This window comes from Methylobacterium sp. Leaf88, from assembly GCF_001422795.1.
GTDB lineage: Bacteria > Pseudomonadota > Alphaproteobacteria > Rhizobiales > Beijerinckiaceae > Methylobacterium.
The window spans coordinates 119,140-231,004 of record NZ_LMMK01000012.1 but is presented as its reverse complement, the minus strand read 5'-3'; the positions used below and the strand labels follow the sequence as shown (position 1 = coordinate 231,004).

Below are 111,865 nucleotides of genomic sequence, written 5' to 3'. Positions count from 1 at the left end.
CCGAGGGGGCCGAGATGGGTCAGGGAGACGTGGCCCAGGCGAAAGCGTCCGGCGCCGCTCATCGGATCGAGGCGCAGGCCCCGGACCCGGCGCGGCAGGTGCACGAGGTTGTCGATGCCGGTCGCATCGCCCTCCAGCGGAATGGTCAGGGTCTCGCGAAACCCCTGGCCGTCATCGACGTAGAGGATCGGGACGAGCTTCGTGCGGTCGAGGGCGGTGAGGTCGGCGCGCAAGCGGACCCAACCGCCGCGATGGCGCCGGCGTCCCTCCGGCGGCCAGAGGCGGAAATGCGGGTCCGACCCAGTCGCGCGCCACGTGTCGGGCGTCCCCTCCGCCTCGATCTGGCTGACGGCGTCGAGGCGACAGCGTAGGGTGCGCGGCAAACCCGGATCCTCTTCGAGGCGGGCGCAGGGCCTGCCGTGCCCGGGGGTTTAGGGCAAGCCCGCCGGCCCTCGCAAGGGCAGCCCCGGACCTCGCCTCAGCCGCGCCCGGCGGCGAGATAGGCACGCCACCCCCCGTGCCGGGTGATCTCCGGCGCCTCCGCGACGGCATGGGCTTCGCAGAGGAAGCCCGAGACGGGTTCGCCATCGGCCAGAGCGATCTTGCCGAGGCCGAGGGGCGCGGGAATCGCGGCGGCGAAACGCCCCAAGGCAGCCGGGTCGAGCGCCCAGACCTCGACCTCGAGCCCGGGGCCCGCGAAGCCGGGCGCGCGCACGAGGCCGGGTTTCGGCGGCACCGTGCCGGGCAGGGCATAGAGCCGGTAGTCGGGCGCCGTCCGGGTCGCGCGCAGGAACGTCGCTCCGAGGTCCTGGAGCTGGTGATTGAGGGCGAGCCCTGTGAGGTGCGCACCGACCACGACCAGGGGGATCTGCCCGGAGGGCGAGGCAGGAACGCGGCCTTCTTCGGGGAGGGAGCGGGCACGCTCGACGCCCATGCCGCCGGCGAGGTCGCGATGCAGGGCATCGGCCCAGGGCGCCAGGGCCTCGTCGCTGAAGCCGGGGCCCACCAGCGTCACGCCCGCCGGCAGGCCGTCCCGGCGGAACCCGGCCGGCACCGCGATGGCGGCCATCCCAAGCAGGTTGGCGAAATTGGTGTAGCGGCCGAGATGGCTGTTCCGGACGATGGGCTCCGCCGCCATCTCGGCCACCGTGTAGATCGTTGGCGCGGTCGGCAGCAACAGCACGTCGAGCCCGGCGAGGATCGCATCGGTCCGGCGCTTCAGGGCCTCGAACGCGTACCGACCCCGGAAGGCGTCGACGGCGCTATAGGTGCGGGCCGAGTCGAGGATGGCGCGCACGCTCGGATCCATCGCGGCGGCATGGTCGGCATGGAAGGCTTCGACCGCCGCCAGCCGCTCGGCGACCCAGGGGCCGTCATACAGGAGGGAGGCGATCTCCCGGAATGGCGCGTAGTCGAACGGCACGGCGACGGCACCGAGGCGCTCCAGCCGGGCGATGGCGTCGTCGTAGAGGGCCGCCGTCTCGGCATCGCCGTAGAACTCGCGCTCGGCCGGGGCGAGCACGCCAAAGCGCAGGCCCGTCGCCGGGAGGGGATGCGGGACCACCGGGCGCGAATACGGGTCGGCCGGGTCGAACCCCTCGGCGATCCGGCGCACGGCGAGGCCGTCCCCGACGGTGCTCGCGAACACCGTGATGCAGTCGAGGCTGCGGCAGGCCGGAACGAGGCCGTTGGTGCTCAGCGCCCCCGGCGTCGGCTTGATGCCGACGAGATTGTTGAAGGCCGCCGGCACGCGGCCGGAGCCGGCGGTGTCGGTGCCGAGACTGAAGCAGGCGAGCCCGGCCGCCACGGCCACGGCCGAACCGGAACTCGATCCGCCTGAAACGAAGTCGGCGTTGAACACGCTGCGCGGGGCACCGTAGGGCGAGCGCGTGCCGTTGAGGCCGGTGGCGAACTGGTCGAGGTTGGTCTTGCCCGTTACCAGGGCGCCGGCGGCCTTCAACCGCGCCACCACCGCGGCATCGCGCTCGGGCGTGGTGGCGAAGGCCGGGCAGGCGGCGGTGGTGGGCAGGCCCGCCACGTCGATGTTGTCCTTGACGGCGAAGGGCAGACCCCAGAGCGGCAGGGAATTCGGCTCCGGGTGCGCCTGCATCAGGGCGCGGGCCGCCGCGACGAGGTCAGCGCGCGACACCGGGGTGATGAAGATGGCCGGGTCGGGCGAGGCCGCCATCCGCTCGGCGACGGTCTCGGCGAGGCCGACGGGGTCGAGGCTGCCTGAGGCGAAGGCCGCGCGCAGGCTCGCAATGTCCAGGATCGTGGGCAGCATGGATTCAGGTCTCCTGGGTCACCGCGACGAGATCACCGCGACAAGGCCGCCGCCGCGCCGGGTCGGGCCGGCGTGGATTCTCCGGCACAGGGTCCGCCGCCGGAGCGCCCCGACGCCCACGGACATTGCCCGGCCTCGTCGCGGACACTGCATCCTTCGTGCCGACCGGGCCGGCCTCGCCGACCGGATTCTCGGGACGGCAACCAGCGCCGGTGCCCGCACGCGTGCACCGGCCTGCCGAAATGGCGGTCGGCCCATCCGAATGCTCAGCTCTGCCAGACGCGGGGGAGGGGCCGTCCCCGATAGGCGGTGAGGAGGCGCTGGGCCACGGCCCGCAGGGCGTCCGGATCGCGGCCGAGAAGGCGGACGACGAGGTGTCCGTTCCAGGCGCTGGCCGCCGCGGCGACGCCGTCCACGCCGGTCGCGTCGAGCAGGGCGCGGGTCTCGTCCAGGCGGCCCTCCGCCACGGGCGAGACGTCGAGGAGCGTCGCCATCGCCCGGGCGCCGTTGCCGATCGCCGTTCGGGCGAGCTGGTCCGAGAGGGCGCCGTCGAGGCGGAGGGTGTCGGCGTAGACGAGGCGTCCGTCGCGGCAGATGCGCCAGGTGTCGGAGAGGTGGCCTCGCGTCATCGGCTCGTTGCGGGCGGTCCGCCCGAAGGTGATGGCCTCGAAGGCGAGGAGGTGGGCGCCCGGCGCCAGATCCGCCTCGAAGCGCCGCGCCAGGGCGGCTTGGTCGAACAGAATCGTTTCCTGCGGCAGATGCGCGAGGCGCCCTCCGGCTCCCACCGTCACCACGGTGGCGATCCGGCTCATCGGCCCGTCCGAACGGTAGACCTTCTCGGCCGCCGTGGTGGTCAGGGTGAGGTCGCCCCCCGCACCGACATCGGCGGTGACGCGAAACGTGTCGCCGCAGGCGATACCGCCGGCGGTGTTGAGGAGCACCGCCTCGCACGGGCCCTTCGGCCGGCGCGGCAGACGCAGGCGCAAGGGTCCGCCCTCGCCGATGTCGAGGATGCGGGTGTCGTGCCCGTCCGCGCAGGCCACGCGCAGGTGGATGCGGCCCTGCGAGCGCTGGCGCTCCGGCGCGGCGCCGCGAACCGCCGGAGGGTCGGGGTTCAGCAAGGCGGCGGGTCAGGCCGGGCCGGTGGCGACCGGACGCTCGGGATCCGAGCCCCATTCCGACCAGGAGCCGTCGTAGAGGGCGCGGGGCGGCCGGCCCAGGGTCTCCAGCGCCAGCCCAACGATGGCGGCGGTGACGCCCGACCCGCAGGTGGTGATCACGGGCTTGCCGACATCGACGCCGTTCTCTGCGAAGACCGCGCGCAGGGCTGCCTCCTCCTTCAGGCGACCTTCGCTCTGGAGTGCGGCATAGTGGACGTTGCGGGCGCCCGGCATGTGGCCGGGGCGGACGCCGGGGCGGGGTTCCGCCTCCTCGCCGCGGAAGCGCGCGCCCGAGCGGGCGTCGACCACCTGGGCGCTGCCCGATTCGAGGGCCCGGGCAATGTCCGAGGCATCTGCCACGGCGCCGTGGTCGAGGCGGGCGGTGAAGTGGCGCCGGGCGCGCGGCCGGCCCTCGCCGTCCTCGAGGGGGTAGCCCGCCGCCACCCAGGCCGGGAGGCCGCCCTCCAGGATCTCCACGTCGCGGACCCCGTAGGCCTTCAGCATCCAGCGCACCCGCGGCGCCGAGAACAGGCCCATCCCGTCATAGACGACGAGGTGGGCGCCGTCGCCGACGCCCAGCGCCCGCATGCGGGAGGCGAAGATCTCCGGGCGCGGCAGCATGTGCGGCAGCGGCAAGGTCTCGTCGCTCATGGTGTCGATGTCGAAGCGGATCGCGCCGGGGATGTGACCGGCGAGATACTCGGCCCGGGCATCGCGCCTCTGGGCCGGGAGGTACCAGGACCCGTCGAGGATCACGATGTCGGGCGCGCCGAGACGGGCGTGGAGCCAGTCGGCCGTGACGAAGGGCGTCGTCGGCATGGTGTTCTCTGTTCTGAAGGCCGGAACGCGTCCGGCCGGACTCGCCAGGAGGATGTCGGGAGTGGCCACCAAACCACATCCGGCCGGCAGTTGCACCCGTCACCGGCCGCTTTGCGATCTGAACCCGTTGTTGCCGCCCCGCGTTGAACCGGCAAGACGCTCCAGATCAATTCCTCATCTCCCGGAAAACAGCCGCCATGCGCACGCCGACCTTCCTCCTCGCCGCCGCCCTCGGCCTCGCCCTCGCGGGCGCCGCACAGGCGCAATCCTCAGTGACCGGCGCCGGCCAGAACGCGATCAACGGTTCCGGAACCGGCATGGGCGGCGGCACCTCCAATGCCCCCGCGACCACCGGGACTGCACCGGGCGCCGGCGCCGTGCGCAACCCGAGCGCCGCCCCGCTGCCGAGCGCCGGGCGTGCCGTCACGCCGGGCACTGCAGCGCCGAGCACCCCGCCCTCCGGGCCCGCGTCCCGCTGAGGCCTCCGCCACCATCCGGACCGAGGGCCGGGCCGCGAGGCCCGGCCTTTTTCGTCGCAGCCGGCCTGGCCATGGTGCCAAGGCACGGCCGCTGCGGTTATGGATGGTCGGGCCGTGCCAGCGTGATGGAGCCGCCGTGAACCCGCGCGAGACCTACCACATCGAAGTCCTCGCCGCGGAGGACGAGGCCGGCGCGCGCGGCGATGATCCCGTGAGCCAGCGCATTTCCGTGCGCACCTACACGGTCGAGGCCGCCAAGGAGCGGGCCCTGACCCTGTTCGCCCGGGCCCGGGCGCCCCAGCGCAGCGGCGCGCCCGCCGAAGCCGTGCGGGTCATCGACGGCGCCGGCACGGAGGTGTTCCGCTGGAGCCGGTTCGACGAACCGGCCTGACGGAGCGGTCCCGCCATGCGCGCCCTCATCCTGCCTGGCCTCGTCCTGCTGTTCGCGGCCCTCTTCGTGCGCAGCTACACGGTGCCCCCGGCCCCCGACCGGCGCGGCGGGACGAGCGTGTCGCTCGCCTGGCCGAACCGGCCGCTCTTCGGCAGCCCGCGGGCCGATTGTCTTGGCCTCCCGGCGGGCGACTCCGTCATCGCCTGCCTGATCGGATCGGTGTCGCGGGCGCGGGCGGACGGCATTCCGCTGATGCAGGTCGGCTTCTGCGGGACGTGTTACACCTTGTCCCAGCGCGCCGCCGCCCTCGGGCGCGACGAGGCCGCCGTGCAGGCGCGCCTCGGCGAGATCGCCCGCTTCGGATGGTGAGACCACGTTCATGAGGCGCGGGGCCGCCGGGAGACCGCCATGCCCCTCATCCGCATCGACCTGAACCGCACGGCACCGCCGGATCGTGCCCGGACCGTCGGCGACGTGGTCTATGCCCCCCTGCGCGCGGTGGCGAGCGTGCCCGAGAACGACAAGTTCCAGATCGTCACCCGCCACGGGGCCGGGGAGATCGTGGCGCCCGAGGTCGGCGATCTCGGCGTAACCTACACGGACGACCTCGTCATCATCCAGATCACCTGGAATGCCGGGCGCTCCGTCGCGGTCAAGCGCGCCCTGTACCGGCAGATCGCCGACGGTATCGCCGCGCGGACCGGGATCCGCCGCACGGACGTCTTCATCAACCTCGTCGAGGTGGCGAAGGAGAACTGGTCCTTCGGCAACGGCGAGATGCAGTACGCGCCGGCCTGAAGGCCCACCCGCAGGGAGGCGACGCCGGCATTGACGCGACGCCCGGCGCGCCCTTAGACAGGCGCCACGATGACGACCGTCCTTCGCCCCCTCGCGTATCCGGCGCCGCACCCTTAGCGGCGCGGGGCTCGTCATGTCTCAACCGCTGCGTCGTCGGCGGTTGATCTCCATCCAGGACCGCACGTCGACGGCCCGGCTTCCACCGAGGTCACGTCCGTGCTGTCCCATTCCCCCGAGAATCCCCGTCCCCGCCTCGGCCTGATCGGCTTCGGTGCCTTCGGCCGCCTCGTGGCGCGCCACCTTGCACCGTTCTTCGTCATTCACGCCTACGACCCGGCGATGCCGGCCGAGCCGGGGTCCGATGTGTCCCCAGGCGCCCTGCGCGTTGCAGCGGATTGCCCGGTGGTGATCCTGGCGGCTCCGGTTCCGGCGATCCCGGGCATCGTGGCCGCGATCGGTCCGCATCTCCGCCCGGGCGCCCTCGTCCTCGATGTCGGTTCGGTGAAGGCCGTGGCCGCGACGGCGATGCGGGACGGGCTGCCGGGGCACGTCGCCATCGTGGCCACCCATCCGCTGTTCGGGCCGCAGAGCGCCCGCGACGGCCTCCGGGGCCTGAAGATTGCGCTCTGCGAGGTGCGGGGCGGTCAAACCCGGCAGGTCGCCGCCTTCCTGCGCCGGCATCTCGGCCTCGACGTCATCCTGACGACGCCGGAGGCGCATGACCGGGACGCGGCGGTCGTCCAGGGCCTGACCCACCTCATCGCGAAGGTGATGGTGCGGATGGAGCCGCTGCCGATCCGCATGACCACCCGGAGCTTCGACCTCCTGATGCAGGCGGTGGCGATGGTGCGCCACGATGCGCCGGAGGTCTTCGACGCCATCGAGCGGGCTAACCCCTATGCCGGCGCGGTCCGCCGGAGCTTCGTCGCCGAGGCGGCCCGGCTCGCCCACGACCTGTCGGACGCGCCGGAGCCGGCGATCCGGGCGGCCTGAGGCGGGTGGAGCACCTTCAGGCCTCGGGATCGGGGCCCCGGGCCGCGGCAGTGCTGGAGAGGCGGTCCCGCAGGCGGTCGCGCCAGGCCTTCAGGCGGAGATTGACCCCGGCCCGCCAGCCCTCCAGGCGGACGGCGAGGGGAAACAACCGGTCGCCGCCCGGTGCCTCGACCAGGATGTGGGCGAGGGCCAGCCGCTCGCTCCAGAAGGTCTCGGGGAGGGGATAGTCCGGCGGGGCGCAGGAATCCGCCGTGCTCAGCGTCGAATCGGCCAGGATGGCCTGGGTCAGGCGGTGGAAGGCCAGGGCACCGGGCGAGTGCCGGGCGACGGCGGGATCGTAGGAGATCTTCAGGCTCCAGAGCCGGCCGCGCGTCGTGAAGCTGACCACGGCGGCCAGGGTGCGGCCGTCCCGGCGCAGGCGGTCGATCCGGACCGCCCCGCGGGCGCCGAGGCGGGCAACGAAGGCGCGCATCATCCGGGTCTGGACCGCGTCGCCCGCGATGGCGGTACCGCGCGCGCCCTTCCAGCCGGCGCCTTCCAGGGCGATGTAGTCGTCGATGGCCGCCGACAGCGCGGCCGGATCGCGGATCGTCTCGAACGCCACCGGGCCGTCCGCGTTCAGGCGGTCCCAGGCCTGGCGCAGCTTGCGCTGCTTGCGGGACGAGAGGTGCCCGAGATAGGCGGCGCGCGCCCCGGCGTCCCGGCCGGTCAGGTCGAGGAAGGCGCGCTCGTGCGCCCAGAAGCGGGCGTGGCGAAGGCGGTTGCGCCCGAGCCGGTCCGCAAGCAGGTCCGCGAAAGGGCCGGAGGTCGGGACATGGGTCAGCATCAGGCGCGGGCCGATGAGGCTGCGCAGGCCGAAGAGCAGTCCGTCGAGGGCGCGACCCGCGTCGGCGCTGTCGAGGAGCGGGGTGCCGAAGATGCCGAAATCATGCATCCAGCCCATCGCGAGGAGCAGCGGCAGCCCCCAGCGCCAGCGTTTCACCCGCAGGGGCCAGACCGCGACGAGCCGCAGGCCGGGCTCCTCCGGGGCGCGGTCGCCGACCAGGGCGACCTGCACCCCGCTGCCGAAGGCGCCGGCGGCGGGCAGGGCGTAGTCGGGATCGTAGAACAGGTTGTCGACGAGTGGCCGGCGGCCGAGGTCGTGCCAGGCCGCGATCCAGGGCGCGTCGGCCGCCAGGGGGCGCAGGGCGACCACGAGGCCCTCGGGGGTCGCGACCTGGCGCTGGGCGGAGCGGCTCATGAGGCGGCGCGACCGAAGCGGCGCGCCGCGAGGTCGGCGACGCCCAGGATGTTGAACGCCCACGCGGTCCCGGCCGAGACGGCGGCGAGGCAGGCGAGGCGCAGGCCGAGGGCGAGGCCCGGATCCAGGGGGAGGCGGCCGAGCCCGGCAATCGCCGCGGCGCAGGCCAGGGCCAGGCCGCAGATCGCCGCGAGGTCGCGCAGGGGCACCGGCATGCGGAAGCGCTCGCGGGAGCCGAGGATGAAGACGAGGCAGGCCAGGGCCTGTCCCGTCGCCATGGCGATGGCCGCCCCCTCGACGCCGTAGCGCGGGATGAGCAGGGCCGAAAGTCCACCGATCGCCACGAGCAGCGTCAGCGATGCGACCGCATCGAGCTGGCTCTTCTGGGTGAAGTAGATGACCTGCCCGAAATAATACGACCGGAACATCTGCAAAATGCTGGCCGCCACCAGGAGGGGCGCCACCCGCAGGGCGGTCTCGCGGTAATCGGGGCCGAGCAGGAGGGTGACGAGGAGGCCGTCGAAGGCCAGGAAGAACACCGCGCCGAAGGCGGCGATCAGGGTGAGGAGGCGGATGGCATCCTCCAGCACCGGACGGGCCGCGGCGATGCCGCCGTCGCGGGCATCTCGCTTGGCGATCGAGATCAGCGCGAGGGCCACGCTGTCGCCGAAGACGACGAAGCTCTGGCGCAGGAAGTCAGCGAAGGCGCCGTAGGCCCCGAGCTCCGAGACGCCGATGCTGGCCCCGATCACGAGGCGGTCGGCAGTCTGCGCCAGGGCGGCGGCCCCGAACGAGAGCACCAGGGGCCAGCCATAGGCGAGGAGGCGCCGCGCCTCCGCCCAGCTCCCGCCGCCCCGCAGCAGGCCGCGGATGACATAGAGCGTGGGCAGGGCCGCGACGATGTTGGCGCCGGCGGTGGCCAGCAGCAGCGGGATCGCGCCGCCACCGAGGAGGAGGGCGCTGCTGCCGAGGGCCAGGACCAGCACGGCGCGCAGCATCACAGACGCGGCGACCGCGCCGACCTCCAGCCGCGTCCGCGCGATCTCGGCGGCGCCCTCGAAGGCCATCATGCCGAAGACGGCGGCGAAGATCGCGAGCGCGGCGTGCGGCTCGAGCAGTCCGAGCCCGGCGGCGCACGCCGCGATCAGGGCGGCGAGCGCCGCCATCGCGCCGAGGAGTCGGACTACGGTGCCGACCTGCAAGATCGCACGCTCCTCGGCGTAGAGGGCGAAGAACGAGAATTTCGGCCACTGGCAGGTGGCGCTGTACAGCACCAGCGCCCAGGACAGGATAAGCAGGTAGAGTCCGAACACGTCCGTGGGCGCGAGCCGGGTGAATACCGCGAGGGCGCCCATGTTCAGGGCTGCGGCGACACCCCGCGAGCCGACATAGGTGAGGGTGTGGCGCGCGATCATCCGACCCCGTGAAGTGCCGGGCGGTCCGGCTGGTGGGACGAGGTAACACGCCAGTGTTGCCGCCGCGTCAATCCGTTCGTCCGCCATTCGCCCTCGACGTTGGCGATGGACGCGAACGGCCTGTGTCGTCGTCAACGTGGCCATTGACTTCGCACCCGCGAAGGATCATATCGCAGGTGCAGCGTCAGCGGCCGTCATGGTTCCGCTTGAGAGGGCTGCGTGACGGATTGCCGGATCGCTTCTGCGGGCCCCGCGCGACCTGAGCCCCTCTCTTCAACGTGCATGCACCCGGACTGCCCCGGCACGCGGGCGGCTCCAGCTCAACGGACCGACCACCTTTTTCGACGATTTCCCTCGCCACGAGGGCGTCCGGCACGGTCCCGCTGCCTGAAAGTGACTCCTTGACCCAATTCACCGATTTCGGCCTCGCCCAGCCCGTGCTGCGCGCCCTGGAAGAGGCCGGCTACAAGAGCCCGACCCCGATCCAGGCCCAGGCCATCGCCCCCGCCATGCAGGGCCGTGATCTCTGCGGCATCGCCCAGACGGGAACCGGCAAGACGGCGGCCTTCGCGCTGCCGATCCTGCACCGCCTCGCCGAAACCCCGCGCAAGGCGATCCGTCGCGGCTGCCGCGTGCTGGTGCTCTCGCCCACCCGCGAGCTCGCCAACCAGATCGCGGAGAACTTCTCCGATTACGGAAAATACCTCTCGTTCACCAACACCGTGGTGTTCGGCGGCGTCACCATCTCCCGCCAGGAGAAGGCGCTGGCCAACGGCGTCGACATCCTGGTCGCGACTCCCGGTCGCCTGATGGACCTCATCGAGCGTCGCTCGCTGACCCTCGAGGCCGTCGAGATCCTCGTCCTCGACGAGGCCGACCAGATGCTGGACCTCGGCTTCATCCACGCCCTGAAGCGCATCGTGAAGATGCTGCCGAAGGAGCGCCAGAGCCTCTTCTTCTCGGCGACCATGCCGAAGAACATCGCCAGCCTCGCCGACCAGTACCTGCGCGATCCGATCCAGGTGGCGGTGACTCCGGTCGCCACCACCGCCGAGCGCGTCACCCAGGAGGTCATCTTCGCCCATACCGGGGCGAAGCAGGCCCTGCTGAACCACATCCTGCGCGATCCGGCGATCGAGCGCGTCCTCGTCTTCACCCGGACCAAGCACGGCGCCGACCGCGTCGTCCGCGGCCTGGAGAAGGTCGGGATCAACGCCTCGGCGATCCACGGCAACAAGTCGCAGCCGCAGCGCGAGCGGGCGCTGGCCGCCTTTAAGGACGGTTCCTGCCGGGTGCTCGTCGCCACCGACATCGCCGCCCGCGGCATCGACGTCGAGGCGGTGAGCCACGTCATCAACTACGACCTCCCGAACGTGCCGGAGAGCTACGTCCACCGCATCGGCCGCACCGCGCGCGCCGGGGCGAACGGGCTCGCGATCTCGTTCTGCAACGACGAGGAGAAGGCCTACCTGCGGGACATCGAGCGCACCACGCGCCAGAAGATCCCCGTCGGCGCCTTCCCCGAGGGCTTCACCCCGCCGTCTCGCCAGGAGGCGGCGGACAACGCCCAGGCCGAGGAGCGCCGTCCGGCGCCGAACGGCCAGCGTCCCGGCCAGCGCCAGGGCCAGCGTCCGAGCAGCCGCCCGGGCGGCCGTCCCGGCCAGGGCCGTGGCTTCGAGGGGCGCGGCGGTGAGAACCGCGGTGGCTCCGGACGCCCGAGCCGTTCCGACGGCGCGGCCCGTCCGCAGGACGGCCGCGGCGATCGCCGGCCGGCCGCCCAGGGCGAGCCCCGCGCCGAGCCGCGCGGCGAACGCCCCCGGGCCCCGCGCCCGCAGGGCGGCGGCGAGGGTCGCGCCATCGGCTGGCTGGATCGCGGCCCGCGTTCCTGATCCGTCACATCCGACGCATTCGAGCGCCGTCCCGGTTTCCGGGGCGGCGTTTTCGCGTCCGATGCCCCGGGCATTGCCATGCCGTTTCGCGGGGCCACATCACAGGGGGCCGGGTACCGAGCCCGGCGTCTTCGGAGGCATGGGCGATGCGGTTTGAACTCTACCGGGATTCCGCCGGCGGATGGCGCTGGCGCCTGCGGTCGCAGAACGGAAACGTCGTCGCAGATTCGGCGGAGGCCTATCTGCGTCGTGAGGATTGCGAGCACGGTATCGGCCTCGTGAAGGGCAGTGCCGATGCACCGACGGTGGACATGACCCTGAAGATCGCGTGACGAACCGCACGCAGGGCTTCGTTGACCATCACGGCAACGCTTGCCGAGCCGTGGGAAACGCTTTCGCACCTCGTGCGTTTGCTGCATCCGGGCCTCGCGACGAGGGATGCCGGTGTGTCGAGACTCGACAGAATTCAGGGAGTTGAGAACGTGCTGAGGAAACTCGTGCTGGCCGCGCTGCTGGCCCTAGGCTTCGCCGCCACCGCGCCACAGGGCGCTTCGGCCGCCCCCGTCGGTCCTGCCCTCGCCCTCCAGAGCGAGGCTGCGCCGGCCGCTGTGCAGACGGTTCAGTATTACGGCTATCGCCGACGCTTCTATGGCCCGCGTCGCTTCTACGGCCCGCGCCCCTTCTACGGCCGTCGCTACTACGGCCCGCGCCGCTTCTACGGCCCGCGTCGTTTCTATGGTCCGCGTCGCTTCTACGGCCCGCGCCGCTTCTACTACTAAGGAACCGGCTGCGTCCCGACACGGACGCAAAGCCTTCGCGGCCCGGCCTTCGTTATGACGAGGGCCGGGCCGTCCTCGTTTTCAGCAGTAAACTTCAGGCCGATGGCTGTGACCCACCGGCGGGATGCGATAAGTTGCTGCCTTGGAAGACGGTCGTCATCGAAACGGCTCGCTTCGGAGGTTACGCCATGAACGTCCTTGCGGCCCGCCGCGCCGAGGCGCGCGCACTCTGGGAATTGGTTCCTCTCGAACTCGTTCTCTCCGCCTTCGCGATCATCCTGGCCGGTGCCCTGAAATATGCCGACGTGATGCCCTGAAGGCGGTCGCGATGCCTCGGCAAAGGGCCCGGCATCGGCCTACACTGCGGGCGGTCGAGGGTGAGACGTGAGCGGGATCATGACGGAGACGGACGAGGCGCGGCGCCCCAGCGGGGACCTGACGGTGCGCACCATCGCGATGCCGGCCGACACGAACGCCAACGGCGACATCTTCGGCGGCTGGGTCATGTCGCAGATGGACCAGGCCGGCGGGATCGCCGCCGTGGAGCGCTCGCAGGGACGGGCGGTCACGGTCGCGGTGAATGCGATGACGTTCATCCGGCCCGTGCGGGTCGGCGATGTCCTCTGCGTCTACACCCGGATCGATCGGGTGGGGCGCAGCTCCATGAAGATCGAGGTCGAGGCCTGGGCGCGGCGCTTCCGCACCCAGTTTCGGGAGCAGGTCACCGAGGCGACCTTCACCTTCGTGGCCATCGACGACGAGGGCCGGCCGCGCGCCATCGAACCGACCTGACCGCCCGGGGGGTCCGATCGGGGCCGGGCACTCAGGCGTTGGGGGCCGCCACCTTCTGGCGCAGGCCCGTGATGACCGCCTTGAGGACATCCGCGTCGGCATCGGAGCTGCCCATGCAGCGGACCGATTCGATCCGTTCGTGCACGAAGGACAGCTTGGCGATCACCGCCGGGGTCAGCTTGAACGGGAACAGGGCCGGCTGGCCCATGCTGCGGCTGAGCGAATTCACCGCGTAGGTGAGGGGCAGCCACGCCTCCACGATCCGGCTGAAATCCGTCATCCGGTAGGGGTCGAAGTCGATCACCACCGGCTCGGACGAGCCGTGGCGCAGGCGCGGACGCACATGCATCTCGAAGGTGCTGGCGGTCTCCAGCGTGTCGACGATGTGGAGGTATTGAGCCCAGGTCTCGGCAAAGTCCTCCCACGGATGCGCCGTGGCGTAAGCGCTGACGTAGCTCTCCTCCCAGTCCGGCGGTGCTCCGTGGGCGTAGTGGCGCTGCAGGGCGCCGGAATAGTTCAGCCGCTCGTCCCCGAACAGGGACCGGAAGGTCCACAGGCTCTGGTCGAAGCGCACCAGCACGTTCCAGAAGTAATGTCCGATCTCGTGGCGGAAATGCCCGAGCAGCGTGCGGTAATACTCGCCGAACAGCATCCGCCGCCGCTCTCGCTCGACGTCGTCGGCCTCGGCGATGTTGAGGGTGATGAGACCGCTGCGATGCCCGGTGAGGACGGGTGGCCCGATCTGATAGCTTTCCGACGGATCGACCAGGAAATCGAAGGCGAGACCCGTGGCGGGGTTCTCGTCGCGGGTCATCAGCGGCAGGTCGAGGCGCAGCAGCGAATAGAACAGCCGATGCTTGGCCGCCTCGATCTGGCGCCAGCGGGTCAGGTTCCAGGCGATGGAGAGATCGGGCACCACGTGGTTGTGGCGGCAGGTGACGCAGTAGCGGTTGGGAGAATCGTCCGGGACCAGCCAGTTGCAGGCGTCGTGATCCGCGTTGGCGCAGAACCGGTACTTGCGGCCCGGATTCGCGTAGGCGTGCCAGAGGCCGTTCACCGGCTCCACCGCCGACATCTCGTGGACGTCGCAGACATAGCCCAGCCGACGCTCGCAGCTCTCGCAATGGGTGCTCTCGAAGCTGATCGGCTGGTGGCAAGCCTGGCACTGGAAGATCTTCATGGAGCCGTCGGGGGACGCCTTTCCTGTCTGTCCGCGGAGCGTCGCATGCCGCCCGCGAGGGAACCCTCTTAGCCTATCCGCACGCGATACGGTGGCAAAGCATGGGAGGGGACCGAAGTTCCGGCCCTGGGGCTCGGCCGGCATGGCCGAACCGCGGGAGCACGAAACTTGCAGGCCGTCACGGGCCGTACCCGTCCTGGCCATCCCCCGGCGCGAGGATGGGGCGGTCGTCGTGCGGGCGGCCTTCCGGGTCCCCACGCGCAAGGGCATCGCTTGCGGGTCTCCGTTGGCGTATGTCTCTGGTGAAGCTTTCTTCGGAGCACCGCAGGGTGGTGCCCCGTCCCTCCGCCGCCGGCGCGTGCCGATCCGCCCGCCCGGCGCCCTGTCCAGTCACAGCGGGAGCCCCCGTGTCGATCAAAGCCGCCCTGCACCACGTCACCCACTACACCTACGATCGGCCGATCACGCTGGGCCCCCAGGTGATCCGCCTGCGCCCGGCGCCGCATACGCGGACCGCCGTTCCGGCCTACTCGCTCAAGGTTCTGCCGGAGAACCACTTCATCAACTGGCAGCAGGACCCGAACGGCAACTGGCTCGCCCGGCTGGTCTTTCCGGAGAAGACCACCGAGCTGAAGATCGAGGTCGACCTCACCGCCGACATGTCGGTGATCAACCCATTCGACTTCTTCGTCGAAGACTATGCCCAGACCCGCGGCTTCACCTACGCGGACGACCTCACGGCCGAGCTGAAGCCCTACCTCGTCCTCGACGACGCCATGGCGCCGGAGGTGGATACCTTCCTCGAGCGCCTCCCGGCCGAGCAGAACACGGTCCTGTTCCTCGTGGCCCTGAACGCCCAGGTGGCGCAGGAGATCACCTACGGCGTCCGCATGGAGCCCGGCGTCCAGACCGCCGCCGAGACCCTGACGCTGAAGAGCGGCTCCTGCCGCGACTCGGCCTGGCTGATGGTGCAGATCCTGCGCCGCCTCGGCATGGCGGCCCGCTTCGTGTCGGGCTACCTGATCCAGCTCATCCCCGACACCACCGCCGTCGACGGGCCGGCCGGCACCACCACCGACTTCACCGATCTGCACGCCTGGGCCGAGGTCTACCTGCCGGGCGCCGGCTGGATCGGGCTCGACGCCACCTCGGGCCTCCTCTGCGGCGAGGGCCACATCCCGCTGGCGGCGACCCCGCACCACGCCTCCGCGGCGCCGATCTCCGGCCTCGCCGAGCCGGCGGGCGTCGAGTTCGGCTTCGAGATGACGGTGACCCGCGTGGCCGAGGCGCCGCGCATCACCAAGCCGTTCTCCGAGGAGGTCTGGGCCGCGATGGACGCCCTCGGCGACCGCATCGACGCCGACCTCGCCGAGCAGGACGTGCGCCTGACCATGGGCGGGGAGCCGACCTTCGTCTCCATCGACGACTTCGAGTCGCCCGAGTGGAACGCCGCCGCCGTCGGTCCGACCAAGCGCGGCCTCGCCGACAAGCTGATCCGTCGCCTGCGCGATCGCTTCGCCCCCGGCGGCATGCTGCATTACGGCCAGGGCAAGTGGTATCCGGGCGAGAGCCTACCGCGCTGGGCCTTCGCCCTGTACTGGCGCCGGGACGGTGTGCCGGTCTGGAAGGATGCCGGCCTGATCGCCCCCGAGGACGGCCCCCGCGACGCCGACATCCACAAGGCCAAGGCCCTGATCGACGGAGTCGCCAAGCGCCTCGGCCTCGGGGCCTACGTGTTCCCGGCCTTCGAGGATCCGGTCTACTGGTCCGACAAGCGCGACGAGTTGCCCCCCAACGTCACGACGGCGGAGCCGCACTACCCGAACCCGGAGACCAATGCCCGCATGGCGCGGGTCTTCGCGCGCGGTCTCGGCGAGGCCGCGGGCTATGCCCTCCCGCTGGCGAGCCTGCCCACCGGCAAGGCGAGCGATTCCGACCGGCTCTGGATCTCGGAGCCGTGGGACTTTCGCCGGGGCCACGCCTTCCTGACGCCGGGCGACTCGCCCGTGGGCTACCGCCTGCCCCTGTCCTCGCTGCCCTTCGTGCCGCCGGAGCACTATCCCTATTACCAGCCGCAGGACACGCTGGAAGCCCGCGCCCCGCTCCCCGAGGGCCATCCCGGCCCCGAGACCGTCAACGGCTCCGGCGTCACCGGCGTCGCGGTCCGCACCGCCTTCGCGGTGGAGCCGCGCGACGGCATCCTGCACGTCTTCATGCCGCCCCTGCAGCGGGTCGACGAGTACCTGGAGCTCCTGGGCCATCTCGAGGCGACGGCCGCTGCGCTGAAGCAGCCGCTCCACATCGAAGGCTACGAGCCCCCCTTCGACCCGCGCCTCAACGTCATCAAAGTCACGCCCGATCCCGGCGTGATCGAGGTCAACGTGCATCCCGCCGCGGCCTGGCGCGACGCCGTGCGGATCACCACCGACCTCTACGAGGATGCCCGGCAGATCCGCCTCGGCGCGCAGAAGTTCATGACCGACGGCCGACACACCGGCACCGGCGGCGGAAACCACGTGGTGCTCGGCGGCGCGACACCGGACGACTCGCCGTTCCTGCGCCGGCCCGACCTCCTGAAGAGCCTGGTGCTGTACTGGCAGCGCCACCCGGCGATGTCCTACCTGTTCTCGGGCCTCTACATCGGTCCGACGAGCCAGGCGCCGCGCATGGACGAGGCGCGCCACGATGGGCTCTACGAGCTCGAGATCGCCATGGCGCAGGTGCCGAAGCCCGACGAGCCCAACATCCCGCGCTGGCTCGTGGATCGCATCTTCCGCAACATCCTCGTGGACGTGACCGGCAACACCCACCGGTCCGAGATCTGCATCGACAAGCTCTACTCGCCGGACGGCCCCACGGGGCGCCTCGGGCTTCTCGAATTCCGCTCGTTCGAGATGCCGCCGGATCCGCGCATGAGCCTGGCGCAGCAGCTCCTGCTGCGGGCGATCGTTGCCTGGCTCTGGCGCGAGCCGCAGGAAGGCGGATGTGTCCGCTGGGGCACGGGCCTGCACGATCGCTTCATGCTGCCCCACTTCCTGTGGGCCGATTTCCTCGGCGTACTGGAAGACCTCCGGGCGGCCGGCTACGACTTCGACCCGGCGGCCTTCGTGGCGCAGCGCGAGTTCCGCTTCCCAGTCTTCGGAACGGTGGAGCAGGGCGGCGTGAAGCTGGAGCTCCGCCAGGCCCTCGAACCCTGGCACGTGCTGGGCGAGGAGGGCGCGATCGGGGGAACCGTGCGCTACGTGGACTCGTCGGTGGAGCGTCTGCAGGTGAAGGTCGAGGGCTACGTGCCCGGCCGGCACGTCATCGCCTGCAACGGCCGGCGCCTGCCGATGACCGGCACCGGGACCGCCGGCGAGGCGGTGGCCGGCCTGCGCTTCAAGGCGTGGCAGCCCGCCTCCTCGATGCACCCCACGATTCCCGCGCACTCGCCGCTCACCCTCGACATCCTCGACGCCTGGAGCGGCCGGTCGCTGGGCGGCTGCCGGTACCATGTCAGCCATCCGGGCGGACGCAACTACGAGACCTTCCCGGTGAACACCTACGAGGCGGAGGGGCGTCGCCTCGCGCGCTTCCAGGCCCACGGCCACACCCCCGGCAAGATCGCGATGCCGCCCGAAGAGACCAATCGCGAGTTTCCGATGACGCTCGACCTGCGCACCCCCGCACCCCCGGGCTTCACCCTCCCATGAGCGCAGCGGCCGCGGCGGAGATACAGGGACGGGCCGAGCGCCTCGCGCGCTGGACCTCCGCATACCGGCCACATCGGGACGTCCCCGACGAGCTGATGGATCACGAGGGCCGTCCCAAGGGGGCCTGGCCGCGATTCCTCGACCAGCTCGGCGGTATGGACGAGGTCGAGATCGGCGCCCGCTTCATCTCGGCGGTCCGGCGCATCCGCGACACCGGGATCTCCTATCGGATCTACGGCGACAAGCGCGAGCATGCCTGGCCGCTGGGCTCGCTGCCGCTCGTCCTCGAACAGGCGGACTGGGAGACGCTGAGCGCCGGCATCGTCGAGCGCGCCGCGCTGATGGAGACGATCCTCGCCGACCTCTACGGCCCGGAGCGCCTCGTGGCCGAGGGCCTGCTGCCGGCCGCAGTGGTGGCGGGCAGCCCGGAATTCATGCGTCCCCTGGTCGGCGTCACGCCGCCGGGCGGCCGCTTCCTCAAGCTCTACGCCGCCGACGTGACGCGCGGGCCCGACGGGCGCTGGCGGGTGCTCGCCGACCGGACGCAATCGCCCTCCGGGCCCGGCTACGCCCTTGAGAACCGGCTCGTCCTCACCCGCGCCTTCCCGGACCTTCATGCCGACCTGCAGGTCGAGCGCCTGGCCGCCTTCTTCCAGGCCTTTCGCGATGGCCTCGCGGTGGGTGCGCAGCGCAGCGACCCGCGCATCTGCCTCCTGACCTCAGGGGTTTTCAGCTCGACCTATGTCGAGCAGGCCGCGCTCGCCCGCTATCTCGGCCTGCTCCTGGTGGAGGGCGACGACCTCGTGATGCAGGACGGAGCCCTGCACATCCGCACCGTCTCCGGCCTGAAGCGAGCGGACGTGCTCTGGCGGCGCATCGACTCCGACTACCTCGACCCCCTGGAGCTCAACCCGGCCTCGCGCCTCGGCGTCCCGGGCATCGTGGAAGCCCTGCGCAACGGCAACCTCGTCGTCGGCAACATGCCGGGTTCGGGCATCCTCGAATCCGGTGCGCTCGCCGCCTACCTGCCCGGCATCGCACGGCATCTCCTCGGGCGGGACCTGACACTCGCCGGGCCGAAGACCTGGTGGTGCGGCGATCCGCGGGCGCTGGCCGAGATCCGCGACCGGCTCGACAGCTTGAGCCTGCGTCCGGTGGCGACGCCTCCGAAGGGAGCCGTGCGCGACGCGATCCTGGCCCCGCATGCCCTCGATGCCGAACGCGACCGCCTGCGCGCGGCCCTGCGCGACCGGCCCTTCGACTACGTCGCCCAGGAGACGATGCCGCTCGCCACCATGCCGGCCTGGGACCCGAGCGGCGGCTCCCTGCGCCTGGTGCCGCGGCCCTTCGTGCTGCGGGTCTTCGCGGCGGCGACGCCCGAGGGCTGGCGCGTGATGCCGGGCGGCTTCTGCCGCATCTCGGAGCGGCCCGATGTCGAGCCTCTTGAGATGCGCGCCGGCATCAAGTCGGCCGATGTCTGGATCCTGTCGCGCGATCCCGTGGAGCCGGTCACCCTGATTCAGACCGGGCCGGCGCGGGTGCGCCGGATCGCCGGGCACCTGCCTTCGCGGGCGGCCGACAACCTGTTCTGGTTCGGGCGCTACGTCGAGCGGGCCGAGGCGGTGATCCGCCTCGTCCTCGCGCATCTCGGCAGCGTCGGTTCCGCCGTGATCGCCGACATGGCGGGCGACGCGAAGGCGCCCACCGCGCTGCGCATTCGTGCACTCCTCGACGAGTGGGGGGCCATCGAGGCCCCCGACCTGCCCACCGCGGCCCTGGCCCAGCAGGCCCTCGGCGGCCACGACGCCCACGGCTCCGCCCTGCGCCACAGCCTGTCCGCGCGGATCAACGCCGCGACCCTGCGCGAGCGTCTCTCCGGCGAAGCCTGGCGGGCGCTGGCGGACCTGAAGGAGGTCCTGGAGATCGAGGCCGGGCAGGCGTTGCCAGAAGCGCAGCTCCTGGGCCTCGCCGAACGCGCCCTCAGCCACATCGCGGCCCTGTCGGGTCTCGCCCAGGAGAACATGAACCGCACCACCGGTTGGCACTTCGTCGGTCTCGGCCGCCGGATCGAGCGCGCCATCAATACCTTGAGCTTCGCCACCCGCTTCGCCGGCGACGGCGCCAGCGCCGAGGACCTCGGCGTGATGCTGTCCCTGTGCGATTCGCACGTTTCGTTCGGTGCCCGCTACCTGCAGGGGGTGGCCCTCGATCCGGTGCGCGACATGGTGCTCCTCGATCCGTTCAATCCGCGCTCGGTCGCCTTCCAGCTCGAGGCGATCACCCGGCATCTCGGCCAGCTTCCGGTTCTACGGGCCGACGGGTTGCCCGAGCCGCACCAGCGCATCGCCGCCAAGCTCTTGGCCGAGTTCGCCACCGGCGAGGCGGCGGAGTTCGACGGCGCCGCCCTGATGCGCCTGGAGAACGAGGTCGAGGGCCTCGCCGACGCCGTGGCCACCCGCTACTTCCCCAACGGGCCGCATGCCCTGCGCCCGGAAAAGCTCGTGGGGCTCGCGTGATCTATACGCTGCGCCACCTCACCACATACCGGTACGCCCGCCCCGTGCGCTTCGCCCGCTGCACCCTGCGCCTGCGCCCGCGCGACGGGGAGGGGCAGACCGTGCTGGAGAGCGGCCTCACGATCACGCCCGATCCGCGGACCCGCATCGTCCGGCGCGACTATTTCGGTCTCGATGCCACCGCGGTCACGATCGACACGCCCCACACCGAACTGCGGGTGGAGGCCCTGTCGCGGGTTCGGGTCGAGCGCGATCCGCCGCCGCCGGCGGAATCCGGCCGCCCTTGGGAGCAGGTCCGCGACGAGGCGGTGAATGGGCGCGGCCTCGGCCCGGACCGGCCGGTGCACTTCCAATTCCCGAGCCTGCGCGTGCCGCTGGTGCCGGAGGTGACGGATTATGCCCGGCCGAGCTTTCCCCCGGGCCGGAGCGCCTATGGCGGCGCCTTCGACCTGATGCAGCGGATCCGGGCGGACTTCACCTTCGACGCGAAGGCCACCACCGTGCACACGCCCCTCGCCGAGGCCTTCGCCCTCCGGGCCGGCGTCTGCCAGGACTTCACCCACATCATGATCGCGGCCCTGCGCGGCCTCGGCCTGCCGGCCGCCTATGTCAGCGGCTACCTCCGGACGATCCCGCCCGCCGGTCGCCCGCGCCTGCGCGGCGCCGATGCGAGCCATGCCTGGGTCTCGGTCTGGTGCGGGGACGGCTGGATCGGCCTCGACCCCACCAACGGCATCGGCATGTGCGACGATCACATCGTCGTGGCCCGTGGACGCGACTACACCGACGTGTCCCCCATCGACGGCATCGTTTCCGCCTCGGGCCCGCAGAAGCTCAAGGTCGAGGTGGACGTGGTGCCGGACGGTGAGCCGATGCCCGAGCATGCGGCTCCGCTCCAGGCCACCCCGGCCTGACCGGCCCCGCCGGGATCCGAACGGACCCTAGGCGGATCTGGCCGTGAACAGACGGAAGGCTTCCAGTGTCTCGGCGCTGACGTGATGCTCGATGCCCTCGGCGTCGCGGCGGGCGATCTCGGGGCTGACACCGAGCGCGCAGAGGAACTGCTCGACGATGCGGTGGCGCTCGCGGCTCTGCACGGCCAGGGCCTGCCCGGCCTCCGTGAGGAAGACGCCCCGATAGGGGCGCTGCTGCACGAGGCCGTCTTCGGCGAGGCGCTTCAGCATCTTGGCGACGGTCGGCTGGGCCACGCCGAGGCGCGCGGCGATATCCACCTGCCGCGCCTCGCCGCCATCACCGATCAGGTCGGCGATGAGCTCGACGTAATCCTCGACGAGTTCCAGCCGGCGCGCCTCGCGGGCCTGCCGGAAGCTCTCCACGTGGACGTCGGGATCGACCAGGGAGGTGTCGGGCGCGGAGGACGTCGAATCCTGCATGTGGCCGGCGAACTCCCCCGAACAATGGCGCCCTCGAACGGGAGCCCGAGCCGGTTTGTACCGAAGCCGCGCCCCGGATGGGAGCCCCCGGGGTCCGAAAGCCGCCTCAACCGCGCAGGTGAGCCACAAAATCCCGCGTGAACCGGGGCAGATCGTCCAGCGAGCGCAGGCAGATCGTGAGATCGCGCAGGGCCCAGGCATCCTCCAGGGGCACGATGGCGAGGGCCATGGTGCGCGCGGCACGGGCCGCAGTGGTCTCGGGGACGATGCCGAGGCCGACGTCGCAGGCCACGAGCCGGCAGATCGCGTCGAAACTGCGCAGCTGCACCCGGAGGCGCATCGGAGGCCGGCCCGTGCGCGCGGCCTTGTCGGCCAGGAAGCGGGTGAGGGCGCTGGTCCGGTCGAGGCCGACCAGGGGATGCTCGATCACCTCCGCGAAGGCGACCGAGGCGCGCGCCGCCAGGGGGTGCCCGGTGGCCGCCACCATGACGAAGCGGTCCTGCCGGAACGGATAGGTCTCCAAGGCGCCGGTATCGACGGTGCCGGCGACGATACCGAGATCGGCCGAGCCCTCGGCCACCAGCCCGACGATCTCATCCGAGGTCCGCTCCTCGATGTCCACGCTGACACCGGCCTGACGGGCCAGGAAGGCGCTCAGGACCTCGGGCAGGAATTCCGTGAGGGCGTTGGTGTTCGAGACGAGGCGAATCTGCCCCACGGTGCCGCCCGAGAAGGCGGCCAGGTCCTCCTGCATCCGGTCGATCCCGTCGAGGAGCCCGCGCGCATGGGCGAGGAGCGACCGCCCCGCCGGCGTCGGCACCACCCCCTGGCGCCCCCGCGTCAGCAGCGCGGCCCCGAGGGTCTCCTCCATGGCGCGGATGCGCACGGAGGCGGCGGCGAGGGCGAGATTCGCCCGGGCCGCGCCGTGGGTGATCGAGCCCGCCTCCACCACGTGCCGGAACAGCGAGAGATCGACCAGATCGAAGCGCATCATCGGCTCGGGGCCCCCCTGCGCAGGGCGACCCTTCGCGGTTCCGTCAGCACTTCCTTAACCCTGTGGGTGCATCGTGCCGGCATGGTGGTCCGTCGTCGCGTCCGTGCTGTTCTGATGCCCCTCGGCCTCTACGCCGTGTCGGGCCTCGTCGTGGGCTTCTTCGTGCATCAGGCCGAAAGCGGCAACCGCGGCCTCGAGGCCAAGCGCGCCCTCAAGGTCCAGGCCCGCGCCCTGAATCAGGAGCTCAACGCCGCCAAGGCGGACCGGACGATCTGGGAGCACCGGGTGGCCCTGCTGCGCAGCGATCAGATCGATCGCGACCTCCTGGAGGAGCGCGCCCGCGTCATGCTCGGCCGTGTCCATGCCAACGACGTGGTCATCATCGATCCCTGATCGGCCCCGGACGGCGAAACCCGTCGCCCGCGCAGGCGCTTCGCAACTGACAACTTCCCCGTTCTGTCGGGTGGGCGGCCTCGCTTTCACTTCGGGCGTGCCCTAGAACCCCGGGTGAACAGATGGTCCCGGGGAGTTGCCGATGGATGCCGCGAAGGATGCAGGCCAAGCCGCCTCCGACATAAGCCGGGCGGGGGCTGAGCGATCCGGGGGGGCGAAGCCCACGGGCGCGGCCGAAACCCACGCGCCGGCCCCGAACGCGCCGCAGTTCACCCGCGAGGAAGATCTCCACGCCTATCACGAGATGCTGCTGATCCGGCGCTTCGAGGAGAAGGCCGGACAGCTCTACGGCATGGGCCTGATCGGCGGCTTCTGCCACCTCTACATCGGCCAGGAAGCGGTGGTCATCGGCATGCAGATGGCCTCGGTCGACGGCGACCAGGTCATCACCGGGTACCGAGACCACGGCCACATGCTCGCCTGCGGCATGGATCCGAAGGGCGTCATGGCCGAGCTGACCGGCCGGCGCGGCGGCTACAGCCGCGGCAAGGGCGGCTCGATGCACATGTTCTCCCACGAAAAGCAGTTCTTCGGCGGCCACGGCATCGTCGGCGCCCAGGTCTCGCTTGGGACGGGGCTGGCCTTTGCCGACGCCTACAAGAAGAACGGCAACGTCAGCCTGACATACATGGGTGACGGTGCGGCCAACCAGGGCCAGGTCTACGAGAGCTTCAACATGGCGCAGCTCTGGAAGCTGCCGGTGGTCTACGTGATCGAGAACAACCGCTACGCCATGGGCACTTCGGTGGCTCGCGCCTCGGCCCAGACCGACTTCTCCCGGCGCGGCATCTCCTTCGGCATCCCCGGCGAGCAGGTGGACGGCATGGACGTGCGCACCGTGCGCGAGGCGGCGACCCGGGCGATCCAGCACGCTCGCTCGGGCGAGGGCCCCTACATCCTCGAGATGCAGACCTACCGCTATCGCGGCCACTCGATGTCCGACCCGGCCAAGTACCGGACCAAGGACGAGGTCTCGAAGATGCGCGAGGAGCACGACCCGATCGAGATGGTGCGCAAGCGCCTGATCGAGATGCACGGGGTGCCCGAGGCCGAGCTGAAGGCCGCCGACGCCAAGGTGCGCGAAACCGTGAACGAATCCGCCGAGTTCGCCACGCACGATCCCGAGCCGGATCCGTCCGAGCTGTGGACCGACATCCTGCTGGAAGCCCGCGCCTGAGACCCATCATGTGTCGGAGATGGGGCGGCATCCCGCGCATGCGGCCGCACCCCCCGTCTCCGAAGGGCTGACCGCCTCATCCTCGATCGACGAGTATTTCATGGCGACCGACATCCTGATGCCCGCCCTCTCCCCGACCATGGAGGAGGGCAAGCTCTCGAAGTGGCTGAAGAAGGCGGGTGACCCGGTCAAATCCGGCGACGTGCTGGCCGAGATCGAGACCGACAAGGCGACCATGGAGGTCGAGGCCATCGACGAGGGCGTGCTCGCCAAGATCCTCGTCGAGGAGGGCACCGAGGGCGTGAAGGTCAACACGCCGATCGCGATCATCGCCGCCGAGGGCGAGGACGTTTCGGCAGCGTCCGCTGGCGGCGGTGTCCCGAAACCCGAGACGTCCGCGCAGCCCGCTCCGGCGCCCGACATGCAGGCCGAGGGCCAAGCCGAGAAGCCGGCCCCGAGCGCCAAGACCGGCGACGACGCGCCCAGGGCCCCGGCGGCCCCCGCCACCATCACCAACAAGGCGCCGGCGCCGGTCATGGAGGAGTTTCCGGAGGGCACCGAGATGGTCTCGACGACCGTCCGCGAGGCCCTGCGCGACGCCATGGCCGAGGAGATGCGCAAGGACGACGCCGTCTTCGTGATGGGCGAGGAGGTCGCCGAGTACCAGGGCGCCTACAAGATCACGCAGGGGCTGCTGCAGGAGTTCGGCGCCCGCCGCGTCGTCGACACCCCGATCACCGAGCACGGCTTCGCCGGCATCGGCGTCGGCGCGGCCTTCACGGGCCTGCGTCCCATCGTGGAGTTCATGACCTTCAACTTCGCCATGCAGGCGATCGACCACATCATAAACTCGGCGGCCAAGACCCTCTACATGTCCGGCGGCCAGCTCGGCTGTCCCATCGTGTTCCGCGGCCCCAACGGTGCGGCCGCCCGCGTCGGCGCCCAGCACAGCCACGACTACTCGGCCTGGTACTCCAACGTGCCCGGCCTGAAGGTCATCGCGCCCTACACCGCGTCGGACGCCAAGGGCCTGCTCAAGGCGGCCATCCGCGATCCCAACCCGATCATCTTCCTCGAGAACGAGATCCTCTACGGACAGAGCTTCCCGGTGCCGAAGCTCGACGACTTCGTGCTGCCGATCGGCAAGGCGCGGATTCACCGTCCCGGCACCGACGTGACCATCGTGTCGTTCTCCATCGGCATGACCTACGCCCTCAAGGCGGCGCAGGCCCTCGCCGAGGAGGGTATCGAGGCGGAGGTGATCGATCTGCGAACCCTGCGCCCGATGGACACCGAAACGGTGGTGGAATCGGTGAAGAAGACCGGCCGCTGCGTCACCGTGGAGGAGGGCTTCCCGCAATCGGGCATCGGCGCCGAGATCTCGGCCCGCCTGATGGTCGATGCCTTCGACTACCTCGACGCCCCGGTCCTGCGAGTCACCGGCAAGGACGTGCCGATGCCCTACGCCGCCAACCTCGAGAAGCTGGCGCTCCCCAACGTCGCCGAGGTGATCGAGGCGGCAAAGGCGGTCTGCTACCGCTGAGGGCCGCGCGCGTTCCCCTCCCACTCTCCCCGTCCGGGGGGAGACCGGAGACGAGATGATGACCGACAAATTCGAAGAACTGTCCGCCCCGCCGGATGCCCTCGAGAACGGTGGCGTCGAGGTCCTTCGCGCCAGCGTCGTCGACGGGGCCGTGAGCATTGCCCTGCGGCGCTCCTTCGACGACGCAGCCACCTGGGGGCGCCTCCTCGCCGATCTCGCCCGTCAGGCGGCGCGGGTCTACGCGCTAGAGACCGAGATGTCGGAGGATGACGCCTTCGCGCGCATCCGCGCCGGCTTCGAAGCCGAGAGCCTCGACCCCGACGCGCCGATTCTGAACTGACCGCCGCTCCCCCGATATCGCCCGCTGACGATCAGGATTTCCCCCCATGCCGATCAACGTCCTGATGCCCGCCCTGTCGCCCACGATGGAGAAGGGCAACCTCGCCAAGTGGCTTAAGAAGGAGGGGGACGCGGTGAAGTCCGGCGACGTGCTCGCCGAGATCGAGACCGACAAGGCGACCATGGAGGTGGAGGCCATCGACGAGGGCGTGCTTGCCAAGATCCTGGTGGCCGAGGGCACGGCCGACGTGCCGGTGAACGACCTGATCGCCATCATCGCGGCGGACGGCGAGGACCCGGCCAGCGTGCAGGCCCCCGGCGGCGGGGGCGCCGAGGCCTCGAAGGCCGAATCCCCCAAGGCGGAGGCGACCGCCGAGAACGCCACGCCCGGCGGCGGAACGATGTCCTACGCCCGGGTGAACGAGGCCCCGGACGGCGCGAAGCCCACGGGCGGCAAGAGCGAGGGCGCGAGCCCCGGCGCCGCGCCCTCGAACGAGGTCGGACGCGTCTTCGCATCGCCGCTGGCCCGCCGCGTCGCCAAACAGGAAGGCGTCGATCTCGGCGCAGTGACGGGCTCCGGCCCGCGCGGGCGGGTGATCGAGCGCGACGTCCGCGCGGCGCTCGCGGCTGGAACCGGCAAGGCGGCCCCCGCCGCCGCGCCGAAGCCCGTCGAGGCCCCGCAAGCGGCGCCCGCGCAGGCCACACCGCCCCCCGCCAAGGCGGCGCCCCCCGCCGGCCTCTCCGCGGACCAGGTACGCGGCTTCTACCCGAAGGGCACTTACGAGGAAGTCCCCCTCGACGGCATGCGCAAGACCATCGCCAAACGCCTCACCGAGGCGATGCAGCTGGCGCCGCACTTTTACCTGACGGTGGATTGCGAGCTCGATGCGTTGATGGCCCTGCGCGAACAGCTCAACACGAGCGCTGGCAAGACCAAGGACGGCAAGCCTCTGTTCAAACTTTCGGTCAACGACTTCGTCATCAAGGCGATGGGCCTCGCCCTGATGCGGGTGCCGGCGGCCAACGCCGTCTGGGCCGAGGACCGGATCCTGCGCTTCGACAATGCCGAGGTCGGCGTGGCGGTCGCCATCGACGGCGGCCTGTACACGCCGGTGATCCGCCGGGCCGACCAGAAAACGCTCTCCACCATCTCCAACGAGATGAAGGACTTCGCCGCCCGGGCGCGGGCCAAGAAGCTGAAGTCCGAGGAATACCAGGGTGGCGTCACCTCCGTGTCCAACCTCGGCATGTTCGGCATCAAGCACTTCACGGCGGTGATCAACCCGCCGCAATCTTCGATCCTGGCGGTGGGTGCGGGCGAGAAGCGCATCGTGGTCCGCGACGGCGCCCCGGCCGTGGCCCAGGTGATGACCACCACCCTGTCCTGCGACCACCGCGTCCTCGACGGAGCGTTGGGCGCCGAACTGATCTCGGCGTTCAAGGCGCTGATCGAGAACCCCATGGGGATGCTGGTTTAGGCGGGACGGAGCGTCCGCCTGGCGAATACGGCTGAATCACCCCCACCCCGGTCCCTCCCAGTGCGTGGAGGACGTAGGAGCGCCCAATGGCCGACACCTATGACATCCTCATCATCGGCGCCGGCCCCGGCGGCTACGTGGCGGCGATTCGGGCGGCGCAGCTCGGGTTCAAGACGGCGGTGGTGGACCGCGAGCATCTCGGCGGCATCTGCCTGAACTGGGGCTGCATCCCCACCAAGGCGCTGCTGCGCACGGCCGAGATCTACCACTACATGCAGCACGCCTCCGATTACGGCCTGTCGGCCGAGAAGGTTGGATTCGACACCGCGGCAATCGTCAAGCGCTCGCGCGGGGTCTCGACCCGGCTGAACGGCGGCGTCGGCATGCTGCTGAAGAAGAACAAGGTCGACGTGATTTGGGGCGAGGCCACCATCACGGCGGCCGCCAAGGGTAATCAGCCGGGCCAAGTCACCGTCAAGGAGACCACCCGCGCCCCGGCCCCCAAGGGCGCTCTGGCGGCGGGCGCCTATTCGGCCAAGCACATCATCGTCGCCACCGGAGCGCGGCCCCGCGCCATACCGGGCATCGAGCCGGACAAGAAGCAGATCTGGACCTACTACGAGGCCATGGTGCCAGAGACGATGCCGAAGAGCCTGCTGGTCATGGGCTCCGGCGCCATCGGCATCGAGTTCGCCTCGTTCTACCGCACCATGGGCGCCGAGGTGACGGTGATCGAGCTGCTGCCGCAGATCCTGCCGGTGGAGGACGCCGAAATCGCTGGCCTCGCCCGTAAGCGCTTCGAGAAGCAGGGCATCAAGATCCTCACCGGCACCAAGGTGACGAAGGTAGAGAAGTCCGCCGACGCCGTTACGGCGACGATCGAGACGGGGGACGGCAAGTCCCAGCAACTGACGGCGGAGAAGCTGATCTCGGCGGTGGGCGTCGTCGGCAACATCGAGGGCATCGGACTCGAGACTCTCGGGGTTACCATCGAGCGCGGGATCGTGGTCACCGACGGCCTCGGGCGCACCAATGTGCCCGGCGTCTACGCCATCGGCGACGTCGCCGGGCCACCGATGCTCGCCCACAAGGCCGAGCACGAGGGCGTGCTCTGCGTCGAGACGATCAAGGGCCTTCACACCCACGCCATGGACAAGGCCAAGATCCCCGGCTGCACCTACTGCCAGCCGCAGATCGCCTCGGTGGGCCTCACCGAGGCCAAGGCCAAGGAGCAGGGCTTCGCCGTGAAGGTCGGCCGGTTTCCCTTCGCGGGCAACGGCAAGGCCATCGCGCTGGGCGAGCCGGACGGCCTGGTGAAGACGATCTTCGACGCCAAGACCGGCCAGTTGCTGGGCGCCCACATGGTCGGCGCCGAAGTCACCGAGCTGATCCAGGGCTACGTCGTCGCCATGAACCTGGAGACCACCGAGGAAGACCTGATGCACACGGTCTTCCCGCACCCGACGCTCAGCGAGATGATGCACGAGAGCGTGCTGGATGCGTACGGGAAGGTGATCCACACCTGATCCCGCGCTACGACCCAAGCGGCACAGCCCCTCCTCCGCGGCCGCGCCGAGCGCCCGCCTCGCAAGCCGCCGGCCAAGGCAACACCCGAGCGCCCGCCGACCGGAACGATCGCGTGCCGCGCACAGGAGAGCCCGCGCTGGATGGACACGTCTACGGCGCCCTGGGTCAGCCCGGCGTCGCCTTGCTCATGGCGATCGTCGTCGGGGCGCTGGCGGGATGGCTCGCCGAGCGGTTGACCGCGGCGAACGTGGATCGCCTTGCCAATATCGTGACGGGGATCCTCGGCGGCCGACTCGGCAACGGCCTCGCCCACAAGCGGCCCATCCCGATCTTCGGATTCTCGCACAACCCGATCTCGGCGACGGTCGGCGCGATCCTCATGGCCACGATCGACCCGACGGTGGCCGGACGCCGGTATTGAGCCGGCGGCGAAGCTGACGAACGACGGCCCCTGTCGCGCCGTTCCGCCGCGGCGGGTTTGCGGTCGGGGGCGTCACGCCTTAAGTCCTGGGCACGCGCCGGCGTCTCGCGGGCGAATCCCGTGGATTGTCATGGCCGTCGTCCTCGACCTCCTTCGTAACGACCAGCGTCCGCGCCACCCCGAGAAGGCGCACCGGCCCGATAAGCCGATTCAGCGCAAGCCCGACTGGATTCGCGTGAAGGCCCCCGGCTCCAAGGGCTGGGAGGACACGCGCAGGATCGTCCACGAGCACGGCCTCGTCACGGTCTGCGAGGAGGCCGGCTGCCCCAACATCGGCGAGTGCTGGGAGAAGAAGCACGCCACCTTCATGATCATGGGTGACACCTGCACGCGGGCCTGCGCCTTCTGCAACGTGCGCACCGGCCTGCCGGAGGGCCTCGATGTGGGCGAACCCGACAAGGTCGCGGATTCCGTTGCCAAGCTCGGCCTGCACCACGTGGTGATCACCTCGGTGGATCGCGACGATCTCGCCGATGGCGGCGCCGAGCACTTCGCCCGCACCATCCGGGCGATCCGCGCGCGCAGCCCCGCCACAACCATCGAGGTGCTCACCCCGGATTTCCTGCGCAAAGCCGGCGCCCTTGAGATCGTGGTCGCGGCCCGGCCCGACGTGTTCAACCACAACATGGAGACCGTGCCGGGTAATTACCTCACGGTCCGCCCCGGCGCGCGCTACTTCCACTCGGTGCGCCTGCTCCAGCGCGTGAAGGAACTCGACCCGACCATCTTCACCAAGTCCGGCATCATGGTCGGCCTCGGCGAGGAACGGAACGAGGTGGTTCAGCTCATGGACGACCTGCGCTCGGCGGATGTCGACTTCCTTACCATCGGCCAGTACCTCCAGCCGACCAAGAAGCACCACGAGGTGGTGCGCTTCGTGCCCCCGGACGAGTTCAGGGGCCTGGAAACCACCGCCTACACCAAGGGCTTCCTCCTCGTCTCGGCGACGCCCCTGACCCGCTCCTCCCATCACGCCGGAGAGGATTTCGCAAAGCTGAAGGCGGCCCGTCTCGCCCGCATCGCCAACGCCTAGAGTCTCGATGCCCTCATTCCGGATCAACCGCGCGGTGCACCACTCGCCGCGCCAGATGTACGACCTCGTGGCCGACGTGGAGCGCTACCCGGACTTCCTGCCCCTCTGCGAATCCCTGCGTGTGCTCCGGCGCCAGCCGGGGGCGGACGGCACGGAGGTGCTCGTGGCCGAGATGGGCGTCGGCTACAAGGCGATCCGCGAGCGCTTCACCACGCGCGTCACCCTCGACCCCCAGAACCTACGCATCGTCGCCGAGTACATCGACGGCCCGTTCCGCCACCTCGAGAACCGCTGGGCCTTCAAGGAAGCCGAGGACGGGGCGTGCACGATCGACTTCTTCATCACCTACGAGTTCAAGAGCCGGACGCTCGGGATGCTCATGGGCACGATGTTCGATCGCGCCTTCCGCAAGTTCACAGACGCCTTCGAGGCGCGGGCGAACCGGGTCTACGGCGCGGCCTGAGCCGCGCCGCCCTTCACGCCGCCACCACGCCGCCGCTGGCCTGGCGCTCGAACAGGGCGCGGTAGCGTCCCCCCGGCCGAACCCGCAGGTCGTCGTGGGTCCCGTCCTCGACGATGCGGCCGCCGTCGAAGACGAGGATCCGGTCGAGCGCGCGCACGGTGGAGAGCCGGTGCGCGATCACGATGGCCGTGCGCCCGCGCATCAGCCGCTCCATCGCCTCTTGGATCAGCGCCTCCGATTCCGAGTCGAGGCTCGAGGTGGCCTCGTCGAGAATGAGGATCGGCGCGTCGGCCAGGAAGGCGCGGGCCAGCGCTACCCGCTGGCGCTCGCCGCCCGAGAGCTTGACGCCGCGTTCGCCCACCAGAGTGGCGTAGCCTTGAGGCAGGCGGGCGATGAAGTCGTGTGCGTTGGCGAGGCGGGCCGCGCGCGCGATCTCGTCCGCCGAGGCCCCGGGGCGGGCATAGGCGATGTTCTCGGCCAGCGACCGGTGGAACAGGACGGGCTCCTGCGGCACGATGGCGATGTGGGCGCGCAGGGACGCCTGCGTCACGCCGGCGACGTCCCGCCCCTCGATGCAGACGCGGCCGCCGGTGACGTCGTAGAGGCGCTGTACCAGCTTGACGAAGGTCGTCTTGCCGGAGCCCGAGCGGCCGACGAGCCCGACCCGCTGCCCGGCGGGGATGTGCACCGAGAGGTCGCGATAGAGCGGCGTCGCGTGCCCGGCATAGTGGAAGGTGACGCGGTCGAACCGGAGGTCGCCGCCCTTTGCGACGAGCGCCGTGGCGCCCGGCCGATCCGCGACGCCGTAGGGCTCGGCCTCGAGGGCCACGAGTTCCTCCATCTCGTTCACCCCCCGCTGCACCCGGTTGATCTGACTGCCGATGTCCCGCAGGTAGCCATGCACCACGAAGTAGGTGGTGAGCACGTACGCCACGTCACCGGGAGTCGCCGCCCCCGTCCACCACAGCCACATGGCCGTGCCGACGATCGCCGTGCGCAGCAGGAGGAGCAGCGCGAACTGCGCCGTGATGCTCCAAGTGATCCGCATCCAGGTGCGGTGCGTGCGCCGGTTCCACTTGCCGAGGAGCCGCGCGAGGCGCGCATCCTCGCGCGCCTCGGCGCCGAAGGCCTTGACCACCGCATTGGCCCCGACTGCGTCGCTCAGGGCTCCGCCGAGCCGGGAATCCCAGACGTTGGAGAGCTGGGCCGCCGGTGCGATGACCCGCGTGGCGAGGGCCACGACGATGCCGAGATAGATCAGCGAGCCGAGGCCGATCACCAGCCCCATCACGGGCCATTGCAAGCCGAGGAGCAACATGGTGCCGACGAGCACCACGAAGGCCGGCAGCAGTTCCAGCAGCAGCGTGTCGTTCAGGCCTTCGAGGGCCCACATCCCGCGCGAGACCTTGCGCACGGTGGAGCCCGAGAAGCTGTTGGCGTGCCACTCGGTGGAAAGGCGCTGAACCCGGTGGAAGCCTGCCTGTGCCACCGTCTGCATGGTCGAGAGGGTGAGCGGCACCACCAGGGACCAAGCCACGTGACGTAGACCCAGGGTGACGAGCCCGAGGCCGCCCATGGCGGCGAAGGCGACGAGGGCATCCAAGCGGGCCGACGCGCGGTCGACGGCCGAGAGCGCGTCGACCAGCCGACCGGCGAACAGGGGCAGGAACACGTCGGCCAGGGTCGATCCGACGATCGCCGCGACGACACCGCCGAGGAGGCGGAGCCGACTGCGCCACTGGCGGACGAGGAACGCGAGAACGGCCCGATAGGCCTTCGCGCCTTTCAGGCGGTCGAGAATCATGGACGCGATCACGGCGCGGAACGCGCGCCGACTCCGTGGACGGCCCGGGCGCCGCAGCGAGTGGCCGAAGAAGGGGGGACGGAACGGGGACGCGCTGGCGCGCTCAGGCGCGCGGCGACGTCAGACCGGCAGGCGCACGCGGCGCGGGCGGGCCGGGGCGGCGAACGATATCGATGTCATGCAGCCTCCCCATGGGTTCGCGGACGAACACGGCGTGGGTGCGCCGTGAGTGGCATCCTGGCAGTCGGGCGTGTCGGTTTCAAGACGTAGGTGCGAGGACCGATTCGAGGAGGCCGAGCGCATCGGCCACCGCCTGCCGGCGGATTTCGGTACGGCCGAGGTCGCCGTAGCGACGCTCCAGGTGGCGCACGGTGTTGCCCCTGGCGGCGAGACCGAAATGCACGAGGCCGACCGGCTTGTCGGCGCTGCCGCCGCCGGGCCCGGCGATACCGGTGATCGCGACAGCGACACTGGCGCGGGCATGGGCCAGGGCCCCATCGGCCATGGCGCGGGCCACCGGCGCACTCACTGCGCCGTGGGCGGCGATGAGGTCGGCGGGTACGCCGATGCACTCGGATTTCGCGGCGTTCGAGTAGGTGACGAAGCCACGCTCCACCACCGCCGAGGAGCCCGGGATCGCGGTGAGCAGCCCGGCGACGAGGCCGCCGGTGCAGGATTCGGCCGTGGCGACCGTCAGGCCCGCCGCCGCGTAGGCGGCGACAAGCACCTCCGCCCGGGCCAGCAGGGCGGGATCGTCGATCACGCGCGGCGCTCGGACGTCTCGTCGGCGGCGTTGAGCTCGGCCGTCATCTCGGGCAGCCGCACCGTGGCGGCGGCCTGGGCGGCGAGGCCCTCGGCGCGGCCGATGAAGCCGAGCTTCTCGGTGGTGGTCGCCTTGATCGAGACGGAACTCAGCGGCACGCAGGCGATCTCGGCGATGCGGGCGCGGATGGCTTCGCGATGCGCGCCGATGCGCGGGGCCTCGGCCAGGACGGTGATGTCCAGGTGGTCGATCTTGCCGCCGCGCGCTCGCACCAGGTCCACCGCATGGGCGAGGAAGCGGTCGGACGAGGCGCCGCGCCACTGCTCGTCACTCGGCGGGAAATGGGTGCCGATATCGCCGTCCGCGATTGCACCGAGCAGGGCATCGGTGAGGGCGTGGAGGGCGACGTCGCCGTCCGAGTGGGCGAGGACGCCCCGGTCCGCCGGGATCTTCACGCCACCGAGCCAGACATGGTCGCCCTCCGTGAAGGCGTGGACATCGAAGCCGGTACCGAGGCGGGTGACGTAGGTGGTCATGGGATGGGCCTCGCTCAGGGCGGTGGGGTGTTGGCCGGAGAAGCCGCGATCGGCCTCGATCAGGTCGGCCGGCTGGGTGATCTTGCGGTTGCGCGGGTCGCCCTCGAAGACGACGACGGCTAAGCCGGCCCATTCGGCGAGGGCCCCGTCGTCGGTGAAGGCGTGCAGATCGGCCTCGGCCGCGCGGCGATGGGCGTCGCGCAGCGGGCCGTAGGCGAAGGACTGGGGCGTCTGAACCGCGCGCAGGCCCTCACGCTGCGGCGTCTCGCGGACCCGGCCGGTGCCGTCGCCGAGGTCCTCCACCACCTTGATCGTGTCGGTGACGGCGATGCCCGGCACGGCGGCGCGATGGTCGCGGCCGGCCACCAGCGCGCGCTCGATCAGGGCCACATCCACGTGCGGACGCGCGGCGTCGTGAACGAGGACGAGATCCGGTGCGCCGGCTCCGTCCAGGGCCTCGAGTCCGGCGCGGACCGATTGCTGGCGGGTGGCGCCGCCGGGCACGGGATCGGCGAGCTTGTCCCGGATGGCGGCGTCGAGATCGTCGAGGCAGGCGCGATAGAAGTCCGCGGCGTCCGGGGCGATCACCGGCTGGATTCGACCGATGCCCGGATGGGCCGCCAGGGCCGCCAGCGTCCGGGTCAGCACCGCCTGGCCGCCGACGCGGCGGTACTGTTTCGGGGTGTCGCCCCCGATGCGGATGCCGCGACCGGCGGCGACGACCACCGCTGCCGCATTCCACGCGGTACCGGACATGGGTATGCTCCCGCGCTTCGGGTGTGTGAAGATTCGCGCACCGACCAGTCCCACGCGCGCGCGATGCGAATGGCTCGGTGGCCCACCGATGGGCGGTCTGTCGTTTAAGCGCGGGAGAAGCTGAAATCAAATCCCGGGAATCGCTTGCGCGGCCCGCCGATTTGTCTATTTGTTGAGCACAATGTGCGCTGATGATTATTTGAGCTTTCTCCGCGGGTCGGAGACCGAGGGCGGCCTCGCGCCCCCCGGCGGCGAGCGACCCGTTCCGGTCCTCTTGGCGCCGCTGTCCGGCGTCACCGACCTGCATGTCCGACGCATCGCGCGACGCCTCGGTGCGAGCGCGGTCGTCTCCGAGATGGTGGCCGCCGCGGAACTCGCTCGCGGCGACCAGGAAGCTCGGCTGCGGGCGGAGGGCAGCGGCGTCGATCCGCACATTGTGCAGCTCGCGGGTTGCGCCCCGGAGCCGATGGCGGAGGCCGCGCGCATCGCAGAAGCCAACGGGGCGGACGTGATCGACATCAACATGGGCTGTCCGGCCAAGGTGGTGACCGGCGTCGCCTCGGGCTCGGCGCTGATGCGCGACATCGAGGGGGCGACCCGCATCCTCGCCGCCGTGCGGGGGGCCGTGCGGGTCCCCGTCACGGTGAAGATGCGGCTCGGCTGGGACCACGCCAACCTCAATGCCCCCGACCTCGCGCGTCGGGCCGAGAGGCTCGGGCTGAACGCCGTGACGGTGCACGGCCGGACGCGGCAGCAATTCTACAAGGACCAGGCCGATTGGGTCGCGATCCGCGCCGTGGTCGAGGCTGTGGCCATTCCGGTCATCGCCAACGGCGACATCGCCACCCTCGCCGAGGCGCGAACCTGCCTCGCGCGCTCCGGCGCCGCCGGCCTGATGGTCGGGCGGGCGGCGGTGGGACGGCCCTGGCTCGTCGGCGCCCTCGCCGCCGGCCTCGCGGGCCAGCCCGCGCCCGTCCTGTCGGGTGCCGAGAAGGCCGCCCTGGCAGTGGAGCATTATCAAGGCCTCCTCGCCCTCTACGGCCTGCGCATGGGCGTGCGCCACGCCCGCAAGCACCTGGCAGCCTATGCGGAGGCCGGCGGCGGCCTCTCGGCCGAGGACCGGATGCGCCTTCTCACCACCACAGACCCGGCGGTCGCCACCACCCTCCTGGGCCGGGCCTTCGGCGCGGATTGCGGCGGGATACTGCCGCACGCTATCGGGGAGGCCGCATGAGCTCGGACAAGCCGATCTCGGGGCGCGGCGGTGCCATGCGACCCGACGCCATCCCCACCAACGAGGCGGTGATCAACGCCCTGCCGCTGCCGGTCCTGACGGTCGGGGCGGACGACCACATCCTCCACGTCAATCATGCCGGCGAGACCTTCTTCGATCATTCCGCCCGGCTGATGCAGCGGCGGCGCCTCTCGGACATCATCCCCTTCGCCTCGCCGATCATCGCCCTGGTGGCGGAGGTGCGGCGGCGCCGGGCCAGCGTCAGCGAGTACGGGGTGGAGTTGGTGCAGCCGCGCTCGGGCCTCGAGCGCAGCGTCGACGTCTTCGCGACGCCCCTGGGCGACGACGAAGAAGCCGTGGTCCTCATGCTCCAGGAACGCACCATCGCCGACAAGATGAACCGCCAGCTCACCCATCGGGGCGCGGCACGTTCCATGGTGGCGCTCGGCGCCATGCTGGCCCACGAGATCAAGAACCCGCTCGCGGGCATCCGCGGGGCGGCCCAGCTCCTCGAGCAGTCGGGCAACGAGGACGATCGTCTCCTGACCCGCCTGATCTGCGACGAATCCGACCGGATCGTACGCATCGTCGAGCGCATGGAGCTGTTCGGGGATGAGCGCCCGGTGGAGCGCGGCTCGGTCAACGTGCACGGCGTGCTCGACCAGGTGAAGCGCTCGGCACAGTCGGGCTTCGCCCGCCATATCCGCTTCGTCGAAACCTACGATCCCTCCCTGCCGCCGGTGCTGGGCAACCGAGACCAGCTCGTGCAGGTGATCCTGAACCTCGTGAAGAACGCTGCCGAGGCCATCGGCGCCGACGCGGTCGACGGCGAGATCACCCTGTCGACGGCCTTCCGCACCGGCCTGCGCCTGCAGGTGCCGGGGTCGCGCGAGCGCGTCAGCCTGCCGATCGAGGTCGCTGTGCGGGACAACGGTCCCGGCGTCTCGGCGGACCTGCTGCCCGACCTGTTCGATCCCTTCGTCACGACGAAGGCGCAAGGCTCCGGCCTCGGACTTGCATTAGTCGCCAAGATCATCGGCGACCATGGCGGGATCGTCGAGTGCGATCCGGTCCCCCGCCGAACCACGTTCCGCCTTCTTCTCCCCATGTCGAGCGCCCGCGACGGGCGCGAATCGTCCGCGGAGCTGTAGAGTCGCGTCATGCCCAACGGACACATCATCGTCGCGGATGACGACGCCGCCATCCGCACCGTCCTCAACCAAGCCCTGTCGCGGGCCGGGTACGAGGTCCGCTCGACCGGCAATTGCGCCACCCTCTGGCGGTGGGTCGCCGAAGGCGCGGGCGACCTCGTCATCACCGACGTGGTGATGCCGGACGAGAACGTCTTCGACTTGCTGCCGCGCATCAAGCGGGTGCGGCCGGAGCTGCCGATCATCGTCATGAGTGCGCAGAACACCTTCATGACGGCGATCCGCGCGTCCGAGCGGGGTGCTTACGAATACCTGCCCAAGCCCTTCGACCTGAAGGAGCTGATCGCCATCGTTGGGCGCGCCCTGTCCCGTCCGCGCGGCACCGCACCCGCCGGGGCCGACCCGGGCAACGAGGACATCCCCCTGGTCGGGCGCTCGCCGGCCATGCAGGAGATCTACCGGGCGCTGGCCCGGCTGATGCCGACCGACCTCACCGTGATGATCACCGGCGAGTCCGGCACCGGCAAGGAGCTCGTCGCCCGGGCGCTGCACGATTACGGACGGCGCCGGACCGGCCCGTTCGTGCCAGTGAACATGGCCGCCATCCCGCGCGACCTCATCGAATCCGAGCTGTTCGGTCATGAGAAGGGAGCCTTCACAGGCGCGTTGTCGCGCTCGGCCGGCCGCTTCGAGCAGGCCGAGGGCGGCACGCTGTTCCTCGACGAGATCGGCGACATGCCCATGGAGGCACAGACCCGCCTCCTGCGCGTGCTGCAGCAGGGCGAGTACACCACCGTCGGCGGCCGGGTGCCGATCAAGACCAACGTCCGCATCATCGCAGCGACGAACAAGGACCTGCGGGTCTCGATCCAGCAGGGAATCTTCCGCGAGGACCTGTTCTTCCGGCTGAACGTGGTGCCCCTGCGCCTGCCGGCCCTGCGCGAGCGCTCCGAGGACGTGCCCGACCTCATCCGCCACTTCTTCATCCTGGTGGAGCGCGAGGGCCTGAGCCGCAAGCAGCTCGACGGCGAGGCGATGGAGCGGCTGAAGCGCTATCGCTGGCCCGGCAATGTCCGCGAGCTGGAGAACCTCGTCCGGCGCCTCGCGGCCCTCTACCCGCAGGAGACGATCACCGGGCCCGTCATCGAGGCCGAGCTCGACACCCTGCCGTTGGCCCAGAGCCAGCCGAACGGCGCGGCCGGCGCCCGCAAGCCACCCGGCGAGGCCGAGACGCTGTCGGGGGCGGTGGAGCGCCACCTCGCCGAGTATTTCAGCGGATACCGGGACACGCTGCCTCCGCCGGGCCTGTACCACCGCATCCTGCGCGAGATCGAAGGGCCGCTGATCGGTGCGGCGCTGGCCGCCACCCGCGGCAACCAGATCCGGGCGGCGGAGCTGCTGGGCGTGAACCGCAACACCCTGCGCAAGAAGGTCCGAGACCTCGACCTGCAGGTCTTCCGCAACACGCGGTGACCCGCCCGGGCGACGCCGCGGGGCGCGCACCCGGCCTGTTCCACTTCAGCGAGGATCCGGCGATCCGGCTCTTCGTGCCGCGTCCCGTTCGGGTCCCCATCGATCGCGGTCCGGACCGGGCCTGGCTGAACGGCCCCCTGGTCTGGGCGATCGACGCCGCCCACAGCCTGCTCTACCTCTTCCCCCGCGACTGTCCCCGGATCGTGATCTGGCCGACCGCCGAGACCTCGCCGGAGGACCGGCGGACCTGGTTCGGGGACGTCGCGGGCCGCGCCGTCGCCTATGTGGAAGAAGCCTGGATGGACCGGATCCGATCCGGGACGCTCCACCGCTATGGGATGCCATCCGAAGCGTTCGAGCCTGCCGGAGATCCCGGCACCTGGGTCTCGCGGCGCGCTGTCATTCCAGACAGCCGTGACAGCCTCCCCGATCTGCCGGCTACAATGGCGATGGCGGGTGTGGAGCTTCGCATGCTGCCCCGTCTCACCCCGCTCGCGCCGATCTGGCGATCGAGCCTGCACGCCAGCGGCATTCGCCTCCGGAACGCACAGGACTGGGTAACCCCCGAGGGCGGACCGCCTCGGCCGATCGCCCATCGGCCCTGACGATCCCCGCACAGCGAAACGCGGACGGGTTGCCCCGTCCGCGTCGCCGACGCGCTCTCGCTGTGTCGCCTATCAGGCCATGGCGGGCTTGCCCACGAGCACCGGTTCGACGCTTCCGTCGAGCCAGCGCCGACGCATCGGCTTCAGCACGAAGTAGGCGAGGATCGCGGTCAGCACGTCGAGGGTGATGATGATCGCGAAGACCGGCAGCCACGATCCCTGCACGGCGTAGATCCAAGCCGCGATCGGGCCGCCGAAGAGCGAGCCGATGCCCTGGGCCATGTAGAGGAAGCCGTAATTCGTCGTGGCATGCTTGGTGCCGAACGTGTCGGTAAGGATCGAGGGGAACAGCGAGAAGATCTCGCCCCAGGCGAAGAACACCACGCCGGAGAGCAGCGCGAAGGCGTAGGCGTTCTCGCGGAACACCAGGAGCAGGGCGATCGCCACCGCTTCGGCCGCGAAGGCGATGCCCATGGTGTTCTCGCGACCGATCTTGTCGGAGACCCAGCCGAAGAACGGGCGGGTCAGGCCGTTGGTGATGCGGTCGAAGGTCAGCGCGAAGGGCAGGGCAACGAAGCCGAAGATGATCGCATCGGCGACACCGAAGTCGCGGGCGAAGGAGGCGAAGTTGGCCACCACCATCAGGCCGCCGGTCGACATCATCGTCATCATCACGAACATCAGCCAGAACAGCGGCGTCCGCAGCATCACCCGCGGGGGGGTGTCGTGGACGCAGGTCGACAGGTTGACGGCCGGGGGCGGCAGAACCTCACCGGCGCGCGGTGCGCGCAGACCGAGGGCCGCGAGCGCTCCGATCGCTCCGAGCACGATGCCGAACACCGTGAGCGTGTGACGGTAGCCCGATGCGGTGAGCATGTCGCTGATCGGGAAGGTGCTCAGCATGGCGCCCATGCCGTAACCGGCCGCGACCACGCCGACGGCGAAGCCGCGCCGGTCGGGAAACCACTTCACCATCAGGCCGACGATGCCGACATAGACGATGCCGGTGCCGAGGCCGCAGAACAGCCCATAGGTGGCGTAGACACCCAGCAGGGTGTCGACCCGGGCAGCCAGGACCCAGCCGAGGCCGGACAGGGCGGCCCCCAGCGCGATCATCAGCTTGGGGCTGAACCGATCGATCAGGTAGCCCTGTACCGGCGAGAAGAAGGTCTGCAGCACGATCAGGATCGTGAAGGTCCACTGGATCTGCGGCAGCGTCGAGCCGGTCGTCGCGATCAGCGGTTTGGTGAAGAGCGTCCAGACGTACTGCGGACTGGAGATCGCCATCATGGCGATCAGCCCGAGGCCGAGTTGCAGCCAGCGTTGGCGGGAAAGGGTCGTATCCATTATTCGCTCCTTGCGATGGACCGGCCTTCGCAAGGATGGTGCCAAGTCGTTGCTCTATCTCGTCTTATGACGCAACCCAGCCGCGAAGATCAGGGGAAGTTACAGCCCCTCCGAACCACCGTCGGATCTCGGATCGTGGACCGCGGCGATCGCGCCGTTGCTTGCGTGACGCACGAGCATGCCGGCATGGCCGAGGGAGTCGATGTAGGCGCCGCCGAGTTCCTCGATCTCGTGTCCGAGCTTGCGCAGCGCGGCGATGCAGGCCGGGTCGAAGCGGTCCTCCACCTTCACGGTGAGGGATTCGGCCCCCCAGGTCCGGCCGTAGAGAAGGCGCGGCGCGTCGACAGCGGCCGCCGGGTCCATGCCGTAATCGGCGTAGCGCGCGAAGATCTGCGACTGGAACTGCGGCTGCCCGTCGCCGCCCATGCTGCCGTAGGACATCACGCGGCCGTCGTCGAAGCAGGCGAGGGCCGGAATCAGGGTGTGGAACGGGCGGCGGCCGGGTTCCAGCGGGTTCACCGCCGTGGCGTCGAGGGAGAACGAGGTCCCCCGGTTCTGCCAGTGGATGCCGGTCTTCGGCAACACGATGCCGGAGCCGTATTCCCAGTAGATCGACTGGATGTAGGACACCGCCAGGCCGTCGCGGTCGATGGCGCCCATCCAGACGGTGTCGCCCTCGCCGGGGTTGCGCAGGGGCACGCTCGCGGCCCGGCGCATGTCGATCTGTGCCGCCTCGCGGTCCATGCGCTCCGGCGTCAGGAAGCTGGCGGGGTCGACGGCCAGCCGATCGTAGTCGGTCACGATCCGGTCGCGGATCGCGAAGGCGCGCTTCGTGGCCTCGATCAGCCCATGGTAATGCGCGGTGGTCTCGGGCCGGTCGATCCCAAGGCGGTCGAAGATGCCGAGGATCAACAGCGCGGCGATGCCCTGGGTGGGCGGCGGGAAGTTGTAGAGCATGGCATCCCGGCGGCGGATCGCGAGCGGCGCGCGTTCACGGGGCGCATAGGCTTCGAGGTCGGCCCGGGTGACAGGCGTTTCGAGGCGGTCGAGGTCGGCGGCGATTTCGCGCCCGAGGTCACCCTTGTAGAAGTCGTCGAGACCCGCATGGGCCAGTTGCTCCAGGGTGCCGGCGAGCGCCGGCAGCTTGCGGAGGGCGCCGGCCGCGAACGGCTTGCCGCCGTCGAGGAAGGTCTCCGCGAAGTGCGGCTGGTCGTGGAGCGTGTCGAGCTCCTTCGGGACGTAGCGCGCCTCCGAGGGCGAGACCGCGACGCCGTCCCGGGCATGGCGGATCGCGTCGGCGAGCAGGGTGGAGAGGGGTAGGCGGCCACCCAGCGCCTTCGACAGGTCGAGGGCGAGGCGCCAGCCGCCGATGGCGCCCGCCACGGTGAGCGCCGCATCCGGGCCCCGGGACGGGAGGACCTCGTAGCCCTTCTCCCGGTAGCGCCGGATCGTGGCGTTCTGGCCGGCCGGGCCGCAAGCCTCGATACCGCGCACCCGCCCGCCGCGTTCGCGTACCAGCCAGAAGCCGTCGCCGCCGATCCCGTTCATGTGCGGGTAGACCACCGCGATGGCGGCGGCCATGGCCATCATCGCCTCGATCGCGTTGCCCCCCTGCGCCAGGACGTGCTGCCCGGCCTGGGCGGCGAGGCGGTGGGGCGCCGCGACCGCGGCCGAAGCGAAGACGGGGGTGTTGGACATGGTGATCTCTGCGTGAGGATGCGCTGAAGGATAATGTATTTACACGGGGCGTCGATCGTTGTCGGGCTGGTCTGGGCGCCGGGCCCACCGGCGCAGACGGCGGCTTCGGGCCCAAGCGGCGCCTCGCCTTCTAAAAGATTCCGACCCTCCTCCGTGCCCAATTCGTATTAATTTCGCCACACTGTTGTGGCGACGCATCAGCGATGCCGTGGCTCCGCTCGTCCCACAATTCCAAGGCCTCCCGGGAGGGTTCGGGCTCCGCCGATCCGGTGGAGACCGGCGGGACCGACCGATCACCCATGACGGTGCGTCCCCCGCCGCGCGGCCCAGGCCTGATCGGTGCGCTGGTGGTCATCACCGCGCTGGTCTCCGCCATCACCACCTTTCTGATCCTGGCCGGCGTGATCCGGGTCACGCCGACGCCGACGGTGGGACTGACCCTCCTCGGCATCAATGTCTTCCTCGTCCTCGGCCTCGTGGTGATCATCGCCTGGGAGGCGCGGGTCTTCCTCTACGCGCGGCGGACGAATGCCGCGGTGGCCCGCCTGCACACCCGCATCGTCGGCCTGTTCAGCCTGATCGCCATCCTGCCGACCGTGCTCCTCGCAGTGGTGGCGGCGGTGACCATTGATCGCGGCCTGTCGCTCGGCTTCACCGATCGGGTCCGCGACGTGGTTCTCAAATCCGTCGAGGTGGCGGATGCCTATCAGGAAAACCAGTGCCAGAGCCTGGCGCGCGAGATCCGCATCCTGGCCGACGACCTCACCCGGGCGCGGCCGAACTTCGACGTGAATCGCGCTTGGTTCGAGAGCTTCCTCACCACCCGCGCCACGGCCCTCGGCCTGCCGGTGGCCGAGATCATGCGCGGCCCGAACGAGGTGGTGGCGCGCGCCAAGATCGATACCCTGAAGGAACGCCGCCTGCCTTCGGCGGCGGCCTTCGAGGACGCGGCGAAATCGACCGATCCGATCTGCCTCGTACCGAGCGAAGGGCGCATCTTCGCCGCCCTCCTGCGGATGCCGGCCTACGACGGCGCCGTGCTGCTGGTGCAGCGCGAGGTGAGCCAGCTCGCCATCGAGTTCCCAGGCGTGTCGCGGGCGGCCGCCGCCGAGTACCTGACCTACGACTCGCTGAAGCGCTCGATCCAGATCAGCTTCGCCTCGGTCTTCGTGCTGATCGCCCTGATCGCCCTGCTCTCGGCGGTGTGGTTCGGCCTGAACTTCGCCAACCGCTTCGTCGCGCCGATCCGACGCCTGATCAACGCCGCCGACCAGGTCGCCTCGGGCAACTTCTACGCCCAGGTCCCGGCCCGCAAGAGCGACGGCGACCTCGCGCACCTGTCCGAGAGCTTCAACAAGATGACGCAGGAGTTGCGCCGCCAGCATGACGGTCTGACGGCAGCCAGCGATCTCATCGACCGGCGCCGTCGATTCACGGAGGCCGTGCTGGCTGGCGTCTCCCCCGGCGTCCTCGGCGTCGACGCGGCGGGGCACGTCACCATCGCCAATCCGTCGGTGGAGCGCACCCTCGGGCTCTCGGCCGACGCGATCGTCGGCAAACCCCTGACCCAGGCGGTACCCGAGCTGCAGGCGCTGTTCCCAGAGGGCGGCGAGGCGCGCCTGCGCACCCTGCAGCAGCAGATCCAGCTCACGCGGGACGGCCGCGAGCGCACCGTGACCGTTCGGGTCACCAGCGAACAGGCTCAGGGCGGCGCCCGCGGCTTCGTCGTCACCCTCGACGACATCACCGATCTCGTCTCGGCCCAGCGCACCTCGGCCTGGGCGGACGTCGCCCGGCGCATCGCCCACGAAATCAAGAATCCGCTGACCCCGATCCAGCTCTCGGCCGAGCGCATCCGGCGCAAGTACGGCAAGGTCATCACCACCGACAAGGAGGTGTTCGACCAGTGCACGGCGACGATCGTGCGCCAGGTCGACGAGATCAAGCGCATGGTCGACGAGTTCTCGTCCTTCGCACGGATGCCGAAGCCGGCCATCGCGCAGAACGACCTCAGCGAGATCACGCGCCAGAACCTGTTCATGATGCGGGTGGCGCATCCCGACATGGAATTCTCGTTCGGCGAGGACGGCGACCAGCCGATCCTGGCCGCGTTCGACATCCGCCTGCTGTCCCAGGCGATCACGAACATCCTGAAGAACGCCGTCGAGGCGGTGCAGGCCGTGCCGGAGGCCGAACTCGGCCAGGGCAAGGTCGACGTGCGCCTCGTCCTCGAAGAGGGGTTCGTGATCATCGAGGTCACGGATAACGGCAAGGGATTTCCCATCGAGGGGCGCCAGCGGCTGCTGGAGCCCTATATGACCACCCGCGAGGGTGGCACCGGCCTGGGGCTGGCCATCGTTAGCAAAGTCCTCGAAGAGCATGGCGGCGGGATCGAATTGAACGACAATCCGGAAGGTCGGGGAGGGCGCGTACGCCTGCGCGTCCCGCGCGACACCAGCGCCGCCCCCGTCCGAGACTCAGCCAACCACACGCCGCCGGAGGGCAACCCCTCTGCGCAGGATGAGAAGGGCGCCGCGCGGACGGCCCCCCCAATCGCGGAGATCCAGTCATGAGCGCCGATATCCTCATCGTCGACGACGAAGCCGACATCCGCGACCTCGTGGCCGGTATCCTCGACGACGAGGGCCATCGCACCCGCACCGCCGGCGGATCGGACGAGGCCCTGGCGGCGATCGAGTCCCGTCGGCCCCACCTCGTCTTCCTCGACATCTGGCTGCAGGGCTCGCGCCTCGACGGCCTGCAGGTGCTCGACCAGATCAAGGCCGGCCACCCGGACCTGCCGGTGGTGATGATCTCGGGTCACGGCAACATCGAGACCGCCGTGGCGGCGATCAAGGCCGGCGCCTACGACTTCATCGAGAAGCCGTTCAAGGCCGACCGGCTGATCCTGGTGGCCGAGCGCGCCCTCGAAGCCTCGCGCCTGAAGCGCGAGGTTCGCGACCTCAAGGCCCGGTCGGGTCAGGCCAGCCGGCTCGTCGGCGCCTCGGTGGTGGTCAACCAGCTGCGCCAGACCGTGGAGCGGGTGGCGCCGACCAACGCCCGCGTGATGATCCTCGGGGCACCGGGCTCGGGCAAGGAGCTCTCGGCACGCACCCTCCACGCCCTGTCGGCCCGGGCGAACGGGCCCTTCGTGGTCATCAACGCCGCCACCATCACACCGGACACGATGGAGGCCGAGCTGTTCGGCGTCGAGGCGGGGGAGGGCCGGGCGCGCCGGGTCGGTGCCCTGGAGGAGGCCCATGGCGGGTCGCTCTACATCGACGAAGTCGCAGACATGCCGCGCGAGACCCAGAACCGCATCCTGCGCGTCTTGGTCGATCAGAACTTCCAGCGCGTCGGCGGCACGACGCGGGTGCACGTGGATGTCCGCATCATCTCGTCCTCGTCGCGCGATCTCGCCGAGGAGATCGCCGGGGGCCGCTTCCGGGAGGACCTGTTCCACCGCCTCTCGGTGGTGCCGATCCGGGTGCCATCCCTGTCGGAGCGCCGCGAGGACGTGCCCGAACTGATCACCTTCTTCATGGAGCAGATCTCGGGCGCGACCGGCCTGCCGCGCCGGCGCATCGCCGAGGACGCCATGGCGGTCCTCCAGTCGCACGACTGGCCCGGCAACGTCCGCCAGCTGCGCAACAACGTCGAACGCCTGATGATCCTGACCCACACGGATCCGGATCAGGAAGTGACCTCCGAGATGCTGCCCACCGAGATCGGCGCCCTGGTGCCGACGACGCCGAACGGGTCGGGCGGCGAGAAGCTGATGAGCCTGGCGCTCCGCGAGGCCCGCGAGATCTTCGAGCGCGAGTACCTGATCGCGCAGATCGCCCGATTCTCCGGCAACATCTCCCGCACGGCGGAGTTCATCGGCATGGAGCGCTCCGCACTCCACCGAAAACTCAAGTCGCTCGGGATCGGCCCCTGAGAACACCGCGGCGATGCACTTGCATCGCGACCGCGATACACGTGTAATGTTTCCGCACCGTCGCCCTGCTGCGCAGCGCGTCGGGGCATGCGAGACCAACGGACGAGAACCCGTCATTACGGCGGGCGGCGATGCGAACCAAGGATAAGAAAAAATGGCGGGCGAGCGCGCTCAGAACCTCCAGGACACGTTCCTGAACCATGTTCGCAAGAACAAGATTCCGCTCACGATTTTCCTCGTGAACGGCGTCAAGCTTCAGGGCGTGGTGACGTGGTTCGACAATTTCTGCGTGCTCCTGCGGCGGGACGGCCATTCGCAGCTCGTCTACAAGCACGCCATCTCGACGATCATGCCGGGGCACCCGGTGCAGCTGTTCGAGCCCGACGAAACGGCGCCGGACAAGGCCTGAGCGCGCGGGAAACTGCATCCGTCCGGCCGGAAAGGTTTGCCGCGCCCTTGTCTGGGGCCGGCAAGCGCCCATTGTCCTGAAGACACGCAGGACAGGGTTGAACAAAGAACTTCATGACTGAACCGATGACGCCCGGCGAAGCCCGGCTCCAGGCGATGGCCGCCCCCGAGGGTGACATCGCGGCGGCAACCCACACCCTCGTCGTCGGACCCTATCTCGGGCGCGCCGCCGCCGCCGCCCGAGGCAATTCCGACGGCAGCCCGGAAGCCTTGCGCTCGACCGAGGCGCGCCTCGACGAGGCCGCCGGGCTCGCGGCCGCCATCGAGCTCGACGTCGTCGAAGCCATCGTGGCGCCGGTGCAGCGGATCCGCCCGTCAACCTATCTCGGCAAGGGACGCGTCGAGGAGCTGGCCGGCGTGATTCGCGCCCGCGAGATCGGTCTCGTGGTGATGGACTGCGCCCTGTCGCCGGTGCAGCAGCGCAACCTCGAAAAGGCGTTCGGCTGCAAGGTCATCGACCGCACCGGCCTGATCCTGGAGATCTTCGGCCGGCGCGCCTCGACTCGCGAAGGCACGCTGCAGGTCGAGCATGCCCACCTCGCCTACCAGAAGAGCCGCCTCGTCCGGTCCTGGACCCACCTGGAGCGCCAGCGGGGCGGCTTCGGCTTCCTCGGCGGTCCCGGTGAGACGCAGATCGAGGCCGACCGGCGCATGATCCAGGAACGGATGACGAAGATCGAGCGCGAGCTCGACAGCGTGACCCGCACCCGCGGCCTGCACCGACAGAGCCGGGCACGGGTGCCCTACCCGATCGTGGCCCTCGTGGGCTACACCAATGCCGGCAAGTCGACGTTGTTCAACACCCTCACCAATGCCCAGGTCATGGCGCAGGACATGCTGTTCGCGACCCTGGACCCGACGGCGCGGGCGACGAAGCTGCCGCACGGCGAGACCGTGATCCTCTCCGACACGGTGGGTTTCATCTCGGAGCTGCCGACCTCCCTGATCGCAGCCTTCCGGGCGACCCTGGAGGATGTGATCCACGCCGACATCCTGCTCCATGTCCGCGACGTGTCTCACGTGGACAGCGCCGCCCAGGCGGAGGATGTGGGCTCCGTTCTGCGCGAGCTCGGGATCGAGACTTCGGCCTCGCGCATCATCGAGGTCTGGAACAAGGCCGATCTCCTCGATGCGGATGAGCGAACCCGCCTCCTGAATCTCAGCGGACAGGGACGCAGCGATCGGGACAGCGATGCCCCGGTGCTGGTCTCGGCCCTGACGGGGGAGGGGCTCGGTGTCCTGACGGCGCGCATCGAGGCGCGGATCGCGCGCCAGCGTTCGACCTTCGCGGTGGTCCTGCCGCCGGAGGACGGCGCCGCTTTGCACTGGCTCTACGAGAATGCCGAGGTGCTCGACCGGCGCGAGGAGGAGGGCGGCACGATGCACCTCGCCATCCGCATCGCGCCCGAGAAGGAGCCGCGCTTCCTGAACCGCTTCGAGGGCGCGCGGCGCCTCAATCGGGTGAGTTGACGACCTTTCCGACGGCTCGTCCCTGAACGCGTGACGCCCGCGATCCTTCCGGATCGCGGGCGTTTCCGTCAGTGGCGCCGAGGGCCCGATACGATCAGGGCTGGAGCACGCCGTTGATGACGTGGATGACGCCGTTCGACTGCATCACGTTGGCGGTGGTGACGGTGGCGGTGCTGCCCTTGGCGTCGGTCACGTAGACCTTCTTGCCCTTGGTCTGGACGGTCAGCGGCTCGCCCTCGACCGTCTTCAACTGCGCTTCGCCGCCGCCGTCCTTGGCGAGCTTCATCAGATCCTTGGCCGTGTAGGTGCCGGGGACCACGTGGTAGGTCAGGATCTTGGTCAGGGTCGCCTTGTTCTCGGGCTTCACCAAGGTCTCGACCGTGCCGGCCGGCAGCTTGGCGAAGGCGGCGTTGGTGGGCGCGAACACCGTGAACGGGCCGGGGCTGGCCAGGGTGTCGACGAGGCCGGCGGCCTTCACGGCGGCGACCAGGGTGGTGTGGTCCTTCGAGTTCACCGCGTTCTCGACGATGTTCTTCGAGGCGTACATCGGCGCACCGCCGACCACCGGGTTCTTGGCGAAGGCCGCGACCGGGAAGGTGGCGCCGACGGAGAAGGCGAGCACGACGGCGGCGATCTTGGAAGCCACCGGGCGACGGGCGTGACGCGTGATCATGGAGCGTATCCTCTGGAACGATTGCCCCTTCGTGGGCATCATCGTCCGGTACGGAGGACGGTCGGATAAAGTTTCAGACGCCGGCGGATTGCTTGAAGGGCGGACGGGGTTTCTCTTACCCGCGAGGCACCGGCTCGAATCCCCTCTCGGAGAGGTCTCTGTCGCCGAACATGCGAAAGCCCGTCCGACAGGTGTCGGACGGGCTTTGCGCGATCCCCTCTGCGGCGGGGCCAGGCCCCGCCGCAGGACGTCGGATCAGTACTTGCGGATGATCGGCGCGGGAGCGGCGGCAACCGGGGTCGGCGAGTACAGCGGAACGATCAGGCGGCCCGAGATCTCGGTGCTGTCGAAGCTGGTGGTCGCGACGGTGCGGGCGACGTAGACCTGCGCGGTGACGGGCCCGAAGTCGTAGCCGACGAGGCCGCCCATCAGGAACCGGCCGCGATCGTTGAAGGCGGCGTTGACGGTGCCGACCCGACCGAGGCTGGTGTCGAAGTTGACGGTGCCGTAGGCGATGGCGCCGATCTCGAACTTGCCGAACTTCTTGGTCGCGGTCAGGTCGAGGTTGAGCGAGTCGGACAGGGTGTAGACGGTACCGAAGTTCCGGCCACCACCGAACGACGACGGCGAGTCGTAGAAGTTGGCGGTCAGGTTGGCGGTGATGTTCCAGCCATCAGCCGTGTAGCTGCCTGCGATGCCGGCGCGGTAGGTGTTCGAGGAGAGCTGCGGCAGCACGGCGCCGGCGCCGAGGACACCGTTGTTCTGCACCAGAACGCCGCGGTCGCCGTTCAGCTCGTTCAGGTAGACACCGCCGAGCAAGCTGACGCCGAAGCCGCCGCCTAGATCGAAGGCCCAGATGCCGCCCACGAAGGTACCGACGTTGATCGACAGATCACGCACGCCGGTGGGGCCGCCGCGCTTGCCGAAGGCGAACACGGTGGGGGGAGCAACGAGGAGCTCGACGCGGCCGCCGAAAGGAACGAACGGGGTCGACCAGACCAGCACCGGGACGTTCACACCGACGTCGACGGCCGACGGATTGTCCCGCGACTGGAAGACGAACGTGTTCAGCGCATAGATGCCCTCGGGCAGCGGGGCGCCGGTGGCTAGGCCGACCTGCTCGCCCGGAACCGTCGTGGTCTGCGCGTAGGATGCGGTGGCGGTCATGCCGACCGTGAGCGCGAGCGCTCCGGCAACGAGCCAGTTCTTCGACATTTTTACTCTTCCTTCCCAAGGATTTCAGGCGTCCGCCACGCAGCCGTCCGAACCATTCTGCCGATGCGCCGCTTGTTCGCAGCTTGTTTGCAGTGGATCCGGCGGCCCCCCTTGCGGCCCGTTCTCAAGTCTCAACGTCGAGAACTATTCTACAGGACGCCGCGGAAGGACAGAGGAATGCTTGGAAACGGGGCAGTTCGGATCCGACCGTTGCGCAAAAGTCGCATTTTCGGTGCAGTGCAGCGGAAGGATTTGTTAACCTTTTGAGCAGGTTGGCCGACGTCTTCGCGCCTCCGCGAAGACCTGGAACGGCAAAATATCGCTGAACACTCAAGCTGTTATGGTTACGGTTCCGTCCCAGGACGATCCGGCAACCGCCCGCGGACCATTGCGCAGTCCGGCGCGCTCGGTCGGGTCGGACCGGGCTGCCGACCGGCGGGTTGATGCGTTGCGCCACCGGTTCGGATCGGTCGACCCGGCGAATCGTCAGATCTCGCGTCGTCCCGATGCGCTATTCGGCGGCGGCCCGACCCTTCGCGGGCGCCGCGACCGGCCGACGCGCGAGGACGTCGCGCAGGAATCGACCGGTGTGGCTCGCCCGCGACTTGGCGATCTGCTCGGGCGTTCCTTGGGCCACGACGACGCCACCGCCGTCGCCGCCTTCGGGGCCCATATCGATGACCCAGTCGGCGGTCTTGATGACTTCGAGGTTGTGCTCGATCACCACCACGGTGTTGCCCTGGTCGACGAGCTCGTGGAGCACCTCCATGAGCTTGGCGACGTCGTGGAAGTGCAGTCCCGTCGTCGGCTCGTCGAGAATGTAGAGCGTGCGGCCTGTGGCGCGCTTGGACAGCTCTTTCGAAAGCTTCACCCGCTGCGCCTCACCGCCCGACAGAGTGGTCGCCTGCTGCCCGACCTTGACGTAGCCGAGGCCGACCCGGGCCAAGGTCTCCATCTTCTCGCGAATGGTGGGCACCGCCTTGAACAGGTCGGCGGCTTCCTCGACGGTCATATCGAGGACGTCGGCGATCGAGTGGTCGCGGTACTTCACCTCCAGGGTCTCGCGATCGTAACGGCGGCCCTTGCAGACGTCGCAGGTGACGTAGACGTCCGGCAGGAAGTGCATCTCGATCTTGATGACGCCGTCGCCGGAACAGGCCTCGCAGCGTCCGCCCTTCACGTTGAAGGAGAAGCGCCCGGCCTGATAGCCGCGCGCCTTGGCCTCGGGCAGGCCCGCGAACCAGTCGCGGATCGGCGTGAAGGCGCCGGTGTAGGTGGCGGGGTTGGAGCGCGGGGTCCGGCCGATCGGCGACTGGTCGATATCGATGACCTTGTCGAGATGCTCCAGCCCGTCGAGCCGCTCGAAGGGCGCCGGGTGCTCCAGGGCACCGTTCAGGGATTTCGCCACCGCCTTGTAGAGCGTGTCGATGATCAGGGTCGACTTGCCGCCGCCGGAGACACCCGAGATGCAGGTGAAGGTGCCGAGCGGGATGTCGACAGAGACGTTCTTGAGGTTGTTGCCCCGGGCCCCGACGAGGCTGAGCGTGCCCTTCCGTCCCTTGCGACGCGCCGTCGGCACCCGCACGCTCATCTCGCCGGTGAGATACTTGGCGGTCAGCGAATCCGGGTTCTTCAGCACCTCTTCGGGCGTGCCCTGGGCGATGATCCGTCCGCCATGGATGCCGGCGCCCGGGCCGACATCCACGACGTAGTCGGCCTGCAGGATCGCGTCCTCGTCGTGCTCGACCACGATCACCGAGTTGCCGAGGTCGCGCAGGCGCTTCAGCGTGCCGAGCAGGCGCTCGTTGTCGCGCTGGTGCAGGCCGATGGACGGCTCGTCCAGCACGTAGAGCACGCCGGTCAGCCCGGAGCCGATCTGGGAGGCCAGACGGATGCGCTGGCTCTCGCCGCCGGACAGCGAGCCGGAACCGCGCGCCAGCGTCAGGTACTCGAGCCCGACATCGATCAGGAAGGTCAGCCGGTCGCGGATCTCCTTGAGGATCCGGTAAGCGATCTCGTTCTGCTTTTCGGTGAGCTTGCCCGGCAGCTCCGAGAACCATGCATGGGCATTTCGGACCGAGAGGGCGGTGATCTCGCCCACATCCTGCATCGCGATCTTGACCGAGAGTGCTTCGAGCTTCAGGCGCTTGCCGCCGCAGGTGGCGCAGGGCGTCTCGCTCATGAAGCGCGCGATCTCCTCGCGCGAGCTGTCGCTCTCGGTCTCCTTGTAGCGCCGCTCCAGGTTCGGGATGACGCCCTCGAAGGGCTTGTTCACCTCGTAGGCGCGCATGCCGTCGTCGTAGGCGAAGCGGACCGATTCAGAACCGGTGCCGGACAGGATCACGTCCCGGGCCTTCGTCGGCAGATCGGCCCAGGCGACCGTGGTCTTGAAGCCGAAGTGGCGGGCCAGCGCGTCGAGGGTCTGGCCGTAATAGGGAGAGGTCGACTTCGCCCAGGGACCGACGGCACCGCGCTTCAGGCTGAGCTTGGCATCCGAGATCACGAGCTCCGGGTCGATCCGCATCTCGTGGCCGATGCCCCCGCAGGTCGGGCAGGCGCCGAAGGGATTGTTGAACGAGAAGAGCCGCGGTTCGATCTCCGCGATGGTGAAGCCGGAGACGGGGCAGGCGAAGCGCGACGAGAAGGTAATGGCCTCCCGCGGCGCCGCGCCCTCCGGCGTCTCGGCGAACTCGATCAGGGCGATGCCGTCGGCGAGTTCCAGGGCGGTCTCGAAGGAATCGGCCAGCCGCGCCGCGATGTCCGCCCGCACCACGATCCGGTCCACCACCACGTCGATGTCGTGCTTCAGCTTCTTGTCGAGCTTCGGCACGTCGTCGATGGCGTAGTACTCGCCGTCGATCCGCAGGCGCTGGAAGCCCTTCTTCTGGAACTCGGCGATCTCCTTGCGGTACTCGCCCTTTCGGCCACGGATCACCGGTGCCAGGAGGTAGAGTCGGCTCTTCTCCGGCAGGGCCAGGACGCGGTCCACCATCTGGCTGACGGTCTGGCTCTCGATCGGCAGCCCGGTCGCGGGCGAGTAGGGAATGCCCACCCGCGCCCAGAGCAGGCGCATGTAGTCGTAGATCTCGGTGACGGTGCCGACCGTCGAGCGCGGGTTCTTCGAGGTGGTCTTCTGCTCGATGGAGATCGCCGGCGAGAGCCCGTCGATCTGGTCGACATCGGGCTTCGACATCATCTCCAGGAACTGGCGCGCGTAGGCCGAGAGGGATTCGACGTAGCGGCGCTGGCCCTCGGCGTAGATGGTGTCGAAGGCGAGCGACGACTTACCGGAACCGGACAGACCCGTGAAGACAACGAGGCGATCGCGGGGAATCGTCAGGTCGATGTTCTTCAGATTGTGCTCGCGCGCGCCGCGCACCGAGATGACCCGCGCGTCGCGAGCCCCGTCGAACAGCGCCTCGATCTTGGCTTCGACCCGCTCGGCCTCGGCTTGCGATGTCTTGGCAGCGGCTTTGGCTTTGGCCATGGAGTCTCTTCGGAACGTCTTCGGCGCGGAACTCGTCGGGACTCGACCGGAGCCCCTGCGGCATGTCGGGCGCACCACCGCGTCGGGCAAGGCGCGCGCCACGCATAGCCGCTCTTCAGCTAGAACAAAAAGCGTACGCGGACAATATCGCGGCCTTCCGGCAGAGGTTTCAGCCGCCGCGACCGCACCGAATGGCATAAGGAAGTTCGCTGCCGACGGTTTGGAAGACGCGGCCCCCGCGGCTTCGGCTGAGGATTGGGCCGACCCCTGCCGCCTCAGTAGAAGAATCGGTTGCTTCGCGGTCCAGCGGACGCGTGAGAGAAGCGGATCACGAAGCAACTGGATGGTTCGCTGAAGCTCCCGACCCGCCCTGCCTAAAAATTGAAGGGACCGACCAAAAATTGATCATAAGATAAATTTGAAACACAACTTTTACCGGCTGCTCCGACAGTGCCGCAGCGTTTCGAAGCAGGTTTCATGTGATGTCCGCTGGTCTTTTTTCATCGCTGCGCATTCGGATTCTTCTGGTTGCACTCGCTCCATGTCTTGCGTTTGCGATGGTCGTGGGCCTTGCCATCACCGAGCGGATGAATGCTCGGACCCGAATGGTCCATGTGCAGGACCTCGTCGGCATGGCGGGCCAGGTCAGCGCCCTGGTGCACGAAGCCCAGCGGGAGCGCGGGGCATCGAGTCTCTATCTCGCCGCCAAGGGGACCAAATTTCGGTCCGAACTCGATGCGCAGCGCCTGCGGACCGATGCCGCCCGGGCAGCCCTGGACGCGGGCCGGGCCGGCCTCGACCTCGCCGCCTTAGGAGCCGGCGTCGCCCGTCGCAATGCGGCGCTGACCGAGCAGCTGGCGGCGATCGTCCCCCACCGCGCGGCGGTCGACGGGCTCGGTCGCACGCCGGCCCAGAACATGGGGCTCTATTCGGGGGTGATCGCCAACGCGCTCGACTTGGTGCGCGAGGTTTCCCAGGTCGCCGCCAGCGCCGATCTCGCCGCCCGCATCAGTTCCTACTCGTCGTTCCTCGCCCTCAAGGAGCTGGCGGGCCAGGAGCGGGCCGCGGCCTCGGCGATCTTCGGCGCCGGCCAGATCGATCTTGCCGGCCACGAGCGCCTGGCGGGTCTGAGCGCGGGCCAGGGCACCTACGAATCCCTGTTCCGCCTTGGGGCCGAGCCGGAACAGGTGGCCCTCCTCGATGCCGGCAAGGCTGCGCCCGCGGCCCGGGAGGTCGATCGTCTCCGCCGCCTCGTTCTCGACACGCCCCCCGGCACGCCGCTCGCCTTCACCGATGCGCCCGCCTGGTTCCGCCTCGCGACCAAGCGCATCGATACGCTCAAGACGATCGAGGACCGGCTCACCGCGGATCTCGGAGCCGCCGCCGGAGACGCGCGCGCCGATGCCGAGCGGAGCGTCCTGGTCTGGATGGCCGTGGGACTCGCGATCCTGGTCCTCTCGTGCGGCCTCGCCTTCGCCTTCGGGACCGCCATCGCCCGTCCGCTCACCCGCATCGCCGCCTCCCTGACAGCCATCGGCCGAGGCGAGGAAGCCGGCCCGATCCCGCAGAACGGCGCCCGCGAGGTTCGCGCCATCGCGGCAGCGGCCGTCGACTTCCAGGCCAGCGTGGTCGAGCGCCGGCGCATCGCCAAGGAAGCCGACCACCTCACCGCCCACGCCGCGGCGGCCCGCCGCGCCGAGATGGTGGCACTGGCCGATCGCTTCGAGGCCCAGGCCAGCGGGATCGTCGAGGCGGTGTCGGCCGCCGCGAGCCAGCTCGAAACGGCGGCCTATGCCCTCACCCAGGCCGCGACCGACACGTCATCCCTGAGTGGGTCCGTGGCCGCAGCCTCGGCGGAAACCGCGGCCACGGCCGACACCGTGGCGGCGGCCACGGAGGAGCTCAGCGCATCGGTGCGGGAGATCGGCAACCGCGTCGAGGCCTCGAGCGCGGTCGCCGGCGAGGCGGAGCGCGATGCGGCGCGGATGGCGGAGGATGTCCATCGCCTGGCCCAAGCGGCGAGCAGCATCGGCGAGATCGTCGGCCTGATCACCAGCATCGCGGCCCAGACCAACCTCCTGGCGCTGAACGCCACCATCGAGGCGGCACGAGCCGGCGAGGCCGGGCGCGGATTCGCGGTCGTCGCCGCAGAGGTGAAGAGCCTCGCGACCCAGACAGCCAGGGCCACCGAAGAGATCGCCGCGAAGGTCGGCGAGATCGCCCAATCGACCGACGCGTCCGTGACGGCCATCGGTGGAATCACCGACGTCATCCAACGCCTGAGCCGGATCTCGGAGGACATCTCGGTGGCCGTCGACCAACAGGAAGCGGCCACGCAGGAGATCGCCCGCAACACGATCCTGACGTCCGAGGGCACCCGGGCCGTATCCGGCCACATCGTCGGTGTCCGCGAGGCGGCGGATTCCGCCCGCAGCGGGTCGGCTCAGGTGCTCACCGCCGCGAGCGATCTCGCCCGTCAGGCCTCGGCCCTGCGCCGGGAAGTTGACGGCTTCCTGGTCACGGTCCGGGCAGCCTGATCCGCCCTACGGGTTGGTCTTCCAGGGGTTGATGACGCGCATCGCCGTCAATTCCGGCTTCACGGATTGGTCGACGCTCGCGGGCATCACCTTGCGCGCCTGCGCCATCATCTTGCGGGCCTGCTCCACTGGGAGAGCTCCGATCGGCAGCATCATCGCGGCGAGCTGGTTGCGGGTGCGCCGATCGACGAATTCCGAGCGCCCGACGCTCTCGAAGTCGCGAACGGTGTGCCGGTCATCGGGCCGCCCGGTGAAGACCTTCGCGCCGTCCTTCATCACCACGATATCGCCGGGGCGGAGGGTCTCGTCCTTCATGAAGGCGGCCGCGGGGCCGGCCTTCATGTCGAGCGGGGTCTGGCGGTCCGTGACCTTGATCTGCAGGGGCTCGGATTTGGGAAGCGCGGCGTAGCGGATCTTCGGACGCTGGCGCGTGGCCTTTCGGATCGAGCGACGGGCCTGCTGATAGTCGAAGCCGGGATCGGCCACCGGCGCGGGCGCGGCTTGCTGCGCCGGCCGTGCGGGCGCAAAGAGCAGGTCGAACAGGCCGCCATCGGCGCTCTGAGCGCACGCCGGAAGCGTGAGCATCATCAGTCCGAAAACGGGAGCGGCGACAGTGCGCGTGGCTGCGGAGAAAGGGATCGTCGGCATCGATGTCTCCGGGTGAGGCGCCCGACGGCGCGCCGAGATGACCCCTTAACAAAAGCACAACCTGAACAGTTCCGAGTTTTTCAAAAGATGGTGAGGGCTGTGCCAAGACTTCGCGAGCCTGCTTTCGCAGCCGAGAAGAGAAAAAAATCCGGCTCGGATCGCATCCGCGGACCGGTCGCCTGATGGTTGCCAGTGAACACCTGGTTCCGCGCCCGCATCAGCGTTCGGCGCGCGACGCGATCCTGGCTGCACGTGCTGCCGGCCGGACAGGATTTCTGCTCGGCGACACGACCGGCCTCGGCAAGACCCTGTCGGTCTGGAGCGCGGTGGCGGCCATGCCCGAGCGCGATGTCCTCATCGTCTGTCCCAAGGGCGCGATGCCCCAGTGGCGGCGCACGATCGCCTTGGCGCATCTCGGCGAGAAGGCGGTGACGCTCATCAATTACGAGCGCACCAAGGCGCTGATGGCGCCGCCTCCCGCCAGCAACCGGCGCTCGACCCGGGCAAAGAACAATGCGCTCGCCCGGCATGGCACACCGAAGCAAACCTGGTCCCTGGTGGTCTTCGACGAGAGTCACCGGATCCGGAACCCGTACGCCCAGCAGAGCCTCGTCTGCCGGCAGATCGCGGAGGCGGCCGCCTTCACGATCTATCTCAGCGCCACCGCCGGCCAGGCCCCGCACGAGCTCTCCTATCTCGGGCGCCTGCTGGGTGAGGCCGCGGGCCAGCCCACAGCGACCCTGGCGGACTTCCGAGGTCTGATGCAGCACCTCGGGATCGGCCGGGCCAAGGGCCGCTGGACCAACTGGTCCTGGGACGCGAACCCACGCGACTGCACGGTGATGGCCGACCTGCTGTTCAAGGGGGAGGGGGCGATCGGCCTGCGCCGGCGCCCCGGCGACATCGCCGGGTGGCCCGAGGTGCAGCGCGCCCTGAGCGCGGTCGCCCTCACGCCGTCCGAACGCCGCCTCTACGACGCGACCTGGCGCGAGTTCCGCCGGGAATGGGGCCTCCTCGGTGGCAGCACCCGCAAGCCGGCCGGCTGGGCGGCGGACCTGCGATTCCGCCAGAAGGCGAGTCTGCTCCGGGTCTCGGGCACCACGGCCTTTGCCGACCTCCTGATGGAGGACGGCCAGGCGGTAGCGATCTCGGTGGCCTTCCTGGAGACGGCTTCCGCGCTGGTCGAGGCGATGCGGGCGGCGGGCTGGCGGGCCGACGCGATCACGGGCACGCAGTCGGGCGAGGCGAACGAGGCCGTACGGCTCGCCTTCCAGACCGGCGGGCTCGACGCCGTCATCTTCACCGTGACGGAATCGATCTCCCTGCATGCCCACGAGTTGCCGGGGGGCGAGAAGCCGCGCGCGCTCATCGTCCACGACCTGCGCCACAGCGCGATCCAGCTGACGCAGATCGAGGGCCGCTGCCACCGGGACGGACAGCAGGCGACGATCTACTACGCCCTCGCCGAGGGCACGGTGGAGGAGAGCATCGCCGCCACCGTCGTCGGCCGCATGGCCTCGATGGACGCCATGGCGGGCGAAGACACCAGGCTGATCGACGCGATCGCCCAGGCCATCGCCGAGGTGCAGGCCGGCGAGGCAGCCTAGGTCGGCCTCGTTCCGTTGGAACGGGATCGAACCGCCACGGTTGTGGCCATCAGGGTCCCGTCTCGCCGGGGCGCCTACCCCCAACGAGGAGGACCGTCCCGATGGCACGACCGACGCCGAGCCTTGGCCGCCTGATCAGCGAGGGCCTGCGCCATGGCGGCGACCTCGTCGGCCAGGAACTCGAGCTGATGCGGCGCGAGACGGACGGGAACATCCGCGCGATCCTCGGCCTCGTCGCCCGATTCGGCACCGCGCTCACCCTCGTGGTCGCCGCCCTGGTGATGCTGTTCGTGGCGCTGGTGAAGGGCATCGCCGCCCTGATCAGATCCGAGATCCTGGCGGCGCTCATCGTCGGGGCGCCCTTCGCTGGAATCGCCCTGGTCCTGATGGTCCTGGGCCTGCGCCGGATGGACCGCTCCAACCTGCTGCCGCGTCGCTTCGAGCGCCAGGTGGAGAAGGACGCCGCCCTGGTGACTAGCCGCGTCGCCGACTGAACCTCAGGCCTTCCGGACGGAGCCGAGCAGCGCGTCCTTGTCCACGCCGAGCGCCGCGGCGATCTCGGCCAGGGCCGCGTGCTCCGGCTCGCTGATTCCGGCCTGATCGGCGACGTCCGCGGCGATCAGGAACACGCTGGTGCGCTGGGCGATCTCGCGCTCCGCGATGGCGGCGACGAAGTGCAGGTTCTCGGCGCGGCCGGCGCGGGTACGGGCGCGGGCGATCCCCTCGAACAGCTCGGCCTCCAGCTTGAGGGTGTCGTAACCGCGCTCGAGGATCGGATTGGACCGCATGCCGGCGAGCGCGACCTCGATCTCCTCCTCGTCGATCTCGTAATCCGCCAGGATGACGTTGGCCGAGGCCGAGACCGCCGCCTCCATCAGCGCCCGGTCGCCCAGATAGGCGCCCATGGTCTGGGAGAAGCGCCCGACGAACTCCTGAAACACACCCATCCGGCTCCCCGAAGACTTTCAAAATGGGCGGCACCCGGATCAGGCCGGACCGTCCCACGACACCGCTTTCGCATCAAAAGCTTGGCGCCGGAGGCGTGTCAACGCACCTGCCGCTTCACGGCTCGCACGCCTTGGGCGGATAGTCGTGGACGGCTCCCTGCGGGTCGGTCACCCGCCATCCGACGCCGGCTTCGGCGAGATAATCGGGCCCGGCCGGGACCTTGCCGTACCCGCCCGGGATGTCGAGCACGTAGAGGGGCTGGGCGAGACCCGAGAGGCGTCCGCGCAGCGCCCGGACGAGGTCGCGGCCCGCGCCGAGATCCGTGCGCAGGTGGCTGGTCCCGGGTGCGAGGTCGCCGTGATGCAGGTAGTAGGGCTTGATCCGGTTCTCGACGAAGCGCCGCATCAGCAGGGCCAGGGTCTCCGGATCGTCGTTGATCCCGGCGAGCAGTACCGTCTGGCTCACCATCGGGATGCCGGCATCGACGAGGCGCGCCACGGCCGCGCAAGCCGCCGGGGTGAACTCGCGCGGGTGATTGGCATGCAGCGCGACGAACACCGCCCCCTCGAATCGCTTCAGGGCCTCGATGAGCTCCGCGCCGACCGAGCCGGGGTCCACCACCGGAACCCGGGTGTGGATGCGCAACACCCGCACGTGCGGGATCGCCGCGAGGGCGGCGGCGATCTGGGCCAGCCGGCGCGGCGCCAGGGCGAAGGGGTCGCCCCCGGTGACCACGACCTCCCAGATCTCGAGCCGTTCAGCGATGTAGGCGAGGGCCCGGGCAAGATCGGCCTCGCCCAGGGTCCCGAGGCCCTCCGGCCCGACCATTTCGCGCCGGAAGCAGAAGCGGCAATAGACCGGACAGACATGCAGCGGCTTCAGGAGCACCCGGTCCGGGTAGCGATGGACCAGGCCAGGCAGGGGGCTGTGGGCCCCGTCGCCGATGGGGTCGGCCGCCTCCTGATCCTGCGTCTGCAATTCCTCGGCCCGGGGCAGGAACTGCCGGGCGATCGGGTCCGCCGGATCGTGCGGATCAATCAGCTCGGCCATGTCGGCGGTGACGGAGACGGCATAGCGGGCCGCCACGGCCTCCAGGGCCGGAAGGTCGGCGGGGGCAACGAGCCCGACGCGGGCGAGGTCGGCCGGCCGACGCAGGGACGGACTCATCGCGCCGTCCCCACCACCGGCGTCCAGAGTACATCCTCGATGTGGCGGGCATCGGTCGCCAGCATGACGAGGCGGTCGAGGCCGAGGGCGATTCCGCTCGCCTCCGGCATGATCGCCAGGGCGTCGAGGAAATCCTCGTCGATGGGATAGGACTCGCTGTAGACGCGCGCCTTCTCGGCCATCTCGAGCGTGAAGCGCCGGCGTTGCTCCTCGGCATCCGTGAGCTCGCCGAAGGCATTGGCGAGTTCGACGCCGCAGGCATAGAGCTCGAAGCGCTCGGCCACGCGCGGGTCGCGCGGACTCGGCCGGGCCAGGGCGGCTTCGCTTACGGGGTACTCGCACAGGATCGTCGGGCGCCCGAGCCCGAGATGCGGCTCGATCCGCGCCACTAGGACCCGGCTGAACAGGTCGGCCCAGGTGTCGTCAGCGGCGACCCGGAGCCCGGCCCCGGACACGGCCGCCGCGAGCGCCGCACGGTCGGTGGTGCCGTCGGCATCGATGGTGGCGAGGAGGTCGATGCCGGCACGCGCGGCGAAGGCCTCCGCCACGGTCACCCGCTCGGGCTTCGCGAAGGGATCGGCCGTGCGACCGCGATGGCGCAGCGTCGGGACCCCCGCCGTCTCCGCGGCGAGCGCCAGGAGCTCGGCCCCGTCGCGCATCAGCGCGGTGTAGTCGGCCCCGGCCCGGTACCATTCGAGCATGGTGAATTCCGGGTGGTGAAGGGGCCCCCGCTCGCGGTTGCGGTAGACGCGGGCGAAGCTGACAAGGCGCGACTCGCCGGCGGCCAGGAGCTTCTTGCAGGCGAATTCCGGCGAGGTGTGGAGGTAGAGCGCCTGCCGTGCGCCGTCCGGACCCAGGGCCTCGGTGGCGAAGGCCGAGAGATGGGCCTCGTTGCCGGGCGAGACCTGCAGCGCGGCCGCCTCGACCTCGACGAAGTCGGCCGCCGCGAAACGCGCCCGGAAGGCCGCGACGATGCGGTTGCGCACCATCAGGGCTGGCCGGCGGTCGGCGTGGCGATGGGGCGCCCACCAGGGGGAGGGGGTGTTCATGCGGCGAGCTTTGCGACCTGCTTCAGACCTGGAATCGACGTCTCGGGAGTGGCGTCTCGCGGAGCGACTGGCAACGGTGGCGCGGATAGGTTAGTGGCGGAGCCAAGATGTCGCTCCCGCGGAGAGATCCGCGTCGGGGTGCCAAGTCGTTTTTCTCAACGAACACAGCAGGACCAGACCCCGTGAAGGTGATCGCCTCTACGCTCCGCAAGGGCAACGTCGTCGACAAGGATGGCAAGCTCTACGTCATCCTGACGGTCGAGAACATCCACCCCGGCAAGGGCACCCCGGTGACCCAGCTCGACATGCGCCGCATCACCGATGGCGTGAAGGTGTCCGAGCGCTACCGCACCACCGAATCGGTCGAGCGCGCCTTCGTCGAGGACCGGGAGCACACCTTCCTCTACGAGGACGGCGAGGGCTTCCACTTCATGAACCCCGAGAACTACGATCAGGTCGCGATCCCCAAGGACGTCGTCGGCAATGCCGCCCCGTACCTTCAGGAAGGCATGGCCGTGATGGTCTCGACTCATAACGGCGTGGCGCTGACCCTCGATCTGCCGCAGCGCGTCGTCCTCGAAGTCACCGAGACCGAGCCGGCGATGAAGGGCCAGACGGCCTCCTCGTCCTACAAGCCCGCGATCCTCTCCAACGGCGTTCGTACCGCCGTGCCGCCGCACATCGCCGTCGGCACCCGCGTGGTGATCATGACCGAGGACGGCTCCTACGTGGAGCGCGCCAAGGACTGACCCAAAGGACCGACCGCACCGGAAGATCGCGCGCCGGATTCACGGAGCCGGCGCCGTTCCCTCCGCTGCCTCGTAACAGCCCTGCGACAGGCCCTGGGCCCGCAGGCGCTCCTCGGCGGTGAAGCTGCGCGGCCGGTCCGCCCAGAGGTTTTCCCGGCGGAACGCATCGGAGACGCAGGCCGCCGCGCGGGTGCAGGCCTGTGTCTCGCCCCCCGTCGCGACGCAGTTGCGCACGTAGAGCGCCCGGAATTCGGCCACTCCCGCCTGCGGGTGCGGGCCCGTCACGGTCACCAGCCCCAGGAAAAGTCCCATCAGGATCGGCTGGTGGATCAGGTAGATCGCCAGGCTGTGGCGCCCGGCCCAGGCCAGCCCCCGCGCAAGGCGGCCGGTGGGCGTCCAGGTCGCGAGCCGCGAGCGGCGGACGGCGGCCAGGCCGTACAGGGCCGTCGCGACACCGGCGAGAACCAGTCCGAACCAGGGAAACAGCGGTACGTAGTCGTTGGTCTGCGGCATGGCGCGCCCGAGTCCCAGGAAGGACAGCATCGGCGCATCGAGGATCCCGCCCGAGATCAGGTGCGGCCCTGCCAGGACGAGCGCCGCGGCGAGAACCGAAGCCCAGCGCGGCAGGACCCGCAGGAAGGGCAGCGCCAGCACGCTCGATACGGCGATGCAGTGCAGGATTCCGAAGAAGATGTAACTGGACGGATCGGTGACGACCGTCGCGACGGTCACGAGCAGCGCCGCACCGGTGATCCGGGCCAGCCGCAGAACGAACGGCCGCGCCGCGATGCGCTCGCCGTTCATCAGCACGAGCCCGATCCCCACGAGGAGCAGGAAGCTTCCGGCGATGCCGTGTGCGGCGAGACGGCCCGACGGCGTCAGCGCATAGTTTTCGGGCGTGAGACGCACCGCCCCGAGATCCCAGGTGGCGTGGTAGAGCGCCATGGCCGCGAGGGCGATGCCGCGCGTGACATCGAGGGTCGCGTACCGGAAGCGGGACGCAGCGGAGGAGAGGGGCGGGCGCATCATCGCGCAGGCCCTAGCATCGATCCCGAGCCGTCGCGACGGTCCAGGGTCGCTGACAGACTTTGCAGCTTTTCCGCGCCCTAGGCTAACAAATTTTGACCGCCGACGATCCGAGCCCAAAAATACTGAAGCTCAGCGCGAGCTTGGGGCGCGATCGTCGGGGGTCTGCTGTTGCCCCCGCACCGCCCTGCCGAACAATGCGGCATCGAAGTCCAACGAGGATCGCCAAACGGGCTTCCGCCGAGTCATGACTTTGTTAATCTCTGGTGCGGGTCGCGAGACGTGATTCGGTGTGGGTTGCTTACATGTCTGACGAGTTCGGTTCAGGCCCCTTCGGGCAGCGTTCGTCGGGAGAGCAGGACGACACCCGCGCCGTCGAGGGCCAGGGCGCCGAGGCGCAGCGCCCGCTCGACCTCACGGAGGTATCGGGCCGGATCAAATGGTTCGACGTGGCGAAGGGCTTCGGCTTCATCGTGCCGGACGACGGCTCGGCCGACGTGCTCCTCCACATCACCTGCCTGCGTCGGGACGGGCATCAGAGCGCCAGCGAGGGAGCCCGCGTGGTGGTGGAGGCCACGGAGCGGCCCCGCGGCTGGCAGGCCTTTCGGGTCATCTCCCTCGATCAGTCCACCGCGCTCCATCCCTCCGAACTGCCCCTGCCGCGCACCCACGTCACCGTCACGCCGACCAGCGGCCTCGAAACCGCCGTGGTGAAGTGGTTCAACCGCCTGCGCGGCTTCGGATTCCTCAGCCGCGGCGACGGGACGCCGGACATCTTCGTTCACATGGAGACGCTCCGCCGTTACGGAATCGCCGAACTCAAGCCGGGCGAGACCGTTCTCGTCCGCTACGGCGATGGTTCCAAGGGCAAGATGGCCGCCGAAGTTCGGCTCCTCGACGGTGCACTGCCCGCCTCACACTGACGGATGGTCCGGTGGTCACGCGACGTTTGATCGATTGGCGCGACGGGATTCGCGCGCTCCTCGCCCTCGCCTTGTTCGGGCTGCTCCTCGGCCACGCGACGGCGCAGGATGCGGCCTCCGGGCCGACCGAGCCGCTGAGCATCGTCGGCCGCCAGGGGCGGCACGTCTTCGCCGTCGAGGTGATGCGCACCGATGCCGACCGCTCGCGCGGATTGATGTACCGGCGCACCATGGCGCCCGACCACGGCATGCTGTTCGACTTCCAGGCCTCGGCGCCCGTGGCCATGTGGATGAAGAACACCTACCTGCCGCTCGACATGCTGTTCATCCGGGCCGACGGCACCATCGCCAAGATCGCCGCTGATACCGAGCCGCTCTCCACCAAGGTGATCCCTTCGAACGAGCCGGTTCTCTCCGTGTTGGAGCTGAACGCCGGAACGGCCGCGCGTCTCCGGATCCATGCCGGCGATCGGGTGGAGCATGCGCTGTTCGAGCGGACGCCGCGCTAGGGCTGCCTTTGCTCCGATCGAACACACCAAGAACAAACCCTTGACGCTCGATCGATTTATCCCCACTGTTCCCCCAATGTTCTGATCCATTTCGGGACGGCCACGCGGCGGCTCCGAAGCTGGCGAAGAGGGGACATCATGTTCGACCTGCCCTTGGACGACTCGCCTCTGGACGATCTGCCTCTCGACGACCTGTCTCCCGACCATGGGTGCCAGCCGACGGCGATCCTGTTCGAGAACGCTGACTGGTGCGTCGCCGCCGACGGCCTCGAGCATCGCGAGACCGGCTATTTCATCGCGCGTGACATGGTTTCCCAGCGGCGGGGCGAACTCTGGGAATGGCCGATGCATCTGGCCGAGAAGAGCTGGTGCACACTGCGCAGCTTCCGGGAAGCGTTCCTCGCCGCCGTGTCGGCATTCGGGGTCGAGATGGATTCCGGCCTCTCGCAGTCCTTCGCGATCGCCTTCGGGGTGGTCGCCGGCGCCGGGACGCGACGGGGCGACGCGGGCTTCGTGCCCCTGGGCGATCTCGTTCGGCCCAAGCCGGCGAGTTCCGGGGTGGCCCGGAAGCGCACCCCGGCCGGCGAGGCCCGTTCGGCGACGCGGCGCGCAGGTTCGCTGGCCGATCCGCGGACGGGCGAGGCGGCACGCCAGCGCGTGGCCCTCTGAGACTGTTCGGCGCGGCGCCGAGCCCTAACTTCCCGGTTGCGATCCAGGATGTCTTCGTCCCGCGCGATCGCTTCTCCCAGTTCGCCCCGGGAACACCATGTCGCACACGTCGGATCATCGCGCTGACACCATGCCGCTCGAGGGCCTCGACGGACTCCTGACACCGCCCTTTTCCCGGCGCGGTTTCGTCATGACGAGCCTGATGACGGGGCTGACCCTCGCGACGAGTTCCGTCGAGGCCCAGGTCATCAGGACCGACGCCGAGGACATCGAAGCCGGTGAAGTGAAGATCCCCGCCGCCGATGGCCCGATGCCCGGATACCGGGCCATGCCGAAGGGAGAGGGGCCGTTTCCGGTCATCCTCGTCATCGAAGAGATCTTCGGCGTTCACGACTACATCAAGGATATCTGCCGCCGGCTCGCTAAGGTCGGCTACTGTGCGGTCGCTCCCGAGCTCTATGCCCGCCAGGGCGATCTTTCGACCATGACGGACGCGAAGGTGATCATTCGCGATGTCATCTCGAAGACTCCGGACGCCCAATGGATCGCCGACCTGGACGCCGCCGCGGACTGGGCGGTCTCGGCCTCGCATGGGGATCCGTCACGGATCGGAACGATGGGCTGGTGCCGCGGCGGCCGTGGCGTCTGGCTCTACGCCGCCCACCGGAAGGACCTCAAGGCGGGGGTCGCGTGGTACGGACCCGTCGGCGGTGAGCGCACCGAGATCCAGCCTCGCACGGCCACGGATCTGGCGGCGGACATCAACGCACCGCTCCTGTGCCTGTACGGTGGCGCGGATACCGGCATCCCGGTCCCGGCTGTGGAAGCCGCGCGGGACAAGGCCAAGGCCGCTGGCAAGTCGGTGGAGCTCGTCGTGTATCCGGACGCGCCGCATGGATTTCATGCGGATTACCGGCCGAGCTACCGTGAAGGCGATGCGAAGGACGGTTGGGCGCGGGCCCTAGCCTTTCTCAAATCTCATGGTGTTGGCTAAAAACCTCGCGAAAGCGTGGCACTGAAAGCACAACGGGCCTGCGCGGCGTTCCTTCGGGGCTATTGGTCGGTTCCGCCACATTGACAGCTTCGCGCCTCCGTGGCGCAAGATTGCACTTGGCCCGCCGTTCTGGCCCGAAGAGCGTACCGGACCCATGAGTGCAGTGACCCCATCTGACGCACGTCCCGTGATCCTCGTCGTCGAGGACGAGCCAGATGAGCGGTTCCTCGCGGCCGAGCTTCTCGAAGAGACCGGCTTCCGGGTGATCGAGGCCGAGACGGCCGAACGCGCCCTGGCGATCCTCAATGATCGGGGCGATGAGGTCAGCGTCGTTTTCTCGGATGTCCGCACACCGGGGCCGATCGGGGGCTTCGAACTGGCCCGGATCATCGGCGTCACCTGGCCGCGTGTCCGGGTCCTTCTGACCTCCGGCGATGCCGGGGACCAGCCCAGTGACCTGCGCGTCTCGGCGACGTTCATTCCAAAGCCCTGGCGCGCGGCGGATATCCTGGCCTGGGTCGAGGAGGCCGCCGGACGCCCCGACGACGCAGCCTCCGGGCCGGACGTCATCGGCTCCCCTCTGCGCGGAACCTGAAATTATCATAGATCAGTGGAAACATCGGGGCGCTTGACCGTTGTCCGGGTTCACGCAATCGAGAGGCCGCGCGATGGCCCGAAAGCCGACGATGAACTTTGCCCCATCGGTCCGTGCCCAGCGTTTGGATGAAGCGTGGTCGTCCCTGACCGCCTTGCCCGAAGATCGGATGCTCGCGACACTCGGAAGCAGTCTTCGCGACGTCTATCGAGCGGTTACCGACGCAACGCAGCCCAACGATCTGATGCGTCTTGCGGCAATGATCGACGAGCGGCGCGGCCAGTTCAAGCGCTGAATCCCACATTCCGCCGGCCCAGTGCGGCGGGAATACCGCACTCAGACGCGTCGGATTGCCGTATGGTTCGGCCCACATTCGATCCGTGCTTCGCGAGGACTGGCCTTCGAAGCTCACGGGCCGCGTCATCGGACTGTCCATGCGTTTCACACTGAGCCTCGGCGTTGCCGCTCTGGGCCTCGCCGCGCTGATGGCGGCGGTCGTTCCAGCCATCGCCGCCGCCCCGCCGAGCCAGCCCGCGGAAGGGCCCGGCGGGGTCGGCGATCGCGCTGCAACCGTCGTGAAGCGCGGCCTCGGCAAGGCCGGCTCCGGCAGCTTCGTCTTCCACAAGGCGGGCGCCGCACCGGCCGAGGGCCGCCCGGTCGTCGTCTTCCTTCACGCTTGGGGGGCCCCCAATCCGCAGGCCTACGGCAGCTGGATCGACCACCTCGCCCGAACCGGCTCGCTCGTCATCTTTCCGCGCTTTCAGGACCTCAACCGGACGCGCCCGTCGGAGGCGAGCGCGATCGCCGAGCGCATCCTCAAGTCGACGCTGTCCGACCTGGCGAGCGATGCCGACGCCAAGCCCGACCCGAAGCGGGTCGCCGTCATCGGGCACCTCGCCGGCGCACCGATCGCCGCCAACCTCGCCGCCGACGCGGCCGAGCAGGGCCTGCCGATCCCGCGTCTCGTCTTCGCGATCATGCCCGGCGGTATCGCCAGCGACGCACGTGCCCGTGGGATCGTCCTGCACGATCTCGGCCGGATCGCGCCCGAGACTCTGATCATCACCGTCATCGGCGACCGGGACGCGCGGGCTGCCGACCTGGCGGGGCGACGCCTTCTGCGGGAGGCCAGCGGCGTGCCGAGCGAGCGCAAGCTGTTCGTGCGCGCCCTCTCGGACGACCATGGGTTTCCCGCCCTGGCCGCGACGCTGACGTCGCCGGCCGGCGTGGATGCCGCCTATGACGGATCGGCAATCAAGCTGCCGCCAGAGCCGCCCCGCGACCCGAAGCAGCCGGCACCGCCCTTCAAGTGGTCGCCCGACATGGCCCTCACCGGCGAGCAAACCACCCTGGTCTCCCAGATCAACAATTCCCGCGCCGACAGCCTCGACTATCTCGCCTATTGGAAGACCTTCGACCTCGCCGCGGCCGCGGCCTTCGGTGGAACAGACGCCGCGGGCTTGAAAGCCAACCCGCGCTTCAGCGACATGGAGCGTTGGGCCGACGGCTGGCCGGTCAAACGTCTCGTCGTGGAAACGCCGCGCCCGCCCGCGGCCCAGCCGGCCGCCACACCGACCCCGGCGACGACGGGTACCCGCCCGAAGCCGGCGGCGTCGCGCCGCCCCTGACACGCGCGTTCATCCCCGCCGTACGGCCGGGAGGCGGAAGCCCGTATTCGTGAAGGATCGGGGCTCTGGCGCACGCTTTGCGTGGAGGTGTCCGGGTCAACCGGATGCGCCGCCATGCCCGATTTCATCGCTATCCTAGCCGCGTCAGCGTTGTTCTGTGGCACCGTGATCGTCCTGAATGGCCTGACGCGCCTTCTGCTTCAGATGCACGGATCGATCGGCGATCTCGCGGAGAACGGCTTCGCGCAGTACGGCCTCGCCCTCGCCCTAGCCGGTCTCGTCTGGCGACGCGTCGTCCGCCGCAACGCTCTGTGACGCCGATCCTGGTTTCCGCCCTGCGGCGCCATCGAAGAACTGAGTGAAACGTGCCGTCCATCGCCCGGGGAAAACGTGGCGAACCTGTGACGAACCCAGGAACCGTCCCGCTAACTTGGCGTTATGCTGTCATGAGGTCGCAGCCGATGCTGCACCGTACTTGATGAAGGGTAGAGTCACATGCTCGGATGGGCCGTTACGTTCCTGGTCGTCGCCCTCGTCGCGGCGCTGCTTGGTTTCGGTGGAATTGCCGGTACGGCGATGGAAGCCGCAAAGCTCGTGTTCTTCGTGGCGATCGTCCTGTTCGCCATCTCGGCCGTGATCGGCCTGATGCGCGGTCGTTCGCCGACGCTCTGACGTCCCTCGGCGCAGGCGCGCCGGACGTTTGAAGACATGAAAAGGGCCGCTCACGAAGAGCGGCCCTTTTTCGATACGGGCGGAGGCGCCGCCACGGACCTATGCGGCCCAGGGAGGGAATGCAGGTGCGACGGGAACCGCCTCAGCTCGAGGGCTCGGAATTGGTGGCCGAGGCGTCGAGTTTGGCGATGAGATCGCGGAATCGATCCGGCACCGGTTGTTGCACGATGGTGTCGTACATGGCCCGCAGGTGAAGCCCGATTCGCTTCTGAGTATGATCACTCAGGCCCTGCCCGGGCAAAGCGTCGCCTGTCTTCGGGTCGGCACCCTCGGGTGAGGGGCCGGCACCCGGTCCGTTTTCGTCCATACGTCGGTCCCCTTGGATGTCGACAAGCGACATCGCCGCGATTGTTTTGCGGCTTCACATAGGCCATGGCTGCACCTGCAACGCTGGTGTGAACAATCGGTTCCCGCTCAGCGGAACGGAGCCCTGCATTCCGCGTTGTGGCGGAGGCGCCCGATAGAACGGCAAAGCCAAGGGGATATAATGTCGACAGCTCAACTCGTCGTTCAGCATCTGCCGTACCTGCGCCGTTATGCGCGGGCGCTGACCGGCAGCCAGGTTGCTGGCGACGCCTACGTGGCAGCCACGCTGGAAACACTCGTAAACGAGCCGGAGACACTCGGCCGCAGCTCCAACGTAAAGGCCGACCTGTTCCGCGTCTTCACCCGCATCTGGAACTCGCTCTCGGTGAACGGCCAGAGCGAGCAGGTTCAGCACGATCTGCCGGCGGAAGTCCGCCTCGGTCAGATCACGCCCCTGCCGCGCCAGGCCTTCCTGCTCTCCTGCCTCGAGGGCTTCTCCGAAGAGGATGCCGCGATCATCCTCGACGTCGACGTCAGCCAGGTCCGCGACCTCGTGGACGAAGCCGGACGCGAGCTCGCCGCCGACATGGCGACCGAGATCCTCATCATCGAGGACGAGCCGCTGATCGCGATGGATCTCGAAGCGCTCGTGGAAGGCCTGGGCCACAACGTGATCGGCGTCGCACGCACCCGCACCGAAGCGATCAAGATCGCCTCCGGCGGCACGCGCCCGGGCCTGATCCTGGCCGACATCCAGCTCGCCGATGGCAGCTCCGGCCTCGACGCGGTGAACGACCTCCTGAAGACCTTCGAGGTTCCGGTGATCTTCATCACGGCCTATCCCGAGCGCTTCCTCACCGGCGAGCGGCCCGAGCCGGCCTTCCTCATCGCCAAGCCTTTCCAGCCCGCCAACGTCTCGGCGGTGATCAGCCAGGCGCTGTTCTTCCAGCAGAGCGCGCGGCGGCGCGAGGCCAAATCGGCCTGATCGTCCGCCAAGCGCGTATTGGCCGCCTGCTAGGATCGGCTTACGAGCGACGAAACGAACCCCGGTCCAGCGGCCGGGGTTTTTTCACGCCACCTTCACGGGCCACCGCCGCCCGGAAAACCGGCACAAAAAAACGGGTCGGATTTGCTCCGACCCGCTGAAAGGTTCCGGCCTATGCACAAGGGGAATGCGGGGGAGGACCAGGCGGCCGGGTGCAGGGATAACGACCAGCGCGCGGAGCGGTTCCGAGCCGGCATCTCGGCGAGCGCTTTTTTCCTGTGCCGATGCAAATTCGCCACGGGATCCGAGAGGCCCCGGGTCATGGCCTCGGCAATCCAGAGAATGCGACGCATCGCCTTAAGGACTGGATATCCAGATCAAAAGGGTTAAGGAACCGTTGTTTCCGGTCTGCGTTGAGCTGACAACCTGTCAAGCTCTGCGCGGAGATTAAGACAATGTCTCGGTCTGGCTTCTTTCTCAGCGTGAGTGGACCGGCCGCCGTACTGACGTTGCTGATCCATCCGACGATCCGCCTGGCGGCCGATCAGTGGGCGCCGGCAACCAAACCGGTCGCTTCGCTTGCGCAGCAGGAAAATCCCGAAATCCGCGACATTCCGGCAACAGTCGGCCATGTGCATCTCGCATCCGTTCCGAGTGCGGCACCGCGTTCCGAGCCGGTTGCTCCCGCTCTGGGGAGGACGGCCAGCGACAGGGAGCTGCTCCGGCTGCGCAAGCCGCTCCAGGAAGGCTGCGAGCGGGCCATCAGTTCCCTGGCCGGTCCGGAGGCCCGTCGTATGGTGCCGGGCCGTTGCATGACCTGACCGAAGCCGATCGAACAATCGAGACATACGAAAACGCCCCGTTCTGCTCGAACGGGGCGTTTTCGTAGATTGAGAGGGCACGGAAAAGGCGCGTAGCCCTTGAGGGCTACGCGCCGAAACGTGTGCTACTCGTCGCCGGGACGGCCGGAGCCGCTCGACTGACCGCCCTTGCGGCCCGCATTCGAGGCCAACTCGCGATCCTGCGAAAATGAGCGCTTCTCGGCCGGCACGCTGCGGCCGCCCTTGCTCGCGATTTCCCGCTGCCGTTCGAGGTCCATCGATGCGAAACCTCGCTTCGAGGTGGAATTTCCTGATGCCATCAGCGCCTCCTCAGCTTTGCGTTCACTGCCAAGACAACCTTTGCCAATATCGATGGTTCCTCATCTGATCGCGGAGCGAGCAGTCCAGGCCCCGAGGATTGGCGATTAATTTAAGCTTAACCGTTAGATGTGGAGGCTGTTCTGACGGGCTGAGGCCCAGGCGGATCGGTTCCGCTGGGGGCGCTGCAGCCCGCGGGCCGTCGGGGTCTGGACAAAGGGGCGCCGACCCGCATTGGATGCGCCAGGATCGTGCCGGACCGGGAGGGACGTCGCGTCACGGGAGCCCGACTCAATGACCCTCGAGACAGAGGTTTCGTCCCTTCGCCAGGTGCCCCTGTTCCGCGGTGTCGAGCCGTCGCGCCTGAAGCTTCTCGCCTTCACCAGCGAGCGCGTGCATTTCGAGGCCGGCCAGCAGCTCTTCGCTCGGGGCGACGCGGCCGATGCGGCCTATCTTCTCTTGGAAGGTTCGGCGGAGGTCTCCATCGACGGACCGCAAGGTCCTTTTCGCCTGGCGCTGCTGGGCGCGAACGCCCTCGTCGGGGAGATGGGCATCCTCGCCGACCAGCCGCGCTCGGCGACCGTCGCCGCCGTCGATCCGGCCATGGCCCTGCGCATCGATCGGACGGTCTTCCTGGAACTTCTGGCGCAGTTCCCGCCCATCGCCATCGCGGTGATGCGCGAACTGGCGCTCCGCCTCGAACAGACCAACCAGCAGCTCGCCCAGAGCCGGGGCTGAGGGCGAAGGCCGAGCCCGCGTGCCTACGGGGAGGCCGGGTAGGTGATGAACTCCATCAGGGAGCCGTCAGGGTCTCGGAAGTAGAGGCTCACCCCGGCGCCGGCGGCACCGTTGCGCTCCACGGGTCCGAGCTCGATCGTCACGCCCAGCGACGCGAGGTGGTCGGCGGCCTGCTCGATCGTGCCCGACCAGCGAAAGCACAGATCGCTGTTCCCCGGCTGCACGGGGATCCGCGCCAGCGGCGTCGCGTTCACCCCCGGCCCGTGCACGTTCAGCTGGACGCCGCCGAAGCGATAGACGAAGGCCGACCCGCGGGAGATGATCTCGGCCCCCATCACGTCACGATAGAACGCGTTCGAGCGCTCCCAGTCCGTGACGTGGATGACGCAGTGGTCGAGATGGACGGCGGGGGCGAGGTCGGCCAGAGGGGCGCCCGCATCGATCTCGGAAAGCACCTGCGTTTCGACCATCGTCACCCGTACTCCGGAGCCCATGGCGGCCCGGAGCCATCATGGAAGTCCCGTTCGCGCGATGCAATGCGCGGGGCGCAGCCCGGCTCGTCCCGCCGTCATCATCCGATCTCGGACGCCTCCGCCGCAGGGCTGCTCGAGCACGCAACTGCTTACCTGCGGCGGGAATGACACAACGTCGGCGCCCCGGGAGCGGTAGTCAGGGGACAGAGCCGTCCTCCGACGCGTCGAAACGTGGAGCTGTCCATGCCGTCCCGCCGCCTCATCCTCGGCCTGATCCTGATCGCGCCCCTCGCGGCATGCCAGTCCCGTGGCCCCGTGAACCTGGCCCAGGACGACGAAGCGGCCTGGTACACCGGCACGATGCCGGACAAGCCCTACGACGTCCCCCTGGTCGACAAGTCCCGGCTCGATCCGAAGTATCGCCGGCAGGTGGTGCGCTACACCGGTCCGGAGAAGCCCGGCACGATCGTCGTCGACATTGACAACCGGCAGCTCGCCCTGGTGCAGGAGGACGGGACGGCGGTGCAGTACGGCGTCGGCGTGGGCAAGCTCGGCTTCTCCTGGAAGGGCCAGGCCCGGGTCGGGCGCAAGGGTGTCTGGCCCGACTGGAGCCCCACCACCACGATGGTCTCCCTCAACCCGGACCTGCCACGCACCCGAAAGGGCGGCGTCGACAATCCCCTCGGCGCCCGCGCCCTCTACCTCTACCAGGGCAACCGCGACATCCTCTTCCGCATCCACGGCACCAACGAGCCCTGGAGCATCGGCGAGCAGATGTCGTCCGGTTGCGTGCGGATGCTCAACGAGGACATCGTCGACCTCTACGAGCGGGTGCCCGTAGGCACGCAGGTCCTGGTCAGGCGCAACGGCAAGTACCGCGTCTGAGCCGCCGCGCGGCGCCGACAAGTCCTGAAGCCGTGCCGGAGCGCGCCCCATGACCATCACGATCTCCAGTCTTCAGCCCGTCATCGCCCTGGCCGCCGGCGTGCTGATCCTGATCGTCCCGCGGCTGCTGAACGTCATCGTGGCGATCTACCTGATCCTGGTCGGCCTGATCGGCCTCGGCGTCTTCCGCGCGCTCGGCTGATCCGGCAACGGCTCCGTTACAGCGGGCCCGAAGCGTCACGCGGTGCCCGCCTGGAGAAGCCGTTCATCTTGCGTTGCAGCAGAAGATGGTCCAACCCGCCGTGTTAGGCATGGGGCAGTGTTCACTCCTGCAAGCGGACGGATACAGATGGGCAAGTGGGTCTACTCCTTCGGTGACGGCAAGGCCGAGGGCCAGTCGTCCATGCGCAACCTCCTGGGCGGGAAGGGCGCGAACCTCGCGGAGATGTCGAATCTCGGTCTTCCGGTACCACCCGGTTTCACCATCACGACCGAAGTCTGCACGTACTATTACGACCACGGACAGCAGTATCCGGACGAGCTGAAGAGCCAGGTCAAGGCCGCCCTGGACGCCGTCGGCGCGCTCACCGGACGCGGCTTCGGCGATCCGGAGAACCCACTCCTCGTCTCGGTCCGCTCGGGCGCCCGCGCCTCGATGCCGGGCATGATGGACACCGTGCTCAACCTCGGCCTCAACGACGTCACGGTCGAGGCCCTGGCGCAGGGCGCCGGCGACCCGCGCTTCGCCTACGATTCCTACCGCCGCTTCATCACCATGTACTCGAACGTCGTCCTCGGCGTGGAGCACCACGCCTTCGAGGAGGCGCTGGAGCACTACAAGGAAGGCAAGGGCGTCAGCCTCGACACCGAGCTCGGGGCCGAGGACTGGAAGCACCTCGTCGGCAAGTACAAGGCCATCGTGAAGGCCGAGCACGGCGCCGACTTCCCGCAGGCGCCCGAGGACCAGCTCTGGGGCGCCATCGGCGCGGTGTTCGATTCCTGGATGATTCCGCGCGCGAAGAAGTACCGCGAGCTGAACAGCATTCCGGAGAGCTGGGGCACGGCCGTCAACGTCCAGGCCATGGTGTTCGGCAACATGGGCGACACCTCGGCCACCGGCGTCGCCTTCACCCGCAACCCGTCCACCGGTGAGCGCGCCCTCTACGGCGAGTTCCTGATCAACGCCCAGGGCGAGGACGTGGTGGCGGGCATCCGCACCCCGCAGGACATCACCGAGAAGGCCCGCATCGAGGCGAAGTCCGACCGTCCGTCGATGGAGCTGGCCATGCCCGACTCCTATGCGGAGCTGGTGCGGATCTACGGCCTCCTCGAGAACCACTACCGCGACATGCAGGACATGGAGTTCACCATCGAGAGCGGGAAGCTCTGGATGCTCCAGACCCGCAACGGCAAGCGCACCGCCAAGGCGGCCCTGCGGATCGCCGTCGATCTGGCCGCGGAAGGCCTGATCACCGAGGAGGAGGCCATCGGCCGCGTCGAGCCCGCCGCCCTCGATCAGCTCCTGCACCCGACCATCGACCCGAAGGCCGAGCGCAAGGTCATCGCCGCCGGCCTGCCGGCCTCGCCGGGCGCCGCCACCGGCGAGATCGTCTTCAACTCCGAGGATGCCGAGGCCGCTCGCAAGGCCGAGCGCAAGTGTATCCTGGTGCGCGTGGAGACCTCTCCGGAGGACATCCACGGCATGCACGCCTCCGAGGGCATCCTCACCACCCGCGGCGGCATGACCAGCCACGCGGCCGTGGTGGCCCGCGGCATGGGAAAGCCCTGCGTCTCCGGCGTCGGCTCGATCCGCGTGGACTATAAGGCCGGCACCCTCTCGGTCGCCGGGACCACCCTGAAGGCCGGCGACAAGATCACCATCGACGGCTCGACGGGCCAGGTGCTCCTCGGCGAGGTGGCGATGCTGGAGCCGTCCCTATCGGGCGAGTTCGCCACCCTCATGGGCTGGGCCGACAAGGTGCGTACCATGAAGGTCCGCACCAACGCGGACACCCCGACCGACGCGCGCGCCGCCCGCAACTTCGGCGCCGAGGGCATCGGCCTGTGCCGTACCGAGCACATGTTCTTCGAGGGTGACCGCATCGTCGCCGTGCGCGAGATGATCCTCGCCGACGACGTGGAGGGCCGCCGCGCGGCGCTCGCCAAGATCCTGCCCTACCAGCGCCAGGACTTCGTCGAGCTGTTCACGATCATGTCGGGCCTGCCCGTCACGATCCGCCTCCTGGATCCGCCGCTGCACGAATTTCTGCCGCATACCGACGAGGAGGTCCGCGACGTCGCCACGAGCACCGGCGTCTCGGAGGACAAGCTGCGCCGCCGCATGATGGAGCTGCACGAGTTCAATCCGATGCTCGGTTTCCGTGGCTGCCGCCTCGCCATCGCCTTCCCGGAGATTGCCGAGATGCAGGCCCGGGCGATCTTCGAGGCTGCCGTCCAGGCCGCCAAGGAGACCGGCGCGCCCGTCACTCCAGAGGTGATGGTGCCGCTCGTCTTCACCAAGATGGAATTCGACATCGTCAAGGCGCGCATCGATGCCATGGCGAAGGCCGTCGCTGCCGAAACGGGCGGCACGGTTGATTACCAGGTCGGCACGATGATCGAGCTGCCCCGGGCTGCGCTCCGGGCCGGCGACATCGCCGAGACGGCGGAGTTCTTCTCCTTCGGCACCAACGACCTGACGCAGACCGCCCTCGGCATCTCCCGCGACGATGCCGCGACCTTCCTCGGGGCCTACACGCAGAAGGGCATCCTGGCGGCGGATCCGTTCATCAGCATCGATCAGGAAGGCGTCGGCGAACTCGTGCGCATCGGCGTGGAGCGCGGCCGGGCGGTTCGTCCCGACATCAAGCTCGGCATCTGCGGCGAGCACGGCGGCGACCCGGCCTCGGTGGCGTTCTGCCAGGACGTCGGCCTCGACTACGTGTCGTGCTCGCCCTACCGGGTGCCGATCGCCCGTCTCGCGGCCGCCCAGGCGGCTCTTGCCGCCAAGGCCGCAAAGGCTGCCAAGTAGGATCGCACGAGGGGCCGCGGCGACTCGCACAGCGTCGCCGCGGCCCGACGATGACGGATCGGGACGGCCGCGCGCCGTCCCGGGTCAACGGTCGAACGAACCGTTCAACAAATTGTCGAAAACGCGGCGAACCGATTCCGCGCGGGCACGTTCAGTGCTAGTGCCAAACCATGACGCGCAGGCAACCCTGCTGACTGGGGCGGCAGCCAACGCGTGGGATCGCCGGCATGAACGACACCAGCCCACCCCCCCTGTTTCTCAACGAAAGTCCCGTCGCTGTTCCGCTGCCCCGCGTGATGCAGCAGGCGTATCTTTGGGTCGTGGCCGGCCTGAGCGGCCTCGCCACCATCGCGCTGTTCGTCTTCGCCGTCGCCACGCAGAGCGGGGCCGATGCCGAGCGGATCGCCGGCGCGCAGGGGAGCGGACGCTCGAACCTCGCGACCCTGGTCGGCAGCCTGGCGGCGATGCACGGTCGTCCCGGCGCGCTCTGACGCCTCCGCTTAACCGCTCCGCAACCATACCGCACGATAGTTGAACGCAACGGCCGCTTCCGTGTCCTCCTGGGACCGGCGGTGTGAGCGTTTGGCATCCTGGTGCGAGTCGGTTGCGTGGGTAGGAAACAGGTACGGCGCGCGTCGCATCTGCGCTGGCTCAGCGCGGCGATGACTCCCTGGGCGGCGGGCATCGGGCTGCTCGTCTCCTTCACCGCCACGGCCGGCACGGACATGGCGCCGGGCTCCGCCGGGCGCGCGGCCGGTCCGGCTCGGCTCCTCGCGACGGCCTCGCCCGGGGCCCGGCTTGCGGGGACGGAGACGCGCTCGCACGCGCCGCACCGGGTCTACACCCGCGGCACCACCGAAGGCCTTCTCTTCGCCGAGGGCCGGGGCGACGCCCTCGTCGTACGGACGAGCCTCGCGGAGCCCGTGAGCGGCTTGCTGGAATCAGGATCGGCGACCTGGAATCCGGACCTCGATGCCGGCTTCGTACCACCCCCCGACCTCGGCCTCGATGCGAGCGGGGAGAGCGAGGGCTCGGTGATCGCGGTGGAGGATGGGGCGACCCCCGCCATTCCCCGCGCGGAAGCGCTCTCCTCGACCACCCCGGCCCCGGCCGATGCGACGCCGATCGAGATCGCCGCCGCGAGCCTCGTCTTCCCAGGCCTGTCGCCGCGGGGATCCCAGGCGGATGGCGCCACGCCGGGTGCGGCCGTGCCCCCGGACGTCGCACGCCACCGCTACGCCGACCTGATCGGTCCCGACGCCATGGACCGCGAGCAGCGCTGTCTCGCCGAGGCCGTGTACTTCGAGGCGCGCAGCGAATCCGAAGAGGGGCAGGCGGCGGTCGCCCAGGTCGTCCTCAACCGAGTGAAGAGCGGTCTCTATCCCAGCAACGTCTGCGGCGTCGTCTATCAGAACCGCCACCGCTACATGGGCTGCCAGTTCTCCTTCGCCTGCGAAGGCAAGTCCCTGCGCATCGCCGACGGGCCGTCCTGGCAGAACGCCACCCGGATCGCCAGCGCGGTCATCGAGGGGCGCACCTACCTGAGCGAAGTCGGCGGAGCGACCCATTACCACGCGGACTACGTGAAACCAGGCTGGTCCCGGCGCCTGAAGAAGATGGACGTCATCGGGCGGCACATCTTTTACCAGCTCAAGCGCGGTCAGACCTGATTTTCTCGACAGTTCCGCGTGTTTTCACCTAAGCAGTGAAACTTCTAAGTAGTCCTAAGCTTGGGTTAATTTTACCTTGAGTCTCGATACAGCTTGATCGAGCGGCAACTTGGCGGCCTCTGGAGCGTCGAGATGCGCGCGGGCTTCGCGCGCCATCCCGTCCTATCCAGCGTTTCGAGCCGAGGAACCCGTCATGACCACGCCGGTCGCAGCCCGTATCAGTCTCGCCGCCATCGCGGGCGCCGTCATCACCCTGTCCTCCGCCCAGGCCGGCGGCTGCGGCGGCGCCGAGTGCTACCGCCACGTCAACACCCCTCCGGTCTACGGCGCGGTGTCCGAGCAGGTCCTCGTCCGCCCGGCCGAGACCGTCTACCGCACCATTCCTCCGGTCTACGAGACCGTCTCGGAGCGTGTTCTCGTGGCGCCCGGCGGCCGGGTGTGGCAGACTCGTCGGGATGCCTATGGTGAGCTGATCGGTTGCTGGGTGGACGTGCCGCCGCAATATTCCGTCCGCCGCCGCCGCGTCCTCGTGCAGCCCGCGCAGACGATTCCCGAGACCCTTCCGCCGCAATACGCCAGTGTCCGCCGCCGGGTCCTGGTGCAGCCCGCACGGTCGGGCTGGGTCCCGGCCAATTACGGCCAGGGCGGCTATCCCGGCGCCTTCGGCCCCAGTCTCGCCGTCGGCTCGATTCCCGACGCCTTCGGCATCACCGGCGCCAGCTCGGCCGATGTCGGCGTCGGCCTCGGCTTCTCCTCCGGCAGCATCTACGACGGCTACTGAGCCCTTCGTCGCCGACCCTTCTCCGGCTCCGGACGCCAGCGGCGCCCGGGGCCGCTTGATTCGGACCGTCCGTGCCACACCTCAGTCCCGTCAGCGGAGGCATGCCATGGGTCGGTTCAAGGCTTGGGTCATCGAGAAGACCGAGACGGGGCAATCCCTCGCCTTCCAGGATTTCGACGACGCCGACCTGATGCCGGGCGACGTCACGGTCCGGGTCACCCACTCCACGGTGAACTACAAGGATGGGCTGGCGATGACCGGCAAGTCGCCGGTGGTGCGCCGTTTCCCCATGATTCCCGGCATCGACTTCGCCGGGATCGTCGAGACCTCGGATCATCCCGACTACCAGCCCGGCGATGCGGTGGTGCTCACCGGTTGGGGCGTCGGCGAGACCCATCTCGGGGCCTATGCGCAGCGCGCCCGGGTCAAAGGCGACTGGCTGGTGCCGCTTCCCCAGGGCCTGAGCCCCGCCCAGGCGATGGCGATCGGCACCGCCGGTTATACGGCGATGCTCTGCCTGATGGCCCTCGACCACCACGGCGCGACTCCGTCACAAGGACCGGTCCTCATCACCGGCGCCTCGGGTGGCGTCGGGTCCGTGGCGGTGGCCTTGCTGGCGCGGGCCGGCTGGCACGTCATCGCCTCCACCGGCCGCGATGCGGAATCCGACTACCTGCGCGGCCTCGGTGCCTCGGAGATCCTCGACCGCGCGGAGCTGAGCCAGCCCGGCAAGCCGCTGGCCAAGGAGCGCTGGGCGGCGGCGGTGGATGCGGTCGGATCGGTCACCCTTGCCAACGTCCTGGCGGGGACGAAGGTGGACGGTGCGGTCGCCGCCTGCGGTCTGGCGCAGGGCATGGACCTGCCGACCTCGGTCGCCCCATTCATCCTGCGCGGGGTCTCCCTGCTCGGCATCAACAGCGTGACGACGCCGCAACCGAAGCGCCGGGCGGCCTGGGACCGGCTCGCCCGGGAGCTCGATCACGACAAGTTGGCGGCGATGACCCAGACGGTGCCGCTGGCCGGCGTCGATACGGTGGCACGGGCGATCCTCGAAGGCCGGGTCCGGGGACGCACGGTGGTCGAGGTCGCCCGAGCATGACGGAACGTCGGGCAGGCGCCGGGCGTTTCCCCGATCATGAGCCAAGCATTCGTCCGTGAGCGTGAAGGTGAAGCGGTGTTCGAGGATCTTCCCGAACGCACGATCTCTTCGCACCCGAATTTCGTCACCCCCGAGGGCCTGGCCCATATCGAGGCAGAGGTTGCACGCCTTCAGGCCGCGTTCTCCGCCCTGACGCCCGAGGCCCAGGCCGACGTAGCCCGGGTGAATCGCGATCTCGCCTACTGGACCGCCCGGCGCAGTTCCGCGCAGTTGGTTGAGGCGGAGCCGGGTGACGTGGTCCGCTTCGGCTCGACGGTGACGATCCTGGCCGAGGACGACAGCCGCCGCACCTACCGGATCGTCGGCGAGGACGAGGCCGACCCGGCCCATGGCACGATCTCCTATGTCTCGCCGATGGCGCGCGCGCTGACCGGCAAGGTCGCCGGCGATGTGGTCGAGGTGAACGGGCACGAGAGCGAGATCCTGGAAATCGCCTGATGGGGTCTCGTAAATCGGGTCAGGGCGCCGTGGCCAGGGCCCGAATGACGCGCAAGAAAAAAGGCTCGGATTGCTCCGAGCCCGAGAAGGGAAAAGGCCATTGGGGGCTGAACTGGCCTTCGTACGGGTAGAACACGCCCCCGGCGGCTTGGTTCCAGCGCATCCCGAAAAAATTTCAGCGCGGCGCCGCGGCCCTCCGAAGCCGGTCGTTGATCGCTTCGCCAAGACCCCGCTCCGGAATGGGCGCCACCGCGATTACCGGCGCCCCGAGGCCGTCGAGCTGGCGCAGGGCCGAGAACAGCCGGGCCGCGGCCTCAGCGAGATCCCCTGTGGGACTGAGGTTGAGGCGCGCCAGCGCCGCATCCGCTCCCGGGAGCGGCGCCGGCCCGAACAGCAGCACGACCTCGTCGGGCGCGGCGGCGGTCGCCTCGAGGCGGACCTGCGCCCGCGGCGCATAGTGGGAGGCGAGGAGTCCCGGGCCGACCGGATGGGCCGTGTCCCCCCGCTCCGGGCCGGCCAGGGCGAAGCCAAGGCGCGCTTCCAGCGCCTCCCGTGTGACGCCCCCGGGCCGCAGCAGTCGGGGTGGACCGCCGAGACAGGCCACCACGGTGGATTCGACGCCGACCGGCGTCTCGCCGCCATCCAGCACGGCAGCGATCCGGCCCTCGAGATCCGCCAGGACGTGATCGGCACGGGTCGGGCTGACGCGTCCCGAACGGTTGGCGGAAGGCGCGGCGACGGGACGCCCGACCTGCGCCAGCAAGGCCCGGGTCAGGTCGGGCGCCGGCACCCGGAGGGCGACGCTCGGCAGGCCGGCCCGAGCGAGGTCGCAGACGCGGCAGCCCGGCGCGGCAGGCACCACTAGGGTCAGAGGGCCGGGCCAGAACGCCGCGGCGAGACTGCGCGCCGCGGCGTCGAACAGGCCCTCGGCGAAGGCAGCCTCCGTGTCGGCGAGATGCGCGATCAGCGGATTGAAGCGCGGCCGCGCCTTGGCGGCAAAAATCTTCGCGACCGCCGCCGGGTCGGTGGCATCGGCCCCGAGGCCGTAGACCGTCTCAGTGGGGAAGGCCACGACCTGCCCGGCCCGGAGCAGGGACGCGGCCGCCGCGATCCCGGCGGCGCCCGCGGTGAGCCGACGCGTCGCCACCGCCGGGATCGCGTCGTCGGGGATTGACCCGAGATCGTTCATATCTAAACTATCTCCGCTGGCGCCCCTTCGGCGGGGAAAGCCTGGGCCTAGCGCCCGTCCGGGCCATGCGTCAAACACGGGGCGACACGCGTCGATTCAACCAAGGCGCGGGAGGAAGCAACATGACCTATCGCGCTCCGGTGGCCGACATGCTGTTCGCCCTGCGCCACGTGGCCGGGCTCGACGCTGCCCTGGCGGCCGGCCTGCACGGCGACCTCGCCGTCGACGACGCGGAAGCCGTCCTGGCCGAGGCCGGCAAGGTCGCCGAATCGGTCATCGCCCCCCTCAACCGGGTCGGCGACCGGCACGGCACGCCGCTCAAGGACGGTGCCATCACCACCCCGCCGGGCTGGCGCGAAGCCTACCGGACCTGGATCGCCGGCGGCTGGAACGGCCTCAGCGCCGACCCCGACCATGGCGGGCAAGGCCTGCCCCTCGTGCTCAACGCCGCCTGCAACGAGATGTGGAACGCAGCGAGCATCGCCTTCGGCCTCTGCCCGCTCCTCACGGCGGGCGGGATCGAGGCCCTGGCCCAGCACGGCTCGGACGACCTCAAGACGCGCTACCTCGCCAAGCTGATCTCTGGCGAATGGACCGCGACCATGAACCTAACGGAGCCGCAGGCCGGCTCGGACCTGGCCCTCCTGCGCAGCCGCGCCGAACCCCTGGGGGACGGTCGCTACGGCATCGTCGGCGCGAAGATCTACATCACCTACGGCGAGCACGACCTCACCGACAACATCGTCCACCTCGTGCTGGCCCGGCTCAAGGACGCGCCCGCCGGCACCCGCGGAATCTCGCTGTTCCTCGTGCCCAAGATCCTGCCGGACGGCAGCCGCAACGACCTGCGCTGCTCCGGCATCGAGCACAAGCTCGGCATCCACGGCTCGCCCACCTGCTCGATGGCTTTCGGCGACGACGGCGGCGCCGTCGGCTGGCTGATCGGCGAGGAGAATCGCGGGCTCGCCTGCATGTTCACGATGATGAACTCGGCCCGCCTCAACGTCGGCCTCCAGGGCGTCGGCATCGCCGAGCGGGCCTACCAGCAGGCGCTGGGCTATGCCCGCGACCGACGCCAGGGCAAGGCGCCCGGCGCCCCCGAGACCAGCCCCATCGTCGAGCACGCCGACGTGCAGCGCATGTTGCTGACCATGAAGGCCTTCACCCAGGCCGCGCGCGGCATCTGCTACCTCACCGCTGCCGCCCTCGACGCGGCGGAGGGCCCGGAAGGGCAGGGGGCGCATGACCGCGCCTCGCTGCTGACGCCGGTGGCCAAGGCCTTCTCCACCGACATCGCCAACGAGGTGACCTCGCTGGGTGTCCAGGTCCATGGTGGCATGGGCTTCGTCGAGGAGACCGGCGCCGCCCAGCACATGCGCGACGCCCGCATCCTCGGCATCTACGAGGGCACGAACGGCATCCAGGCCATCGACCTCGTCGCCCGCAAGTTGCCGCTCAACGGCGGGGCGACGGTGCGGGCGCAGATCGCGAGCCTGCGCCGGACCGCCGAGGGCTTCCTCAAGGATCCCGATCCGGCCTTCGGCAGCCTCGGCGCCCGGCTGCGTGCCGGCATCGAGAGCCTCGACCGGGCGACGAGTTTCCAGCTCAAGGCCCTCGCGTCGAACCGGCCGGAGGCGGCGCTGGCGGGCGCGACGCCGTACCTGCGCCTGTTCGGCCTGGTTCAGGGGGGCGCCTGCCTCGGTCGCCAGGCGCTCGCCGCCCACGCGGCGCTCAAGGCGGGGGACACCGATCCCGCCCATGCGGGCCGGATCGCGCTGGCCCGGTTCTTCGCCGACAACCTGCTGACCGCCGTGGGCGGCCTGGAGGAGAGCGTCGTCGCGGGTGGGCGCTTCACCGAGGACGCCGCCCTCGCCCTGGCGAGCTGATCCCGCCCCGCCGAGCGTCGCACTCGCGCGGATCGAACACCATCCAGGAGGGCAGGGCACCATGAGCGAGCACATCGCGATCGCGGATACCGCCGACGGCGTCCGCCTCATCCGCATCGACCGGCCCGAGAAGAAGAATGCGCTGACCGGCGCCATGTACGACGCCCTGCGCGCCGCCCTGGTGGAGGCCGACGAACACGATGCGATCGGCGCCGTGGTGTTCGCCGGGGCGCCGGGCGCCTTCAGCGCGGGCAACGACCTCGCCGATTTCGTCGCGGGCGCGAGCAAGCCGTTCCGCGAGGCGCCGGCCCTGCAGTTCATCCGCCAGCTCGCCCGCACGCGCACGCCGATGATCGCGGCCGTGGACGGGATCGCGGTGGGGATCGGCACGACTCTGACCCTGCACTGCGACCTCGTCTATGCCAGCCCGGCGGCCCGCTTCCGCATGCCCTTCGTGGAACTCGGCCTCGTGCCGGAGGCGGCGTCGAGCTACCTGCTGCCGCGCCGGGTCGGGCTCCTGAAGGCCACGGAGATGCTGCTCCTGAGCCAGCCCTTCGACGCGGACGAGGCGCTGGGTCTCGGGCTCGTCAACGGGGTGATGCCGGCCGGGCTGCTGCTGGAGCATGCCCGTGCGCAGGGCGCGCGCCTCGCCGGGCTGCCGCGCGGGGCGGTGCAGGCGACGCGGGCGCTGATCCGGGGCGACCAGGCCGCCCTGGACGCCGCCCTTGAGGCCGAGGCCGTGGCCTTCGAGGAGCGCCTGCGGTCGCCCGAGGCCCAGGCCGCCTTCGCGCGCTTCCTCGGCCGGGCCAAGCCGGCGTGACCCCCGCACCGGACCTGCTGCGCGGAAAGATCTGCCTCGTCGCCGGTGCCTCGCGCGGGGTGGGACGCGGCTTGGCGCGGGGGCTCGGCGAGGCCGGCGCCACCGTCATCGTCACCGCCCGGTCCAGCGAGACCGGGCCACGCACGGAGGGGCGGCCCGAGACCATCGAGGATACCGCCCGCGCGGTCGATGCCGCCGGTGGCGAGGGCCATCACTACCTCTGCGACCACACCAGCGAGCGCGCCGTCGACACCCTGGTCCACTGGGCCCTGCGCCGGTTCGGGCGCATCGACGTGGCGGTCTCCAGCGTCTGGGGCGGCAACGAGGGCTATGACGGCGAGCGCTACGCCGATGGCGCCGCCTGGGGCACGCCGTTCTGGCGCCGCTCGGCCGAGCCGTTTTCGGACCTCTTCGGGAGCGGCCCCTATCCGGCCCTCCTCCTCGCCCGCGCCGTCGCCCCCGCGATGGTCTCGGCGAAATCCGGCCTCATCGCCTTCGTCTCGTTCGACACCGCGCCGGGCTATCTCGGCGACATCTTCTACGACCTGACCAAGGCGGCCACGAACCGGCTGGCCTTCGCCTGCGCCGAGGAACTGGCGCCGCACGGGGTCACGGCGCTCGGGCTGTCCCCCGGCTTCGTGCGCACCGAGCGCGCCGTCGACATCGGCCATGCCGACCGGGCGACGGAGACCCCGCTCTATGCCGGCCGGGCGCTGGCCGCCCTGGCGGCCGACCCGGCCGTGGCGGCGCGGGCCGGGCAGATCCTCCATGCGGGCGACCTCGCGGCCGAATACGGCTTCACCGATGCGGACGGCACGCAGCCGGCCCGATTCCAGATCAACGCCGAGGAGAGCTGAGACATGAGCGATTCGCTGCAGGGCAAAACCCTGTTCATCACCGGGGCGTCCCGCGGCATCGGACTCGCCATCGCCCTGCGGGCGGCCCGCGACGGCGCCAACATCGCCATCGCGGCCAAGACCGACGCGCCGCATCCCAAGCTGGCGGGCACCATCCACACCGCCGCCGCCGCCATCGAGTCGGCGGGCGGCCGGGCCTTGCCGCTCCTGGTGGATGTCCGCGACGAGGACAGCGTGGCCTCCGCCATCGCCCGGACGGCCGAGACCTTCGGCGGCATCGACATCGTGGTGAACAACGCCAGCGCGATCGCGCTGACCCGGACGCCCGAGACCGAGATGAAGCGCTTCGACCTGATGCATGGCGTCAACACGCGCGGAACCTACATGGTCAGCAAGTACGCGATCCCGCACCTCGCCAAGGCAGAAAACCCGCACATCGTCATGCTGTCGCCGCCCCTCGACATGGCGGAGAAGTGGTTCGCGCCGCACCTCGCCTACTCGATCGCCAAGTACGGCATGTCGCTCTGCGTGCTCGGGCTCGCCGGCGAGCTCAAGCGCCAGGGCATCGCCGTGAACGCTCTCTGGCCGCGCACCACCATCGCCACGGCGGCGGTGCAGAACCTGCTGGGCGGCGAGGCGCTGATGCAGGCGAGCCGCACGCCCGAGATCCTGGCCGACGCCGCCCACGCGCTGTTCCGCCTGCCCGCCCGCGCGGTGACGGGCCGCTTCCTCATCGACGACAGCTTCCTGGCGGAGCAGGGTGTCACGGACTTTTCAAAATACCGGGTCACACCCGGCATTCCTCTTGCGCCGGACTTCTTCGTGCCGGATGCGAGCACACCGCCTCCCGGGGCCTTCGCCTGAGACATCCCGCGTGATCTTCATCCACCAGCCGGTCGCCGGCGCCGGGCAGACCCTGCTCGAGCGCCGTTCCCTCGAATTGCAGGAGCCGATCCCCGACGACACCGTCTGGCTCGACATGGTGCGGCCGAGCCGGGAGGAGGACCTCAAGGTCGAGGTCTTCATGGGCATCTCGGTGCCGACCCGCGAGGAGATGAAGGACATCGAGCCCTCCGAACTCCTCTACGTCGAGGACGGGGCGCGCTACATGACCGGCCGGGTGCTGAGCAAGGTCAGCGAATCCGAGGAGCCGGGGCTGGCCGGCATCACCTTCATTCTGCGCGGCAGCCGCCTCGTCACGGTGCGCTACGAGGAGCCGCAGGCCTTCCGGATGTACACCCAGCGGGCCGGCCGCTCGACGGGCAACGGCCCCTCGGCCGTGCCCTCGGGCGAGACCATCCTGGCCGGGCTGATCGAGACGGTGATCGACCGGGCGGCCGACGTGCTCCAGCTCCAGGGGGAGCGCATCGACCGCCTCTCGGGCAAGATCTTCGAGGAGAAGGAGGACCCGAGCGCCCGCAACACCGCCCTGCAGGACACCCTCCGGGCGCTCGGGCGCCACGGCGACCTGATCTCGAAGCAGCGCGAGAGCCTCGTCTCGATGGAGCGCATCCTGCTCTCGCTCTCGGCGACCTACCGCACCGCCAAGGCGCCGCGCGAATTGCGCGAGGACGTGCGCTCCACCCTGCGCGATCTGCAGTCCCTGGAGGAGCACGCCACCTTCCTGTCCTCCAAGATCCAGTTCCTCCTCGACGCCACGCTCGGCCTGGTGAACCTGGAGCAGAACAACATCATCAAGCTGTTCTCGGTCATGGCGGTCGTGTTCATGCCGCCGACCCTGATCGCCTCGATCTACGGCATGAACTTCAAGGCGATGCCCGAATTGGATTGGGGATTCGGATACCCGATGGCGGTCGTGATGATGGTCGTGGCGGCTGTCCTTCCATACGTGTTCTTCCGCTGGAAACGCTGGTTGTAGCGAGTATCCGATGCATCCTGTTAAGGATGCCGATGCAATGTAACCGCGCTTGGCATGATCCGGAGGGCGGATGCATGCTCTTGGAGCGGTTCCATGACCTTCAAGACCCTGACCATCCGCACTCGGTTGGTTGCCAGCTTCGCGATCATCACATTCTTCATCGTCGCAATTGGCTGGCTTGGAATGTCCGGTGTCGGACGGATCAACGCACTACTCACCGCCGTCCAGACCAATTGGCTTCCGAGCGTGCAGGTGAGCGGTCGGATCGACGTCGCCCTGGCCCGCTACACCACGAGCCTGCTGCGCGTGACGCAGACCACGGATGCCGGCGACCAGGCCAAGATCGAGGCCGACATGACCAAGCGCCGGGAACAGGTCGGTGCCCTGTCCAAGGGCTACGAGCGCCTGATCAGTTCGGATGCGGAGCGCGGGCATTTCCAGGCCTTCAGGCGGGAGGTCACCACCTTCTTCGGCGTGGCCGACCGGATCGTCGCCGCCGCCCGCACCGCCCCGAAGGGCGAGGCTTACGCCCTCTACCTCTCCGACGGCGTCGAGCCGCGGCGGCGCGCCTCCACCGCCCTGGAGAAGCTCATCGAGATCAACGACGCCGGCGCCGCGCAGGCCGAGGCGGAGGGCGTCGCCCTCGCGTCCCAGACGACCTCGATCGCGCTGGCGGCCCTCGGCGTGGCCGTCGTGCTCGCGGTCCTGCTCGCGACCCTGATCATCCGCAGCGTCACGCGGGGCATCGACTCGGTGGTGCAGCCGATGACGGCGCTCACCGCCGGGAACCTCGCCGTGACAGTCCCGCACCAGGGCACCGGCACCGAGATCGGCCGCATCGCCGACGCCGTCCAGGTCTTCAAGGAGAGTCTGATCCGCATGAAGGCCCTCGAGGCGGACACGGCCTCGGCCCGGGCCGGGGCCGAGGCCCAGCGCCGCCGGGCGATGCAGGAGATGGCCGACGGCTTCGAGCGTGCCGTGGGCGGCATCGTGGACTCCGTGGGCAGGGCCGCGGGCGAGTTGCAGGCGACCGCCCAGGCCATGAGCGGCACCGCGAGCGAGACCGCCGGGCGTTCCCTGTCGGTGGCCGCCGCCGCCGAGGAGGCAGCCTCGAACGTCGAGACGGTGGCGGCGGCGGCCGAGGAGCTCGGCTCCTCCGTGCAGGAGATCGGCCGCCAGGTGCAGGGCTCGGCCGAGCTCGCCGGCGCCGCCGTGCGCGAGGCCGGCACGACCGCCGCCCTGGTGCAGGAACTCAGCGGCGCGACGGCGCGGATCGGCGACGTGGTCAAGCTGATCTCCGACATCGCCGGTCAGACCAACCTCCTCGCGCTGAACGCCACGATCGAGGCGGCCCGGGCCGGCGAGGCCGGGCGCGGCTTCGCCGTGGTGGCGACCGAGGTGAAGGAACTGGCCGGGCAGACGGCCCGGGCCACCGACGAGATCAGCACGCAGATCGCGCGGATCCAGGGCGCCACGGCCGAGAGCGTGCACGCCATCGACGCCATCCGCGGCCGGATCGACGAGATCAGCGCGGTGGCGACCACCATCGCGGCGGCCGTCGAGGAGCAGGGCGCGGCGACCCAGGAGATCGTGCGCAACGTCGCGCAGGCCTCCACCGGCACGGGCGAGGTCACGGCCAACATCGCCGGCGTGGCGGGAGCGGCCGAGGAAACCGGCGCCGCGGCAAGCCAGGTCCTGGCGTCCGCCTCGGCCCTCGCGCGCCAGTCCGATCATCTCGGCCAGGAGGTCGGCCGCTTCCTCGCCGGCGTCCGCGCCGCCTGAGACAGGCGACGCGCCCCCGGGGGATCCGTCGCCCCGGGGGGCCTGAGCCCCTTGCCCATCGGGTCGAATTTGCGGATCGTCCGCGGATGTGTGGACGCTTCTTCATCGCCCAGGCTCCGGACATCTTCCGGGCCTTCTACGGCTATCCCGAGCTGCCGAACTTCCCGCCCCGGTACAACGTGGCGCCGACCCAGCCGGTGCCGGTGGTGTTGTCCGAGGGCGGGCGGCGCCGGTTCCGGCTGGTGCGCTGGGGTCTGTGGCCGAGCTGGGTCAGGGACCCGAAGGACTTCCCCCTCGTCATCAACGCCCGGTCCGAGACCCTGCGAGAGAAGCCGACCTTCCGCGGCGCCCTGCGCCACCGCCGCTGTGTCTTCCTGGCCGACGGGTTCTACGAGTGGCGCCGGGAGGGGACGGGCAAGGCCGCGACGAAGACCCCCTTCATGATCCGCCGCGCCGACCGGGCACCGATGGCGCTCGCGGGCCTCTGGGAAAACTGGCTCGGGGCCGACGGCTCGGAGGTCGACACGGCGGCCGTCGTCACCACGGACGCAAACGGCACGATGGCGGCGGTGCACGACCGCATGCCGGCGATCCTCGCGCCGGACCAGATCGATTCCTGGCTCGACACCCGCGACACGGAGCCGGACGCCGCGGTGAAGCTGTGCCGCCCCTGTCCCGATGACTGGCTCACGCTGGACCCCGTCAGCGCCCGGGTGAACGACGCCCGCATCGATGCGCCGGACCTCATCGAGCCCCTGGCCCGGCCGCAGAGGGGCGAAGCCGGGCGGTCTGCCCCGCCCGCCGCGCAGCCGCGCTCCAGCGACGAGGATGCGCAGGGTGCCCTGTTCTGAAGGGGGACCCTCGGGACGACGCCGTCCTTGCGTTCGGCCCCCAAAGGTCGCATCGCTCCCGCGGCCCGGCCGGGCGTTCAGGGGAGCACAGCATGACGGCGGAAGAGATCGACCAGATGAACCGGGCGCGGGACAGCCTGGCCCGTCAGCGCGCTGCGCTCGCCCGGCGGATCGGCAGCAGCGAGGTCGCGGCGCCCTCGGCGGCCGAGGACCTCACCCGCATCCTCCTTGCCATCGAGGCCGTGGACCGGGCGCTCGTGGATGCCGGCCGACCCTACCTGCGTCCCGAGAGCTGAGGGCGCGGGCGATGGACGAGACCCGGGATGCGAACGGCACCAAGCTCGCAGACGGCGACGCGGTGACGCTGATCAAGGACCTGAAGGTGAAGGGAACTTCGGCGACCCTGAAGCGCGGTACGCTGATCAAGAACATCCGCCTGACCGACGATCCGTCCGAGATCGAGGGCAATGCCGAGAAGGTGAAGGGCCTCGTGCTGAGGGCCGAATTCCTCAAGAAGGCCTGAGGCGGGGCCTCGCCGGCCCCGCGCCGCAGGCCGGCCTGGCGAGCGCCTACTCGTCGGACGCCGTGGAGACGCGGGCGGGCGAGCGGGTCAGGCTGCGGATCGCCCGCAGGGGACGACCGGATTTCTCGGAGATGGCGCGGTCCTGGTCCTCGATGAGCTGGCGGGCCGGCTCGTCGCCGTCGAGGCCGCCGAGGATCTCCATGGGGACGCGCCGGTTGGAGGCGCGGGACTCATCGTCATAGACGACGTCGAACAGGACGGAGCCGCGCTCCTGCGGTTTCGACTTGGTACGCTTGGCCATGACGGGACGGTGCTCGAACTGCAGGGGTGGGGAAGAGACGCCGACGGCCACGGATGGGCGGGGCGGGTGCGCGTACATCCGGCGTCACCCAGGCCCGGCCTCGTGGCCGTCTCCGATCGAGCGACGCGGGGTCGCGATCGGCATCTGTCTTAAATGGTCTCGCCGCTCCCGCTTGGCAACCCGTTTCGCCGGGTCGCACCGCCTGTCCGCCGGGCCCGGTGTCTGGCACGATGCATGCGCCGCGGAACGGCCGGGCCGGCGTGGCGGCCCCGGCGCACGCCAAATCCGACGGACACGTCGAGTGCCACGGAGCCGGGAGACCGCATGACCGACACGCGACCGCTGACGCGCTTCTCCGTCGAACCGTTGAGCCGGATGACGCGACACCTCTCGGCCGTGGCCTCCGGCCGCGCGGAGCCCGACCGCGTCCTCACCGGCGCCCGCCTGCTCTCGACCTACTCGGAGCGCATCCTGCCGCATCGCGAGGTCTGGATCGCCGGCGGGCGGATCGCGGCGGTGAAGCCGGCGGGAACCTACCGGGGCAATGCGCCCCGGCGCGACCTCGGCGGCGGGCTCCTCGCGCCGGGACTCGTCGACCCGCACCTGCACATCGAGAGCAGCATGGTCACGGCCTGTGCCTATGCCGAGGCCGCGCTCCTCAACGGCACCACCACGATCGTCTGCGACAGCCACGAAATCGGCAACGTCCTCGACGCCGACGGCATCGCCTGGATGCTGGAGGATGCCCGCGCGGCGCCCCTGAACATCTACCTCACGGTGCCCAGCACGGTGCCGGCGACCTCGCCCGAACTGGAGACCGCGGGCGGCGACCTCGATGCCGCCAAGATCGCGGCGCTGTTCGATGCCTGGCCGGAGGCGATCGGCCTCGGCGAGAAGATGGATTTCGTGGCGGTCTGCGAGGGCGATCCCCGCGCCCATGCCATCATCCAGGCCGCCCTGGAGCGCGGTCGCCCGGTCTCGGGCCACATCTACGGGCGCGACTTCGTGGCGGCCTACGCCGCCAGCGGCGTCACCGACACGCACGAGGCGATCGACCGCGACATCGCCGACGACCTCCTGGAGGCCGGAATCTGGATCTACCTGCGCGGCGGCCCGCCGACCACGCCCTGGCACAGCCTGCCGAAAGCCATCGGCACCATCCTGGATTACGGCGCCGCGGCCAAGCGGATCTGCGTCTGCACCGACGACCGCGACGCGCAGGATCTCCTCGCCTTCGGCCTCGACTGGGTCGTGCGCGAGGCGGTGCGCATGGGCGTCCCGAAGGTCCAGGCCTGGTCGATGGGCTCGCTGCACCCCGCCGCCCGCTACGGCCTCGATGGGGAGATCGGCGGCTTCGGCGGCGGGCGCCGGGCCGACCTCGTGCTCCTCGACGACGACCTCGTGCCCCAGTCCACCTGGTACGGCGGGGAGCTCGTGGTCGAGGAACGCCGGATCACGCCGTTGCTCGACGCCGCGCTGTCGCGGCCCTACCGCTACCCCGCGCCGGCCTACGCCACCATGCACCTGCCCGACCCGCTGCCGGCCCTGACCCCGGACCTGCCGACAGGCCCATGCCGGGTCAACGCGATCCGCACCACGCTGCCGGGCATCGAGCTCACCCACGAGATCGTCGACCTCGTGCCCGGACCGGACTGGCCCTCGACCCTCGGGGCCAACGACCTCTGCTTCGTCACCGTGATCGAGCGCCACGGCCGGGCCGGCAACGTCGCCCACGGCTTGCTGCGGGCCTTCGGGCTGAAGCGGGGCGCGGTGGCGAGCAGCGTCGGCCACGATTCGCACAACGTCATCGTCGCCGGCCTGAACGAGGGCGACATGCGCGTCGCCCTCGATGCCCTCGGCGCGATCCAAGGCGGCGTCTGCGTGGTGGAGGACGGGGCCGTGGTCGCCCTGGTGCCGCTGCCGGTGGCGGGGCTCCTGTCGGACAAGCGCGTCACCGCCGTGGCTGAGGAAGTCCGGATCCTGAAGGAGGCCTGGGACCGGGCCGGCTGCACCATTCCGTATATGGGCTTCAACCTCATCCCGCTCTCGGTGATCCCGGAGATCCGCATCACCGACAAGGGTCTCGTCCTGGTGCCGGGGATGCGGATCGTGCCCCTGTTCCAGGCGGCCTGACGTTTTCCCGCTTCACGCGCGGGAACCAGGGCGGGGTCTCCCCGTTGTCAGGCAGGTCTCAACAGCCTCTCGATCCTCCCAAGCTTACACAGCCTGCATGCCGTGATCGGCGCGCGGGCTGTTTCTTTGTCCCGGGCTTACCCGGACTTGGGATCGCCCGACGATCGGGTGGACGGAAGGGGCGCCAGACCGGTCCTGGGAGTTGCCCCGATGCGTAGTCTTCTCACCCTCATCCTCGTCGGCGCCGTCGCCTTCGTCCTCGTCGGCATGTACGTGGCCCCCGGCCAGCCGGAATTGCGGGCCTGGTACCTGCGCAATGCCTGCGAGCATCTCGACAAGGTGTCGCCGCAGATCTGCGCCCCGGCCCGCAAGGCCGAGAGCGGGGTGCCGACCTGAACGCGATCGACTGGTTCTTTCGCGACCGGAAGACCGGTGCAATCACCATCGGACAATGGCCGAACGCGCCGCTGCTGATCTTCATCGGCTGCGCGCTGGTCGGCTGGCTCGACGGGCCCGGCGGCCGAATCGGTCCCTACCTGCGTATTCTCGGCGCGGCGGCCCTGGCATGGTGGGCCGTCGACGAGGTCGTGCGGGGCGTGAATCCGTGGCGGCGGTGTCTCGGTGCTGGTGTCCTGGCCTTTCTGGCCTGGAAGTTGGCTCGGGCGGCTCTCTGAGGGCACCCTCGCGTCTTGCCGAACCCCGTGCGTCGCCTATTCTCGCTGTCGCGCGTGGCGCGCCGGAGGATTCGCAGGCATGACGTTCTTCATCGGGATCGCGGGGCCCTGGATCGTCATCGCCGTGCTCGAGATGCTGTCGCTCAGCCGCCAGCGCGAGCTGGATGCCGAGGGCCTGGCCCCCGGTGCGTCGTCGCTGAGCGTTGCCCACAGCGCCTACCTCGCTTAACCCGCATCCATCCGAGGCGCGCCGTCCGGCGCCCGGGCGGGATGCGAGGAGCGACGTGGTGCGAGCAGGCGAACAGGCGACCGGCGCGATCCCCGGCCTACGGGGCGTGCGGATCTGGCTCTACGTTCTGGCCGCCCTCGTCGTCGGCATGGTCGCCGTCGGCGGCGCCACCCGCCTGACTGGTTCCGGGCTCTCCATCACCGAGTGGCGCCCCGTCACCGGGGCAATTCCGCCCGTCTCGGCCGAGGCCTGGGCGGCGGAGTTCGACAAGTACCGCGACACGCCCCAGTACCGCATCCTGAACCAGGGCATGGGGCTTTCGGACTTCAAGGTCCTGTATGCCTGGGAATGGGGCCATCGCCTCCTCGGCCGCATCGTCGGCCTCGTCTTCTTCCTGCCGCTGCTCTGGTTCTGGTGGCGCGGCGCCCTGACCCGGCGCCTCGGCCTCGGCCTCCTCGGCCTCGGGCTCCTGGGCGGGCTCCAGGGCGCGATCGGCTGGATCATGGTCGCCTCCGGCCTGCAGCCGGGGATGACCGCCGTGGCGCCCCTCAAGCTCGCCCTGCACCTCACCACCGCCAGCCTGATCCTGGCCGGTCTGGTCTGGCTCGCCGCCGGATTGCGGGCGCCGGACGCCGCCGTCGAGGTCGATCCGCCCCGCCTGCGCCGGACGGCCCTGGCCATCATGACCCTCGTCGTCGTGCAGATCTTCCTCGGCGGCCTCGTGGCGGGCTCGAAGGCTGGTCTCCTCTACAACACATGGCCGACCATGGACGGGCACCTCATCCCGCCGGTCGCGGAGCTCTTCGCCGGGACGCCCTGGATCGAGAATTTCGTCGACAACCTCGCCCTGGTGCAGCTGAACCATCGCCTGACCGCCTACCTGCTGCTGGCGGTGGCCCTCGTTCATGCGTTCGACGCCCGCCGGGCGCGCCCGGGCTCGGGCATGGGCCGCCGGGCAACCGGCATCGCCGCCCTCGTCCTCACCCAGGCCGTCCTCGGCATCACCACCCTGCTGCTGGCCGTGCCGCTCTGGGCCGCGCTCGCCCATCAGGTCTTCGCCATGGCGGTGCTGACGATGGCGACGGTCCATGCCCGGCGAGCGGCCCGATCCCACGTCCCGGCGCCCCTCGGACGCCCGTCGACCCCCTTCGGCTACGAAACGCTCACCGGCAGAACGGCGTGATCGGCAGGGCAGCGTGATCGACAGAGCTCCCTGAGCGACACGGTTGCCGGATCGACGCGATCGCGTGACGGATGCGGCCGAGGCCCGGCATGTGCGGATCGCCACATCGCGACCGCACTGCAACGAACCACTCTGGCCCCCGCACGTTCGACCCCCGTCGGAACGCGGCCGGAGCCCTCGGGTCCCCCCTCGTCCGACGCCCCTGAACCGCGAGAGGACGATCCCTGCATGCAGGATACCGAGACCCGGCGCACGCCCGCATCCGAGCCGACCCCCTCCGAGACCCGGACGACCTCCGAGCCCCGGACAGCCGCCTCCGCCGGTCAGACCCCATCCCCGGCGAAGCGCCGTCACGGCAAGCAGGCCTGGTTGGCCCTCGGCCTGACGGGATTGCTCGGCGCCGTCTGGGCCGTCGCCATCGCGAACCGTTATCCCAACATCCTTCCGGGCTAGTCCTCGCCCGAAGAGATTCCTGTTGATCGCTCCAACTCGGTAGTTGTCGCGGGGAACGCGGCAACAGGTTCAAGCGTAGCCTCAACGGATATACCGGAGGTCGGCGATGCTTTTAGCGGACGACGGACGCCCAACGGGAGTGACCTGGAACTATACCCGGAAAGAAATCCTGGCGGATGGCGCCGTCCACGTCGTGGGTGTCGCCCTCGGCGTCGCGGGTGCCATCGCCATCGTGGTGATCGCCGCCCTCTCGCCGCTCTCGCTCCTCGAGCGTGCCGGGGTCACGATCTACGCGGCCGGCCTCGTCTCGATGCTCGGCGTCTCGGCCACCTACAACATGTGGCCGGTGTCCCGCCGGAAATGGCTGCTGCGGCGCGCCGACCACGCCCTGATCTACCTGATGATCGCAGGCACCTACACGCCCCTGGTCGCCCTGGTGGGCGACGGATTGCCGGCGTGGAGCCTTCTCGGCACGGTCTGGCTGGTGGCGGCGATCGGCATCGCCCTGAAGCTGCTCCTGCCCGGGCGCTACGACCGGGTTTCGATCGGGCTCTACCTCACCCTCGGGTGGAGCGGGGTCGTCGCCTACGACGCGGTGATCGGCCGACTCGGCAGCGATGCCGTCTGGATGCTCGCCCTGGGCGGCGTCCTCTACTCCCTCGGGGTCGTCTTCCACGTCTGGCGCAGCCTGCCGTACCAGAACGCGATCTGGCACGCCTTCGTCCTCGCTGCGACGGCCTGCCATTACGGGACCGTGATGGCGACCGTGATGGGCGCCGGCGCCTGAGGGGCGACCGGGCCCGGCGCCGGGACGCCGTGCTTGGAGTCGGTCAGAGGTTCGAGGCCGGGAACGACCCTTGGCGCTACTTGCCCGTGCAGAGTCCGCGATCGGCAAGGTTGCGGTGCTCGCGCGGATCGCAATCTGTCGAGAGGAACGAGGCCCACTCGGCGGGGGTGCCGTAGAAGGCGTTGCGGTCGACGTCGCCGCGCACGCCCGGAACCCGCCCGGTCGAGGTGAACTGCCACAGCATCCACTTGCGCTTGACGTAGCGCTGCTCCGGCTCGGCGGCCGTGGAGCGGACCCAGTGCGGGTAGTCCGGCAGCTCGTCCTCGAGCACGTCCTTGTGGAAGGTGATGTCGGTGTAGATGATCGGCCGCTTGCCGGTGTAGCGCTCCATCTCGTCGAGCATGTAGCGGATCATCGACAGGGCCTGGGCCTTGGGCAGCTTCTTCGGGCAGAGCTGCGAATGGCCGTTCCACTCCACGTCGAGGACGGGGGGGAGGGCGGTCGGGTCGTTGGGGACGTTCTTCTTGAACCAGGCCATCTGGTCCTGGGCCGAGCGGCACCAGAAGACGAAATGGTAGGCGCCCCGCGGCACGCCGGCCTGCGCGGCCCCGTCCCAGTTCGTCCGGAAGCGCTCGTCCACGTGGTCGCCGCCCTCCGTCGCCTTGATGAAGGCGAACTGGGTGCCGGCCGCACGCACCGACATCCAGTCGACGGGACCCTGCCACTTCGAGATGTCGATGCCCTGGACCGGGTGCTGCTTGGCCCGCGCGACGCCGGGATGAGGCTTGGCATCGCCCTTGGTCGGATAGAAATCCGTGGTCCCCGAGCAGGCCGCGAGGGCGGACAGCACGGCGACCGCCGCGCCGCGCCGCAATCCGGCGCGCAAGGCGGTCAGCGGCGCACGCTGGTTCTGACGTGCCGGGGCAGTCCCGTTCCACAGCCGCATCGTTGCCCGACCCACCAGCTTCTACGCGCTACCAATGGCTAAGGGATGACCCGGGCGCGGTTAACAGACCTTTGACGGCAATGCGGCGGATTTCCGGAAGCCGTGTCGGGCAAGCCACATAGGCGGTCGGCATCCACCCTGGCCCCCACGGGCACCACCCCCTAAGTGCAGGCCGTGCCTGCGGGTTTGGGACACAGGAGGGTGCCGTGAAGGTTCTGTTCACCATCGGGTACGAAGGTCTCGATCCCGAGCGCCTGATCGCGGCTCTGAAGGACGCAGAGGTGGGAACCCTGGCGGATGTCCGCGCCGTGGCGAATTCCCGCAAGCGCGGCTTCTCCAAGACCGCCCTGCGCACCAGCCTGGAGGAGTCCGGCATCGGCTACGCCCATGCCCGCAGCCTCGGCACGCCGAAGGCCGGCCGACAGGCGGCCCGCGCCGACGATGCCGCGCTGATGCGGCGCATCTATTGCGAGGAGGTGCTTGACACCGCCGATGGCGGCCTCGCCCTCGACGAACTCTGTGCCCTGGCCGACCGCACGCCGATCTGCCTGCTCTGCTTCGAGCGCGAGCCGGCGCGCTGCCATCGCCGCGTCCTCGCCGAGCGGATGCAGGCGCGGGGCTTCACGACGGTGGACCTGTTCGGGTGACGCCCGCTGCCCTCGCCACACGTAGGCCATCGGCGCGTTGACAATCTAGAGTTATCCGGTTTTCACTCAACCGGGGGTGACGATGCCGGATTTGCAATGACGCGCAAGGCGCTGGATCAGACGTTGGGCTTCCTCCGGGCCCTCGACCGGACCGCGAGCACCGACGATGTGGGGCGCCTGCTGGTGACGGAATTCGCGGCGCACGGCGTGTCCCATGCCATGGCGGGGACCATTCCCCGCAAGGGCACGCCGGCGCGGCAGCAGCACGGACACATCCTAGTCAACACCTTCCCGGAGGAATGGGGCCGGCGCTACCTGGCGCGCGGCTACGCCTTCCACGACCCCACGGTCCGTCACCTCGCCCACAGCACGGCGCCCTTCGCCTGGAGCGAGTTGGGCGAGCGGTTCGGCGACGATGCCGGCGCCCGCCGGGTAATGGCGGAGGCGGGCGAGTTCCGCCTCCGCGACGGGATCACGGTCCCGCTGATGACCCTCGACGGCGACATGGCGGGTTTCAGCCTCTCGGGCGAGCGCCTCGGGCTGAATCCCGGCGACCGGCCGATGCTCCACCTCATCGCCACCTACGCCTTCGGCCATCTCCTGCGCCTGCGCGGCCCGGCGGGGGCGGCGCGGGCCGCCCGGCTCGCGCCGCGGGAGCGCGAGGCCCTGCAATGGGCGGCGGAGGGCAAGACCGACTGGGAGATCGGCGAGGTCATGGGCATCTCGACCCACGGGGTCGACTTCCACCTGCGCTCGGCCCGGACGAAGCTCGGCACCACCAACCGGACCCAAGCGGTCGCGGTGGCGTTGCGGCGCGGACTGATCACCTGACGCGGCCCCCTCGCGGGGGCCATCGCGACCACCCGCGCAGGGTCCGCCGGCGTCGATCCCGCACGCCTCGCGGCGTCGACCTACGGGTTCCCGTAGGTTTGTGACGGTCCCGATCATGTCAGAACCGGCCTCGGAACGGAGGTTTCGACATGATTCAGATCGTGACACCCGCGAATGAATACTGCTTCCGCGAAGAAATGGAACAGGTCTGGCGCCTGAGGCACGCGATCTTCGTCGAGGAAAAGCGTTGGCTCGACCTCGCTCGTCCCGATGGGCGCGAGATCGACCAGTTCGACACGGCCCACGCGATGCACTTCCTTGCCATCGAGGCTGGGCGGGTCATCGGCTACAGCCGGCTCCTGCCGACGACCCGGCCGCACCTCCTCTCCGACGTGCTGCCGCAGCTCTGCGAGGTGGCGCTGCCCTGCGGCCACGACACCTGGGAATGGACGCGCCAGGCCGTCGCCCGGTCCCATCGCGGACGGGGCAAGGCGGTGAATCCGGTCTCGCTCAGCCTGCTCTCCGGCATCGTCGAGTGGGGCCTCGCCAACGGCGTGCGCCAGCTCGTGCTGCAAATGCCGACCCTCTACCTGCTGCACGTGGTGCAGCTCCACTTCCGGGCCCGGCCGCTGGGCCTGCCGCAATCGATCAGCGGCGAGGACATCATCGCGGCCACCGCGGAATTCGACGAGCGGACGCTGGCACGCCTGCGCGCCCTCACGGGGCGGACGGACTCCGTCCTCGCTCCGACCTACCCCTACCTCGCCGCCTGACGCGCGGCCGCAAAGGACCTGCCATGCTCACCCTGATCCAGCCACCGAAGGGCGAGGCCTTCGACGTCCTCGCCGCCCACTGCATCGCGGCGCGGGCCGTCATCGCGGAGGCCGGGACGCCGGTGATGCGGCGGTTGATCGACCTTCTGCTGTTCGAGATCGCCGTCGCCATGGCGGATCCATCGGACAATCCGGCCCTCGTCCCGGAGCCGGTCGCCTGAGGGCGAACGGGCGGACCGGCGCCGGAGACTCAGCGCCCCATCAGCGCATCCACGTGGGCGGCGACGGAGAGGCCGAGCCCCTTGAGGCTGTAGCCGCCCTCCAGGACCGAGACGACGCGCCCGCCGGCATGGCGATCGGCCAGCGCCATCAGGCGGCGGGTCGCCCAGCCGAAATCGGCTTCGGTAAGCTCGACATGGCCGAGGGGATCGAGGTGGTGGGCGTCGAAGCCCGCCGAGATGATGATGAGGTCGGGGGCATAGGCGTCGAGGCGGCGCAGGATGCCGGCCTCGAAGGCCTCGCGAAAGACCGGGCCGTCGTCGCCCGCCCGCAGGGGTACGTTGACGATGGTGTCGTGGTTGCCCCGCTCCGACGCGGCGCCCGTACCCGGAAACAGCGGCATCTCGTGGGTGGAGGCGTACATCACGGAGCGGTCGTCCCAGAAGATGTCCTGCGTGCCGTTGCCGTGGTGGACGTCCCAATCGACGATCGCCACCCGGCTCGCCCCGTGGGCTTCGCGGGCATGGCGCGCCGCGATGGCGGCGTTGTTGAAGACGCAGAACCCCATCGCGGTCATGCGCTCGGCATGGTGGCCCGGAGGCCGCATGGCCACGAAGGCATTGGCGCACTCGCCCGCCATCACGGCATCGACCGCGTGCACGGCGCCGCCGACCCCGCGCAGGGCCGCCTCGACGGTGCCGGGGGAGAGCAGGGTGTCGCCGTCGATCTGGACGTAGCCCTCCGTCGGCGACGCCTCGATGATCGCCTGCACGTAGGGCACGGGATGGACCAGGGTGGGCACCGAGGTCTCGGCCCTCGGGGCCTGGCCGCGGACCAGCCCAGCGAAGCGCTCGTCCTCGAGGGCCCGCTCCACCGCCCGGATCCGGTCGGCGCGTTCGGGATGCCCTTCCGGCATGGCATGATCGAGGGCGGACGGGTGGCTCACGTACAGCGTCGTCACGGTCATCCCTTTGCGGCCGCCGATCTGTCGCTTTAAGACAACAGATGATGCCAATGTATCACATCTTGCGCATGATCACGTTGCCGGGATGCGCGCTCGGCTCGGGTTGTGCAAGACCTGTCCGAACACGAATCGATCAGACCGCGCCCGGTGACCGGCGGGTCGAGACAGGCCCTCATCCATGCGCGCGCCCGCCCTTCTCCTCCTGATCGGTACGCTGCTGCCGCTCGGCGCCTGCAACACCCAGACCAATCCGGGGGCGACCGGACCGCTCGCCGCGGCGCCCGCCCCCCTGAGCGGGCCGGAGCGCGACAAGGCCTGGATGAAGCTCGCGCCGAGCGCCCCCATCGATCCAAAGATCGCCCGCGCCACCGTGGACTACCCGACGCGGGAAGCGCCCGGAACCGTCATCGTGGTCACCAAGGAGCGGCGGCTCTACTATGTGCTGCCCGACGGCAAGGCCGTGCGCTATCCCGTGGCCGTGGGCCATGCCGGCATGGCCTGGGCCGGGACGGCGGAGGTCGACCGCAAGGGCGAATGGCCGGACTGGAACCCGCCGCCGGAGATGCTGGCCCGCCGGCCCGACCTGCCGAAGCGCCTGGAAGGTGGCCCCACGAGCCCGATCGGGGCCCGCGCCCTCTATCTCGCGGAGGGCAAGAAGGACACGCTGTTCCGCATCCACGGCACCAACGAGCCGGAGAAGATCGGTCAGGCGGTCTCTTCGGGCTGCATCCGCATGCGCAACGACGACGTGGTCGACCTCTACGACCGGGTGCCGATCGGCGCGAAGGTGGTGGTGCGCTGACACTTAACCAAGCGCGGGTGGTTTGTCGGTCGCGGCGGGTCGTTCGTCGGCACCAGCCCCCAGGCGCATCCCGCGGTGACGCCCGGCGGCACGGTGGGCCGGCGGAACGCCGACCGCCTCGCGCGGGGGTTCGCTGTCACGAACCGGGCGGATCGATCCGCCGACGGCCGATCCCGACGTGACGATGAGCGCGTTCGCCTGCGCCGCGAGAACCGGCAGGCACAACGGGAGCGCGACGTCGTCGCGCCCGAGACGCCCGGTCCGGGCGAGGTCATGGCGTCGGGACGGCCGATGCCCAGGCACCCCGCCGCACGTCCCGGCACGAAGGCGCGCCCCCCGAAACGCTCACGAACACCTGGCGTGCCCGGTGACCCTCGCGTGTGCCGAGCCCTGCCTGCAAGGCAGGCGCGGGGCGCGCGGGGATGGCGAGGCGGGCAGGATCATCGGAGCGCCCGCCGCCTTTTGGGGCGCCGGACGCCCCCCGGTCGACGCGCCGGGCGCCGAACGGCCCGCCGTGAGCCAGACCGTCTTCGCCACGGATGCGCGGGACCGCTTCGCGGCCTACCTCGACCTCTACGCGATCGGCTCGACGGTCTCGCGGATCGGCGACCGCCTCCAGGCCGCCGTGAGGGGGCGCCGCGCCGCCGGATTGCTCCTGCGTGACCGGCAGATCGCTGGCGCCGTCCACCAGCGCGAGGCGGCGCGCATCTGGGGCGGCGGGACCTCGACATGCGCGCGGTCGCCTCCGGCTCCGGCCTGTCCCGCAGCGCCCTCTACCGGGCCTTCGTCCCGGTCGGCGGGGTCGGGCACGAGATCCTGCGCCGCCGCGTGGCCCGCCTGCGCTCGGCCATCTTCCGCAGCGGCAGGGACGTGCGGATTTCGAATCTGGTCTGGACCCTCGGGTTCGTCACGCCGAGCCATGCCGCGCGGGCCTTCAAGGGCACCCACGGCCTCGCGCCGGGCAGCTCCGCGCGGAAGTCCGGGCCCCGGAGGGGCGCCCCGTGGAGGACCTCGAACCCGATCATCTGCGGGGCTCGATCCGGGGCCTGAGCGGATCGTCCCGGCTCTCCTGAGCGGTCCGGTCGGCGCCAGATAGACCTGGCCTCCCGCGACGGCGCCGATTAACAACGCGACCGCACGAGGGAGAGCCAGACCGATGCAGAGTTTCGTCCGCGCCAAATTGCACGGCCTCCGGGTGACCGGTGCCGACCTGAACTATCACGGCTCGATCACCCTCGACGCGGACTTCTGCCGGGAGGTCGGCCTCGATCCCCTCGAATTCGTCGAGATCTGGAACAAGATGTCGGGCGCCCGGATCAGCACCTACGTGCTCTACGGCGCGGCGGGATCGCGCTGCTGCATCCTGAACGGGGCCGCTGCCCGCACCTGCCAGGTCGGCGACGAGGTCATCATCGCCTCCGCGACCTACGGCTCCATCGAGGACGTGATCGCGCGCAAGCCGAAGGTGCTGATCTTCGGCCCGGACAACACGATCAGTGACCGGGTAACCTACGACGTCTTCCGCGACGCCGAGGGACGCCTCGACATGCGCATCCTCGGGCCCGGCATCGCGGGCTGACGGGGCGCCGGCTCCGCCCGCGGCCCTCGGAGCGGGGAGGGTGCGCCGGCTCCGGAGCGTCAGGATTTCGAAAGGCTCATTCGTGAGCAGGCTTTAACCTGAACAGTGATTCAGATTTGCCCGTTAACCGCTTGAACGATGCCGTCCTGCATAGTCGAACCATCGACAGGGACACAGACCGGCCAAGATAAAGCCGGGGAGGCATCAAGAGATGATCAACCTTTCGCTTCAGGTTTTCTGTAACCGTATCGTTGCAGCCGATTGCATCACCGCCGAGGATGTCCAGATCCTGGCGCGCGAGATCCTCCCCGATGGCTTCGTGTGCCGCGACGAGGCCGACATGCTGATCGCCCTCGAGCGCATCGTCACCTTCGCGGATACGAGCTTCGGCGACTACCTCGTCGCGTCGGTGGTGGATTTCGCCGTCTGGGGCGAGCGCCCCACCGGCTACATCGATGCGGGCGTGGCCGCCTGGCTGGTGGGCAGCCTGCGCGCCGGCAGCGGCCCGACCCGTCTCGCCGCCCGCCTCGCTCGCGAGGTCGTGCGTGAGGCCCAGGCCAGCGACGAAGCCCTCATCGCCTTCGCGTTGGCGGCAAACCGCGCCACCGCCGAGAGCGACCGGATGCGCGAATTGCTGGCTGCTTAGGAGCCGCCAGCCCCTGATATTTCGCATTCAAAATCATATGGTGCATCGCACCGTGAGATTGTCGGTCGTGGCCGTGCATAAACAGGCCCCCGGCCTGGATCGATCAGCTTCCCGAAGCCGCATAACTGCTTTAACGGGAACCAGCTTGGGCGTTTGCAAGACGCCGCATGTTCCCTGACGGACCAGAGTGCGCGGAAAGATGTTCGACAAGATCCTGATCGCGAACCGTGGCGAAATCGCCTGTCGCATCATCAAGACCGCCCGGCGCATGGGCATCAAGACCGTGGCGGTCTACTCGGATGCCGACCGCGACGCCGTGCACGTCGCCATGGCCGACGAGGCCGTGCACATCGGTCCGGCCCCGGCGGCGCAGTCCTACCTGCTCATCGACAAGATCATCGACGCCTGCAAGCAGACCGGCGCCCAGGCCGTGCATCCGGGCTACGGCTTCCTGTCCGAGCGCGAATCCTTCCCGCGCGCGCTGGAAGCGGCCGGCATCGTCTTCATCGGCCCCAACCCCGCCGCCATCGCGGCGATGGGCGACAAGATCGAATCCAAGAAGGCGGCCTCGGCCGCGACGGTCTCCACCGTGCCGGGCTTCCTCGGCGTCATCGAGAGCCCCGAGCACGCGGTCACCATCGCGGACGAGATCGGCTATCCCGTCATGATCAAGGCCTCCGCCGGTGGCGGCGGCAAGGGCATGCGCATCGCCCATTCCTCCGGCGAGGTGGCGGAGGGCTTCGCCCGCGCCAAGTCCGAGGCCGCCTCGTCCTTCGGTGACGACCGCGTCTTCGTCGAGAAGTTCATCACCGACCCGCGCCACATCGAGATCCAGGTGATCGGCGACAAGCACGGCAACGTGATCTACCTCGGCGAGCGCGAGTGCTCGATCCAGCGCCGCAACCAGAAGGTCATCGAGGAGGCGCCGTCGCCGCTCCTCGACGAGGCCACCCGCCGCAAGATGGGCGAGCAGGCCGTCGCGCTGGCGAAAGCCGTGAACTACGATTCCGCCGGCACCGTCGAGTTCGTGGCCGGCCAGGACAAGTCGTTCTACTTCCTCGAGATGAACACCCGCCTGCAGGTGGAGCATCCGGTCACCGAGATGATCACCGGCCTCGACCTCGTCGAGCTGATGATCCGGGTCGCGGCCGGCGAGGCTCTGCCGCTCGGCCAGGCAGACGTGAAGCTCAACGGCTGGGCCGTCGAGAGCCGGGTCTACGCCGAGGACCCGACCCGCAACTTCCTGCCCTCGATCGGGCGCCTCACCACCTACCGGCCGCCGGCCGAAGGCGAGTTCGGCGGCGCCATCGTCCGCAACGACACCGGCGTGGAGGAGGGCGGCGAGATCGCGATCCACTACGACCCGATGATCGCCAAGCTGGTCACCTGGGCCCCGACCCGGGCCGAGGCCATCGAATCCCAGGGCGAGGCGCTGGACGCCTTCGCCATCGAGGGCATCCGCCACAACATCCCGTTCCTCGCCGCCCTGATGGCTCATCCGCGCTGGCGCTCGGGCAACCTCTCCACCGGCTTCATCGCCGAGGAGTTCCCCGAGGGCTTCGTCGCCCCCGAGCCGAAGGGCGCGATCGCCCAGCGCATGGCGGCCGCGGCCGCGGCCATCGACCACAAGATGAACCAGCGCAAGCGCGGCATCTCGGGCCAGATGCGCGATCCGGCCCTGCTGCATTTTGAGCGCGACCGCGTCGTGGTCCTGGCGGGCGAATCCTACCCGGTTACCGTCGACGCCGTCGGCGGCACCCTGATCGTCACGGGCGCCGACGGCACCACCTGGCCGGTCTCCTCCGACTGGCGCCCGGGCGAACCCGTCTGGCAGGGCGAGATCGGCGGGGCCCGCGTGGCGATGCAGGTCCGCGGCCTCCTCAACGGCGTCGCCCTCCAGCACGCCGGCGCCGCGGCCGAGGCCCGGGTCTACACCCAGCGCGAGGCGGCCCTCGCCGCCCTGATGCCGGTCAAGGAGGATGCCGGCTCCGGCAAGCAGGTGCTCTGCCCGATGCCCGGCCTCGTCAAGGCGATCCTGGTCAAGGAAGGCCAGGAGGTGAAGAACGGCGAACCCCTGGCCATCGTCGAGGCGATGAAGATGGAGAACGTGCTGCGGGCCGAGCGCGACGCCACCGTCGCCAAGATCGCCGCCAAGGAAGGCGACAGCCTCGCGGTCGACGCGGTCATCCTCGAATTCGCTTGACGCGCGGCCGGCCCCGGGCCGCGTCGCCTCCCGTCCCGGGACGCGGCGCGGCCCGGGACGGACGCCCTGGACCCGGTCGATGCCCCTCTACTTCGCCTACGGCGCGAACATGGATGCCGGCGCCATGGCCGCGCGCTGCCCGCGCTCGACCTTGATCGGGCAGGGCCGCCTCAACCGGCACCGCTTCATCATCATGCGGGAGGGCTACGCCTCCGTGGTGCGCGACCCACGCGCGACCGTGCATGGTATACTGTGGGATCTCGCCCTCGGAGACGTCCCGGCCCTCGACCGCTACGAGGGCGTCGCCTCGGGCCTCTACATCAAGGCGATGCAGCCGGTCTCGGTGCCGGGCGGTTCGAAGCGGGCGCTGATCTATCTCGGCGGCACCAGCGCCACGGGGGCGCCCCGTCCGGGCTACCTCGAAGCCGTCCTCGCCGCGGCTGTCGCCGCGCAGTTGCCGGCTGCCTATCGCGCGGAATTACAGGCCTGGCAGCGCGGGCGCGCCGGTTGAGCCATGCTCCCCGGATGGTCTTCGATCGCCCGGGTCCGGCTTCGGGCTGTCGAAGACGAGGCAAGTCCGCATGGAGTTCTGCGCGCGCAGGTCCCTCTCCCTCGGCGGCGTGCCATCGCGTCTTCCGGACCGCCGCCGCCCAACGATGCTACGAAGGACAAGACTGCGATGCCCGAGATCCGAACCGTCGCGGTGATCATCAAGGGCCGGGTCCAGGGCGTCGGCTACCGGTTCTGGACGCGCGGCGAGGCGGATCGCCAAGGCCTCTCCGGGTTCGTCCGCAACCGCCCGGACGGGTCCGTCGAGGCCCTGTTCTCCGGAGCCCCCGATGCCGTGGCACGGATGCTGGACGCCTGCCGCCAGGGTCCGCCCGGTGCCCGCGTCACGGACATCGCCGTGACGGAGCCTGCGGTCGCACCGCCGCAGACCGGTTTCGCGATCCGCTGACGCTTCGTCCCGGGTGAGACACATCCGGCCCCCCTTCGTCTGGACAGGGCGTCGGCTTCCGCGCTAGCGCCCGGGCGGGGCGCCCGGCGATCGGTCGTCGAGAGACCGGACGCGATGCTGACCGCCGACTTCTCCTATCTCGACCTCGCGGCCCTCAGCTACTTCGTGGCCGCCTGGGCCGGCTACGGCATCGCGGTGGCGCGCATGCGCGGGCGCCGCACCAGCCTCAGCCAGATCATGAATGCGCAGCGGGCGGAGTGGACGCGCCAGCTCATCGGGCGCGACAACCGCGTGGTCGACACCACGATCAACGCCTCCCTCCAGAACGGGACGGCCTTCTTCGCCTCGACCTCGCTCATCGCCCTCGGCGGCGTCCTGACCCTGTCACGCTCGGGGGACGACGTCCTCACCCTGTTCGGTACGCTCCCCTTCGGCGCCATCGCCACGCGCTTGACTTGGGAGATCAAGGTGGCGGGCCTCGCGGTCGTCTTCGTCTACGCCTTCTTCAAGTTCTCCTGGGCCTACCGGCTGTTCAATTACGGCGCGATCCTCCTCGGCGCGGTGCCGCCGAAAGGTTCGGATGCGACGCCGGAGCAGATGCTCCGCGCGGCGCGCAAGGCGGCCGCGATGAATATTGCCGCCGGAAGCCACTTCGCGCGCGGCCAGCGCGCCTTCTTCTTCGCCCTGGCCTATCTCGGCTGGTTCGTGAGCCCCTGGCTCCTCATGCTGACGACCACCGCGGTGGTGCTGGTGATGTGGCGACGGCAATTCGCCTCGCGAATTCGCGCCGCCCTGCTGGCGGAAGACGACGGGACAGGGCAGGGATGGCAGCCATGACGATTCCCAAGAAGCCCACGCGCCAGCGCACCTCCTCCCCGAAGATCCCCGCCGCGAAGGCGCCCCCGAAGGTCGCGGCGAAGCCGGAACCGAAATCGACGGGTCGCCCCGAACGCAAGGGGCCGTCCGAAACGCTGATCGCGGAGACGATCCTGCGCCTTCTCGCGGCCCGCGAGGCCGGCAAGACCATTTGTCCGTCCGAGGTGGCCCGGGAACTCGGGGGACCGCAGCCGGAGGGCTGGAGCCCCCTGATGCAGCCCATCCGCCGGATCGCTGTGCGGATGACCAAGGCCGGCGAAGTCGCGATCCTGCGCAAGGGAAAGCCGGTTGAAGACCCGGACGATTTCCGCGGCGTCTATCGGCTCGGGGCCGCGGCCCCCGCGCCGGACGAGGCCTGAGGCGCCGGCAGCAGGGCATCGGTGTAGCCGCTGAGCCGATAGGCGACGAGGCCGAACCACTCCTTGGTCACGATGTCCAGGAGCGCCAACCCCTCGGACGCGAAGGCATTGACGTGCAGGACGTCTCGCCAACCGCCGGTGCGATAATCCACGGGATAGGCGGTGACGGCGAAGCCGGCCTCGCGGAAGCAGCCGATCGCCCGGGGCATGTGCCAGGCCGACGTGACGAGAACCCAGCGCTCCCCCGGCTGCGGCTTGACCATGTCGGCGGTGAAGCGCGCGTTCTCGCGCGTGTTGCGCGAGCGATCCTCGAGGATCAGCCGGGTGCGCGGCAGCCCCATCGTGTCGGCGTAGCGACCGACGATCTCGGATTCCGAGGCCTTGCTGCCGCCGAGGCTGCCGCTTCCGCCGGTGAAGACGAGACGGCTCTGGGGATAGCGCCGGGCCAGATCCGCCATCGCGACCTGTCGCTCGGCCGCGTCGTTGAGGAGGAGTTGTCCCCGATCCGCCGAAAGCCGGGTCTCGATCGCGCCGCCGAGAACGATGATCCCGGTGACCGGTGCACCATCGTCGACGAATGCGGGAAATCGCTCCTCGAGCGGCAGGGCGATGAGGACGGGCAGGGGTGACAGGCCGGCGACCAAAAGAAACATGGCCGCCAGGCCGCCGATCCAGAGCCCGCTCCGAAGCCATCCCCCTGTCGCCAATCCGATCCCCAGCAGGACAAGCAGGGCAAGGGCGTTCGACGGCGTCACAAGGAAGTACAGCAGCTTCGACAAGGGAAAGAACATGCACGGGCAACCGGAGCGGGTGGGCAGGTGAGGCGTGATACCGCAACGGCCGCGGCCTTGTCCCGCGCGTTACCCAGTAGCGCGAACCAGCGCATCGGACAGAGGCGAACCGAGACATCGTCATGCCCACTCGCATAGACGATGGAGCTGACAAATCCGTCCCGGATCAGCCCTACGCAAGGACCACCGATTGCACTTGATCCGCGAACGGCTTAGGTTAATTTCATGGAGTGGGATAAATTCCCACGGGTAATATTGTCAATGCCACGCTTTTTCATCGACCTCCACGACGGAGCCAATTTCGTCAAGGACAAGGTCGGATTCGAATTGTCCGACGAGGATGCGGTGCGCACGAAGCTCGTGCGCATCATGGCCAAGATCGCGCAGGAATTCAGCGTCGAGACCGAGCGACAGGACTACTTGGCGATCGTGCGGGGCGAAGAGGCGCAGGTCCTGTTCCGGGCCCATCTCTCGCTCGATATCGAGCGGGTCGACGGCGCGGTCGAGGTCATTCCGGACGAAGCCTGACGACGTCCGACCGACGCGCGGTGATTTTCGTCCCAGCACGTCCTCCTCGGAAGCCGATTTCTCGGTGGCGGTGGGAACTCGGACGATCGTCCCGCACCGGTATCGCGGAGCCGTCAGTGCCCCTGCGGCCCTACAGGAAGGCTTTCGGGGAGGGCGCCCGACGGCCTCACCGTCCGTAGATATCCTCGACGCGGATGATGTCGTCCTCGCCGGTGTAGGAGCCGACCTGCACCTCGATCAGTTCCAGGGGGATCTTGCCCGGGTTGGTCAGGCGGTGCATCGAGCCGATCGGCAGGTAGATCGCCTCGTTCTCGTGCACAAGCACCACCGAGTCGTTCAGTGTCACCTCCGCCGTGCCCTTGACGACGACCCAGTGCTCGGCCCGGTGGAAGTGCTTCTGCAAGGACAGCCGTCCGCCCGGCGTCACCATGATCCGCTTGACCTGGAAGCGCTCGCCGAGGTCGATCCGCTGGTACCAGCCCCAGGGCCGGTACATGCGCCGATGCGCGTCCGCCTCCGGGTGGCCCTGCGCGCGCAGGCGGGTGACGAGATCCTTGACCTCGCCCGATCGCGCCTTCGAGGTCACCAGCACGGCGTCGGGGGTCGTGACCACGACGACGTCGTCGAGCCCCACCACCGTCGTCAGGTGCTCGCCCTCGCTGTGGATCAGGCTGCCATGGGTGTCGATGGTCTCGACCCGGCCCCGGACGGCGTTGCCGTCGGCATCGTGCGCCAGCACGTCCCAGACCGCGTCCCAGGTGCCGACATCCGACCACGCAAAGGAGACCGGGCGCACGCCGGCATGCCGGGTCCGCTCCATCACGGCGTAGTCGATGGAGGTCTTGGGCGCCCGGCCGAAGGCCTCCGCGTCGANGCTCATCGCCCGCGGCAAGCTCTTCGCCAAGACCGCCTACGGACAGAACCTCCTCAAACTCGCGCAGGAAGACCAGACCGCCCTCCTAGCGCGATGAGGGTGACTGAATTGGCGTATGCTGGCAGACACGCCTAGCATCTTTACAGCCCACCACCGAATTCTTTGAATAAGCTCATTCGAGGTTGTCGGATTAGAATAATAGGAATTTTGAGCAATATCATGAATGATGCGAGCTTATCTCAATGTTTTAACCTCAGGAGCAAAGCGGGACGGTCTACACAATAAGGACTTATTTCGATCTCATCGTCCGTAGATATCCTCGACGCGGATGATGTCGTCCTCGCCGGTGTAGGAGCCGACCTGCACTTCGATGAGCTTCAGGGGGATCCTGCCCGGGTTGGTCAGGCGGTGCATCGAGCCGATCGGCAGGTAGATCACCTCGTTCTCGTGCACCAGCACCACCGACTCGTTCAGTGTCACCTCCGCCGTGCCCTTGACCACGACCCAGTGCTCGGCCCGGTGGAAGTGCTTCTGCAAGGACAGCCGCCCGCCCGGCGTCACCATGATCCGCTTGACCTGGAAGCGCTCGCCCAGGTCGATGCGCTGGTACCAGCCCCAGGGCCGGTACATCCGCCGATGGGCGTCCGCCTCCGGGTGGCCCTGCGCGCGCAGGCGTGTGACGAGATCCTTGACTTCGCCCGAGCGTGCCTTCGAGGTCACCAGCACGGCGTCGGGGGTCTTGACCACAACGACGTCGTCCAGTCCCACCACCGTCGTCAGGTGCTCGCCCTCGCTGTGGATCAGGCTGCCATGGGTGTCGATGGTCTCGACCCGGTCCCGGACGGCGTTGCCGTCGGCATCGTGCGCCAGCACCGCCCAGACCGCGTCCCAGGTGCCGACATCCGACCAGGGGAACGAGACCGGGCGCACGCCGGCATGCCGGGTCCGCTCCATCACGGCGTAGTCGATGGAGGTCTTGGGGGCCCGGCCGAAGGTCTCCGCGTCGG

At 69.7% G+C, this 111,865-nt stretch carries 114 protein-coding genes and 1 pseudogene (1 of these 115 cut by a window edge); 83 read left to right on the top strand and 32 right to left on the bottom strand.

Translation table 11 applies throughout. The features are described from left to right. The 4 genes from ASF20_RS07450 to sseA form a co-directional block, all read right to left on the bottom strand. A protein-coding gene (locus ASF20_RS07450) for a glycosyltransferase family 2 protein (RefSeq protein ID WP_056272555.1) crosses the window boundary here: on the bottom strand, nt 1-383 show its beginning. It extends 1,843 nt beyond the left edge of the window; 383 of the gene's 2,226 nt are visible here — the first part of the coding sequence; its start codon is at nt 381-383; its stop codon lies off the left edge, out of view. Nucleotides 384-478: 95 nt separating this feature from the next. Beyond that, nucleotides 479-2,284, bottom strand: a complete 1,806-nt coding sequence (gene atzF, locus ASF20_RS07445) for an allophanate hydrolase (RefSeq protein WP_056272552.1) — start codon at nt 2,282-2,284, stop codon at nt 479-481. 266 nt (nt 2,285-2,550) lie between these two features. Continuing rightward, on the bottom strand, nt 2,551-3,405 hold the full coding sequence (locus tag ASF20_RS07440) for an urease accessory protein UreD (protein WP_156647991.1): 855 nt from the start codon (nt 3,403-3,405) through the stop codon (nt 2,551-2,553). A 9-nt stretch (nt 3,406-3,414) separates the two neighbouring features. Beyond that, nucleotides 3,415-4,263: a 3-mercaptopyruvate sulfurtransferase gene (gene sseA / locus ASF20_RS07435; protein WP_056273664.1), complete on the bottom strand. Its 849-nt coding sequence runs from the start codon at nt 4,261-4,263 to the stop codon at nt 3,415-3,417. A gap of 197 nt (nt 4,264-4,460) precedes the next feature. Between sseA and ASF20_RS07430 the strand changes: the two genes are divergently transcribed. The 5 genes from ASF20_RS07430 (at nt 4,461) to ASF20_RS07410 (ending at nt 6,924) form a co-directional block, all read left to right on the top strand. Beyond that, nucleotides 4,461-4,742 carry a hypothetical protein gene (locus ASF20_RS07430; RefSeq protein ID WP_056272550.1) on the top strand — a complete coding sequence of 94 codons (282 nt, stop codon included), beginning with the start codon at nt 4,461-4,463 and terminating at the stop codon, nt 4,740-4,742. 136 nt (nt 4,743-4,878) lie between these two features. Beyond that, nucleotides 4,879-5,133 (top strand): hypothetical protein, encoded by a 255-nt coding sequence (locus ASF20_RS07425; protein ID WP_244476353.1) that lies wholly within the window; start codon nt 4,879-4,881, stop codon nt 5,131-5,133. A gap of 15 nt (nt 5,134-5,148) precedes the next feature. Next, nucleotides 5,149-5,502, top strand: a complete 354-nt coding sequence (locus tag ASF20_RS07420) for a hypothetical protein (protein ID WP_056211246.1) — start codon at nt 5,149-5,151, stop codon at nt 5,500-5,502. Nucleotides 5,503-5,541: 39 nt separating this feature from the next. Then, nucleotides 5,542-5,931, top strand: coding sequence for a tautomerase family protein (locus tag ASF20_RS07415; protein ID WP_056272543.1), 390 nt, complete (start codon nt 5,542-5,544; stop codon nt 5,929-5,931). Between the two features lie 219 nt (nt 5,932-6,150). Continuing rightward, nucleotides 6,151-6,924: a prephenate dehydrogenase gene (locus ASF20_RS07410; protein WP_056273661.1), complete on the top strand. Its 774-nt coding sequence runs from the start codon at nt 6,151-6,153 to the stop codon at nt 6,922-6,924. A 16-nt stretch (nt 6,925-6,940) separates the two neighbouring features. Here ASF20_RS07410 and ASF20_RS07405 read toward each other — a convergent pair whose 3' ends face one another. Both ASF20_RS07405 and ASF20_RS07400 read right to left on the bottom strand, forming a co-directional pair. Then, nucleotides 6,941-8,164, bottom strand: coding sequence for a GNAT family N-acetyltransferase (locus ASF20_RS07405; protein ID WP_082501222.1), 1,224 nt, complete (start codon nt 8,162-8,164; stop codon nt 6,941-6,943). After that, nucleotides 8,161-9,579: an oligosaccharide flippase family protein gene (locus ASF20_RS07400; protein WP_056272540.1), complete on the bottom strand. Its 1,419-nt coding sequence runs from the start codon at nt 9,577-9,579 to the stop codon at nt 8,161-8,163. The genes ASF20_RS07405 and ASF20_RS07400 overlap by 4 nt, the downstream gene beginning before the upstream one ends. 401 nt (nt 9,580-9,980) lie before the next feature. Between ASF20_RS07400 and ASF20_RS07395 the strand changes: the two genes are divergently transcribed. From ASF20_RS07395 to ASF20_RS07375, 5 genes are all read left to right on the top strand, one after another. Next, complete coding sequence (locus ASF20_RS07395) at nt 9,981-11,468, top strand: DEAD/DEAH box helicase (RefSeq protein ID WP_056272537.1); 1,488 nt, start codon at nt 9,981-9,983, stop codon at nt 11,466-11,468. 146 nt (nt 11,469-11,614) lie between these two features. Next, nucleotides 11,615-11,800 (top strand): DUF1508 domain-containing protein, encoded by a 186-nt coding sequence (locus tag ASF20_RS07390; protein WP_056211256.1) that lies wholly within the window; start codon nt 11,615-11,617, stop codon nt 11,798-11,800. A 150-nt stretch (nt 11,801-11,950) separates the two neighbouring features. Further along, nucleotides 11,951-12,247 (top strand): hypothetical protein, encoded by a 297-nt coding sequence (locus ASF20_RS07385; protein ID WP_056211258.1) that lies wholly within the window; start codon nt 11,951-11,953, stop codon nt 12,245-12,247. Nucleotides 12,248-12,435: 188 nt separating this feature from the next. Continuing rightward, nucleotides 12,436-12,564 carry a hypothetical protein gene (locus ASF20_RS25265; RefSeq protein WP_280136479.1) on the top strand — a complete coding sequence of 43 codons (129 nt, stop codon included), beginning with the start codon at nt 12,436-12,438 and terminating at the stop codon, nt 12,562-12,564. A gap of 79 nt (nt 12,565-12,643) precedes the next feature. Beyond that, nucleotides 12,644-13,039, top strand: a complete 396-nt coding sequence (locus ASF20_RS07375; RefSeq protein WP_056211462.1) for an acyl-CoA thioesterase — start codon at nt 12,644-12,646, stop codon at nt 13,037-13,039. 31 nt (nt 13,040-13,070) lie between these two features. Here the strand turns inward: ASF20_RS07375 and ASF20_RS07370 are convergent, their stop codons facing one another. Further along, entirely contained in the window at nt 13,071-14,219 is a 1,149-nt protein-coding gene (locus ASF20_RS07370; RefSeq protein WP_056272530.1) for a putative zinc-binding peptidase, read from the bottom strand. A gap of 407 nt (nt 14,220-14,626) precedes the next feature. On the opposite strand from ASF20_RS07370, the gene ASF20_RS07365 reads away from it, so the two are divergent. From ASF20_RS07365 to ASF20_RS07355, 3 genes are read left to right on the top strand one after another with little or no spacing between them, the layout of a single operon-like run. Further along, nucleotides 14,627-17,911, top strand: a complete 3,285-nt coding sequence (locus tag ASF20_RS07365) for a transglutaminase family protein (protein WP_056272528.1) — start codon at nt 14,627-14,629, stop codon at nt 17,909-17,911. Continuing rightward, nucleotides 17,908-20,427, top strand: a complete 2,520-nt coding sequence (locus ASF20_RS07360; protein ID WP_056272525.1) for a circularly permuted type 2 ATP-grasp protein — start codon at nt 17,908-17,910, stop codon at nt 20,425-20,427. Before ASF20_RS07365 ends, ASF20_RS07360 begins: the two co-directional genes overlap by 4 nt. Further along, nucleotides 20,424-21,341 (top strand): transglutaminase family protein, encoded by a 918-nt coding sequence (locus ASF20_RS07355; RefSeq protein ID WP_056272521.1) that lies wholly within the window; start codon nt 20,424-20,426, stop codon nt 21,339-21,341. The genes ASF20_RS07360 and ASF20_RS07355 overlap by 4 nt, the downstream gene beginning before the upstream one ends. A 27-nt stretch (nt 21,342-21,368) precedes the next feature. Here the strand turns inward: ASF20_RS07355 and mntR are convergent, their stop codons facing one another. Next, complete coding sequence (gene mntR, locus ASF20_RS07350; protein WP_055953004.1) at nt 21,369-21,821, bottom strand: manganese-binding transcriptional regulator MntR; 453 nt, start codon at nt 21,819-21,821, stop codon at nt 21,369-21,371. Nucleotides 21,822-21,927: 106 nt separating this feature from the next. Beyond that, nucleotides 21,928-22,815: a LysR substrate-binding domain-containing protein gene (locus ASF20_RS07345; protein WP_200917646.1), complete on the bottom strand. Its 888-nt coding sequence runs from the start codon at nt 22,813-22,815 to the stop codon at nt 21,928-21,930. Between the two features lie 81 nt (nt 22,816-22,896). Here ASF20_RS07345 and ASF20_RS07340 point away from each other — a divergent pair, with 81 nt between their 5' ends. The 9 genes from ASF20_RS07340 (at nt 22,897) to ASF20_RS07300 (ending at nt 31,309) form a co-directional block, all read left to right on the top strand. Then, entirely contained in the window at nt 22,897-23,208 is a 312-nt protein-coding gene (locus tag ASF20_RS07340; protein ID WP_056272518.1) for a septum formation initiator family protein, read from the top strand. A gap of 142 nt (nt 23,209-23,350) precedes the next feature. After that, entirely contained in the window at nt 23,351-24,445 is a 1,095-nt protein-coding gene (gene pdhA / locus ASF20_RS07335) for a pyruvate dehydrogenase (acetyl-transferring) E1 component subunit alpha (protein WP_056272515.1), read from the top strand. Between the two features lie 100 nt (nt 24,446-24,545). Beyond that, nucleotides 24,546-25,988, top strand: coding sequence for a pyruvate dehydrogenase complex E1 component subunit beta (locus ASF20_RS07330; RefSeq protein ID WP_056273658.1), 1,443 nt, complete (start codon nt 24,546-24,548; stop codon nt 25,986-25,988). A 58-nt stretch (nt 25,989-26,046) separates the two neighbouring features. Further along, nucleotides 26,047-26,328: a DUF5076 domain-containing protein gene (locus ASF20_RS07325; protein ID WP_056211469.1), complete on the top strand. Its 282-nt coding sequence runs from the start codon at nt 26,047-26,049 to the stop codon at nt 26,326-26,328. A 46-nt stretch (nt 26,329-26,374) separates the two neighbouring features. Then, entirely contained in the window at nt 26,375-27,805 is a 1,431-nt protein-coding gene (locus ASF20_RS07320; RefSeq protein WP_056272514.1) for a pyruvate dehydrogenase complex dihydrolipoamide acetyltransferase, read from the top strand. Between the two features lie 86 nt (nt 27,806-27,891). Continuing rightward, nucleotides 27,892-29,331: a dihydrolipoyl dehydrogenase gene (lpdA, locus tag ASF20_RS07315; RefSeq protein WP_056272510.1), complete on the top strand. Its 1,440-nt coding sequence runs from the start codon at nt 27,892-27,894 to the stop codon at nt 29,329-29,331. Between the two features lie 113 nt (nt 29,332-29,444). Further along, nucleotides 29,445-29,753 (top strand): GlsB/YeaQ/YmgE family stress response membrane protein, encoded by a 309-nt coding sequence (locus ASF20_RS07310; RefSeq protein WP_244476352.1) that lies wholly within the window; start codon nt 29,445-29,447, stop codon nt 29,751-29,753. 130 nt (nt 29,754-29,883) lie between these two features. Then, entirely contained in the window at nt 29,884-30,846 is a 963-nt protein-coding gene (gene lipA / locus ASF20_RS07305; RefSeq protein WP_056211279.1) for a lipoyl synthase, read from the top strand. Between the two features lie 7 nt (nt 30,847-30,853). Continuing rightward, nucleotides 30,854-31,309 (top strand): type II toxin-antitoxin system RatA family toxin, encoded by a 456-nt coding sequence (locus tag ASF20_RS07300; RefSeq protein ID WP_056272507.1) that lies wholly within the window; start codon nt 30,854-30,856, stop codon nt 31,307-31,309. A gap of 13 nt (nt 31,310-31,322) precedes the next feature. Here the strand turns inward: ASF20_RS07300 and ASF20_RS07295 are convergent, their stop codons facing one another. The 3 genes from ASF20_RS07295 to ASF20_RS07285 form a co-directional block, all read right to left on the bottom strand. Then, nucleotides 31,323-33,113, bottom strand: a complete 1,791-nt coding sequence (locus tag ASF20_RS07295) for an ABC transporter ATP-binding protein (RefSeq protein WP_056272504.1) — start codon at nt 33,111-33,113, stop codon at nt 31,323-31,325. A gap of 259 nt (nt 33,114-33,372) precedes the next feature. After that, nucleotides 33,373-33,876, bottom strand: coding sequence for a CinA family protein (locus ASF20_RS07290; protein WP_056272500.1), 504 nt, complete (start codon nt 33,874-33,876; stop codon nt 33,373-33,375). Then, the gene (locus ASF20_RS07285) at nt 33,873-35,168 is read right to left on the bottom strand and encodes a bifunctional 2-C-methyl-D-erythritol 4-phosphate cytidylyltransferase/2-C-methyl-D-erythritol 2,4-cyclodiphosphate synthase (RefSeq protein ID WP_056272497.1); all 1,296 of its coding nucleotides are present in this window, start codon (nt 35,166-35,168) and stop codon (nt 33,873-33,875) included. The genes ASF20_RS07290 and ASF20_RS07285 overlap by 4 nt, the downstream gene beginning before the upstream one ends. A gap of 181 nt (nt 35,169-35,349) precedes the next feature. Between ASF20_RS07285 and dusB the strand changes: the two genes are divergently transcribed. The 4 genes from dusB to ASF20_RS07265 are packed head-to-tail and all read left to right on the top strand — an operon-like array spanning nt 35,350 to nt 39,631. Further along, on the top strand, nt 35,350-36,402 hold the full coding sequence (gene dusB / locus ASF20_RS07280) for a tRNA dihydrouridine synthase DusB (protein WP_056272493.1): 1,053 nt from the start codon (nt 35,350-35,352) through the stop codon (nt 36,400-36,402). A gap of 35 nt (nt 36,403-36,437) precedes the next feature. Beyond that, nucleotides 36,438-37,553 carry an ATP-binding protein gene (locus ASF20_RS07275; RefSeq protein ID WP_056211472.1) on the top strand — a complete coding sequence of 372 codons (1,116 nt, stop codon included), beginning with the start codon at nt 36,438-36,440 and terminating at the stop codon, nt 37,551-37,553. Between the two features lie 9 nt (nt 37,554-37,562). Continuing rightward, nucleotides 37,563-39,026, top strand: a complete 1,464-nt coding sequence (gene ntrC / locus ASF20_RS07270) for a nitrogen regulation protein NR(I) (RefSeq protein WP_056272488.1) — start codon at nt 37,563-37,565, stop codon at nt 39,024-39,026. Further along, the gene (locus ASF20_RS07265) at nt 39,023-39,631 is read left to right on the top strand and encodes a DUF6886 family protein (RefSeq protein ID WP_244476351.1); all 609 of its coding nucleotides are present in this window, start codon (nt 39,023-39,025) and stop codon (nt 39,629-39,631) included. The genes ntrC and ASF20_RS07265 overlap by 4 nt, the downstream gene beginning before the upstream one ends. 72 nt (nt 39,632-39,703) lie before the next feature. On the opposite strand, the gene oxlT is transcribed toward ASF20_RS07265, so the two are convergent. Continuing rightward, nucleotides 39,704-40,978 carry an oxalate/formate MFS antiporter gene (gene oxlT, locus ASF20_RS07260; RefSeq protein ID WP_056272485.1) on the bottom strand — a complete coding sequence of 425 codons (1,275 nt, stop codon included), beginning with the start codon at nt 40,976-40,978 and terminating at the stop codon, nt 39,704-39,706. Nucleotides 40,979-41,077: 99 nt separating this feature from the next. Beyond that, nucleotides 41,078-42,676 carry a gamma-glutamyltransferase family protein gene (locus tag ASF20_RS07255; protein ID WP_056272482.1) on the bottom strand — a complete coding sequence of 533 codons (1,599 nt, stop codon included), beginning with the start codon at nt 42,674-42,676 and terminating at the stop codon, nt 41,078-41,080. A gap of 299 nt (nt 42,677-42,975) precedes the next feature. Between ASF20_RS07255 and ASF20_RS07250 the strand changes: the two genes are divergently transcribed. The 4 genes from ASF20_RS07250 to hflX all read left to right on the top strand — a co-directional run bounded on the left by ASF20_RS07250 (nt 42,976) and on the right by hflX (nt 48,554). After that, complete coding sequence (locus ASF20_RS07250; protein ID WP_056211298.1) at nt 42,976-45,249, top strand: PAS domain-containing sensor histidine kinase; 2,274 nt, start codon at nt 42,976-42,978, stop codon at nt 45,247-45,249. Next, on the top strand, nt 45,246-46,616 hold the full coding sequence (locus ASF20_RS07245) for a sigma-54 dependent transcriptional regulator (RefSeq protein ID WP_056211300.1): 1,371 nt from the start codon (nt 45,246-45,248) through the stop codon (nt 46,614-46,616). Before ASF20_RS07250 ends, ASF20_RS07245 begins: the two co-directional genes overlap by 4 nt. Nucleotides 46,617-46,770: 154 nt before the next feature. Continuing rightward, entirely contained in the window at nt 46,771-47,025 is a 255-nt protein-coding gene (gene hfq / locus ASF20_RS07240) for an RNA chaperone Hfq (protein ID WP_009866358.1), read from the top strand. 113 nt (nt 47,026-47,138) lie between these two features. Beyond that, nucleotides 47,139-48,554 carry a GTPase HflX gene (hflX, locus tag ASF20_RS07235; protein WP_056272477.1) on the top strand — a complete coding sequence of 472 codons (1,416 nt, stop codon included), beginning with the start codon at nt 47,139-47,141 and terminating at the stop codon, nt 48,552-48,554. Between the two features lie 94 nt (nt 48,555-48,648). On the opposite strand, the gene ASF20_RS07230 is transcribed toward hflX, so the two are convergent. From ASF20_RS07230 to uvrA, 3 genes are all read right to left on the bottom strand, one after another. Then, a complete protein-coding gene (locus ASF20_RS07230; RefSeq protein WP_056272475.1) occupies nt 48,649-49,227 on the bottom strand; it encodes a fasciclin domain-containing protein in 579 nt (192 codons plus the stop codon). 255 nt (nt 49,228-49,482) lie between these two features. Continuing rightward, nucleotides 49,483-50,442, bottom strand: coding sequence for a transporter (locus ASF20_RS07225; RefSeq protein ID WP_056211306.1), 960 nt, complete (start codon nt 50,440-50,442; stop codon nt 49,483-49,485). A 511-nt stretch (nt 50,443-50,953) separates the two neighbouring features. Next, nucleotides 50,954-53,929, bottom strand: coding sequence for an excinuclease ABC subunit UvrA (uvrA, locus tag ASF20_RS07220; RefSeq protein ID WP_056272472.1), 2,976 nt, complete (start codon nt 53,927-53,929; stop codon nt 50,954-50,956). Between the two features lie 482 nt (nt 53,930-54,411). On the opposite strand from uvrA, the gene ASF20_RS07215 reads away from it, so the two are divergent. Continuing rightward, complete coding sequence (locus ASF20_RS07215) at nt 54,412-56,466, top strand: nitrate- and nitrite sensing domain-containing protein (protein ID WP_056272469.1); 2,055 nt, start codon at nt 54,412-54,414, stop codon at nt 56,464-56,466. A gap of 6 nt (nt 56,467-56,472) precedes the next feature. On the opposite strand, the gene ASF20_RS07210 is transcribed toward ASF20_RS07215, so the two are convergent. Beyond that, nucleotides 56,473-57,114: a hypothetical protein gene (locus ASF20_RS07210; RefSeq protein WP_244476350.1), complete on the bottom strand. Its 642-nt coding sequence runs from the start codon at nt 57,112-57,114 to the stop codon at nt 56,473-56,475. Nucleotides 57,115-57,296: 182 nt separating this feature from the next. On the opposite strand from ASF20_RS07210, the gene ASF20_RS07205 reads away from it, so the two are divergent. Then, on the top strand, nt 57,297-58,721 hold the full coding sequence (locus ASF20_RS07205) for a DEAD/DEAH box helicase family protein (protein WP_056272466.1): 1,425 nt from the start codon (nt 57,297-57,299) through the stop codon (nt 58,719-58,721). Nucleotides 58,722-58,822: 101 nt separating this feature from the next. Beyond that, entirely contained in the window at nt 58,823-59,215 is a 393-nt protein-coding gene (locus ASF20_RS07200) for a phage holin family protein (protein ID WP_082501220.1), read from the top strand. Between the two features lie 3 nt (nt 59,216-59,218). Here the strand turns inward: ASF20_RS07200 and ASF20_RS07195 are convergent, their stop codons facing one another. The 3 genes from ASF20_RS07195 to epmA form a co-directional block, all read right to left on the bottom strand. Then, nucleotides 59,219-59,668 (bottom strand): hypothetical protein, encoded by a 450-nt coding sequence (locus ASF20_RS07195; RefSeq protein WP_056211314.1) that lies wholly within the window; start codon nt 59,666-59,668, stop codon nt 59,219-59,221. Between the two features lie 115 nt (nt 59,669-59,783). Beyond that, nucleotides 59,784-60,836, bottom strand: a complete 1,053-nt coding sequence (locus ASF20_RS07190) for a lysine-2,3-aminomutase-like protein (protein ID WP_056272463.1) — start codon at nt 60,834-60,836, stop codon at nt 59,784-59,786. After that, a complete protein-coding gene (epmA, locus tag ASF20_RS07185; RefSeq protein WP_056272460.1) occupies nt 60,833-61,885 on the bottom strand; it encodes an EF-P lysine aminoacylase EpmA in 1,053 nt (350 codons plus the stop codon). The genes ASF20_RS07190 and epmA overlap by 4 nt, the downstream gene beginning before the upstream one ends. Nucleotides 61,886-62,067: 182 nt before the next feature. Here epmA and efp point away from each other — a divergent pair, with 182 nt between their 5' ends. Next, complete coding sequence (gene efp, locus ASF20_RS07180) at nt 62,068-62,634, top strand: elongation factor P (RefSeq protein ID WP_056211320.1); 567 nt, start codon at nt 62,068-62,070, stop codon at nt 62,632-62,634. 39 nt (nt 62,635-62,673) lie between these two features. On the opposite strand, the gene ASF20_RS07175 is transcribed toward efp, so the two are convergent. After that, the gene (locus ASF20_RS07175; RefSeq protein ID WP_156648014.1) at nt 62,674-63,660 is read right to left on the bottom strand and encodes a heparan-alpha-glucosaminide N-acetyltransferase; all 987 of its coding nucleotides are present in this window, start codon (nt 63,658-63,660) and stop codon (nt 62,674-62,676) included. A 305-nt stretch (nt 63,661-63,965) separates the two neighbouring features. Here ASF20_RS07175 and ASF20_RS07170 point away from each other — a divergent pair, with 305 nt between their 5' ends. The 9 genes from ASF20_RS07170 (at nt 63,966) to ASF20_RS23195 (ending at nt 69,650) form a co-directional block, all read left to right on the top strand. Beyond that, nucleotides 63,966-64,583 (top strand): cold-shock protein, encoded by a 618-nt coding sequence (locus tag ASF20_RS07170; RefSeq protein ID WP_056211323.1) that lies wholly within the window; start codon nt 63,966-63,968, stop codon nt 64,581-64,583. 71 nt (nt 64,584-64,654) lie between these two features. After that, the gene (locus ASF20_RS07165; protein WP_244476379.1) at nt 64,655-65,092 is read left to right on the top strand and encodes a DUF192 domain-containing protein; all 438 of its coding nucleotides are present in this window, start codon (nt 64,655-64,657) and stop codon (nt 65,090-65,092) included. Between the two features lie 138 nt (nt 65,093-65,230). Next, nucleotides 65,231-65,761 (top strand): hypothetical protein, encoded by a 531-nt coding sequence (locus ASF20_RS24575; protein WP_200927197.1) that lies wholly within the window; start codon nt 65,231-65,233, stop codon nt 65,759-65,761. Between the two features lie 130 nt (nt 65,762-65,891). Next, nucleotides 65,892-66,755 (top strand): dienelactone hydrolase family protein, encoded by an 864-nt coding sequence (locus ASF20_RS07155; protein WP_056272456.1) that lies wholly within the window; start codon nt 65,892-65,894, stop codon nt 66,753-66,755. 154 nt (nt 66,756-66,909) lie between these two features. Beyond that, nucleotides 66,910-67,350 carry a response regulator gene (locus tag ASF20_RS07150; RefSeq protein WP_056272453.1) on the top strand — a complete coding sequence of 147 codons (441 nt, stop codon included), beginning with the start codon at nt 66,910-66,912 and terminating at the stop codon, nt 67,348-67,350. Nucleotides 67,351-67,441: 91 nt separating this feature from the next. Next, nucleotides 67,442-67,645, top strand: coding sequence for a hypothetical protein (locus ASF20_RS07145; protein ID WP_056272450.1), 204 nt, complete (start codon nt 67,442-67,444; stop codon nt 67,643-67,645). Between the two features lie 139 nt (nt 67,646-67,784). Next, the gene (locus ASF20_RS07140; protein WP_056273640.1) at nt 67,785-68,978 is read left to right on the top strand and encodes a hypothetical protein; all 1,194 of its coding nucleotides are present in this window, start codon (nt 67,785-67,787) and stop codon (nt 68,976-68,978) included. Nucleotides 68,979-69,092: 114 nt separating this feature from the next. Then, nucleotides 69,093-69,293 carry a hypothetical protein gene (locus ASF20_RS07135; protein WP_056272448.1) on the top strand — a complete coding sequence of 67 codons (201 nt, stop codon included), beginning with the start codon at nt 69,093-69,095 and terminating at the stop codon, nt 69,291-69,293. Nucleotides 69,294-69,473: 180 nt separating this feature from the next. Beyond that, nucleotides 69,474-69,650 carry a DUF1328 domain-containing protein gene (locus ASF20_RS23195; RefSeq protein ID WP_003599466.1) on the top strand — a complete coding sequence of 59 codons (177 nt, stop codon included), beginning with the start codon at nt 69,474-69,476 and terminating at the stop codon, nt 69,648-69,650. 142 nt (nt 69,651-69,792) lie between these two features. Here the strand turns inward: ASF20_RS23195 and ASF20_RS07130 are convergent, their stop codons facing one another. Beyond that, entirely contained in the window at nt 69,793-70,017 is a 225-nt protein-coding gene (locus tag ASF20_RS07130; protein WP_056211330.1) for a NepR family anti-sigma factor, read from the bottom strand. 180 nt (nt 70,018-70,197) lie between these two features. Here ASF20_RS07130 and ASF20_RS07125 point away from each other — a divergent pair, with 180 nt between their 5' ends. Both ASF20_RS07125 and ASF20_RS23900 read left to right on the top strand, forming a co-directional pair. Then, on the top strand, nt 70,198-71,001 hold the full coding sequence (locus tag ASF20_RS07125; protein ID WP_055953119.1) for a response regulator: 804 nt from the start codon (nt 70,198-70,200) through the stop codon (nt 70,999-71,001). Nucleotides 71,002-71,456: 455 nt separating this feature from the next. Next, on the top strand, nt 71,457-71,822 hold the full coding sequence (locus ASF20_RS23900; RefSeq protein WP_156647990.1) for a hypothetical protein: 366 nt from the start codon (nt 71,457-71,459) through the stop codon (nt 71,820-71,822). A 125-nt stretch (nt 71,823-71,947) separates the two neighbouring features. On the opposite strand, the gene ASF20_RS07120 is transcribed toward ASF20_RS23900, so the two are convergent. Further along, entirely contained in the window at nt 71,948-72,142 is a 195-nt protein-coding gene (locus ASF20_RS07120; RefSeq protein ID WP_055953126.1) for a KGG domain-containing protein, read from the bottom strand. A 292-nt stretch (nt 72,143-72,434) separates the two neighbouring features. Between ASF20_RS07120 and ASF20_RS07115 the strand changes: the two genes are divergently transcribed. Beyond that, nucleotides 72,435-72,878, top strand: a complete 444-nt coding sequence (locus tag ASF20_RS07115; protein WP_056211334.1) for a Crp/Fnr family transcriptional regulator — start codon at nt 72,435-72,437, stop codon at nt 72,876-72,878. A 23-nt stretch (nt 72,879-72,901) separates the two neighbouring features. Here the strand turns inward: ASF20_RS07115 and ASF20_RS07110 are convergent, their stop codons facing one another. Continuing rightward, on the bottom strand, nt 72,902-73,348 hold the full coding sequence (locus ASF20_RS07110) for a VOC family protein (protein ID WP_056211336.1): 447 nt from the start codon (nt 73,346-73,348) through the stop codon (nt 72,902-72,904). A gap of 246 nt (nt 73,349-73,594) precedes the next feature. Between ASF20_RS07110 and ASF20_RS07105 the strand changes: the two genes are divergently transcribed. From ASF20_RS07105 to greA, 8 genes are all read left to right on the top strand, one after another. After that, nucleotides 73,595-74,236, top strand: coding sequence for a L,D-transpeptidase (locus ASF20_RS07105; RefSeq protein WP_056211338.1), 642 nt, complete (start codon nt 73,595-73,597; stop codon nt 74,234-74,236). Between the two features lie 49 nt (nt 74,237-74,285). Continuing rightward, nucleotides 74,286-74,438, top strand: coding sequence for a DUF3096 domain-containing protein (locus tag ASF20_RS23190; RefSeq protein ID WP_082501219.1), 153 nt, complete (start codon nt 74,286-74,288; stop codon nt 74,436-74,438). A gap of 147 nt (nt 74,439-74,585) precedes the next feature. Continuing rightward, nucleotides 74,586-77,267, top strand: coding sequence for a pyruvate, phosphate dikinase (ppdK, locus tag ASF20_RS07100; RefSeq protein WP_056272445.1), 2,682 nt, complete (start codon nt 74,586-74,588; stop codon nt 77,265-77,267). A gap of 227 nt (nt 77,268-77,494) precedes the next feature. Beyond that, on the top strand, nt 77,495-77,758 hold the full coding sequence (locus ASF20_RS07095; RefSeq protein ID WP_056272439.1) for a hypothetical protein: 264 nt from the start codon (nt 77,495-77,497) through the stop codon (nt 77,756-77,758). Between the two features lie 171 nt (nt 77,759-77,929). Further along, nucleotides 77,930-78,937 (top strand): cell wall hydrolase, encoded by a 1,008-nt coding sequence (locus tag ASF20_RS07090; protein WP_056272435.1) that lies wholly within the window; start codon nt 77,930-77,932, stop codon nt 78,935-78,937. Between the two features lie 193 nt (nt 78,938-79,130). Next, entirely contained in the window at nt 79,131-79,718 is a 588-nt protein-coding gene (locus tag ASF20_RS07085) for a hypothetical protein (protein ID WP_056211346.1), read from the top strand. A 106-nt stretch (nt 79,719-79,824) separates the two neighbouring features. After that, on the top strand, nt 79,825-80,817 hold the full coding sequence (locus tag ASF20_RS07080) for an MDR family oxidoreductase (RefSeq protein WP_056272433.1): 993 nt from the start codon (nt 79,825-79,827) through the stop codon (nt 80,815-80,817). A 36-nt stretch (nt 80,818-80,853) separates the two neighbouring features. Beyond that, complete coding sequence (gene greA / locus ASF20_RS07075; RefSeq protein ID WP_056272430.1) at nt 80,854-81,315, top strand: transcription elongation factor GreA; 462 nt, start codon at nt 80,854-80,856, stop codon at nt 81,313-81,315. A gap of 175 nt (nt 81,316-81,490) precedes the next feature. Here the strand turns inward: greA and ASF20_RS07070 are convergent, their stop codons facing one another. Next, nucleotides 81,491-82,504, bottom strand: coding sequence for an L-threonylcarbamoyladenylate synthase (locus ASF20_RS07070; RefSeq protein ID WP_056272427.1), 1,014 nt, complete (start codon nt 82,502-82,504; stop codon nt 81,491-81,493). Between the two features lie 122 nt (nt 82,505-82,626). On the opposite strand from ASF20_RS07070, the gene ASF20_RS07065 reads away from it, so the two are divergent. The 9 genes from ASF20_RS07065 to ASF20_RS07025 all read left to right on the top strand — a co-directional run bounded on the left by ASF20_RS07065 (nt 82,627) and on the right by ASF20_RS07025 (nt 91,102). Continuing rightward, the gene (locus ASF20_RS07065; protein WP_056272426.1) at nt 82,627-84,390 is read left to right on the top strand and encodes an acyl-CoA dehydrogenase; all 1,764 of its coding nucleotides are present in this window, start codon (nt 82,627-82,629) and stop codon (nt 84,388-84,390) included. A gap of 61 nt (nt 84,391-84,451) precedes the next feature. Then, nucleotides 84,452-85,210, top strand: coding sequence for an enoyl-CoA hydratase-related protein (locus ASF20_RS07060; RefSeq protein WP_056211355.1), 759 nt, complete (start codon nt 84,452-84,454; stop codon nt 85,208-85,210). After that, nucleotides 85,207-86,067, top strand: a complete 861-nt coding sequence (locus ASF20_RS07055) for an SDR family NAD(P)-dependent oxidoreductase (protein ID WP_056272423.1) — start codon at nt 85,207-85,209, stop codon at nt 86,065-86,067. Before ASF20_RS07060 ends, ASF20_RS07055 begins: the two co-directional genes overlap by 4 nt. Nucleotides 86,068-86,070: 3 nt before the next feature. Continuing rightward, nucleotides 86,071-86,931, top strand: a complete 861-nt coding sequence (locus ASF20_RS07050; RefSeq protein WP_056211359.1) for an NAD(P)-dependent oxidoreductase — start codon at nt 86,071-86,073, stop codon at nt 86,929-86,931. A gap of 10 nt (nt 86,932-86,941) precedes the next feature. Beyond that, complete coding sequence (locus ASF20_RS07045; RefSeq protein ID WP_056211361.1) at nt 86,942-87,946, top strand: magnesium transporter CorA family protein; 1,005 nt, start codon at nt 86,942-86,944, stop codon at nt 87,944-87,946. Between the two features lie 93 nt (nt 87,947-88,039). Further along, complete coding sequence (locus tag ASF20_RS07040) at nt 88,040-89,728, top strand: methyl-accepting chemotaxis protein (RefSeq protein WP_056272421.1); 1,689 nt, start codon at nt 88,040-88,042, stop codon at nt 89,726-89,728. Nucleotides 89,729-89,814: 86 nt separating this feature from the next. Next, the gene (locus tag ASF20_RS07035; protein WP_056272418.1) at nt 89,815-90,579 is read left to right on the top strand and encodes an SOS response-associated peptidase; all 765 of its coding nucleotides are present in this window, start codon (nt 89,815-89,817) and stop codon (nt 90,577-90,579) included. Nucleotides 90,580-90,671: 92 nt separating this feature from the next. Further along, complete coding sequence (locus tag ASF20_RS07030; RefSeq protein ID WP_056211367.1) at nt 90,672-90,875, top strand: hypothetical protein; 204 nt, start codon at nt 90,672-90,674, stop codon at nt 90,873-90,875. A gap of 11 nt (nt 90,876-90,886) precedes the next feature. After that, nucleotides 90,887-91,102 carry an alkylphosphonate utilization protein gene (locus ASF20_RS07025; RefSeq protein WP_056211370.1) on the top strand — a complete coding sequence of 72 codons (216 nt, stop codon included), beginning with the start codon at nt 90,887-90,889 and terminating at the stop codon, nt 91,100-91,102. Nucleotides 91,103-91,148: 46 nt separating this feature from the next. Here ASF20_RS07025 and ASF20_RS07020 read toward each other — a convergent pair whose 3' ends face one another. Continuing rightward, nucleotides 91,149-91,403, bottom strand: a complete 255-nt coding sequence (locus ASF20_RS07020; protein WP_056211374.1) for a hypothetical protein — start codon at nt 91,401-91,403, stop codon at nt 91,149-91,151. A gap of 324 nt (nt 91,404-91,727) precedes the next feature. Between ASF20_RS07020 and ASF20_RS07015 the strand changes: the two genes are divergently transcribed. The 6 genes from ASF20_RS07015 (at nt 91,728) to ASF20_RS06995 (ending at nt 96,862) form a co-directional block, all read left to right on the top strand. Continuing rightward, nucleotides 91,728-93,536 carry an adenine deaminase C-terminal domain-containing protein gene (locus ASF20_RS07015; RefSeq protein ID WP_056272415.1) on the top strand — a complete coding sequence of 603 codons (1,809 nt, stop codon included), beginning with the start codon at nt 91,728-91,730 and terminating at the stop codon, nt 93,534-93,536. 210 nt (nt 93,537-93,746) lie between these two features. Further along, nucleotides 93,747-93,932, top strand: coding sequence for a hypothetical protein (locus tag ASF20_RS07010; protein ID WP_056211377.1), 186 nt, complete (start codon nt 93,747-93,749; stop codon nt 93,930-93,932). Between the two features lie 357 nt (nt 93,933-94,289). Beyond that, nucleotides 94,290-94,439 (top strand): hypothetical protein, encoded by a 150-nt coding sequence (locus ASF20_RS24570; protein WP_200917650.1) that lies wholly within the window; start codon nt 94,290-94,292, stop codon nt 94,437-94,439. A gap of 55 nt (nt 94,440-94,494) precedes the next feature. Beyond that, nucleotides 94,495-95,622: a COX15/CtaA family protein gene (locus tag ASF20_RS07005; RefSeq protein ID WP_056272412.1), complete on the top strand. Its 1,128-nt coding sequence runs from the start codon at nt 94,495-94,497 to the stop codon at nt 95,620-95,622. A 228-nt stretch (nt 95,623-95,850) separates the two neighbouring features. Next, a complete protein-coding gene (locus tag ASF20_RS07000) occupies nt 95,851-96,075 on the top strand; it encodes a hypothetical protein (protein ID WP_056211382.1) in 225 nt (74 codons plus the stop codon). Between the two features lie 106 nt (nt 96,076-96,181). Continuing rightward, entirely contained in the window at nt 96,182-96,862 is a 681-nt protein-coding gene (locus ASF20_RS06995) for a hemolysin III family protein (RefSeq protein ID WP_056272409.1), read from the top strand. 76 nt (nt 96,863-96,938) lie between these two features. On the opposite strand, the gene ASF20_RS06990 is transcribed toward ASF20_RS06995, so the two are convergent. Then, entirely contained in the window at nt 96,939-97,808 is an 870-nt protein-coding gene (locus ASF20_RS06990) for a GH25 family lysozyme (RefSeq protein WP_056211385.1), read from the bottom strand. A 215-nt stretch (nt 97,809-98,023) separates the two neighbouring features. Here ASF20_RS06990 and ASF20_RS06985 point away from each other — a divergent pair, with 215 nt between their 5' ends. The 4 genes from ASF20_RS06985 (at nt 98,024) to ASF20_RS06970 (ending at nt 100,280) form a co-directional block, all read left to right on the top strand. After that, a complete protein-coding gene (locus tag ASF20_RS06985; RefSeq protein ID WP_056273638.1) occupies nt 98,024-98,455 on the top strand; it encodes a DUF488 domain-containing protein in 432 nt (143 codons plus the stop codon). Between the two features lie 96 nt (nt 98,456-98,551). Beyond that, on the top strand, nt 98,552-99,286 hold the full coding sequence (locus ASF20_RS06980) for a LuxR family transcriptional regulator (protein WP_056211387.1): 735 nt from the start codon (nt 98,552-98,554) through the stop codon (nt 99,284-99,286). A 149-nt stretch (nt 99,287-99,435) separates the two neighbouring features. Continuing rightward, the gene (locus ASF20_RS06975) at nt 99,436-100,059 is read left to right on the top strand and encodes an acyl-homoserine-lactone synthase (protein ID WP_056211389.1); all 624 of its coding nucleotides are present in this window, start codon (nt 99,436-99,438) and stop codon (nt 100,057-100,059) included. Between the two features lie 23 nt (nt 100,060-100,082). After that, a complete protein-coding gene (locus ASF20_RS06970) occupies nt 100,083-100,280 on the top strand; it encodes a hypothetical protein (RefSeq protein ID WP_056211391.1) in 198 nt (65 codons plus the stop codon). 29 nt (nt 100,281-100,309) lie between these two features. Here the strand turns inward: ASF20_RS06970 and ASF20_RS06965 are convergent, their stop codons facing one another. Next, entirely contained in the window at nt 100,310-101,239 is a 930-nt protein-coding gene (locus tag ASF20_RS06965; RefSeq protein ID WP_056273632.1) for a histone deacetylase family protein, read from the bottom strand. A 181-nt stretch (nt 101,240-101,420) separates the two neighbouring features. Between ASF20_RS06965 and ASF20_RS06960 the strand changes: the two genes are divergently transcribed. From ASF20_RS06960 to ASF20_RS06920, 9 genes are all read left to right on the top strand, one after another. After that, complete coding sequence (locus tag ASF20_RS06960; RefSeq protein WP_056272406.1) at nt 101,421-102,044, top strand: L,D-transpeptidase; 624 nt, start codon at nt 101,421-101,423, stop codon at nt 102,042-102,044. Nucleotides 102,045-102,773: 729 nt separating this feature from the next. Beyond that, a complete protein-coding gene (locus ASF20_RS06955; protein WP_056272404.1) occupies nt 102,774-103,094 on the top strand; it encodes an AraC family transcriptional regulator in 321 nt (106 codons plus the stop codon). Nucleotides 103,095-103,200: 106 nt separating this feature from the next. Next, nucleotides 103,201-103,623, top strand: a complete 423-nt coding sequence (gene panD / locus ASF20_RS06950) for an aspartate 1-decarboxylase (RefSeq protein ID WP_056272401.1) — start codon at nt 103,201-103,203, stop codon at nt 103,621-103,623. Between the two features lie 211 nt (nt 103,624-103,834). Further along, nucleotides 103,835-104,269: a hypothetical protein gene (locus tag ASF20_RS06945; protein WP_056211400.1), complete on the top strand. Its 435-nt coding sequence runs from the start codon at nt 103,835-103,837 to the stop codon at nt 104,267-104,269. 199 nt (nt 104,270-104,468) lie between these two features. Continuing rightward, nucleotides 104,469-106,472, top strand: a complete 2,004-nt coding sequence (locus ASF20_RS06940) for an acetyl/propionyl/methylcrotonyl-CoA carboxylase subunit alpha (RefSeq protein ID WP_056272398.1) — start codon at nt 104,469-104,471, stop codon at nt 106,470-106,472. A 79-nt stretch (nt 106,473-106,551) separates the two neighbouring features. Beyond that, nucleotides 106,552-106,983, top strand: coding sequence for a gamma-glutamylcyclotransferase family protein (locus tag ASF20_RS06935; RefSeq protein ID WP_056272395.1), 432 nt, complete (start codon nt 106,552-106,554; stop codon nt 106,981-106,983). 168 nt (nt 106,984-107,151) lie between these two features. After that, nucleotides 107,152-107,430: an acylphosphatase gene (locus ASF20_RS06930; protein ID WP_056272392.1), complete on the top strand. Its 279-nt coding sequence runs from the start codon at nt 107,152-107,154 to the stop codon at nt 107,428-107,430. A 114-nt stretch (nt 107,431-107,544) separates the two neighbouring features. Continuing rightward, nucleotides 107,545-108,267 carry a DUF599 domain-containing protein gene (locus ASF20_RS06925; protein ID WP_055953252.1) on the top strand — a complete coding sequence of 241 codons (723 nt, stop codon included), beginning with the start codon at nt 107,545-107,547 and terminating at the stop codon, nt 108,265-108,267. 134 nt (nt 108,268-108,401) lie between these two features. Further along, a complete protein-coding gene (locus tag ASF20_RS06920; RefSeq protein ID WP_056273630.1) occupies nt 108,402-108,665 on the top strand; it encodes a DUF3253 domain-containing protein in 264 nt (87 codons plus the stop codon). Here ASF20_RS06920 and ASF20_RS06915 read toward each other — a convergent pair. Continuing rightward, nucleotides 108,623-109,456 (bottom strand): YdcF family protein, encoded by an 834-nt coding sequence (locus tag ASF20_RS06915; RefSeq protein WP_056272389.1) that lies wholly within the window; start codon nt 109,454-109,456, stop codon nt 108,623-108,625. The two genes, ASF20_RS06920 and ASF20_RS06915, sit on opposite strands and share 43 nt — an antisense overlap. A 261-nt stretch (nt 109,457-109,717) precedes the next feature. On the opposite strand from ASF20_RS06915, the gene ASF20_RS06910 reads away from it, so the two are divergent. Further along, complete coding sequence (locus tag ASF20_RS06910) at nt 109,718-109,984, top strand: hypothetical protein (protein ID WP_056211408.1); 267 nt, start codon at nt 109,718-109,720, stop codon at nt 109,982-109,984. A 166-nt stretch (nt 109,985-110,150) separates the two neighbouring features. On the opposite strand, the pseudogene ASF20_RS06905 reads toward ASF20_RS06910, so the two are convergent. Beyond that, nucleotides 110,151-110,857 (bottom strand): annotated as a pseudogene (locus tag ASF20_RS06905) (cupin domain-containing protein); the annotation flags it as partial. Nucleotides 110,858-111,158: 301 nt separating this feature from the next. After that, the coding region (locus tag ASF20_RS24875; RefSeq protein ID WP_244476349.1) for a cupin domain-containing protein at nt 111,159-111,865 on the bottom strand (707 nt) is incomplete at its 5' end.

Coding starts and splice junctions, on each gene's coding strand:
- atzF (WP_056272552.1), bottom strand. CDS start 2,284: ATGCTGCCCACGATCCTGGACATTGCGAGCCTGCGCGCGGCCTTCGCC.
- sseA (WP_056273664.1), bottom strand. CDS start 4,263: ATGCCGACGACGCCCTTCGTCACGGCCGACTGGCTCCACGCCCGTCTC.
- ASF20_RS07430 (WP_056272550.1), top strand. CDS start 4,461: ATGCGCACGCCGACCTTCCTCCTCGCCGCCGCCCTCGGCCTCGCCCTC.
- ASF20_RS07420 (WP_056211246.1), top strand. CDS start 5,149: ATGCGCGCCCTCATCCTGCCTGGCCTCGTCCTGCTGTTCGCGGCCCTC.
- ASF20_RS07415 (WP_056272543.1), top strand. CDS start 5,542: ATGCCCCTCATCCGCATCGACCTGAACCGCACGGCACCGCCGGATCGT.
- ASF20_RS07405 (WP_082501222.1), bottom strand. CDS start 8,164: ATGAGCCGCTCCGCCCAGCGCCAGGTCGCGACCCCCGAGGGCCTCGTG.
- ASF20_RS07400 (WP_056272540.1), bottom strand. CDS start 9,579: ATGATCGCGCGCCACACCCTCACCTATGTCGGCTCGCGGGGTGTCGCC.
- ASF20_RS07390 (WP_056211256.1), top strand. CDS start 11,615: ATGCGGTTTGAACTCTACCGGGATTCCGCCGGCGGATGGCGCTGGCGC.
- ASF20_RS25265 (WP_280136479.1), top strand. CDS start 12,436: ATGAACGTCCTTGCGGCCCGCCGCGCCGAGGCGCGCGCACTCTGGGAA.
- ASF20_RS07375 (WP_056211462.1), top strand. CDS start 12,644: ATGACGGAGACGGACGAGGCGCGGCGCCCCAGCGGGGACCTGACGGTG.
- ASF20_RS07370 (WP_056272530.1), bottom strand. CDS start 14,219: ATGAAGATCTTCCAGTGCCAGGCTTGCCACCAGCCGATCAGCTTCGAG.
- ASF20_RS07360 (WP_056272525.1), top strand. CDS start 17,908: ATGAGCGCAGCGGCCGCGGCGGAGATACAGGGACGGGCCGAGCGCCTC.
- mntR (WP_055953004.1), bottom strand. CDS start 21,821: ATGCAGGATTCGACGTCCTCCGCGCCCGACACCTCCCTGGTCGATCCC.
- ASF20_RS07345 (WP_200917646.1), bottom strand. CDS start 22,815: ATGATGCGCTTCGATCTGGTCGATCTCTCGCTGTTCCGGCACGTGGTG.
- ASF20_RS07340 (WP_056272518.1), top strand. CDS start 22,897: ATGGTGGTCCGTCGTCGCGTCCGTGCTGTTCTGATGCCCCTCGGCCTC.
- pdhA (WP_056272515.1), top strand. CDS start 23,351: ATGGATGCCGCGAAGGATGCAGGCCAAGCCGCCTCCGACATAAGCCGG.
- ASF20_RS07330 (WP_056273658.1), top strand. CDS start 24,546: ATGGCGACCGACATCCTGATGCCCGCCCTCTCCCCGACCATGGAGGAG.
- ASF20_RS07325 (WP_056211469.1), top strand. CDS start 26,047: ATGACCGACAAATTCGAAGAACTGTCCGCCCCGCCGGATGCCCTCGAG.
- ASF20_RS07320 (WP_056272514.1), top strand. CDS start 26,375: ATGCCGATCAACGTCCTGATGCCCGCCCTGTCGCCCACGATGGAGAAG.
- lpdA (WP_056272510.1), top strand. CDS start 27,892: ATGGCCGACACCTATGACATCCTCATCATCGGCGCCGGCCCCGGCGGC.
- lipA (WP_056211279.1), top strand. CDS start 29,884: ATGGCCGTCGTCCTCGACCTCCTTCGTAACGACCAGCGTCCGCGCCAC.
- ASF20_RS07300 (WP_056272507.1), top strand. CDS start 30,854: ATGCCCTCATTCCGGATCAACCGCGCGGTGCACCACTCGCCGCGCCAG.
- ASF20_RS07295 (WP_056272504.1), bottom strand. CDS start 33,113: ATGATTCTCGACCGCCTGAAAGGCGCGAAGGCCTATCGGGCCGTTCTC.
- ASF20_RS07285 (WP_056272497.1), bottom strand. CDS start 35,168: ATGTCCGGTACCGCGTGGAATGCGGCAGCGGTGGTCGTCGCCGCCGGT.
- dusB (WP_056272493.1), top strand. CDS start 35,350: ATGTGCGCTGATGATTATTTGAGCTTTCTCCGCGGGTCGGAGACCGAG.
- ASF20_RS07275 (WP_056211472.1), top strand. CDS start 36,438: ATGCGACCCGACGCCATCCCCACCAACGAGGCGGTGATCAACGCCCTG.
- ntrC (WP_056272488.1), top strand. CDS start 37,563: ATGCCCAACGGACACATCATCGTCGCGGATGACGACGCCGCCATCCGC.
- oxlT (WP_056272485.1), bottom strand. CDS start 40,978: ATGGATACGACCCTTTCCCGCCAACGCTGGCTGCAACTCGGCCTCGGG.
- ASF20_RS07255 (WP_056272482.1), bottom strand. CDS start 42,676: ATGTCCAACACCCCCGTCTTCGCTTCGGCCGCGGTCGCGGCGCCCCAC.
- ASF20_RS07250 (WP_056211298.1), top strand. CDS start 42,976: ATGACGGTGCGTCCCCCGCCGCGCGGCCCAGGCCTGATCGGTGCGCTG.
- ASF20_RS07245 (WP_056211300.1), top strand. CDS start 45,246: ATGAGCGCCGATATCCTCATCGTCGACGACGAAGCCGACATCCGCGAC.
- hfq (WP_009866358.1), top strand. CDS start 46,771: ATGGCGGGCGAGCGCGCTCAGAACCTCCAGGACACGTTCCTGAACCAT.
- hflX (WP_056272477.1), top strand. CDS start 47,139: ATGACTGAACCGATGACGCCCGGCGAAGCCCGGCTCCAGGCGATGGCC.
- ASF20_RS07230 (WP_056272475.1), bottom strand. CDS start 49,227: ATGATCACGCGTCACGCCCGTCGCCCGGTGGCTTCCAAGATCGCCGCC.
- ASF20_RS07225 (WP_056211306.1), bottom strand. CDS start 50,442: ATGTCGAAGAACTGGCTCGTTGCCGGAGCGCTCGCGCTCACGGTCGGC.
- uvrA (WP_056272472.1), bottom strand. CDS start 53,929: ATGGCCAAAGCCAAAGCCGCTGCCAAGACATCGCAAGCCGAGGCCGAG.
- ASF20_RS07215 (WP_056272469.1), top strand. CDS start 54,412: ATGTCCGCTGGTCTTTTTTCATCGCTGCGCATTCGGATTCTTCTGGTT.
- ASF20_RS07210 (WP_244476350.1), bottom strand. CDS start 57,114: ATGCCGACGATCCCTTTCTCCGCAGCCACGCGCACTGTCGCCGCTCCC.
- ASF20_RS07205 (WP_056272466.1), top strand. CDS start 57,297: ATGGTTGCCAGTGAACACCTGGTTCCGCGCCCGCATCAGCGTTCGGCG.
- ASF20_RS07200 (WP_082501220.1), top strand. CDS start 58,823: ATGGCACGACCGACGCCGAGCCTTGGCCGCCTGATCAGCGAGGGCCTG.
- ASF20_RS07195 (WP_056211314.1), bottom strand. CDS start 59,668: ATGGGTGTGTTTCAGGAGTTCGTCGGGCGCTTCTCCCAGACCATGGGC.
- ASF20_RS07190 (WP_056272463.1), bottom strand. CDS start 60,836: ATGAGTCCGTCCCTGCGTCGGCCGGCCGACCTCGCCCGCGTCGGGCTC.
- epmA (WP_056272460.1), bottom strand. CDS start 61,885: ATGAACACCCCCTCCCCCTGGTGGGCGCCCCATCGCCACGCCGACCGC.
- ASF20_RS07175 (WP_156648014.1), bottom strand. CDS start 63,660: ATGCGCCCGCCCCTCTCCTCCGCTGCGTCCCGCTTCCGGTACGCGACC.
- ASF20_RS07170 (WP_056211323.1), top strand. CDS start 63,966: ATGTCTGACGAGTTCGGTTCAGGCCCCTTCGGGCAGCGTTCGTCGGGA.
- ASF20_RS24575 (WP_200927197.1), top strand. CDS start 65,231: ATGTTCGACCTGCCCTTGGACGACTCGCCTCTGGACGATCTGCCTCTC.
- ASF20_RS07155 (WP_056272456.1), top strand. CDS start 65,892: ATGCCGCTCGAGGGCCTCGACGGACTCCTGACACCGCCCTTTTCCCGG.
- ASF20_RS07150 (WP_056272453.1), top strand. CDS start 66,910: ATGAGTGCAGTGACCCCATCTGACGCACGTCCCGTGATCCTCGTCGTC.
- ASF20_RS07145 (WP_056272450.1), top strand. CDS start 67,442: ATGAACTTTGCCCCATCGGTCCGTGCCCAGCGTTTGGATGAAGCGTGG.
- ASF20_RS07140 (WP_056273640.1), top strand. CDS start 67,785: ATGCGTTTCACACTGAGCCTCGGCGTTGCCGCTCTGGGCCTCGCCGCG.
- ASF20_RS07135 (WP_056272448.1), top strand. CDS start 69,093: ATGCCCGATTTCATCGCTATCCTAGCCGCGTCAGCGTTGTTCTGTGGC.
- ASF20_RS23195 (WP_003599466.1), top strand. CDS start 69,474: ATGCTCGGATGGGCCGTTACGTTCCTGGTCGTCGCCCTCGTCGCGGCG.
- ASF20_RS07130 (WP_056211330.1), bottom strand. CDS start 70,017: ATGGACGAAAACGGACCGGGTGCCGGCCCCTCACCCGAGGGTGCCGAC.
- ASF20_RS07125 (WP_055953119.1), top strand. CDS start 70,198: ATGTCGACAGCTCAACTCGTCGTTCAGCATCTGCCGTACCTGCGCCGT.
- ASF20_RS23900 (WP_156647990.1), top strand. CDS start 71,457: ATGTCTCGGTCTGGCTTCTTTCTCAGCGTGAGTGGACCGGCCGCCGTA.
- ASF20_RS07120 (WP_055953126.1), bottom strand. CDS start 72,142: ATGGCATCAGGAAATTCCACCTCGAAGCGAGGTTTCGCATCGATGGAC.
- ASF20_RS07115 (WP_056211334.1), top strand. CDS start 72,435: ATGACCCTCGAGACAGAGGTTTCGTCCCTTCGCCAGGTGCCCCTGTTC.
- ASF20_RS07110 (WP_056211336.1), bottom strand. CDS start 73,348: ATGGTCGAAACGCAGGTGCTTTCCGAGATCGATGCGGGCGCCCCTCTG.
- ASF20_RS07105 (WP_056211338.1), top strand. CDS start 73,595: ATGCCGTCCCGCCGCCTCATCCTCGGCCTGATCCTGATCGCGCCCCTC.
- ASF20_RS23190 (WP_082501219.1), top strand. CDS start 74,286: ATGACCATCACGATCTCCAGTCTTCAGCCCGTCATCGCCCTGGCCGCC.
- ppdK (WP_056272445.1), top strand. CDS start 74,586: ATGGGCAAGTGGGTCTACTCCTTCGGTGACGGCAAGGCCGAGGGCCAG.
- ASF20_RS07095 (WP_056272439.1), top strand. CDS start 77,495: ATGAACGACACCAGCCCACCCCCCCTGTTTCTCAACGAAAGTCCCGTC.
- ASF20_RS07090 (WP_056272435.1), top strand. CDS start 77,930: ATGACTCCCTGGGCGGCGGGCATCGGGCTGCTCGTCTCCTTCACCGCC.
- ASF20_RS07085 (WP_056211346.1), top strand. CDS start 79,131: ATGACCACGCCGGTCGCAGCCCGTATCAGTCTCGCCGCCATCGCGGGC.
- ASF20_RS07080 (WP_056272433.1), top strand. CDS start 79,825: ATGGGTCGGTTCAAGGCTTGGGTCATCGAGAAGACCGAGACGGGGCAA.
- greA (WP_056272430.1), top strand. CDS start 80,854: ATGAGCCAAGCATTCGTCCGTGAGCGTGAAGGTGAAGCGGTGTTCGAG.
- ASF20_RS07070 (WP_056272427.1), bottom strand. CDS start 82,504: ATGAACGATCTCGGGTCAATCCCCGACGACGCGATCCCGGCGGTGGCG.
- ASF20_RS07065 (WP_056272426.1), top strand. CDS start 82,627: ATGACCTATCGCGCTCCGGTGGCCGACATGCTGTTCGCCCTGCGCCAC.
- ASF20_RS07060 (WP_056211355.1), top strand. CDS start 84,452: ATGAGCGAGCACATCGCGATCGCGGATACCGCCGACGGCGTCCGCCTC.
- ASF20_RS07050 (WP_056211359.1), top strand. CDS start 86,071: ATGAGCGATTCGCTGCAGGGCAAAACCCTGTTCATCACCGGGGCGTCC.
- ASF20_RS07040 (WP_056272421.1), top strand. CDS start 88,040: ATGACCTTCAAGACCCTGACCATCCGCACTCGGTTGGTTGCCAGCTTC.
- ASF20_RS07035 (WP_056272418.1), top strand. CDS start 89,815: ATGTGTGGACGCTTCTTCATCGCCCAGGCTCCGGACATCTTCCGGGCC.
- ASF20_RS07030 (WP_056211367.1), top strand. CDS start 90,672: ATGACGGCGGAAGAGATCGACCAGATGAACCGGGCGCGGGACAGCCTG.
- ASF20_RS07025 (WP_056211370.1), top strand. CDS start 90,887: ATGGACGAGACCCGGGATGCGAACGGCACCAAGCTCGCAGACGGCGAC.
- ASF20_RS07020 (WP_056211374.1), bottom strand. CDS start 91,403: ATGGCCAAGCGTACCAAGTCGAAACCGCAGGAGCGCGGCTCCGTCCTG.
- ASF20_RS07015 (WP_056272415.1), top strand. CDS start 91,728: ATGACCGACACGCGACCGCTGACGCGCTTCTCCGTCGAACCGTTGAGC.
- ASF20_RS07010 (WP_056211377.1), top strand. CDS start 93,747: ATGCGTAGTCTTCTCACCCTCATCCTCGTCGGCGCCGTCGCCTTCGTC.
- ASF20_RS24570 (WP_200917650.1), top strand. CDS start 94,290: ATGACGTTCTTCATCGGGATCGCGGGGCCCTGGATCGTCATCGCCGTG.
- ASF20_RS07000 (WP_056211382.1), top strand. CDS start 95,851: ATGCAGGATACCGAGACCCGGCGCACGCCCGCATCCGAGCCGACCCCC.
- ASF20_RS06995 (WP_056272409.1), top strand. CDS start 96,182: ATGCTTTTAGCGGACGACGGACGCCCAACGGGAGTGACCTGGAACTAT.
- ASF20_RS06990 (WP_056211385.1), bottom strand. CDS start 97,808: ATGCGGCTGTGGAACGGGACTGCCCCGGCACGTCAGAACCAGCGTGCG.
- ASF20_RS06980 (WP_056211387.1), top strand. CDS start 98,552: ATGACGCGCAAGGCGCTGGATCAGACGTTGGGCTTCCTCCGGGCCCTC.
- ASF20_RS06975 (WP_056211389.1), top strand. CDS start 99,436: ATGATTCAGATCGTGACACCCGCGAATGAATACTGCTTCCGCGAAGAA.
- ASF20_RS06970 (WP_056211391.1), top strand. CDS start 100,083: ATGCTCACCCTGATCCAGCCACCGAAGGGCGAGGCCTTCGACGTCCTC.
- ASF20_RS06960 (WP_056272406.1), top strand. CDS start 101,421: ATGCGCGCGCCCGCCCTTCTCCTCCTGATCGGTACGCTGCTGCCGCTC.
- ASF20_RS06955 (WP_056272404.1), top strand. CDS start 102,774: ATGCGCGCGGTCGCCTCCGGCTCCGGCCTGTCCCGCAGCGCCCTCTAC.
- panD (WP_056272401.1), top strand. CDS start 103,201: ATGCAGAGTTTCGTCCGCGCCAAATTGCACGGCCTCCGGGTGACCGGT.
- ASF20_RS06945 (WP_056211400.1), top strand. CDS start 103,835: ATGATCAACCTTTCGCTTCAGGTTTTCTGTAACCGTATCGTTGCAGCC.
- ASF20_RS06940 (WP_056272398.1), top strand. CDS start 104,469: ATGTTCGACAAGATCCTGATCGCGAACCGTGGCGAAATCGCCTGTCGC.
- ASF20_RS06935 (WP_056272395.1), top strand. CDS start 106,552: ATGCCCCTCTACTTCGCCTACGGCGCGAACATGGATGCCGGCGCCATG.
- ASF20_RS06930 (WP_056272392.1), top strand. CDS start 107,152: ATGCCCGAGATCCGAACCGTCGCGGTGATCATCAAGGGCCGGGTCCAG.
- ASF20_RS06925 (WP_055953252.1), top strand. CDS start 107,545: ATGCTGACCGCCGACTTCTCCTATCTCGACCTCGCGGCCCTCAGCTAC.
- ASF20_RS06915 (WP_056272389.1), bottom strand. CDS start 109,456: ATGTTCTTTCCCTTGTCGAAGCTGCTGTACTTCCTTGTGACGCCGTCG.
- ASF20_RS06910 (WP_056211408.1), top strand. CDS start 109,718: ATGCCACGCTTTTTCATCGACCTCCACGACGGAGCCAATTTCGTCAAG.